Annotated in this window: 103 protein-coding genes and 4 tRNA genes (1 of these 107 running past the window's edge); 31 read left to right on the forward strand and 76 right to left on the reverse strand. The window is 50.6% G+C overall.

Annotated elements, in window-relative coordinates; all coding sequences use genetic code 11:
• Positions 1-991: 991 nt before the first annotated feature.
• From GOB58_RS02650 to spt, 3 genes are all read left to right on the forward strand, one after another.
• Positions 992-2,749: a fatty acyl-AMP ligase gene (locus GOB58_RS02650; protein ID WP_173559282.1), complete on the forward strand. Its 1,758-nt coding sequence runs from the start codon at positions 992-994 to the stop codon at positions 2,747-2,749.
• Positions 2,750-2,860: 111 nt separating this feature from the next.
• Positions 2,861-3,112: an acyl carrier protein gene (locus GOB58_RS02655; RefSeq protein ID WP_086555030.1), complete on the forward strand. Its 252-nt coding sequence runs from the start codon at positions 2,861-2,863 to the stop codon at positions 3,110-3,112.
• A 6-nt stretch (positions 3,113-3,118) separates the two neighbouring features.
• Positions 3,119-4,318, forward strand: a complete 1,200-nt coding sequence (gene spt / locus GOB58_RS02660; protein WP_086555029.1) for a serine palmitoyltransferase — start codon at positions 3,119-3,121, stop codon at positions 4,316-4,318.
• Positions 4,319-4,321: 3 nt separating this feature from the next.
• Here spt and GOB58_RS02665 read toward each other — a convergent pair whose 3' ends face one another.
• On the reverse strand, positions 4,322-5,278 hold the full coding sequence (locus GOB58_RS02665; protein WP_233133404.1) for a hypothetical protein: 957 nt from the start codon (positions 5,276-5,278) through the stop codon (positions 4,322-4,324).
• Between the two features lie 2 nt (positions 5,279-5,280).
• On the reverse strand, positions 5,281-6,276 hold the full coding sequence (locus GOB58_RS02670; protein ID WP_265792240.1) for a diacylglycerol/lipid kinase family protein: 996 nt from the start codon (positions 6,274-6,276) through the stop codon (positions 5,281-5,283).
• Positions 6,277-6,760: 484 nt separating this feature from the next.
• Here GOB58_RS02670 and GOB58_RS02675 point away from each other — a divergent pair, with 484 nt between their 5' ends.
• The 4 genes from GOB58_RS02675 to GOB58_RS02690 are packed head-to-tail and all read left to right on the forward strand — an operon-like array spanning position 6,761 to position 10,576.
• On the forward strand, positions 6,761-7,909 hold the full coding sequence (locus GOB58_RS02675) for an LptF/LptG family permease (protein WP_242005210.1): 1,149 nt from the start codon (positions 6,761-6,763) through the stop codon (positions 7,907-7,909).
• Between the two features lie 50 nt (positions 7,910-7,959).
• On the forward strand, positions 7,960-9,000 hold the full coding sequence (locus GOB58_RS02680; RefSeq protein ID WP_173559509.1) for an LptF/LptG family permease: 1,041 nt from the start codon (positions 7,960-7,962) through the stop codon (positions 8,998-9,000).
• Complete coding sequence (locus tag GOB58_RS02685) at positions 8,997-9,800, forward strand: sterol desaturase family protein (RefSeq protein ID WP_173559285.1); 804 nt, start codon at positions 8,997-8,999, stop codon at positions 9,798-9,800. The genes GOB58_RS02680 and GOB58_RS02685 overlap by 4 nt, the downstream gene beginning before the upstream one ends.
• Complete coding sequence (locus GOB58_RS02690; RefSeq protein WP_173559286.1) at positions 9,797-10,576, forward strand: nucleotidyltransferase family protein; 780 nt, start codon at positions 9,797-9,799, stop codon at positions 10,574-10,576. The genes GOB58_RS02685 and GOB58_RS02690 overlap by 4 nt, the downstream gene beginning before the upstream one ends.
• A 29-nt stretch (positions 10,577-10,605) precedes the next feature.
• Here the strand turns inward: GOB58_RS02690 and GOB58_RS02695 are convergent, their stop codons facing one another.
• Positions 10,606-11,289: an HAD hydrolase-like protein gene (locus GOB58_RS02695; protein WP_173559287.1), complete on the reverse strand. Its 684-nt coding sequence runs from the start codon at positions 11,287-11,289 to the stop codon at positions 10,606-10,608.
• Between the two features lie 112 nt (positions 11,290-11,401).
• Between GOB58_RS02695 and glmU the strand changes: the two genes are divergently transcribed.
• Positions 11,402-12,754: a bifunctional UDP-N-acetylglucosamine diphosphorylase/glucosamine-1-phosphate N-acetyltransferase GlmU gene (gene glmU / locus GOB58_RS02700; RefSeq protein ID WP_173559288.1), complete on the forward strand. Its 1,353-nt coding sequence runs from the start codon at positions 11,402-11,404 to the stop codon at positions 12,752-12,754.
• Positions 12,754-14,577: a glutamine--fructose-6-phosphate transaminase (isomerizing) gene (glmS, locus tag GOB58_RS02705; RefSeq protein WP_173559289.1), complete on the forward strand. Its 1,824-nt coding sequence runs from the start codon at positions 12,754-12,756 to the stop codon at positions 14,575-14,577. The genes glmU and glmS overlap by 1 nt, the downstream gene beginning before the upstream one ends.
• Positions 14,578-14,629: 52 nt before the next feature.
• On the opposite strand, the gene GOB58_RS02710 is transcribed toward glmS, so the two are convergent.
• Positions 14,630-15,454 carry a DUF3108 domain-containing protein gene (locus GOB58_RS02710; RefSeq protein WP_173559290.1) on the reverse strand — a complete coding sequence of 275 codons (825 nt, stop codon included), beginning with the start codon at positions 15,452-15,454 and terminating at the stop codon, positions 14,630-14,632.
• Between the two features lie 67 nt (positions 15,455-15,521).
• Complete coding sequence (locus tag GOB58_RS02715; RefSeq protein ID WP_194299611.1) at positions 15,522-16,319, reverse strand: IclR family transcriptional regulator; 798 nt, start codon at positions 16,317-16,319, stop codon at positions 15,522-15,524.
• Positions 16,320-16,559: 240 nt separating this feature from the next.
• Between GOB58_RS02715 and GOB58_RS02720 the strand changes: the two genes are divergently transcribed.
• Positions 16,560-17,045, forward strand: a complete 486-nt coding sequence (locus GOB58_RS02720; RefSeq protein ID WP_086555019.1) for a glutathione peroxidase — start codon at positions 16,560-16,562, stop codon at positions 17,043-17,045.
• 27 nt (positions 17,046-17,072) lie between these two features.
• Here the strand turns inward: GOB58_RS02720 and GOB58_RS02725 are convergent, their stop codons facing one another.
• From GOB58_RS02725 to GOB58_RS02860, 28 genes are all read right to left on the reverse strand, one after another.
• Complete coding sequence (locus GOB58_RS02725) at positions 17,073-17,756, reverse strand: ABC transporter ATP-binding protein (protein WP_173559291.1); 684 nt, start codon at positions 17,754-17,756, stop codon at positions 17,073-17,075.
• Positions 17,749-18,999: a lipoprotein-releasing ABC transporter permease subunit gene (locus tag GOB58_RS02730; protein WP_173559292.1), complete on the reverse strand. Its 1,251-nt coding sequence runs from the start codon at positions 18,997-18,999 to the stop codon at positions 17,749-17,751. The genes GOB58_RS02725 and GOB58_RS02730 overlap by 8 nt, the downstream gene beginning before the upstream one ends.
• The gene (gene proS / locus GOB58_RS02735; RefSeq protein WP_173559293.1) at positions 18,999-20,318 is read right to left on the reverse strand and encodes a proline--tRNA ligase; all 1,320 of its coding nucleotides are present in this window, start codon (positions 20,316-20,318) and stop codon (positions 18,999-19,001) included. The genes GOB58_RS02730 and proS overlap by 1 nt, the downstream gene beginning before the upstream one ends.
• 147 nt (positions 20,319-20,465) lie before the next feature.
• Complete coding sequence (locus GOB58_RS02740; protein ID WP_086635973.1) at positions 20,466-22,112, reverse strand: ribonuclease J; 1,647 nt, start codon at positions 22,110-22,112, stop codon at positions 20,466-20,468.
• A gap of 14 nt (positions 22,113-22,126) precedes the next feature.
• The gene (locus GOB58_RS02745) at positions 22,127-22,933 is read right to left on the reverse strand and encodes a type III pantothenate kinase (RefSeq protein ID WP_086555014.1); all 807 of its coding nucleotides are present in this window, start codon (positions 22,931-22,933) and stop codon (positions 22,127-22,129) included.
• Positions 22,917-23,681 (reverse strand): biotin--[acetyl-CoA-carboxylase] ligase, encoded by a 765-nt coding sequence (locus GOB58_RS02750; protein WP_173559294.1) that lies wholly within the window; start codon positions 23,679-23,681, stop codon positions 22,917-22,919. Before GOB58_RS02750 ends, GOB58_RS02745 begins: the two co-directional genes overlap by 17 nt.
• 12 nt (positions 23,682-23,693) lie before the next feature.
• The gene (gene nuoN / locus GOB58_RS02755; protein ID WP_086555056.1) at positions 23,694-25,136 is read right to left on the reverse strand and encodes an NADH-quinone oxidoreductase subunit NuoN; all 1,443 of its coding nucleotides are present in this window, start codon (positions 25,134-25,136) and stop codon (positions 23,694-23,696) included.
• Between the two features lie 78 nt (positions 25,137-25,214).
• Positions 25,215-27,155 carry an NADH-quinone oxidoreductase subunit L gene (gene nuoL, locus GOB58_RS02760; RefSeq protein WP_086555012.1) on the reverse strand — a complete coding sequence of 647 codons (1,941 nt, stop codon included), beginning with the start codon at positions 27,153-27,155 and terminating at the stop codon, positions 25,215-25,217.
• Positions 27,156-27,161: 6 nt separating this feature from the next.
• Positions 27,162-27,485: an NADH-quinone oxidoreductase subunit NuoK gene (nuoK, locus tag GOB58_RS02765; protein ID WP_173559295.1), complete on the reverse strand. Its 324-nt coding sequence runs from the start codon at positions 27,483-27,485 to the stop codon at positions 27,162-27,164.
• Complete coding sequence (locus GOB58_RS02770) at positions 27,482-28,192, reverse strand: NADH-quinone oxidoreductase subunit J (protein ID WP_086555011.1); 711 nt, start codon at positions 28,190-28,192, stop codon at positions 27,482-27,484. Before GOB58_RS02770 ends, nuoK begins: the two co-directional genes overlap by 4 nt.
• Before the next feature lie 36 nt (positions 28,193-28,228).
• Positions 28,229-28,717, reverse strand: coding sequence for an NADH-quinone oxidoreductase subunit NuoI (gene nuoI / locus GOB58_RS02775; protein ID WP_086555010.1), 489 nt, complete (start codon positions 28,715-28,717; stop codon positions 28,229-28,231).
• Positions 28,717-29,745, reverse strand: coding sequence for an NADH-quinone oxidoreductase subunit NuoH (gene nuoH, locus GOB58_RS02780; RefSeq protein ID WP_086555009.1), 1,029 nt, complete (start codon positions 29,743-29,745; stop codon positions 28,717-28,719). The genes nuoI and nuoH overlap by 1 nt, the downstream gene beginning before the upstream one ends.
• Positions 29,746-29,752: 7 nt before the next feature.
• Positions 29,753-31,828 (reverse strand): NADH-quinone oxidoreductase subunit NuoG, encoded by a 2,076-nt coding sequence (nuoG, locus tag GOB58_RS02785; protein ID WP_173559296.1) that lies wholly within the window; start codon positions 31,826-31,828, stop codon positions 29,753-29,755.
• Positions 31,829-31,833: 5 nt separating this feature from the next.
• Positions 31,834-33,165 (reverse strand): NADH-quinone oxidoreductase subunit NuoF, encoded by a 1,332-nt coding sequence (nuoF, locus tag GOB58_RS02790; protein WP_173559297.1) that lies wholly within the window; start codon positions 33,163-33,165, stop codon positions 31,834-31,836.
• Positions 33,166-33,178: 13 nt separating this feature from the next.
• Positions 33,179-33,814, reverse strand: a complete 636-nt coding sequence (locus tag GOB58_RS02795) for a complex I 24 kDa subunit family protein (protein ID WP_086555006.1) — start codon at positions 33,812-33,814, stop codon at positions 33,179-33,181.
• Between the two features lie 2 nt (positions 33,815-33,816).
• Positions 33,817-35,031, reverse strand: a complete 1,215-nt coding sequence (locus GOB58_RS02800) for an NADH-quinone oxidoreductase subunit D (protein ID WP_369822944.1) — start codon at positions 35,029-35,031, stop codon at positions 33,817-33,819.
• 65 nt (positions 35,032-35,096) lie between these two features.
• On the reverse strand, positions 35,097-35,759 hold the full coding sequence (locus GOB58_RS02805) for an NADH-quinone oxidoreductase subunit C (RefSeq protein WP_173559299.1): 663 nt from the start codon (positions 35,757-35,759) through the stop codon (positions 35,097-35,099).
• Positions 35,752-36,315, reverse strand: a complete 564-nt coding sequence (locus tag GOB58_RS02810; RefSeq protein WP_086555004.1) for a NuoB/complex I 20 kDa subunit family protein — start codon at positions 36,313-36,315, stop codon at positions 35,752-35,754. The genes GOB58_RS02805 and GOB58_RS02810 overlap by 8 nt, the downstream gene beginning before the upstream one ends.
• A gap of 11 nt (positions 36,316-36,326) precedes the next feature.
• The gene (locus tag GOB58_RS02815; protein WP_086555003.1) at positions 36,327-36,692 is read right to left on the reverse strand and encodes an NADH-quinone oxidoreductase subunit A; all 366 of its coding nucleotides are present in this window, start codon (positions 36,690-36,692) and stop codon (positions 36,327-36,329) included.
• A gap of 207 nt (positions 36,693-36,899) precedes the next feature.
• Positions 36,900-36,974 (reverse strand) — tRNA-Val (locus GOB58_RS02820).
• Between the two features lie 141 nt (positions 36,975-37,115).
• Positions 37,116-37,190: transfer RNA gene (locus tag GOB58_RS02825), tRNA-Val, on the reverse strand.
• Positions 37,191-37,273: 83 nt separating this feature from the next.
• The gene (locus GOB58_RS02830) at positions 37,274-37,558 is read right to left on the reverse strand and encodes an HU family DNA-binding protein (RefSeq protein ID WP_086555002.1); all 285 of its coding nucleotides are present in this window, start codon (positions 37,556-37,558) and stop codon (positions 37,274-37,276) included.
• A 144-nt stretch (positions 37,559-37,702) separates the two neighbouring features.
• A complete protein-coding gene (gene lon / locus GOB58_RS02835) occupies positions 37,703-40,195 on the reverse strand; it encodes an endopeptidase La (RefSeq protein WP_086555053.1) in 2,493 nt (830 codons plus the stop codon).
• 175 nt (positions 40,196-40,370) lie between these two features.
• Positions 40,371-41,636 (reverse strand): ATP-dependent Clp protease ATP-binding subunit ClpX, encoded by a 1,266-nt coding sequence (gene clpX / locus GOB58_RS02840; RefSeq protein ID WP_086555001.1) that lies wholly within the window; start codon positions 41,634-41,636, stop codon positions 40,371-40,373.
• Positions 41,637-41,756: 120 nt separating this feature from the next.
• Positions 41,757-42,422, reverse strand: coding sequence for an ATP-dependent Clp protease proteolytic subunit (locus GOB58_RS02845; RefSeq protein ID WP_173559301.1), 666 nt, complete (start codon positions 42,420-42,422; stop codon positions 41,757-41,759).
• Positions 42,423-42,590: 168 nt separating this feature from the next.
• The gene (gene tig, locus GOB58_RS02850) at positions 42,591-43,922 is read right to left on the reverse strand and encodes a trigger factor (RefSeq protein WP_086636410.1); all 1,332 of its coding nucleotides are present in this window, start codon (positions 43,920-43,922) and stop codon (positions 42,591-42,593) included.
• 89 nt (positions 43,923-44,011) lie between these two features.
• A tRNA-Leu gene (locus GOB58_RS02855) sits at positions 44,012-44,096 on the reverse strand.
• A gap of 77 nt (positions 44,097-44,173) precedes the next feature.
• A complete protein-coding gene (locus GOB58_RS02860) occupies positions 44,174-45,571 on the reverse strand; it encodes an NAD(P)H-hydrate dehydratase (RefSeq protein ID WP_242005223.1) in 1,398 nt (465 codons plus the stop codon).
• 222 nt (positions 45,572-45,793) lie between these two features.
• Here GOB58_RS02860 and GOB58_RS02865 point away from each other — a divergent pair, with 222 nt between their 5' ends.
• The 3 genes from GOB58_RS02865 to rlmD all read left to right on the forward strand — a co-directional run bounded on the left by GOB58_RS02865 (position 45,794) and on the right by rlmD (position 49,733).
• Positions 45,794-46,249 (forward strand): hypothetical protein, encoded by a 456-nt coding sequence (locus GOB58_RS02865; RefSeq protein WP_086555050.1) that lies wholly within the window; start codon positions 45,794-45,796, stop codon positions 46,247-46,249.
• A 518-nt stretch (positions 46,250-46,767) separates the two neighbouring features.
• A complete protein-coding gene (locus GOB58_RS02870) occupies positions 46,768-48,408 on the forward strand; it encodes a DEAD/DEAH box helicase (protein ID WP_407651722.1) in 1,641 nt (546 codons plus the stop codon).
• 2 nt (positions 48,409-48,410) lie between these two features.
• A complete protein-coding gene (gene rlmD, locus GOB58_RS02875; protein WP_322973207.1) occupies positions 48,411-49,733 on the forward strand; it encodes a 23S rRNA (uracil(1939)-C(5))-methyltransferase RlmD in 1,323 nt (440 codons plus the stop codon).
• Here the strand turns inward: rlmD and GOB58_RS02880 are convergent.
• The 9 genes from GOB58_RS02880 to GOB58_RS02920 form a co-directional block, all read right to left on the reverse strand.
• Positions 49,687-50,061 carry a HesB/IscA family protein gene (locus tag GOB58_RS02880; protein ID WP_086554998.1) on the reverse strand — a complete coding sequence of 125 codons (375 nt, stop codon included), beginning with the start codon at positions 50,059-50,061 and terminating at the stop codon, positions 49,687-49,689. The genes rlmD and GOB58_RS02880 overlap by 47 nt on opposite strands.
• Positions 50,062-50,075: 14 nt before the next feature.
• Positions 50,076-50,543, reverse strand: a complete 468-nt coding sequence (locus tag GOB58_RS02885) for an SUF system Fe-S cluster assembly protein (protein WP_086554997.1) — start codon at positions 50,541-50,543, stop codon at positions 50,076-50,078.
• Entirely contained in the window at positions 50,530-50,985 is a 456-nt protein-coding gene (sufU, locus tag GOB58_RS02890) for a Fe-S cluster assembly sulfur transfer protein SufU (protein WP_173559304.1), read from the reverse strand. Before sufU ends, GOB58_RS02885 begins: the two co-directional genes overlap by 14 nt.
• Complete coding sequence (locus tag GOB58_RS02895; RefSeq protein WP_086554995.1) at positions 50,982-52,232, reverse strand: aminotransferase class V-fold PLP-dependent enzyme; 1,251 nt, start codon at positions 52,230-52,232, stop codon at positions 50,982-50,984. Before GOB58_RS02895 ends, sufU begins: the two co-directional genes overlap by 4 nt.
• Positions 52,233-53,507, reverse strand: coding sequence for a Fe-S cluster assembly protein SufD (gene sufD / locus GOB58_RS02900; RefSeq protein ID WP_173559511.1), 1,275 nt, complete (start codon positions 53,505-53,507; stop codon positions 52,233-52,235). It lies immediately after the preceding gene.
• 5 nt (positions 53,508-53,512) lie between these two features.
• Entirely contained in the window at positions 53,513-54,283 is a 771-nt protein-coding gene (sufC, locus tag GOB58_RS02905) for a Fe-S cluster assembly ATPase SufC (protein ID WP_086554994.1), read from the reverse strand.
• Positions 54,284-54,295: 12 nt separating this feature from the next.
• A complete protein-coding gene (gene sufB / locus GOB58_RS02910) occupies positions 54,296-55,786 on the reverse strand; it encodes a Fe-S cluster assembly protein SufB (protein ID WP_086554993.1) in 1,491 nt (496 codons plus the stop codon).
• Positions 55,774-56,262, reverse strand: a complete 489-nt coding sequence (locus GOB58_RS02915) for an SUF system Fe-S cluster assembly regulator (RefSeq protein WP_086554992.1) — start codon at positions 56,260-56,262, stop codon at positions 55,774-55,776. The genes sufB and GOB58_RS02915 overlap by 13 nt, the downstream gene beginning before the upstream one ends.
• A 113-nt stretch (positions 56,263-56,375) precedes the next feature.
• Positions 56,376-57,674 (reverse strand): DUF445 domain-containing protein, encoded by a 1,299-nt coding sequence (locus GOB58_RS02920; protein WP_173559305.1) that lies wholly within the window; start codon positions 57,672-57,674, stop codon positions 56,376-56,378.
• Positions 57,675-58,094: 420 nt separating this feature from the next.
• On the opposite strand from GOB58_RS02920, the gene GOB58_RS02925 reads away from it, so the two are divergent.
• The 3 genes from GOB58_RS02925 to GOB58_RS02935 all read left to right on the forward strand — a co-directional run bounded on the left by GOB58_RS02925 (position 58,095) and on the right by GOB58_RS02935 (position 62,767).
• Positions 58,095-60,209, forward strand: coding sequence for an AsmA family protein (locus GOB58_RS02925; RefSeq protein ID WP_173559306.1), 2,115 nt, complete (start codon positions 58,095-58,097; stop codon positions 60,207-60,209).
• Positions 60,210-60,689: 480 nt separating this feature from the next.
• Positions 60,690-62,108 (forward strand): AsmA family protein, encoded by a 1,419-nt coding sequence (locus GOB58_RS13260; protein ID WP_173559307.1) that lies wholly within the window; start codon positions 60,690-60,692, stop codon positions 62,106-62,108.
• A gap of 311 nt (positions 62,109-62,419) precedes the next feature.
• Complete coding sequence (locus GOB58_RS02935; protein WP_173559308.1) at positions 62,420-62,767, forward strand: hypothetical protein; 348 nt, start codon at positions 62,420-62,422, stop codon at positions 62,765-62,767.
• A 160-nt stretch (positions 62,768-62,927) separates the two neighbouring features.
• On the opposite strand, the gene fusA is transcribed toward GOB58_RS02935, so the two are convergent.
• The 4 genes from fusA to GOB58_RS02955 all read right to left on the reverse strand — a co-directional run bounded on the left by fusA (position 62,928) and on the right by GOB58_RS02955 (position 67,964).
• Positions 62,928-65,015 carry an elongation factor G gene (fusA, locus tag GOB58_RS02940; RefSeq protein ID WP_086554989.1) on the reverse strand — a complete coding sequence of 696 codons (2,088 nt, stop codon included), beginning with the start codon at positions 65,013-65,015 and terminating at the stop codon, positions 62,928-62,930.
• A gap of 223 nt (positions 65,016-65,238) precedes the next feature.
• Complete coding sequence (gene rpmB, locus GOB58_RS02945) at positions 65,239-65,544, reverse strand: 50S ribosomal protein L28 (RefSeq protein ID WP_086554988.1); 306 nt, start codon at positions 65,542-65,544, stop codon at positions 65,239-65,241.
• Positions 65,545-65,656: 112 nt separating this feature from the next.
• Positions 65,657-65,941, reverse strand: coding sequence for a hypothetical protein (locus GOB58_RS02950; RefSeq protein ID WP_173559309.1), 285 nt, complete (start codon positions 65,939-65,941; stop codon positions 65,657-65,659).
• Positions 65,942-66,146: 205 nt separating this feature from the next.
• A complete protein-coding gene (locus GOB58_RS02955; RefSeq protein WP_173559310.1) occupies positions 66,147-67,964 on the reverse strand; it encodes an ABCB family ABC transporter ATP-binding protein/permease in 1,818 nt (605 codons plus the stop codon).
• 114 nt (positions 67,965-68,078) lie between these two features.
• On the opposite strand from GOB58_RS02955, the gene GOB58_RS02960 reads away from it, so the two are divergent.
• Entirely contained in the window at positions 68,079-68,936 is an 858-nt protein-coding gene (locus tag GOB58_RS02960; RefSeq protein WP_173559311.1) for an NUDIX hydrolase, read from the forward strand.
• Between the two features lie 64 nt (positions 68,937-69,000).
• On the opposite strand, the gene GOB58_RS02965 is transcribed toward GOB58_RS02960, so the two are convergent.
• The 3 genes from GOB58_RS02965 to GOB58_RS02975 are packed head-to-tail and all read right to left on the reverse strand — an operon-like array spanning position 69,001 to position 76,536.
• On the reverse strand, positions 69,001-71,907 hold the full coding sequence (locus GOB58_RS02965; protein WP_086554984.1) for a [protein-PII] uridylyltransferase: 2,907 nt from the start codon (positions 71,905-71,907) through the stop codon (positions 69,001-69,003).
• Positions 71,908-71,953: 46 nt separating this feature from the next.
• Positions 71,954-74,608: a DNA mismatch repair protein MutS gene (mutS, locus tag GOB58_RS02970; protein WP_173559312.1), complete on the reverse strand. Its 2,655-nt coding sequence runs from the start codon at positions 74,606-74,608 to the stop codon at positions 71,954-71,956.
• A 41-nt stretch (positions 74,609-74,649) separates the two neighbouring features.
• On the reverse strand, positions 74,650-76,536 hold the full coding sequence (locus tag GOB58_RS02975) for a tetratricopeptide repeat protein (protein ID WP_173559313.1): 1,887 nt from the start codon (positions 76,534-76,536) through the stop codon (positions 74,650-74,652).
• A gap of 93 nt (positions 76,537-76,629) precedes the next feature.
• Here GOB58_RS02975 and GOB58_RS02980 point away from each other — a divergent pair, with 93 nt between their 5' ends.
• The 6 genes from GOB58_RS02980 (at position 76,630) to GOB58_RS03005 (ending at position 84,472) form a co-directional block, all read left to right on the forward strand.
• Positions 76,630-78,144, forward strand: coding sequence for a carboxypeptidase M32 (locus tag GOB58_RS02980; RefSeq protein WP_173559314.1), 1,515 nt, complete (start codon positions 76,630-76,632; stop codon positions 78,142-78,144).
• Positions 78,145-78,210: 66 nt separating this feature from the next.
• The gene (locus GOB58_RS02985) at positions 78,211-79,362 is read left to right on the forward strand and encodes an L-dopachrome tautomerase-related protein (RefSeq protein ID WP_173559315.1); all 1,152 of its coding nucleotides are present in this window, start codon (positions 78,211-78,213) and stop codon (positions 79,360-79,362) included.
• Positions 79,363-79,457: 95 nt separating this feature from the next.
• Complete coding sequence (gene thrC, locus GOB58_RS02990) at positions 79,458-80,855, forward strand: threonine synthase (protein WP_173559316.1); 1,398 nt, start codon at positions 79,458-79,460, stop codon at positions 80,853-80,855.
• Between the two features lie 51 nt (positions 80,856-80,906).
• Positions 80,907-82,172 carry a M16 family metallopeptidase gene (locus GOB58_RS02995; protein ID WP_173559317.1) on the forward strand — a complete coding sequence of 422 codons (1,266 nt, stop codon included), beginning with the start codon at positions 80,907-80,909 and terminating at the stop codon, positions 82,170-82,172.
• A complete protein-coding gene (locus tag GOB58_RS03000) occupies positions 82,169-83,509 on the forward strand; it encodes a TldD/PmbA family protein (protein WP_173559318.1) in 1,341 nt (446 codons plus the stop codon). Before GOB58_RS02995 ends, GOB58_RS03000 begins: the two co-directional genes overlap by 4 nt.
• 21 nt (positions 83,510-83,530) lie before the next feature.
• Complete coding sequence (locus GOB58_RS03005) at positions 83,531-84,472, forward strand: Tim44 domain-containing protein (RefSeq protein WP_173559512.1); 942 nt, start codon at positions 83,531-83,533, stop codon at positions 84,470-84,472.
• Positions 84,473-84,561: 89 nt separating this feature from the next.
• Here GOB58_RS03005 and GOB58_RS03010 read toward each other — a convergent pair whose 3' ends face one another.
• The 7 genes from GOB58_RS03010 to GOB58_RS03040 form a co-directional block, all read right to left on the reverse strand.
• A complete protein-coding gene (locus GOB58_RS03010) occupies positions 84,562-84,702 on the reverse strand; it encodes a hypothetical protein (RefSeq protein WP_173559319.1) in 141 nt (46 codons plus the stop codon).
• A complete protein-coding gene (locus tag GOB58_RS03015) occupies positions 84,699-85,664 on the reverse strand; it encodes a heme o synthase (RefSeq protein ID WP_173559320.1) in 966 nt (321 codons plus the stop codon). The genes GOB58_RS03010 and GOB58_RS03015 overlap by 4 nt, the downstream gene beginning before the upstream one ends.
• Positions 85,657-86,907, reverse strand: a complete 1,251-nt coding sequence (locus GOB58_RS03020) for a cbb3-type cytochrome c oxidase subunit I (RefSeq protein ID WP_173559321.1) — start codon at positions 86,905-86,907, stop codon at positions 85,657-85,659. Before GOB58_RS03020 ends, GOB58_RS03015 begins: the two co-directional genes overlap by 8 nt.
• 148 nt (positions 86,908-87,055) lie before the next feature.
• The gene (locus GOB58_RS03025) at positions 87,056-87,718 is read right to left on the reverse strand and encodes a class I SAM-dependent methyltransferase (protein WP_086555043.1); all 663 of its coding nucleotides are present in this window, start codon (positions 87,716-87,718) and stop codon (positions 87,056-87,058) included.
• A 439-nt stretch (positions 87,719-88,157) separates the two neighbouring features.
• Positions 88,158-89,162 (reverse strand): glutathione synthase, encoded by a 1,005-nt coding sequence (gene gshB / locus GOB58_RS03030; protein ID WP_173559322.1) that lies wholly within the window; start codon positions 89,160-89,162, stop codon positions 88,158-88,160.
• Between the two features lie 65 nt (positions 89,163-89,227).
• Positions 89,228-90,694, reverse strand: a complete 1,467-nt coding sequence (locus GOB58_RS03035; RefSeq protein WP_265792269.1) for a glycosyltransferase family 39 protein — start codon at positions 90,692-90,694, stop codon at positions 89,228-89,230.
• Positions 90,695-90,737: 43 nt separating this feature from the next.
• Positions 90,738-91,217: an Lrp/AsnC family transcriptional regulator gene (locus GOB58_RS03040; protein WP_086554973.1), complete on the reverse strand. Its 480-nt coding sequence runs from the start codon at positions 91,215-91,217 to the stop codon at positions 90,738-90,740.
• Between the two features lie 201 nt (positions 91,218-91,418).
• Here GOB58_RS03040 and trxB point away from each other — a divergent pair, with 201 nt between their 5' ends.
• The 4 genes from trxB (at position 91,419) to GOB58_RS03060 (ending at position 94,963) form a co-directional block, all read left to right on the forward strand.
• Positions 91,419-92,372: a thioredoxin-disulfide reductase gene (gene trxB, locus GOB58_RS03045; RefSeq protein WP_173559323.1), complete on the forward strand. Its 954-nt coding sequence runs from the start codon at positions 91,419-91,421 to the stop codon at positions 92,370-92,372.
• Between the two features lie 100 nt (positions 92,373-92,472).
• The gene (locus GOB58_RS03050) at positions 92,473-93,354 is read left to right on the forward strand and encodes a LysR family transcriptional regulator (RefSeq protein WP_086554971.1); all 882 of its coding nucleotides are present in this window, start codon (positions 92,473-92,475) and stop codon (positions 93,352-93,354) included.
• 656 nt (positions 93,355-94,010) lie between these two features.
• Entirely contained in the window at positions 94,011-94,463 is a 453-nt protein-coding gene (locus GOB58_RS03055; protein ID WP_086554970.1) for a MucR family transcriptional regulator, read from the forward strand.
• A 212-nt stretch (positions 94,464-94,675) separates the two neighbouring features.
• Positions 94,676-94,963: an integration host factor subunit beta gene (locus tag GOB58_RS03060; protein ID WP_173559324.1), complete on the forward strand. Its 288-nt coding sequence runs from the start codon at positions 94,676-94,678 to the stop codon at positions 94,961-94,963.
• 98 nt (positions 94,964-95,061) lie between these two features.
• Here GOB58_RS03060 and murJ read toward each other — a convergent pair whose 3' ends face one another.
• Positions 95,062-96,609, reverse strand: coding sequence for a murein biosynthesis integral membrane protein MurJ (murJ, locus tag GOB58_RS03065; RefSeq protein WP_173559325.1), 1,548 nt, complete (start codon positions 96,607-96,609; stop codon positions 95,062-95,064).
• A gap of 146 nt (positions 96,610-96,755) precedes the next feature.
• Between murJ and GOB58_RS03070 the strand changes: the two genes are divergently transcribed.
• Positions 96,756-97,892, forward strand: coding sequence for an AI-2E family transporter (locus GOB58_RS03070; protein WP_173559326.1), 1,137 nt, complete (start codon positions 96,756-96,758; stop codon positions 97,890-97,892).
• 53 nt (positions 97,893-97,945) lie between these two features.
• Here the strand turns inward: GOB58_RS03070 and GOB58_RS03075 are convergent.
• From GOB58_RS03075 to GOB58_RS03105, 7 genes are all read right to left on the reverse strand, one after another.
• Positions 97,946-98,019: transfer RNA gene (locus GOB58_RS03075), tRNA-Pro, on the reverse strand.
• Between the two features lie 49 nt (positions 98,020-98,068).
• Entirely contained in the window at positions 98,069-98,848 is a 780-nt protein-coding gene (locus GOB58_RS03080) for a MerR family transcriptional regulator (RefSeq protein WP_173559327.1), read from the reverse strand.
• The gene (locus tag GOB58_RS03085) at positions 98,841-99,161 is read right to left on the reverse strand and encodes an integration host factor subunit alpha (protein WP_086554966.1); all 321 of its coding nucleotides are present in this window, start codon (positions 99,159-99,161) and stop codon (positions 98,841-98,843) included. The genes GOB58_RS03080 and GOB58_RS03085 overlap by 8 nt, the downstream gene beginning before the upstream one ends.
• A gap of 71 nt (positions 99,162-99,232) precedes the next feature.
• A complete protein-coding gene (locus GOB58_RS03090; RefSeq protein WP_086554965.1) occupies positions 99,233-100,198 on the reverse strand; it encodes a beta-ketoacyl-ACP synthase III in 966 nt (321 codons plus the stop codon).
• A 97-nt stretch (positions 100,199-100,295) separates the two neighbouring features.
• Entirely contained in the window at positions 100,296-101,378 is a 1,083-nt protein-coding gene (plsX, locus tag GOB58_RS03095) for a phosphate acyltransferase PlsX (protein ID WP_086554964.1), read from the reverse strand.
• Positions 101,379-101,474: 96 nt separating this feature from the next.
• On the reverse strand, positions 101,475-101,678 hold the full coding sequence (gene rpmF, locus GOB58_RS03100) for a 50S ribosomal protein L32 (protein ID WP_025825885.1): 204 nt from the start codon (positions 101,676-101,678) through the stop codon (positions 101,475-101,477).
• A gap of 148 nt (positions 101,679-101,826) precedes the next feature.
• Positions 101,827-102,369, reverse strand: coding sequence for a YceD family protein (locus GOB58_RS03105; RefSeq protein ID WP_086554963.1), 543 nt, complete (start codon positions 102,367-102,369; stop codon positions 101,827-101,829).
• A 323-nt stretch (positions 102,370-102,692) separates the two neighbouring features.
• Here GOB58_RS03105 and GOB58_RS03110 point away from each other — a divergent pair, with 323 nt between their 5' ends.
• Positions 102,693-103,229, forward strand: a complete 537-nt coding sequence (locus tag GOB58_RS03110; RefSeq protein WP_233127711.1) for an outer membrane protein assembly factor BamE — start codon at positions 102,693-102,695, stop codon at positions 103,227-103,229.
• Positions 103,230-103,252: 23 nt separating this feature from the next.
• Here GOB58_RS03110 and GOB58_RS03115 read toward each other — a convergent pair whose 3' ends face one another.
• From GOB58_RS03115 to def, 5 genes are all read right to left on the reverse strand, one after another.
• Positions 103,253-104,545 (reverse strand): ATP-binding protein, encoded by a 1,293-nt coding sequence (locus GOB58_RS03115; RefSeq protein ID WP_086554960.1) that lies wholly within the window; start codon positions 104,543-104,545, stop codon positions 103,253-103,255.
• Between the two features lie 93 nt (positions 104,546-104,638).
• On the reverse strand, positions 104,639-105,367 hold the full coding sequence (locus tag GOB58_RS03120) for a response regulator (protein ID WP_086554959.1): 729 nt from the start codon (positions 105,365-105,367) through the stop codon (positions 104,639-104,641).
• The gene (locus GOB58_RS03125) at positions 105,360-105,887 is read right to left on the reverse strand and encodes a MarR family winged helix-turn-helix transcriptional regulator (RefSeq protein ID WP_086635533.1); all 528 of its coding nucleotides are present in this window, start codon (positions 105,885-105,887) and stop codon (positions 105,360-105,362) included. The genes GOB58_RS03120 and GOB58_RS03125 overlap by 8 nt, the downstream gene beginning before the upstream one ends.
• Positions 105,884-106,597, reverse strand: a complete 714-nt coding sequence (locus GOB58_RS03130; protein ID WP_173559328.1) for a ubiquinone biosynthesis protein COQ9 — start codon at positions 106,595-106,597, stop codon at positions 105,884-105,886. The genes GOB58_RS03125 and GOB58_RS03130 overlap by 4 nt, the downstream gene beginning before the upstream one ends.
• On the reverse strand, positions 106,594-107,124 hold the full coding sequence (def, locus tag GOB58_RS03135) for a peptide deformylase (RefSeq protein ID WP_173559329.1): 531 nt from the start codon (positions 107,122-107,124) through the stop codon (positions 106,594-106,596). Before def ends, GOB58_RS03130 begins: the two co-directional genes overlap by 4 nt.
• A 200-nt stretch (positions 107,125-107,324) precedes the next feature.
• Between def and rpsU the strand changes: the two genes are divergently transcribed.
• On the forward strand, positions 107,325-107,528 hold the full coding sequence (gene rpsU / locus GOB58_RS03140) for a 30S ribosomal protein S21 (RefSeq protein ID WP_006557524.1): 204 nt from the start codon (positions 107,325-107,327) through the stop codon (positions 107,526-107,528).
• Positions 107,529-107,604: 76 nt separating this feature from the next.
• On the opposite strand, the gene GOB58_RS03145 is transcribed toward rpsU, so the two are convergent.
• On the reverse strand, positions 107,605-107,895 hold the full coding sequence (locus tag GOB58_RS03145) for an AzlD family protein (protein WP_086554955.1): 291 nt from the start codon (positions 107,893-107,895) through the stop codon (positions 107,605-107,607).
• Complete coding sequence (locus GOB58_RS03150; protein WP_198911772.1) at positions 107,892-108,599, reverse strand: AzlC family ABC transporter permease; 708 nt, start codon at positions 108,597-108,599, stop codon at positions 107,892-107,894. Before GOB58_RS03150 ends, GOB58_RS03145 begins: the two co-directional genes overlap by 4 nt.
• A 127-nt stretch (positions 108,600-108,726) precedes the next feature.
• On the opposite strand from GOB58_RS03150, the gene GOB58_RS03155 reads away from it, so the two are divergent.
• The gene (locus tag GOB58_RS03155) at positions 108,727-109,191 is read left to right on the forward strand and encodes an Lrp/AsnC family transcriptional regulator (protein WP_086635537.1); all 465 of its coding nucleotides are present in this window, start codon (positions 108,727-108,729) and stop codon (positions 109,189-109,191) included.
• Between the two features lie 51 nt (positions 109,192-109,242).
• On the opposite strand, the gene GOB58_RS03160 is transcribed toward GOB58_RS03155, so the two are convergent.
• The 5 genes from GOB58_RS03160 to rplS form a co-directional block, all read right to left on the reverse strand.
• Positions 109,243-111,366 (reverse strand): prolyl oligopeptidase family serine peptidase, encoded by a 2,124-nt coding sequence (locus GOB58_RS03160; RefSeq protein ID WP_173559330.1) that lies wholly within the window; start codon positions 111,364-111,366, stop codon positions 109,243-109,245.
• A gap of 206 nt (positions 111,367-111,572) precedes the next feature.
• Positions 111,573-112,688 (reverse strand): 3-isopropylmalate dehydrogenase, encoded by a 1,116-nt coding sequence (gene leuB / locus GOB58_RS03165; RefSeq protein WP_173559331.1) that lies wholly within the window; start codon positions 112,686-112,688, stop codon positions 111,573-111,575.
• 20 nt (positions 112,689-112,708) lie between these two features.
• Positions 112,709-113,332: a 3-isopropylmalate dehydratase small subunit gene (gene leuD, locus GOB58_RS03170; protein ID WP_086554950.1), complete on the reverse strand. Its 624-nt coding sequence runs from the start codon at positions 113,330-113,332 to the stop codon at positions 112,709-112,711.
• Positions 113,332-114,735, reverse strand: coding sequence for a 3-isopropylmalate dehydratase large subunit (gene leuC / locus GOB58_RS03175; protein ID WP_173559332.1), 1,404 nt, complete (start codon positions 114,733-114,735; stop codon positions 113,332-113,334). The genes leuD and leuC overlap by 1 nt, the downstream gene beginning before the upstream one ends.
• Positions 114,736-114,971: 236 nt before the next feature.
• A protein-coding gene (gene rplS / locus GOB58_RS03180) for a 50S ribosomal protein L19 (RefSeq protein ID WP_086554947.1) crosses the window boundary here: on the reverse strand, positions 114,972-115,343 show its 3' portion. The gene runs 15 nt beyond the window's last position; the window shows 372 of its 387 coding nt (coding positions 16-387); its start codon lies off the right edge, out of view; its stop codon occupies positions 114,972-114,974.

A 115,343-nucleotide genomic window follows, 5' to 3' on the forward strand; every position in this document is an offset into this window, starting at 1 on the left:
AAACCCCGGAAGCCTCAGCCTCCAGAGCCCCATCCGCTCTCGATGACCCCCTTCTACAGACACAAAACCGTAACGTCAATCATAAAAATTAAAAAAATCATGAAAATTTCAAATTCTTATTTTTTCTATATTTTTCAATGAGTTGCCTTCATTTCACCAGATGAGGTCGCCGCCTTAGTGTCTTTGGCCACATATTCGCCACGCTGATAAAGCAGGCCGCCCGTTCAAAGCGCATAATGAGTGATGCGAAGCTTCTCAAAGCACACCGGACAACCTCTCCTCTGGCTTTAAAGGGAGTGAACAGGCACCAAAGCGGGCTAAACTCAAAACTTCACGTTGTGTGCGGTGATCAGGAGCTGCGGAGAGCTTTTATCGGTTAAAGGATCAGATCAGTAACGTCAGAAGAGCGGATGTTCTGCAGGCAGCTCTTGCCGACAAGACAAAAGAGCTATCGGAGGCAGAGGCTATGACAGCAATAAAACTACATAACCTTTCGTAACCCAGACTATCACCACCTTCTGCGTCTCAAAAAGAGTCCTGAGCCAGGTTATTGCCCCTCCCCCGCCTCTTTAATGGGAAAGTGTTTTACGAAAAGCTAATTTTGAGTTGCATCGTAAGAAAGCAGATGTCAGGCTCCTCCCACATTAATATAAGGCATAAAAAAATACTTCTTTAATAATATGATGAGTGACCTCAAAATTCCGCACCAGAACTGATTATCTGACTTTCACAAGCGTGCGTATGTTTTTCTTAACCGATGAAAAATTCTTCAGATTTGAGAAGAAAATCCATATATTACAATGCATTAACTGATATTCTCCCTTATGAAGTTTCATAAAAAATTCTTATTGGGCCAGCATTTTACGAACATGATACTTTCGTAAAATCACAAAAAGACTATATAGGCCTCACGTTCGATCTTACAGGAAGCGGACTACGCCCCTTATGTCAGGGGTGATTTACCAGTTAATTTTCTTCGAATGGCCAACTGATGACCCTGATGAACTCTGCACCTTCACTCCACAATGATGAATCGTTGCAGCCGGTTCCTTCCAGTTCTGGCCAGCCACGTCGGTATGGAGATTTTCCTACCTTCCCAGCCGCACTTGACTATGCAGCTCAGGGGGACGCAGGCCTCAATATATACTCAGGCAAAGGCTTACTGCTGGAAGCCCTGCCCTATAAGAAATTGCGCAACCAGGCTGTTCAGACTGCTCAGCGCCTTTTAGGAACAGGCCTGAAACCTGGCGACAAAGTCGCTATTATCGCTGACAGCGATGGTGACTTTGCCCGTATTTTCTTTGGATGTCAGTATGCCGGGCTTGTTGCTGCCCCGCTTCCCCTGCCCGTTGCATTTGCAGGTAAAGAAGCATACCTGGCGACACTCCGCGGCATGATCAGCAGCGCTGAAGCCAAAGCTGTTATTATACCAGATGTCATTGCTGACTGGACCAGTGATATTATCGGCGGTCTCGATCTGGTTTTTGCCGGTTCACCGACTGAACTCTTCGACCGTCCGGCTTTTGACACAGCCTTACCTGAAATTGAAACCGAAGCTCTTTCTTATCTTCAGTTTTCCTCAGGCAGCACCCGTTTCCCTATGGGAGTTTGTGTCAGTCAGCGTTCTGGCATGGCAAATGCTATGTCTATCGCACGTGACGGCCTCCAGGTGCGCCAGACCGGTGATCGCTGTGTTTCATGGCTTCCGCTTTATCATGATATGGGCCTGGTAGGCTTCTTTCTCACGCCTATGACCTGTCAGCTTACTGTTGATCTGCTGCCAACCCGCGAGTTTGCACGCCGCCCTCATGTCTGGCTTGACCTGATCAGCCGTAACCACGGCACGTTGTCTTACAGTCCGTCATTCGGTTATGAGCTTTGCGCACGTCGTGCTCCCGCAGCCGGGCTTGACCTCTCAAGCTGGCGTGTTGCTGGAATTGGCGGCGATATGATTCGTCCGCACGTACTGGCTGAATTTGCTGAGTGCTTTGCCCCTGCCGGCTTTGACGCACACTCATTTGAAGCCAGCTACGGCATGGCAGAGACGACTCTGGCTATCAGTTTTGCTCCACTTGGCACTGGCATCGAAACTGATACCATTGACCTGGATATTCTTGAAAGCGAGGGTGTCGCCACTCCTCCGACACATACCAGCACCACAACACGAACCTTCGTGTTGTGTGGCAGAGTATTACCCGGACACGCAATGGAAGTACGCGACCAGAACGGAGAAGCTCTGCCAGACCGTAAAGTGGGCACCATCTTTGTTCACGGCCCTAGCCTGATGGATGGTTATTACCGCCACCCTGAAGAAACAAGAAACGTTCTTGATGAGCAGAAATGGCTTAATACCGGTGACCTTGGCTATATGCTTAACGGGCAGGTTGTTGTTACCGGGCGCGCCAAAGACCTGATTATCATTAACGCACGTAATATCTGGCCTCAGGATCTGGAGTGGTCGGCAGAAACTCATCTGCAGGCTCTGCGTAGCAATGATGTTGCTGTCTTCGCCGTTGAAAAAGATAATAAAGAGCACATTGTCGCCCTCATCCAGTGCCGCGCAACAGACCCGGAAAAACGTGCAGCTCTTCAGTCCGAAGCTGTCAGCCTTTTCCGCAGGCTCCACGGACTTGATGTTGCCGTCACCCTGGTGCCCCCACGGGCTCTGCCACAGACATCATCCGGCAAACTGACCCGTGCCAAAGCACGCACGATGTTTCTCAACGGAGAATTCACACCTCAGCAATAGCCTTTTACAAACGGTGCACAGCTGATATAACCCGCCTTGTTTCTCTGAATGTTACCGCGCGCAGACAAGCAGGTTGCGTCCGTTCTTTCGTTTTCTAAGGATAATTCGACTATGAGCGAAACAGTTGATAGCGTTTCAGCACTTATCATTCAGAAGCTGCTCGATAACCCTAAAGTGCCACGTGACATCAACGGCGATTGTAAGATCATGGAAGATCTCGCCTTTGATTCGCTTGCCGTTATGAATTTCGTCATGGAAATCGAAGATACGCTCGACGTCTCTGTTCCCCTGGATAAGCTGGCAGACGTAAGAACTGTCGATGACCTTGCTAAGTGCATCGTTGACCTGCAAAATAAAGGCTGAGCGTAAATGTCTTCTATTTTTGCCAAATTCAGCGGCACTGCCAGCGCCCTTGGCGGCCTGATAGAAAGCGGTGGCCGTAACCCGTTTGGCGTGGTCATCGAGAAAGTTGTATCTTCAACTGTTGGCGTGATCGAAAATCGTGAAACGTTACTGTTTGGCACGAATAACTATCTCGGTCTTAGTCAGTCACAAAACGCTGTTAAAGCTGCACAGGATGCTGCTGCGAAATATGGTGTTGGCACTACGGGTTCACGCATTGCCAACGGCACGCAGTCTCTTCATCGTCAGCTCGAGGTGCAGATAGCCTCCCATTTCAACCGCCGTGATGCCATGGTTTTTTCAACCGGATATCAGGCAAATCTGGGTATTATCTCGGCTCTGGCTGGCAAAGAAGACTACCTGCTGCTAGATGCCGACAGTCATGCCAGTATCTATGATGGCAGCCGTCTGAGCACTGCTCAGGTTATTCGCTTTCGTCATAACGACCCTGATGATCTTCATAAACGTCTCAAACGCCTCGAAGGAACACCAGGAGCAAAACTGGTTGTTGTAGAAGGCATCTATTCAATGACCGGCAACATTGCCCCGGTTGCTGAATTTGCTGCTGTTAAGCGTGAAACTGATTCTTACCTTCTGGTTGATGAAGCACACTCTTTTGGCGTTATCGGTGAAAACGGCCTTGGCGTCGCGGAAGCTGCCGGCGTTGAGAAAGATGTCGATTTTATTGCCGGAACATTCTCTAAAAGCCTTGGTACCGTTGGCGGCTACTGCGTATCAGACCACCCTGAGATGGATCTTATTCGCGTAAACTGCCGCCCTTACATGTTCACGGCCTCTCTGCCTCCTGAAGTCATTGCCGCAACCATGACGGCTCTTGATGAGATGAAGGCACATCCTGAATTGCGTACCCAGCTGATGGACAATGCAAAACGTCTGCATGGCGGCCTGCATCGTATCGGCCTGAATGCAAGTAAACAGGTTAGCCCTGTCGTAGCCGTAACCCTGGAAACACTGGGCCAGGCTATTACAATGTGGAACCGGCTGCTTGAGGAAGGCGTGTATGTAAACCTTTCTCTGCCACCTGCCACGCCTGACAACCGTCCATTACTGCGTTGCTCTGTTATGGCAACACATACTCCGGCTCAGATTGATAAAGCTCTTGAGGTTTTTGCATCTGTTGCCAGGGAATGTTCAGTGCTCTCCTGAGCACTACGAGCGGACATTCCTCTGAAATGCACCCTTCTGCCACAGGCGTATCAGCAACGGTACGCCACAAATCAGAGGGTGCTTTTCCATAAATGGTGTAAGCGGCACTTTTATACCGCTGTGGCGCTCAATTTTCCACGCAGCGTAACGTGCTCCGCCAGTAAATGTAAAAGCTGCCTTTATAAGCCTGGCGATATTAAGCGGTTTACCAAAAGCGGTTCTTAGCCGCCATTTTTGCTCAAGCTTATGCCGCTCCTGCGCTGAGAAACAGGGTGAAAGCCCCTCACCTGCCTGTGTAAACTTAACACCTGCAGCCTCCCAGCATGGCACGAGCAATTCGGCATAACGCCTGGGGTATGTCTCAACAATACCAGCACCACGGCTGGCTTTTTCAACACGTAATTCTGTCTGATACGTTTTCTGGTACAGAGCTTTCCAGAAACTCAGGGCATCCCCACCATGAACAGGCCCCATAAAAGCGGCCCAGCGCGACGCTGTGACAACAGCACGCGTTATACATGTACAAACAGCAGATTCAGCCTGTTTATCTCTTACCCACACCAGCCTGACAGGCTGCGAAAAACGTGCCCATACTGTTGTATCCAGCGTTGAAAAACCAGTTTGGTGCCGAAGCTGAGCCAGCGTAACAAAAGCAATTTTTGCCCTGAGCATACGGCCCGCTACAGGAATTTCATGATATTCAACATTAGGAGGCAGTATGGCATTACCAGACCTGGCCAGAAAAGATCGCGGCCAGTCTGCCTGACGATTGAGAACGATATAAAAATCAAGCAGCGTGTCGTCCTGGATCCCCCCTCTTAAACCTGATCCATAAAATATGACCGCGAGAGGGTTACCCTGCTTAACGAGGCTCTGAACAAACCTGCTCACTTCCTCCGGGACAGGTTCAGAAAGCTCCTGCTTGATATAATCAGGCAACCCTGAGACGTTCTGCCTCACTTTCAGTCGTCCTTTTTGCTGAACTGAAGAAAAGAAACTTCTGGTCCTGCCTCAATTTCAAAACCTCCCTCCGGAGAGGTTTGCAGAATTTCTCCGTCCAGAACCAGTAACGGCTCTCCTCTGAGTGAGATTTTATCAGCCAGACCACTGTTATATGACGGGCTCTGACGGATCCATGAAGGAATACGATTACGCAACAGGTTAAACACTGCTGTCGTCAGACGTTCAGGATGTGCTGCAACATCGAGATAAACTACCCCCTGCTCAGCCGAATCTGATCTTTGCCAGAATGGCCAGACACCATGAGGGAAGCGGCGAAGCGCCGTAAACAACATCAGAAAATGTCTTTTGCTTTCTGCTGGCACGCCATCAAGCGTGACATCAACAGCTGAACCATCGAGCCATTTTTTACGTGAATGAGGCGCCAGTAACTTTAATACTGTGAGTAAAAATGCGCAGATAACAGCCGCTTCATGGGAGAAGGTTTTAAGAAAACCAGGGCGATGAGCTATTTCGATACCGCGTGTAAAAGCACCCAGCCCTCCGAAAAAACCAAGGACGGAAACATGAGAGCCATCCGGCCACGAAACCACCAGAGGGCGCCTGCGCACAACTGAGCATTTATTCATCTGCCCCTGAGCGAGGAGTACAAGCTGCTTTAATGCTGCCTCACCTCTCAGGCCAAAACCCACATCCTCTGCGACCAGGTTTGTATTGCCTGATGGCAAAACAATAAGAACAGGCCATTCCTCTTTCGGCCAGCCTGATGCATGCATTACGCTCAGCACCTTACTGACCGTACCATCTCCGCCATCGACAATCAGATATTTGATTTTACGCGGAGCAATATCTGCCAGAGCTGCAACTAAAGCGGCTTCTGTCTCAGGGGCACAGAACAGCAGATCTGGTAAAGCACGCAGCACGTCAGAAGCACTCAGCCCTGTCTTTACGTTGCGTCTGCTCTGAGGATTGTGGATTAACGCGAAACTACAAGGCACATAAATTCTCATACATTCACAGAATGAACACCGATGCCTTATGCCTCGGCTGGAGACGGTGGTATAGTCTGAGTTGTCACTCTTGTCACATGCTGTTTACACAAATGCATTACGCATTACGCTGCTGCTCTCTGCACTTACGTCTTTCTGCGTCACGATTATGTCTCAATCCTGTGCATTAACGCAGGTGTATAACCTCCCTGCTTTGTCACCAGTACACAAAGCCGGAAAAAGACCAGAAGAGGTCATCTGTTTTGCTGCACCACTATAGCTTTCAGGCAGTATGTCGTATTATATAGCCTACTCCTCTAACGATCTCAGAGCCGGAGTTAAGAACGCAAGAGCCTGAGGGCCGCACCAAAGCGGCGCAACACTACAACTATTCGTTTCATGCCGTTCCTTTTTTTTCCTGATCGACGTAAGATCTCTCATGCTCTCATTGCCGTTCGTACATAAGATAAAAGCACATCTGCGGCCAACTACGATGGACCGCTATCTGATTACTCAGACACTGCCTCCTTTTTTTCTGGCTCTGTCGGTTGTTATGATCGCGCTGCTTCTTGAGCGTTTACTCGCTTTGTTCAACCTTCTTGCCGCAGGTAACAATCATCTTTTTACCTTTCTGGGACTGCTGACAACTCTCACCCCTCATTATCTGGGGCTGGCCATACCGGCTGCACTCTGCGTCAGTGTCTTCACCGTTGTACGACGCATGAGCCAGAATGAGGAGATTGATGCGATAAACAGCAGCGGCATGTCTTTGATTCGCCTGACACGCCCTCTTATGCAACTGGGCCTGCTCCTTGGGTGTATATCCTTCTTACTTTATGGCTTTATCCAGCCATATGCGCGCTACGATTTTCGTCAGTCGCTCTATATTGCCAGTCATACCGGGTGGGCACCCCGTCTTCAGTCTGGTGTTTTTGCCAGTCCCTCTCCCAATATTACCATTGTCGCAGACCATGTTGATCTTGCCGGGTCGCGACTAAAAAAAGTTTTCATCAGAGATATGTCAGGCCATAAAGAAAGAGATATTACTGCCAAAAATGGACAAATCCGCCTGACAACGAATGATGATTCTGTGGAAATTGACTTGCAGGATGGTGAAATCCTGACAATTCCGGAAACAGGAGCGCCAACCCTGACAACGTTCGATCATGCAACACGTCTGCTGGTTGAAGCGTCTCACATATCTCCGTTCCGCAAACGAGGCGACGATGAGCGGGAGCTGACATCACATGAACTTATTCGTCATATGGTCAGGCAGGATACGCAGATACCCTTCTCAAGTCTGCGCGCAGAACTTCATTTCAGGCTGGCACGCAGTATAACCATCCCCTTCATTCCGGCTCTTGCTGCTGCTCTGGCTATCGTACGCAAACGTCAGCGCAATACCAGTGGTCTGATTATTGCCTTCCTGATACTTGTGGGTTTTGACCATATTCTGCAATTTGGTCACAGTCTTGTAGACACAAAAAATGCTTCCCCTTACTTAATGACCTGGCTGCCCTCATTCCTGTTTATTATCGGCTGCTCAGCCCTTCTGGCTTCAAAGTCAGGCCTGCTGCTCACAGCAAAAGCACTCTGGTTTCGTAAACCTGTAGCTTCCGCACCACTGAAAGAACAGCCGTGAGCAAAATCGAACGTAATAATCGATTTGTGCTGCTGCGCTATCTTTCGGGAATGCTACTCTCCCGCGTTCTGATATGTGCTGCCGCACTGGTCGGCCTGCTTGAAATTCTGGCCCTGCTGGAACAGACCACCCCTATTCTGCAGAGACATCTTGGTATTTCAGGTATCCTTACCTACGCAGGTATGCGACTACCGTTTTTACTCTCCAGCACACTCCCTCTCAGCGTGCTCATCGGCAGTCTCCTGACACTGACGCAAATGACTCTCTCGAGCGAGATGGCTATTCTTCAGGCATCCGGCCTGTCGATGATTGGTCTGTATAAAAATCTTATACCCGCGGTTCTTATTATCGGCGTTCTTGGCATCGCGCTTGATGACCAGATAACACCCCGGTCGGAGCAGGCTCTTACCGCATGGTGGAATCGTACTAACCCGCACCCTGAGGACGGACATTTTTTCTGGTTTCGTGGAAAAGACACATTAACCCGCGTCTCTTATGTCGCTGATGGCGGTAATGCATTACAGGGAATCGATATCTACTCACGCACTCCGCAGGGTTTGTTACAATATGTGACACATGCAAAAAATGCTGATTATACCCACGTAACTGGCTGGACGCTGAGGCACATAACCCGCGTTGAAGTAAAAGCCACGACAGCTGTGACTTTACCCGAACAGCCTGAGCAAACATGGGATATCCCATTGCTGCCTAAAGATTTTATCAGACTCTCCGTTAGTAACCCACCTCTCTCATCAGGCACAATTCTTGGCATGTTACGCGGCCGTCTGCCGTCAGATGCCAGCCCCGGTTATTTGCAGGGCGGGTTGCTGGAGCGCTTTTTAAGACCGATGACTTTGCTCGTATTACTGTTAATTACGATGCCGGTTATCCATATTCCCCCACGGACGGGAATAAGAAGCTGGACACCGGTGTGGTGTCTTGCCTCCGGGTTACTGTTCGTAATTTTACAGGGCTTATTACGCGCCATGGGGAATGCTGGTCTTTTACCCCCTCCGGTCGCAACCATACCCGGACTGATTATTTTTACACTGGGAGCTATGACAGCTCTTCTGAGGAATGAAACAAAATGAGTGGAACGCTAAACAATGCGAGCCTGAGAACAGGTCGTAGCTTTGATCTGGGGAAAATGAACCTCAGGCAGCTCTGGATAGCTTATCTGACTTACCCTACCATTCTTCTGTATTTTGCACTGATCATCGCAAATGTCGCGATTTCAGCACATTTCTTTGCAGGCTGGTTACACACACTATGTGCCGTTGTTGCTGTCATGCTGGTTTACCCCGTGGTGTGGTATCTGCTTCATCGCTTTGTTCTGCACGGGCGGGTACTTTATAAAATTCGTGCAACATCAGCATTGTGGAAACGTATCCACTTTGATCACCATCAGGACCCTCATCTGCTCGATGTTTTGTTTGGCTCCCCTCTGACCACGCTGCCGACCATTGTTATCATTACCATTCCTATCGGATATATGATTGGTGGCTGGGGATGCTCAGCCGCTGCATTTGGTGCCGGCATTACCATAACCTGCATTTATGAGTTTTTTCACTGCATTCAGCATCTGAACTATAAACCCCGGGCCGCCTGGATTCAGCGTATGAAAGCCTATCATGTCCTGCATCATTTTCATGATGAAGATGGTAATTTCGGCATCACAAGCTACGTTGTCGACCGTGTTATGGGCAGCTTCTATCTTGATGCAAAAGCACGCCCACGCAGCCCGACTGTGTTTAATCTTGGCTATGACCTTCAGGAAGCGAAGAATTATCCCTGGGTGATGGACCTGACAGGCTCCCCTCCCCGTGACCGTCCCGATGGTGCCCGCCCCAAAACCGAAAAAAACGATAGTAACCGCCGGAATGCGGCATGAGTGCTGATACTGCTAAAATCTGCGCACTCATTCTGGCCGGCACACGGCCAGGGGTAGCTGACCCTATGGCACAGGCTGCCGGAGTATCGCACAAAGCGATACTGCCAGTTGATGGCATCCCCATGATTTCACGCGTTATCAGCACATTACGCAATACTCCCGAGGTGGGGCGCATTGTTGTCTGTATTGATAATGCTGATGTGCTGAAAGAGGTTGTGCTCCCGGATACGGATATTATCGCCGCCCGCCCTGAAGGACCAAGTGCCAGCGTAATGGCCGGCCTCAGAGAACTGGGGGCTCCTTTACTCGTGACCACAGCGGATAATGCGTTGCTGCGCCCTGAATGGATAACGGAATTTCTCAACAAAGCCAGTCCGGCAGCTGATCTTTCAGTCGCCGTTGCCGCGAAAGACAATGTCCTGCGGGATGTTCCGCTCACAAAGCGTACTTTTATTCACCTGTCAGACTTGTCTTTTTCAGGCTGCAATCTGTTTCTCTTACGCTCCGACCGCTCTGCGAATATCGTAAAACTGTGGCAACACATAGAGAAAAACCGCAAACATCCCCTCCGCATTGCCTGGCTTTTAGGTGTTTTCACTCTTATACGCGCGCTGTGCAAACAGCTTAGTCGGGCGGCTTTATATGCCCGTCTGAAAAAAATGACCGGTGCACAGGCTGAGCTTGTCTGCCTTAATGATGGCAGAGCTGCCGTCGACGTCGACAAACCAGCCGACCTGATACTGACAGAGCGGCTTCTGCGCGAGAGCAGACCCTGACTTTAGCAGGGCCTGCTGGCATCAGATTTTTAAACTGATCCGGCCAGCAGCTGCTCTGCCGCTTTTGGCACATCGTGCATATCAGCTACCTGCATGTCAGCCATTTCTGCAAGTTCCGGGCCGCCGTAACCCCATGCAGCAAATAAAGAGCGACAACCGGCACTACGGGCGGCAATCAGATCTGGTGACATATCGCCTATCATCACACTCTGCTCCGGCGTGCCATCAGCCTTTTTAATTGTACCGAGCAAATGGACCGGATCAGGCTTTCTGGCTGGAAAACTATCTCCCCCTCCGACACAACTAAACAGCTCGAACAAACCAAACCGTTCCAGAATAGCCAGAGCAGCGACCTCAGGTTTATTGGTGCACACAGCCAGACGCCAGCCCTGAGCACGCATAGTTTTCAGCGTTTCTTCAGTTCCGGGGAAAAGGCGGGAATACCGTGTTGCCCGTGGAGTATAAAACTCCATAAAACGCTCACAGGCCTCTGCAGGGCTGATCGAACCGACATCAGCTCCTTTGCTGAGTGCCGATGCAAGCAGACGCTCGACAAGAGCTGCTACGCCGTTACCAATCATTGCGCGCACCTCTGTGTCAGTGACCTCAGGAAAGCTGTAAGAAGAGAGGAGCTGACGAGCGCAGTCTGCCAGGTCAGGTAATGAATCGATCAGGGTGCCATCCATATCAAACACCGCAAGTTTTACAGACATGACTCCTCCAGTTCTTTTAAATACCCTATAAGGAGAATGTCATAACTATGACTTTGTCAAAACACGTTCTGAGTTTGACAGAACGCTGAGGTTAGCCTACCGGAATCCTGTCATGACATCATCTTCCTCCCCCCGTCCCGCTACCGCTGTTCTGCTCGCTGCAGGGCGTGGAAGCCGCATGCAGTCCTCCCGTCCGAAAGCCATGCAAAGGCTTGCCGGCCGCCCGATGCTGGCACACCTGATCGACAGTGCTGCCCGGGTTTTTGACAAACTTGTTGTCGTTGTCGGCCCTGACATGCCTGAGGTTGAACAGCTGGCGGCACCACATGCCGTTATTGTACAAAACGAACGGCTTGGCACCGCACACGCAGCACTGCAGGCAGAAGCCCTGTTTGGAGACGGTGATGTTGCCGTTCTTTATGCTGACAACCCCCTGATTTCCTCCGACACGCTTTCCCGTCTGTTAACGGAAAGCCGCAAAGATGATACAGGCCTTGCCCTGCTAGCTATGCGCCCTGCTCAACCCGGGCGTTATGGCCGCGTTATCACATCAGCTCAGTCTCACAATGTGCAGAAAATTGTCGAGTGGGCCGATGCAACACCAGAGGAACGTGCTGTTAACCTGTGCAACGCAGGTGTGCTCTGTGCAAAAGCGCAGAATTTTCGTCGCTGGCTGAAAGAGGTTAAAAATACAAATGCGAAACAGGAATATTACCTGACAGATGTTGTCGGGCTTGCCGTCAGGGAGGGTGTCTCTGTCAAAAGCGTCGAGGCAGCTGAAAGTGAGCTTCGTGGCATTAACTCCCGCGCTGAACTGGCTGAAGCTGAAGCCGCACTGCAGCAGCGTCTGAGACTGCATGCCATGGAGAAGGGTGTCACGCTTGTCGCACCTGAAACTGTTTTCCTCTGCACAGATACTGTTCTTGAAGCTGATGTGCTGATTGAACCCAATGTTGTGTTTGGCCCGGGTGTGACCGTGCGCAGCGGCGCCGAGATCCGCGCATTCAGCCATCTGGAGGGATGCGAAGTACAGTCCGCCGCTATTGTTGGTCCTTATGCCCGCCTGCGCCCCGGAGCACAGATTGGCGAAGAGGCACATATCGGCAACTTTGTCGAAATCAAAAATTCTGTGATTGGCAAAGGCAGCAAAGCAAACCACCTGACTTATCTTGGTGACACCTCTGTTGGCACGCGCACCAATATCGGAGCTGGTACCATTACCTGCAACTATGATGGTGCCTCCAAACATAAAACGACTATTGGTGATGATGTGTTTGTTGGCTCTAACGCCATACTGGTAGCCCCGCTTACTGTCGGGTCTGATTCTTTAATTGCTGCCGGCAGCACAATCACAAACGATATTCCACCCGACGCCCTGGCACTGGCACGTGCAAAACAGGTCAATAAACCCGGGCTTGGAAAAAAACTGAAAACCGCTTTAAAAAATAAAAAAGGAAATGGCTGATGTGCGGAATATGTGGTGTTACTGGTCTCCGACATGCCACCCCGATTGTTTTCGAAGGTCTGAGACGGCTTGAATATCGCGGATATGATTCTGCGGGTATCGCCACCCTGGTTGACGGAAAAATAAGTCGGCGGCGCGCAGCTGGTAAACTCGACAATCTGGGCCTTCTGCTTGAAGAAAAACCTCTTGCCGGCACTACAGGCATTGGCCACACCCGCTGGGCCACGCATGGTGCGCCGACAACATCAAACGCCCACCCCCATGGCACAGACCGGGTTGCCATCGTGCATAACGGAATCATCGAGAATTTCGAAACGCTGCGCCACGAGCTTGAAGCCGAAGGTGTTGTTTTTGAAACAGAAACTGACAGTGAAACAATAGCTCGGCTCATCGACTTATATTTATCACAGGGGCACACCCCGAAAGAGTCTGTGCTTAAAAGCCTGAAACGCCTTGAAGGGGCGTATGCCATTGCTGTCATTTTTGCAGAACATGACGGCCTGATGATTGGTGCCTGCCATAGCGCACCACTCGCAGTGGGCTATGGTGATGACGAGATGTTTCTGGGCTCTGACTCTCTTGCCCTGGCACCTCTGACCCGCCGTATCACTTACATGCAGGATGGGGATTGCGTTGTCATTACCCCCGCCGGCGCACAATTTATGACCTTTGACGGAGAGCCGGTCGAGCGTGAAGAAAAAATTGCGGCTCTGACCTCAGGCGCAATTGGCAAAGACGGTTATCAGCACTTCATGGAAAAAGAACTCCATGAACACCCGCTGGTTATTGGTCAGACCCTGCAGCGTATGATTGACCCGGCCACACGCCAGGTTGTTTTACCTGAGCTGCCCTGCAACCTGGCTGAAGTGCCCCGTGCGGTTATGACAGCATGTGGCTCTGCCTTCTATGCGGCTATGGTTGGCCGTTTCTGGCTTGAGAGCGTTGCCCGCCTGCCCGTTGACATCGATATTGCCAGCGAGCTGCGCTACCGCGACCCTCCCCTCACAAAAGGCTCTCTGGGATTACTGATTTCTCAGTCAGGTGAGACGGCAGATACCCTGGCCGCCCTGCGCACTCTGCGTCAGAACTCAGCGCATATCCTGTCAGTGCTTAATGTTGAGCACAGCACCATGGCCCGTGAGAGTGATGCTGTTCTTGGCACCGCAGCCGGCCCGGAGATTTCTGTCGCCTCAACAAAAGCGTTTACAGCTCAGCTCACCGTACTGGCCTGCCTGACTATTGCTGTAGCCCGCAGTCGTGGCATGCTGGATGCCGCCGGAGAAGAAGAGCTGGTAACAGCCCTGCTTGACCTGCCCAGCCGTGCAGCTGACGCCCTGGCTCAGGCTGATGCCATACGCTCAATGGCCAGAATTATCGCTGATGCCAGCAATGTTTTATATCTGGGCCGGGGCAGTATGTTCCCTGTTGCTATGGAGGGTGCCTTAAAACTTAAGGAGATCTCCTACATACACGCCGAAGCCTATGCCGCCGGTGAAATGAAACACGGTCCGATCTCACTGATTGACAACACCGTGCCGATTGTTGCCAGCGCACCTTTCACGCCATTATTTGATAAAACACTGTCAAACCTGCAGGAAGCAAAAGCCCGGGGCGGACGCCTGCTTGTGTTTACTGACACAAAAGGAGCTGAACGAGTCTCAGCAATTGCGGAACAAATGGTTGTTCTGCCGCATGTGCATGATTTTACAGCGCCTGTAGTGCAGACTATTCCTGTGCAGATGCTGGCTTATGAAGTTGCCGTGCTCAGAGGGACAGACGTCGATCAGCCTCGTAACCTGGCAAAGTCTGTTACTGTGGAATAATTACAAAAGGCAGAGAAAATTTTCTTTTCTCTGCCTTCCCTGTCAGCGGGAGTCAGGGCTGATATTTAGGTGTTTTATTCAGCAACATATTAATTTGCCCCATTGTTGCAGTCGTCAGCTCAAAACGAATGGCAACAAGCCCCATATTATCAATCTGTTCAAACCAGATACTGCCTGCCTGGGGCTTTTCAAGCTCTCCGGGGTTACCATCGTCTTTAAAGCTTTTAATAACCTGCCAGCTAAAATCACAGCGCAGCGCGGTCTTCCCCCAGCGAAATGGCCCGGCAGATGGAATTTTTTGTTCTCCTGCTGTACGCGCGGTAAATATGCTCAGATGACGGGTGCCATCAAAAATCCTGTTACTGCTATCGCAACGGTGCGTCGCCCTGACCTGATGAAGTAACTGTATAAGCATAGACATCGCGTCAAGCGCACCTTTACGCTGCTTCGCTGACGGAAGTTCTTTAGCCGGGTTCGGAGACTGCAACTCAGGTATTTTATTTTTATAAATAATGTTTTTCGTGTCAGCCTTGTCACTGGTTTCACGATGCATCTCAAAAGTTTCAGGCTCAGCAGCCATACCGGCAAAGCGTCCGCGTGCCTTCATCAGCATATCTGTTTTCATAAACCAGCTTAGAAAACCTGAAGTTTTCATATGCATATCAATACTGTACTGCTCGCTGCCCAGTGCATAAGACGTATTAACATTCAGTACATGCATACCATGAACAAACACATGGTAACTCAGTGTCATTTTTTCAGACTGCGACCATGCAGACTGCGGATCAGAAAAGCCGAGTGCTATGCTCAGACCGGCAACTGCCATCCATTTTTTATGGCTCCGACATCCGGTAAGCACACTCTTTTTAAAAATCATCAACACTCTCCAGGAGACGCATTAAAAAAGCGCGCCTGTGAACAGAGCGTCAGACCCGAACGCCCCTTCAGGCCGCAGAAACGGACCTGTATCCCAGACGCTTAGAAACCGCCTGTGCAAGAGCCATAGCGCGGTTACCCAGCGATGCTATGTCATAACGCCCTACTTCAGCCTGCAACAGGCTGATGCCAAGCCCCGCCACGACATGCCCCGAGTAATCCCTTACAACTGCTCCGGCACACCACAACCCTTCGTAAACATTTTCACTATCGACAGCATAGCCTCGCTCCCGAATTACGGCAATTTCACGGACAAGACCGGTCACAGAACATACACTTTTTGACGTCAGCGGCTCAGGCCAGGCAGAGGCCGGGTATAACGTCAGCCACTCCCTGAATGAAGTATCATCCATTTCGGCCAGGATCGCGCTCCCTGTGGCTGTAAAAATTGCCGGCAGGCGCATTCCGACCCGAAAAGACGCACTCAGCCCGGTCTGACTGCTGCGGCAGGCTACGTACACAACTTCCATCCCCTCCAGCAGTGTCAGGGTGATGGTAAATGAATCCAGCCCGGAAAACCCGTCAAGTGCATGATAAAACTCTGCGACAAGATCACGCTTTTCGGCAGCTCCGCCAACCCACTCAAGCAAACGTGTTCCGATACGATAACCGTGATTAACGGTCTTTTCCAGCAGTCCAAGCTCAACCATGACAGCCAGAAGCCCGTGGGTTGTACTCCTTGGCAAACCAAGCTGACGGGCCACATCTGCCGCTAAAGGCGGGTGTGATGCTCCCCTCACCATATCCAGAACGCGAACAGCCCTGCGTAGAGCCGGAACAGAATCAGCCTGTTTTGTCACAACCATTTTTATTTTCCTTATTGACAAAAAAGGCCGATGCCCTCATTGTTCCAAATACGGGATGAAGTTCAATATAATGAACAAAAATAATGAACGCAATCTTTTAGAAAACTACGTGCGGAAGTCAGAAGAAGAACCCGAAAAGGGCCTCTGATTTCCGCATAGTTTTCCCATCCTGTTTCTCCTGCGCATATGTTAGAGTCTCTCTCGTATATCCTGCCTAAGCTATTAATAGAGATTTTTCTAATGACAACAGTGTACGATTTTACTTTGCCTGCTTTAGACGGCGGCACTCTGGATCTGGCAGCTTATAAAGGGCGCCCTTTACTGATCACCAACACAGCATCACAATGCGGCTTTACACCACAATATGAAGGCTTACAGGCTATCTGGTCCCAGTTTAAAAAAACCGGCCTGGTGGTTATTGGCATCCCATGCAACGACTTTGGTCAGCAGGAACCAGGCACGTCTGCCGAGATCAGCACGTTTTGTCATAAAAACTACGGGGTCAGTTTTCCTATGGCGGCACGCAGCTCTGTAAAAGGAAATACTGCCATTCCTCTTTTTACATGGCTGACGAAAGAACTCGGTTTTTTTGCACAGCCAAGATGGAATTTTTATAAATATATCTTTGACAAACAAGGGCAGCCAGCAGCCTGGTTCAGCAGCATTACGCCACCCACAGCTAACCGCACCAGAAAAGCGATTGAAAAAGTCGTCTGCAGCTACTGATCAGATAAATGCGATGACCACATTGTGTCATCGCTCTGCAATAAGCCCGTCACGCAGTGTAATAACCTTGTCCATACGCGACAGAAGCTCTTCATTATGCGTAGCAATTAATGCTGCAAGCCCCTGCTCTCTGACAGCCTGTGTCAGTTCTTCAAAAACGCGATCGGCAGTGTTAACGTCAAGATTACCTGTTGGCTCATCAGCCAGCAATAAAGACGGTTTATTTGCCAGTGCACGGGCAATGGCCACACGCTGCTGCTCGCCACCGGATAACTTACCTGGCAGATGACTGACACGATGGGACAGCCCAAACAGATTAAGAAGTTCTTTTGCCTGAAAACGGGCCTCATTTTTATGCACACCAGCAATCATCTGCGGCAGCATCACATTCTCTAACGCTGTGAACTCACCCAGCAGATGATGAAACTGATAAACAAAGCCAATACGGTCACGGCGTAACGCTGTACGCTGGCGCTCAGTAATGCCGCTGGCTTTTTGTCCGCAAATTTCTATCTCACCCTTGTCCGGTGTATCAAGCAGACCAGCCAGGTGTAACAGCGTTGATTTACCCGTACCTGACGGTGCCACCAGAGCGACCAGCTGCCCTTTTTCAAGCATAAAATCAGCGCCCTGTAACACAGGGAGAGCATTTGCCTCCCCCCTGTTATAGACTTTCGTTATGCCCGACAGACGCAGAACAATATTATTCATGACGCAAAGCCTCTACCGGGTCGGTTCGTGCCGCACGCCAGGACGGATAAAGTGTAGCGAGAAGAGAGAGCACCAGAGCCATAATCATGACCTCAGCCACCTGCCCCCATATAAGCCGGGCTGGCAGGCGGGTCAGAAAATAAACTTCAGGATTAAACAGGTTCGTACCGCTCAGAGACTGTAAAAACTGACGGATACGCTCGATATTAAGCGAAAATACAACCCCGAGCACAGTACCCGCGAGTGTACCTGTAACCCCCACAGAGGCACCACACATCAGAAAAATACGCATAATTGCACCACGGCTGGCACCAATGGTGCGCAGCACGGCGATGTCTCGTGTTTTGTCTTTTACCATCATGATCAGTGACGAAATCACGTTAAATGCCGCAACCAGAATAATCAAAGTCAGAATAAGAAACATCACATTCTGCTCGACCTGTACCGCACCAAACAATGCATTGTTAGCATTTGTCCAGTCCAGCACACGCAGACCATTAGGGTCGCCCACAGCATTCACAATCTGATGCGTAACACTACGAATATTCTGTGCGTCTTTTACCATCACCTGAATCTGGGTGATCTGATCGGGCATTTTGAAGTAAACCTGCGCTGCATGCAGGGGCATAAACACATAACCTGAGTTATAATCGTTCACACCCGCATCAAAAATAGCAACAACATGGTAAGTTCTGATACGTGGCACGGTGCCAAAAGCCGTAGCCGCCCCTTCGGGGGAAATCAGCGTAACCGGCGAGCCAATATAAAGACCAGCTTTTGAGGCCAGTGACACACCAACGATAACAGCGTCAGGCCCCTCAAATTTATCGAGAGAACCTGCGATAAGAGAGGAACTGACATCTTTAAGGTCAGTCAGCCCCTGTTTTGTCATGCCATGCACAATGGCACCACTATTAAACTGCCCGGAACTAATCAGCACCTGCCCTTCGATCAGAGGGGTAGCGCTTGTGACATCGGGAACAGTTTTAACGCGTTTAACAACCTCTTCATACTGGCTGATTGTCCGGCCAGAGCCGTAAACTGTCAGGTCACCGTTCAGCCCGAGAATCCGATCCATCAGCTCAGACTGAAAGCCGTTCATAACGGCCATAACAATAATAAGAGTCGCCACCCCGAGCGCGATGCCAATCAGCGAAAAAATAGCGATAACAGAGACAAAGCGCTCTCCGCGCCTTGCACGCAGATAACGCCCTGCGACAGCGCGCTCAAAGGGGCCAAACATTATGCGCCTGCCAGAACCAGAGACAGAGCTTCATCAACCGTCAGGTCATGACGCTCGCCCGTCGCGCGACGTTTAAGCTCAACACGTCCTTCTTTCGCGCTGCGTGGCCCGACAATAATCTGCCACGGGTGCCCCATCAGGTCAGCATTAGCAAATTTGGTACCTGCACGGTCTGACGTGTCATCATACAGAAAATCTTCTGTATTTTTGTTATAGATGCCTTCACATACCGCGTCACAGGTTTCATCACCCGCTTTCAGGTTAATGATAACAGCTTTAAACGGTGCGACAGCGTCAGGCCAGATAATGCCGTTATCGTCGTGGCTGGCTTCAATAATCGCACCAACCAGACGTGACACACCAATACCATAAGAACCCATTTCAGGATAAAGACGTTCACCATCAGCACCCACCACGCTGACATCCATTGCTTTGGTATATTTATTACCAAAATGGAAAATATGACCGACTTCAACACCACGTCCTTCACGACGGCGTTCCTCAGGCACTGCCTCCCAGGCAGTCGTATCATGCATCTCGTCAGTTGCGGCATAAGGTGTTGTGACACGTTTATAAAATGTCTCAAGCGCTGCCGGATCAGTCACATCAACCGGGGTATCAAGCCAGTCCTGCCCCTCAAGGGCTGCATCATAGAAAACACCGCTCTCACCCGTTGGTGCCAGAATAAGGAATTCGTGGCTCAGTTCACCGCCGATCGGCCCGGTATCAGCGCGCATTGGCACGGCTCTTACACCAAGACGCTGAAAAGTACGCAGGTAAGCCAGCATCATACGCTGGTAGCTGGCAACGGCAGCCTCATAATTCAGATCAAAGCTGTAAGCATCTTTCATCAGAAATTCACGACCGCGCATAACGCCAAAACGTGGCCTGACCTCATCACGGAATTTCCACTGAATATGATACAGGGTCTGAGGCAGCTCTTTATATGAGTTAATGATCTGACCAAAAATATCAGTAATCATCTCTTCATTTGTCGGTCCGTAGAGAAGATCTCTCTTATGGCGGTCCTGAATGCGCAGCATTTCAGGGCCATAAGCATCATAACGCCCGGAGCGTTTCCACAGATCAGCGGACTGCAAGGTCGGCATCAGTACTTCCTGAGCACCAACGCTATCCTGCTCTTCACGTACGATCTGACTGATATTACGTAAAATTCTCAGACCAGCCGGAAGCCAGGCATAAATGCCTGAAGCTGTCTGACGAATAAGACCCGAACGGAGCATCAGACGATGCGAGACAATCTGTGCCTCTGCCGGATTTTCTTTAAATGTCGGGAGAAAACTGCGCGAAAGACGCATAATAAGACCCAGCCCTGTTGAACAAAGCAGCCCTTTCAGGCTGCTGAAAAAATTACAATGCTCTGTGCGCTACGGCGCGACACCTGTAAAGCGATGCTTTCGCCTCCAGGTGTTATTTTTTTGATGATGCGCGGGAGAAAACGCCTGTCACACCCGTAAAACATGTACATCAACAAGCGGACGCTTTTGCAGTTTACGCCCTAAAGCGCGACGCAAAGCCGTTTTTGCTGCATCACAAAATGCCTTATCATCATTACGCAGTTCATCAGGTATCATATCAATCGCGCTGGCAAACTCTTCGCACACGCGAACACTTTCCTGATCATCAGCATCGAGCAGACCCGGGGCGCTGACCTTGGGCTCACCAATAACAAACCCCTCGTCATCAATCGCCACACTGGCAATGATAATACCGTTAAACAGCATTTTACGACGGGCCGCGAGAACACCACCATCCATCGGCAGAAGACGGCCACCATCAAGAGCAAGACGACCACTGGGAGCCGTATCAACAACCTCGACTTTTTCTGGCGCAAGTCGCAGCACATCCCCGTCCTCGAGCAGCACAGGTGTAATATTCTTATCCTGAGCCAGAGCAGCATGCGCTGTCAGATGCCGCCACTCACCATGCACCGGCACAGCATAACGTGGCCGCACCAGGTCATACATCATGCTGACATCATCACCTGTTGCATGACCTGAAACATGCACAAAATGCTCTTTATCAGTAATAACCCGGACACCACGGCGTGACAGATTATCCTGCACGGCCATAATCGCGCGTTCATTACCCGGAATCATACGGCTTGAATAAATAACCGTATCTCCCTCACCCAGTGACACACTGGGGTGTACATCCATCGATATACGAGAAAGAGCTGAACGCGGCTCACCCTGACTGCCTGTGATAATCATAACGACCTGATCGTCAGGCAGGTCATTTACCTCCTGCTCTGTCAGGAAAGGCAGCACACCGGAAAGATAACCGCAGTCACGCGCAGCAACATCAAGGTTACGCAAAGAACGCCCGACCAGAACGACTGTGCGACCCGCTGCCTGCGCAGCCATGGCAATGCTTTCAACGCGTGCAACGTTTGACGCAAAGCAGGTGACCGCCACACGGCCTTTCAGACTGGCAATAAGAGACGTCATGCTGCGACGTACCTCAGCCTCTGACTGAGACGGACCTGAGCTCATCACGTTAGTGCTGTCACACACCAGAGCCAGGACACCCTCATCACCCACCTCTTTCAGGCGGGCGATATCGGTTGGCGGGCCAACCAGAGGTGTCGGGTCAAGCTTCCAGTCACCTGTGTGAACGATTACCCCTGAAGGTGTACGCAGCACAACAGCCTGAGCCTCAGGCACAGAATGCGTGACCGGTATAAATTCAAGATCGAAAGGCCCCACCTCAAAACGTCCCCCACAGGGAATGACGTGAATGGGTACATCCTGCAAAATACGCGCTTCACCCAGTTTGCGGCGCAAAACAGCACCTGCAAAAGGCGTCACATAAACCGGGCACTCAAGCAAAGGCCATAAATGGGCAACTGCACCAATATGATCTTCATGAGCGTGAGTAATAATCAGACCTGCAAGCTGGTCACGTCGTTCGGCAATAAACACCGGATCGGGAACCAGAATTTCTGCTTCAGGTGTATCATTACCACTAAAACCAATACCGCAATCTATCGCGAGCCAGGTTTCACCCTGACGATAAAGATTGAGGTTCATGCCAATCTCGCCTGTTCCGCCTAATGGCAGAAAGGCCAGATCGCCGTTCTGTTCTGTCATTCGTATAGTTATCCTTAAGCTAAACTGTCTTTTTCAGTGATAAAACGAGGCAGAGCATTACGCTCTGCCAATATTCGCAACCCATTCAGGGTCAGCATTGAATCAACATGGTCAAAGACCTTCGTTCCTTCTGAGAAGAGCGGAGCCAGACCACCGGTCGCGAGCACTTTCATTGGCTGCCCGACTTCCCGCCTGATCCTCTCAACGATCCCCTCAATTAATCCCAGATACCCCCAGAACACGCCTGACCTCATAGCCGAAACCGTATTCCGCCCTACAACCGTCTCTCCAACCGGCCTGCCGACCCCGATGCGGGGCAGACGGGCTGCTGCCTTATGCAATGCCTCAACTGACAAATTAATACCAGGAGCGATAACACCACCGCAATAATTACCTTCACCATCAACAACATCAAATGTTGTCGCAGTACCAAAATCAATCACAGTCAGGGGCCCGCCATAATAGTGATGTGCGGCCAGACTGTTGAGCAAACGGTCGACCCCGACCTCCTCGGGGGTATCCATCTTAACTTCTATACCCCAGTTGAGCTCTACAGATGCGAGAAGAGGCTCCACAGAAAACCACTGACGACACAACGCCCGCAGATGGTATAAAGCAGCAGGAACAACCGTACCGATAACTGCCCCGTTAATATCCTCTCTGGCAATGCCGCTCATGCTCAATAACGTCAAAAGCCAGACGGCATACTCGTCAGAAGTCCGCTGTGAACTTGTCGTAATGCGCCAGCTACCCCGCCATGCTGCGCCGTCATACACCGCAAACACAACATTGGTATTCCCTGCATCAATAACCAGTAACACGATCAGTCTCCTGTGATAGCAGAAGCACTTCGCCAGCGGCAATTTTTTTTATGCCCTGCCCGGTTTCAAGTAACAAACGCCCGTCGGGTTCAAGCCCTATAAACCGGCCCTGTTCATTCAATGATTCATTTCTGACAGTCAGCACAGTTCCTACCGGATGAGCTCTGCTTTGCCACTCGTGACATAAAACTGCAAAACCCTGCTGTGCCCAGACATCAAGCCAGCGATGGATTTGCTTTAACAAAGCCTCAGCCAGTGCTTCAGTACCGACCTCTGCATAACCGTCAAGTGAGGCAACCTGCCGGCCAATATCACGCTGAGACGGAGGAGCATGAAGATTGGCACCAAAACCTATGACCATCGCACTCCCCTCATATTCGAGCAGAATGCCACCAAGTTTTTTCCCTGCCAGCAAAATATCATTCGGCCATTTAATAAGAAGGTCAGCGCGCGCAGCCGGTGCAACATCAGCCAGTGCATCATAAAAAGCCAGAGAGGCCAGGAAAGGCCAGCACCCAAGCTGCAGATCAGATGTGACGGAGGCAGGATCAAGCAAAACCGAAAGAGCGAGACTACGCCCTGCATCCACCCACGAGCGGCCACGGCTGCCGCGGGCTTTTGTCTGATGATGGGCCAGCAGGGCCAGACCAGGAGCGGCCCCTGCCCGGGCGCGCTCCTTACATACATCAGAAGTTGAAGTCAGCTCATCATAACATTCCAGGCGCCATGGCGGACAAACCAGCTTCATTCCACTCTCTTTTTACCCTACCAGAGCCTGTGCGGCCTGCTGTGCGATTGACATAATCGGTGACAATACCAGCAGGAAGAACAATGTGGCCAGCCCCATACTGCCAGAAACAAGTGTCAGAGCCGGTGCGTAGCGGTCAAATTTCTCAGCCGGAGCTTCAAAATACATAACTCTGACGACATTGAGATAGTAATAAGCACCCACAATACTTGATACAACACCGATAGCAACCAGGGTATAAAGACCAACCTGCCAGGCTGCGGCAAACACCATAAACTTGCCAAAGAAGCCAGCCAGAGGTGGTACACCAACCATGCTGAACATGAAGATAGCCATCAGACCAGCCATCAGAGGGTTTCTCTTACCCAGCCCGGCGAGATCAGAAATTGAAGTCATCTCTGTTCCTCTGCGGCGCATAGTGGCGATGACACCGAATACACCGGCATTCATAACCAGATAGGCGGCAAGGTAAACCAGAGTAGCTCTTACACCCTCAGCAGAATCAGCGGCCAGGCCAATAAGCGCATAGCCCATGTGACCGATAGAAGAATATGCCATAAGACGTTTTATGTTCTGCTGCGGAATAGCAGCCAGTGAGCCATAAAGCATGGAACAGACAGCAACGACTTCTATCAGCAGTTGCCAGTGCTGAGCCACCAGACCAAAAGGTCCGGTCATAATACGAAGGAACAGAGCAAAAGCTGCAAATTTAGGAGCACCTGCCATATAGGCTGTCACTGGCGTTGGTGCACCCTGGTAAGCATCTGGTGTCCACATATGGAAAGGCACAACAGAGAGCTTAAAGCACAAACCGGCAATGATAAAAATGACACCAATGGTAAGACCGGTCGGAACAACCTCAACGGCATCAACAGTTTTCATCAGACCGGAATAGTTCATTGTGCCGGCATAACCATAAACCAGCGACATGCCGTAAAGCAGCAGACCAGAAGCCAGAGAGCCAAGTATGAAATATTTCATACCAGCTTCTGATGACAAAATATTCTCACGCTCAAGAGCGCAGAGGATATAAATAGACAGAGATGACAGCTCCAGCCCTACGAACAATGTCATCAGATTAGAGGAAGACGCCATCACCATGGCACCAAGCGTTGAGAATAAAATAAGAACCGGCGTCTCAAACGGTAAAGTCCGCTTTCTCTCCCCCGTCCGGCTCAGACCTCTGTAGCCAACAGCAACCAGAACTGAAAGAATAGCCGAAGCCAGAATGAGCAGCTTCATAGCTTTTGAGAAGCTGTCATTCACAAATGTACCAGAAAACGCCGAACCGTCAGGCGCATTGATAACCAGAAAAATGCACCCCAGAAAAGAAGCAAGAGTCAGCATCGAGCACGGGAAAAAAGCTGTCTCCTTCTTTTGCGAAACACCAGCGGCAAGAATGACAAGCCCCGAAAATGCAAGTGCTATTTCTGGTATAGACAGTGACCAGTTGATATCATTCAGGGGCATCACAGCGCACTCCGTTCAAAACAACCTGCAAGAGAAGATTATTAATCAGCATGCCTCTTCCCCTTATGCACACAGAGCGACGGTCAGCAGCACGACAAGCCCCGCCAGCATTGTAAAAGCGTAAATGGCCACCGAACCAGTCTGCATCCGTGCTGCCTGACCCGCTGTATCTGACGTTAGTTCTGCCAGGTCACGTGGCAGACCTTCAGCTGCCCCCAGCTCGACATCCTTCGACAGAATGCCTGCAATCGCTTTGTATGGACGCACAAAAATGAACCCATAAAGCTCATCAAAATACCATTTATTAAGCAGAAAACGATAAAGCGGCCCCATTGCCCGAGCCAGTGCTGCCGGAATAGCCGGAGAGTGCACATAAAACACATAAGCCAGAGCAATACCGCACAGCCCTGCAATAGAAGGAAGCAGGCTGATAAATGACGGGATATGCTCAAAAGCTTCCATGATATTATTAGAAGCGCCGTTCACAATCGCACCGTTCCAGAACTGCTCCTGATGAACACCAATATAGAACGGGGCGAGAAGCACACCGGCAACTGTTGCACCCGTAGCAAGCAGTACCAGGGGCAGAGCCATAGAGAACGGGCTTTCATGCGCTGCATCACGGGCGGCCTCATTTGCAGGCCGACCATGAAACACCAGGAACAAAAGCCTCCAGCTATAAAATGCAGTAAGAAATGCTGTTATGGTACCCAGCGCCCAGCCATAGTGGCCGACTGAGGTATTAGCGGCCCACAGCGATTCCAGAATAGCATCCTTTGACCAGTAGCCAGCGAAGGGAAAAACCCCGGCCAGCGCAAGGCTGCCTATCCACATAACCACATAGGTTAACGGCAGTTTTTTCCACAATCCGCCCATACGAAACATATTCTGCTCATCATGCATCGCATGAATAACCGAACCTGCACCAAGGAACAGAAGCGCTTTGAAGAAAGCATGAGTTGTCAGATGGAACACTGACATCTGATAAGCACCAACACCCGCAGCGGCAAACATATAACCCAGCTGAGAGCAGGTTGAATAAGCAATGGCACGCTTAATATCAGGCTGAACCATGCCAACCGTTGCGGCAAAGAAGCAGGTCGTTGCACCGATCACAACAATCAGTTTCTGAACAGAGGGCGCACAGTCAAACAGGGGTGACATACGGGCAATCAGAAAAATGCCTGCGGTCACCATGGTTGCAGCATGAATCAGTGCTGAAACAGGTGTCGGCCCTTCCATCGCATCTGGCAGCCATGTGTGCAGAAACAGCTGAGCCGATTTACCCATTGCACCAATAAAGAGCAGCAGGGCAATGATCTCTGTCGTGCTCCAGGAGTGACCAAGGAAATGATAATGCGAACCAGAAATCTCGGGTATGGCAGCAAAAATTGCTTCATACTGAACGGAGTGGAACACAACATAAATCAGGCCGATACCGACCAGAAAGAAAAGATCAGCAACGCGGTTTACTACAAAGGCTTTGATGGCAGCCGCTGTTGCTGAAGGCTTGTCGTACCAGTATCCGATCAGCAGATAACTGGCGAGGCCAACGCCCTCCCACCCGAAAAACAGCTGGATCAGATCGTTGGACGAAACCAGCATAAGCATGGCAAAGGTAAACAGAGACAAATATGAGAAAAACCGGTAAGTCGGCATACTCTCGTGGCTCATATACCCAAGGCTATAGCAATGCACGAGCAGAGAAACGGAAAGAACCATCGCCGTCATTGTGACAGACAGGGTGTCGGCTCTTAAAACCCACTCGGCATGAAAACCACCTGCATTGATCCACTCAAGAACCGGGAGCGCATGCAGCGGGAAGCCAGCACTCCAGTTAGCATAAAGTGTAACAATACCGCACAGAGCTGCAACAGACATACAGCTCAGAGTAATAATCTTAGCGAGCACATCACCGAAGAGACGGCCACCAAGCCCTGCAACAACAGAGCCGGCAAGCGGTAAAAAAATCGCTGCTGCAAACAGGTGAAGATCGGTCTGCATGTCCGCTCATCCCTTCATCATAGTGACATCCTCAACCTGGATAGAACCACGGTTGCGGAAATAAGTGGTCACAATTGCAAGCCCGATTGCAGCTTCAGCAGCAGCAATGGTAAGGACAAACAACACCATAATCTGACCTGATAAATCGTTATGAGCCGACGAAAACGCCACAAAATTTAAATTTGCGGAGAGAAGGATCAGCTCCATAGACATCAGGATAATGATTACATTTTTTCTGTTAAGAAAAATGCCAAACACTCCAAGCACCAGTAACGCGGCACTGACGACCAGGTAGGGTGTGAGTCCGACGGAGGCGATTGCCGGGGTCATACATCTTTCTCCTTCTTATCGGCCTCGATCTGCCCGCCAGATGCATAAGAGTCAGGGACAGATGTTTCATGATATGAGGTGTGCGGACGCAGAAAACCGCCCTGACTGATGACGCCCACGCCCAGCGGAGCATCAATCATCTCAAGTGTTTCTGAGGGCACACGCGCATGCTGTTTATCAATGATCTGACGACGACCTGAACCAACCGGACGGAGCGTCAGCACAATTGCGCCAATCATTGCCACCAGCAAAATCAGGCCACATCCCTGAAAAAGAAGGATGTAGTGCGTATAAATAAGGTCACCCAGTGCAGCGGTGTTCGTCTGACCGGGGGCTCCCGACAAACGGGTTACGCTCACTGATGACATATGCCAGTTGCCAACAGCGACAAGAAGCTCGGCAAAAAGAACCACGCCAAAGCATACGCCAATCGCAGCATGTTGCTGGAGACCTTCACGCAGTTTCGTGAAGTCAATATCAAGCATCATCACGACAAACAGGAAAAGAACAGCAACAGCACCGACGTAAACGATTACCAGCAGCATCGCGAGAAACTCAGCTCCGGCCACCAGAAACAATCCTGCAGCATTAAAAAATGCTACGATAAGGAACAGAACTGAGTGCACCGGGTTACGGGCACTAATCACCATCACGGCTGAAATCAGCAGAACTGTTGAAAATAAATAAAATACAAGCTGCGGTAACATCAGGCGTTCTCCTGCCGGATCATGACAAGCATCCCTTCAACGATACGGGGCATCGAGCTCAAGGCGGCGGGCCAGCAGGGCTTCCCACCGATCGCCATTCGAAAGCAACTTATCTTTGTCGTAGAATAATTCTTCACGGGTTTCGGTCGCAAACTCGTAGTTTGGCCCCTCAACAATCGCATCTACCGGGCAGGCTTCTTCACACAAGCCGCAATAAATGCACTTGGTCATATCAATGTCATACCGGGTGGTACGCCGTGACCCGTCATCACGCTCTTCAGCTTCGATGGTAATCGCCTCAGCCGGGCATGTCGCTTCACAAAGCTTGCAGGCAATGCAGCGCTCTTCTCCGTTAGCATAACGGCGCAGCGCATGCTCACCACGAAAGCGAACTGACAGTGGCCCCTTCTCGTAAGGGTAGTTAAGGGTCACCTTTGGCTGAAACATCATTTTAAATGTTGATGCCATACCAGCGACAATTTCAGTCAGCAGAAAGGAGCGGATATTTCGGCTTAATGTACTCATCAGTTCATACCTCCACCCTGAGGGAGAAGCCCTGTCACCATCAGAAAAGCTGCTGTTCCAATCATCCAGATCAGGCTGAATGGCAAAAACACTTTCCACCCGAGACGCATAAGCTGATCGTAACGAAAACGCGGGAACGTTGCGCGCACCCAGATGAAAACAAACAGACAGAAAAGAATTTTAGCAATCAGCCACAGCGGCCCTGGCACCAGCGTAAAAGGAAAGACGCCAATAGGTGGCAGCCACCCCCCGAGAAAAAGAATACTAACCAGAGCCGACATCAGAATCATGTTGGCGTATTCACCAAGGAAGAAGAGACCGAAAGCCAGAGAAGAATACTCAACGAAGAACCCGGCAACCAGTTCACTTTCACCTTCGGGCAGGTCAAATGGTGCACGCCCCGTTTCGGCCAGTGCTGAAATAAAGAAAATAATAAATACCGGGAACATCGGCAGACAGAACCAGATATGCCGCTGAGCCAGCACAATATCATTCAGGTTCAGGCTGCCAACGGCCAGCAGAACTGACACAATAATCAGCCCGATGGACACCTCGTAAGAAACCATCTGTGCCGCGGCTCGCATAGACCCCATAAAGGCGTATTTCGAGTTTGAAGCCCAGCCTGCGATAAGAATACCGTAAACACCCAGCGATGACACAGCCAGCAGGTAGAGAATTCCGACATTAATATTCGCAACGGCCAGACCATTACCTGTAGGGATAACAGCCCATGCCAGCATAGCCAGAGCAAACGCCAGAAATGGTGCAAACAGAAACAAAATACGGTTAGCACCTGCGGGAATGACCGTTTCTTTCACGATCATTTTAATCGCATCAGCAAACGCCTGCAGCAAACCGAACAAACCATTAACGTTTGGGCCGCGACGACGCTGCATCGCAGCCATTACCTTACGTTCCATAAGGGTAAGGTAAGCAACACCGATCAGCAAAGGGACGAGAACAGCAAGGGTCTCGAGCACCATAAGAATAATCTGACCGACAAGCGTTTGATAAAAGAAGTGCGCCATCAGTCTCTTACTCCGCTGCTACAGCGCGCATGGGACCATACACGCGAGAACATTCTGCCATTGTCAGGCTTGCCCGGCTGATAGAGTTTGTCTGGTAATAATCATCAATAACCGGACGGATACGAGCATTATTGAACTCTGCCGTACCTTTTGAAACACTGCTGTCTGTCACCGATTGCGGTGCGGGAGCAATTTCAGTACCGGCGTTCGAAAAGACCGGATTAACTTTGGCCATACGCGCCCTCAGAGCTTCAACAGAATCATAAGGCAAAGGATGCCCGGCAACTTCTGAGAAAGCTCTGATAATCTGCCAGTCTTCTCTGGCCTGACCTGGAGGGAATACAGCCCGCAGGGCACGCTGCACCTCGCCCGCCGTATTAACATAAGTCCCTGATTTTTCGGTATAAGCTGCACCAGGCAAAATAATGTCGGCCCTTGCCGCAGCAGCATCACCGTGATGCCCCTGATAAATCACAAACGTATCTTTGCTGATCTTATCAAGTGGGAAATCATCTGCCCCCAGGAGCCACAGAATTTCAACTCCGCCACGGAGCATATTTGTAACAGCAAAACCTCGGCTGCCAGGAACAAACCCGATATCAAGCGCACCCACACGAGACGCTGCTGTATGCAGAATATTCAGCCCGTTCCAGTCCTGAGTAATCACACCGGTCTGATATGCCAGTTGCAGGGTGGCTTCATAAACAGCCTGCGCATCCGGACGGGTTAGTGCACCATGCCCCAGAATAATCATAGGGCGCTTTGCTGTTTTCAAAACCTCGGCAAAAGCCTCTGAACCATCAAGCAGCCGGGTCAGGACTTCCGGCCCCTCTCCCAGTACATCGACATTATAGGTCAGGTCGACAGGCAATGCACCAATACTGGCAACAGGGAAACCACCACGTCCTTTATGCAAATACTGCTTGCGAATACGGGCATTAAGTACAGGAGCCTCGTGACGGGGTATGCTGCCAATCAGCAAAAGAGCATCTGCCTCATCAATACCGGTGATACCGCTGTTAAACAGATACCCGCTGCGGCTGCGCATATCATACCAGGCACCGTCCTGCCGGCAGTCTGTATGAGAGGAACCCAGAGCCGTCATCAGGTCTTTCAGAGCGCACAGGCTTTCAACATCACACAGATCACCTGCTATTGCACCGATACGATCACCGGAAATGCCTTCAAAACGACGCGCCATCGAAACCAGCGTATCCTGCCAGCTTGCCTTATGCAGCTTGCCGTGCACACGCACCCATGGGTGATCAAGGCGCCTTTTCTTCAGGCCATCAACTGAAAAACGCCCTTTATCTGAAAGCCATTCTTCATTCACCTCGTCATTAATACGAGGCACAATGCGCATAACTTCAGCGCCCCGGGCCTGGATCTGAATATTTGTACCCACAGCATCCATCACATCAATGCTATCGGTTTTTTTGTATTCCCATGAACGCGCACGAAACGCCGTTGGTTTTGCCGTTAGTGCACCGACCGGACATATATCAATCAGATTACCTGACAGCTCGGATGTCAGTGCCTTTTCGACATAAGTCGTAACTTCTGCATTTTCACCGCGCGAAACGATGCCAAGCTCAGGCGTGCCAGCCACTTCGGTTGAAAAGCGCACGCAGCGTGAGCACTGAATGCAGCGCGTCATTACCGTCTTAACCAGAGGCCCGAGTTCTTTATCTGTTACAGCGCGCTTGGCCTCCTGATACCGTGACACACCCGAGCCATAACCATAGGCCTGGTCCTGCAGGTCACACTCACCGCCCTGATCACAGATAGGGCAATCAAGAGGATGGTTAATCAGCAAGAATTCCATAACGGCGCGGCGCGCCCGTCTGACAACATCAGTGTCAGTAAGAATCTGCATCCCTTCAGCAACCGGGAAACCACATGAGGCAACCAGCTTAGGTGCACGGACAACCTGCACCAGACACATGCGACAGTTACCAGCTACCGACAGACGCTCATGATAGCAAAAACGGGGGATTTCTTTCCCCGCAGCTTCACAGGCCTGAAGGGCACTTGAACCCGCCGGCACATCGACCGGGGTGCCATCAACAAGGACTTTTACCATGCCCTTTACTCCGCTACTGCCGGCAGCACATCGGAGGCAGGAACCTGAACCAGACCTGAACCACCATGTGCAGCCTTATACTGCTGGATACGCGCTTCCATCTCCGGACGAAAATGCCGGATCAGCCCCTGAACAGGCCAGGCTGCGGCATCACCCAGAGCACAGATTGTATGCCCCTCGATCTGTCGTGTTACCTGCTCAAGAAGATCAATTTCTTCAATCTCGGCACGCCCCTGAACCATACGGTCCATCATACGCATCATCCAGCCGGTTCCTTCACGGCAGGGCGTACACTGACCGCAGCTTTCATGCTTAAAAAAGCGGGAAAAGCGTGCAATAGCTTCAATAATATCGGTAGAACGATCCATAACGATCATACACGCGGTGCCCAGTCCCGAACCCACAGCACGCAGACTATCGTAATCCATCAGCACTGTTTCACAGACAGACTTAGGCAACATTGGCACAGAGCAGCCGCCGGGTATAACCGCCAGCAGATTGTCCCAGCCGCCCCTGACGCCACCGCCATGTTTTTCTATAATCTCTTTAAGCGGTACACCCAGCTCTTCTTCGAAAACGCATGGTGTATTCACATGCCCCGAAATCGCCATAAGCTTGGTGCCTGCATTATTCGGCCTGCCAAGTGCTGAAAACCAGGATGCACCCCGTCGCAGAATGGTTGATGCGACAGCAATACTTTCAACATTATTCACTGTAGTCGGACAGCCATATAAGCCTGCGCCGGCAGGGAAAGGCGGCTTCATACGAGGCTGGCCTTTTTTACCCTCAAGGCTCTCAAGCAGAGCAGTCTCTTCGCCGCAGATATAAGCGCCTGCACCACGATGAATATAGAAGTCAAAATCCCAGCCGGTTCCGGCAGCATTTTTACCGAGCAGACCAGCTTCATAAGCTTCATCAACGGCCGCCTGCAGATGCTGCGCTTCCTGATAAAACTCACCACGAATATAAATATAAGCCGCATGTGCATTCAGGGCGAATGACGCTATCAGCGCACTTTCTATGAGTTTATGTGGCTCATGCCGCATAATCTCACGGTCTTTACAGGTCCCTGGTTCAGATTCATCGCCATTAATGACCAGATAGTGCGGACGACCATCAAAATTCTTTGGCATGAAAGACCATTTCATACCGGTCGAGAATCCTGCTCCGCCGCGACCACGAAGGCCCGAAGCCTTCATTTCAGCAATAATCGCCTCAGATCCCCGGGACAGGATAGAGGCCGTGTCATGCCAGTCACCCCTTACCCGCGCCCCGGCGAGTTTCCAGTCATTCTGCCCGTAAAGATTCGTAAAAATACGATTTTCGTCCTGCAACATACCGGCTCTCCTGCTACTCACCTGAAGATCTGGGTGACGTTTCTTCAAGCAAAGTTTTCCTGCCGCCTTCAGGCGCAGAACTTAATCTGCCCGTAGATGGGCCAGGGGCAGGATCTTCACCTGCACGCAATGCATCAATCACGGCTTCTGTCCTGGGACCATTCATATCTTCGTAATAATCGTCATTAACCTGAAGAATGGGGGCATTTGCACAGGCCCCAAGGCACTCAACATGCGATAATGTGAACAGCCCGTCTTCACTGGTTTCACCAAACTCTTTAACGCCGGCTGCTTTTTTACAGGCTGCCACAACATCATCTGATCCGCGCAGCCAGCACGATGTCGTGGTACAGATCTGCAGGTGATATTTACCTACAGGCTTAGTATTAAACATCGTATAAAAAGAAGCGACTTCGTACACTCTGACAGATGGTACCGCCAGCCGTGCCGCAATCAGATCCATCGCCACAAGCGGGATCCAGGCATGGCCTGTCTCACGCTTCAGCTGATCCTGCACAATGTAAAGGAGAGGAAGCGTACCGCTGGCTTTACGTTCTTCAGGGTATTTCGACAGTATTTTAGCAATTTCTTTTTCAGAAATATCGTCAAACTCAAAACTGTCAGGTTGTTCTGCCGGGGTCCAGGCCATCTTCAACGATCAACCTCTCCAAAAACAAGATCTAAAGAACCAAGAACCGCCACCATATCGGCCAGCATCGACCGCCTGGATAATTCATCCAGTGCCTGCAAATGCGCAAAACCTGTGGGGCGTATCTTGCAACGATAAGGACGGTTTGAACCGTCAGCGACCAGGTAAACACCAAACTCGCCCTTGGGGCTCTCTACCGCAGTATAAGTAGCGCCCGGAGGCACATGATAACCCTCACTATATAATTTAAAGTGATGAATCAGTGCTTCCATCGAGCGCTTCATTTCGGCGCGGGGTGGCGGTGCAAACTTGGGGTCCTGTATTTTCACAGGTCCGGCTTTCATCTGAGCAAGGCCCTGCTCGATAATTTTTACACTCTCACGCATTTCCTGAATGCGCACGAGGTAACGGTCATAGCAGTCACCCTGTCGTGTAACAGGAACCTTAAAAGATACTTTATGATAATTATCATAGGGCTGGCTGCGACGAAGGTCCCAGGGCACACCTGAAGCACGCAGACACGGACCACTAAAGCCCCATGCCAGAGCCTGCTCAGACGTAAAAATACCGATACCGACAGTACGCTGTTTCCAGATTCGGTTTTCGGTCAGCAAACCTTCCAGCTCATCAATCCATGCCGGGAATTCCTGAGTCCAGTTACCGATACGATCTTCAAGCTCCTGAGGAATATCGCGGGCCACACCACCGGGACGAAAATAGTTCGCATGGAAACGCGCACCTGAAGCTGCCTCATAAAATTCAAGCAGCTTCTCACGCTCTTCATAGCCCCACAGAGCAGGCGTTACCGCACCGCAGTCGAGACCCATAGCTGTAATATTAAGAATATGGTTCAGAACGCGCGTAATCTCGGCGAAAATAACCCGAAGCCATTTTGCACGATCGGGCGCTTCTATACCAAGAAGCTTCTCTGTAGCCAGTGCAAAAGCCTGCTCCTCACACATAGGCGAGGCGTAATCAAGGCGGTCAAAATAAGGCAGCGCTTTCTGATAGGTTTTATATTCGATCAGCTTTTCTGTGCCGCGATGCAGCAGACCGATATGCGGGTCAGCACGACGTACAAGCTCCCCGTCCATATCGAGAATAAGACGCAGCACACCATGCGCAGAAGGATGCTGAGGACCAAAATTCAGCTTGTGCGAGTCAAACTCTATTGTTCTCAGCTCTGCCGTTTTCGCTGCAGTATCAGAAATCAGCATTTCGGGGATGTCATTTTTAACCAGAACATCGCCCGGTGCCAGACCGTCTGTTTTATTGTGCTCTGTCATCCGCGAGCCCTCTTCATACCCTGCCTGACTTCATGAGCCTTTTCATCACCAGGCAGAGTCAGCATTCCCTCCCAGGGAGAAACGAAATCAAAGTCACGAAAATCCTGCGTCAGAGAGACAGGTTCCTTAACAACCTGTCGCGTTTCAATATCGTAACGCACCTCTTCATACCCCGTCAGCGGAAAGTCTTTACGCAAAGGGAAATGCTCGAAGCCATCATCAGTCAAAATACGGCGCATATCGGGCTGACCGGAAAACAGAACCCCGAACATGTCATAACACTCACGCTCCCACCACGTAGCAACTGGCCAGAGCTGATGCACTGAGGGAACGGGTGTCACTTCATCTGTCGTAATAATGACGCGAATACGACGATTGTAAGAAACAGACAGGAGGTTATAGACCACGTCAAAGCGTTCAGCGCGTGCGGGAAAGTCTACACCACATAAATCCATGAGCTGCTCAAAACGATAAGCAGAGTCGTCGCGCAGAAAGGTCATCAGCGGCAAAAAAGTTTCGCGATTCGTACGAACAACCAGCTCACCGTTTTCAACGGCAGCAGAATAGATACCAGGAACAGAGGTCGCCAGCGTAAAAGCCATGGCACCAATCTGCCCCTGGAGGGCCTCAGCCTCAGGATTTACAACAATATCACCCACGGAGAATCGTTCCTGTACGGCGAATTTTTTTCTGCAAAAGCATGATGCCGTAAACCAGCGCTTCTGCTGTCGGGGGGCAGCCAGGGACATAAACGTCAACTGGCACTATGCGATCACACCCACGCACGACTGAATAAGAATAGTGGTAATAACCGCCACCATTTGCACACGAACCCATGGAGATAACCCAGCGCGGTTCTGCCATCTGGTCATAAAGGCGACGCAAAACCGGTGCCATTTTATTGGTCAGCGTACCGGCAACGATCATCACATCAGACTGACGCGGAGAACCTCGGGGAATAACACCCATTCTGTCCAGGTCATACCTTGGCATATATGCGTGAATCATTTCAACCGCACAGCATGCCAGACCAAAAGACATAGGCCACAAACTGCCAGTACGCCCCCAGTTTACCAGTTTATCAAGGTTTGCAACGACAAACCCCTTTTCAGCAATAGCACCGGTAATACCACGCACAACGGCGTCCTGCTCTTTACCCGGAGGCAGAGCCTCACGATTCCAGAGAATTGTATCTTCCTGCGGATTGTCAGACATAGGCGCCCCCTTCAGTCCCAGTCCAGCGCGCCTTTGCGCCACTCATAAAGGAAACCAATACCAAGTACGCTGAGAAACCCCAGCATTGAAAAGAAACCAAAATAACCAATACGCGACAGACTCACTGCCCAGGGGAAGAGAAATGCCACTTCCAGGTCGAAAATTATGAAAAGAATGGCCACAAGATAAAAACGCACATCAAAGCGACGGCGCGCATCATCAAATGCCTCAAAGCCACATTCATAAGCTGTTGTTTTTTCAGGGTAAGGCTTTTGATGCCCACTAAACAGTGCCATACCAAGCATTGCAGCAGAAATAACAATAGCAAGCGCACCAAATATAAGAATTGGGGCATAACTACCCAGAACAGACTGCATTAGTCACTCCTGCTTCCTGATAAATCAATAAACAACGAACTGTTAAATGCAGACTACTCCCAACGCGCGCGAACGACCATGCCTCAATGCATGATTACAGGGAAATTTCTTGTGAAGAGAAAATGAATAAAAAAAAAAACATCTGATATTGTTACTTATTTTGAGCAACAATATCAGATGTTTTTAGTACTCACAGAAAACTGTGAATGGTGGGCGATGAGGGGATCGAACCCCCGGCCATCTCGGTGTAAACGAGACGCTCTACCGCTGAGCTAATCGCCCGCCGCTCATATCTCACAAACAAAAACGGGTGGCAACCCCTGCCCGTTAATAAATAACAAAAAAGCAAAAAAAAACGTCAGGGATCGTTATTCATAAAAAATAACAATGCCTGACGTTTTAATACTCACAGAGAACTGTGAATGGTGGGCGATGAGGGGATCGAACCCCCGGCCATCTCGGTGTAAACGAGACGCTCTACCGCTGAGCTAATCGCCCGCCGCTCATATCTCACAAACAAAAACGGGTGGCAACCCCTTTTTTAGGAATTACCACCCGTTAAAAGCTATTTTTTTAAAAAATTAGCTTACGGCGTCTTTAAGTGCTTTGCCCGGTTTGAAACGGACAGAAGTAGAAGCCGGAATGTCAATTTCCTCACCTGTGCGAGGATTACGCCCTTTAGCAGCTTTACGGTTTGCTGTTACAAACGTACCGAAGCCAACCAGACGCACTTCCTGTTTGCGAGAAAGAGCTTTCTCGATAGCACCGAACACGGCGTCAACCACTTCTCCAGCTTTAGCCTTTGGCAGAGCGACTTCGTCAGCTACTGCTGCAACGAGTTCTTGCTTATTGAGCGGCTTATCCATTTTACGCCTTTCTCCAAAAAATTAAGTTGCCGACGTGATACCTAATACCCGTTACCACGTCGTCTCCCGGTCGCACTATGCCGCTGTTTTTCTTTACGTCAACTCACCAAATAAAAACTTTTGGATTTATCTGGCATTTTCCTCTCAATGCGGCAAAGTAACCGCAGCCGCATTTTGTTTTGACTCCAGAACAGACTCTGCAACATCTTCCCATTCAATCGGCTTGAGCTTATGTGTCAATGCCAGAGCCAGAACTTCATCAACATGTGCGACAGGAACAATCTTCAGCGCATCCTTGATAGAAGATGGTATTTCCACGAGATCTTTTTCATTGTCTTTAGGAATAAAGACAAGTCTGATCCCGGATCTGACCGCGGCCAGAAGCTTCTCTTTAAGCCCGCCAATAGCAAGAACACGACCACGCAGAGTAATTTCGCCCGTCATAGCCACATCACGACGCACAGGAATGCCTGTCATGACACTAACAAAGGATGTCACCATCGCAATACCGGCAGATGGCCCATCTTTTGGTGTTGCGCCTTCAGGCACATGGACGTGGAAATTACGCTTTTCAAAGAGTGTTGGCAGAATACCATAGGCCGGAGCACGGCTTTTTACGAAAGAAAATGCCGCAGATACACTCTCCTTCATAACATCACCGAGTTTACCCGTTTCAACAACACCGCCCTTACCTGGGGTCATAACACTTTCAATAGTAAGTATCTCACCACCGACTTCAGTCCATGCCAGCCCGGTTACCATACCGACCATATCTTCGTCTTCGGTCTCGCCGTAGCGGAAGCGTTTAACACCTGCGAGTTTTTCCAGATTCTCTTCGGTGATGTCCATCTTCGTGACTTTACCAGTCACGATTTCCTTGACGACTTTACGCGCAAGATTCGCAATCTCACGCTCAAGATTTCTGACACCTGCCTCACGCGTATAATAACGAATCAGGTCACGCAAAGCCCCGTCGGTAACTGACCACTCTTCAGTTTTAAGATTATGAGCCTCAGCCTGCTTTGCCAGAAGATGACGGCGGCATATTTCAAGCTTTTCATCCTCAGTGTAACCTGACAGACGAATGATCTCCATACGGTCCAGCAACGGCTGCGGCATGTTAAGGCTGTTCGCTGTCGTCACAAACATTACGTCAGACAGGTCATACTCAACTTCAAGGTAATGATCGGCAAATGAGCTATTCTGTTCAGGATCAAGCACCTCAAGCAAAGCAGAGGCCGGGTCACCACGCCAGTCAGCGCCAAGCTTGTCAATTTCATCCAGCAGAAAGAGCGGATTAGAGACTTTAGCTTTCTTCATACCCTGGATAATTTTACCCGGCATTGAGCCTATATAGGTACGACGATGACCGCGTATCTCTGCTTCATCCCTCACCCCGCCAAGAGACATCCGGACGTACTGGCGGCCTGTGGCTTTCGCAATCGACCGGGCAAGAGTTGTTTTACCAACACCCGGGGGGCCAACAAGACAAAGAATCGGACCCTTTAATTTCTGAGAGCGACTCTGCACTGCCAGATACTCAAGAATACGCTCTTTCACTTTATCGAGGGCATAATGACCATCGCTAAGGACTTTTTCCGCTTCACCCAGGTCATGACGAATTTTACTACGTTTTTTCCAGGGGATACCTAAAAGCCAGTCAAGATAATTTCTGACAACAGTCGACTCTGCTGACATGGCACTCATGCCACGGAATTTTTTAAGCTCAGCAATAGCTTTATCACGAGCCTCTTTCGAAAGCCGGGTTTTTGCTATGCGTTCTTCAATCTCAGTCAGCTCGTCTTTGCCGTCCTCGCCTTCACCGAGCTCCTTCTGAATGGCTTTAAGCTGCTCATTCAGATAATACTCACGCTGTGTTTTCTCCATCTGGCGTTTAACACGGTTGCGAATTTTCTTCTCAACCTGGAGAACACCAATTTCAGCTTCAATATGAGCAAGTACTTTTTCCATCTGCTCAACAACAGACGGCGTCTCAAGAATTTCCTGCTTTTCAAAAATCTTGAGGTTAAGGTGGCTGGCAACTGTATCAACAAGACGAGATAAATCTGTAATCTGCCCCAGGGAAACCAGAACCTCAGAGGCAACTTTCTTGTTCAGTTTAATATATTCTTCAAACTGAGAAACAATTGTACGTCCCAGCGCCTCAGCTTCTGAACTCACATCCTGACTGCCGGCAACATCCTGAATATCTGCTTCAAAATGGCCTTCAACTTCATGCAGATGTTCTATTCTGGCACGGCGCACACCCTCTACCAGGACTTTAACTGTGCCGTCAGGCAGCTTGAGAAGCTGCAGAATAGTGGAAACTGTACCAAAGCGATAAATATCATCAGCGCCCGGGTCATCAAGTGCTGCATCCTTTTGTGCCACAAGAAGGATCTGACGATCTTCACGTGTAACAGACTCAAGCGCTTTAACCGATTTTTCCCGCCCTACAAATAAAGGCACTATCATATGAGGGAAAACGACAATGTCACGTAAAGGCAGAACAGCGATACGATTCGCACCCTGAGCTTCAGAAACAGAACCCACTTCAACAGCAACCGTTGTAAGTTCTTTATTTTCAGCCGGCGCTTTTTTCTTGCGTTTTACAGTCGTTTTTTTTTCTTCTGCCATAACCATGACCTCCTTCAAGGACGATCCAGACCTGGCACCCGCCTGGCGGCATACCCCTGTGGTCTGCGAGGGCCATAAAGCCCCCTTCTTGTGTTTGCTACATATTGTAGCAAACACCGCACTTAACAATGGATTTAAAGGTCAGACCGGGATTTTTTTTTCTAAAAATATCGCTTCAGGCTGACTGTTCTGCAGAAACGTCGTCTTTTTTACCATAAACATAAACCGGTGGTGTCTTCTCATCGGCAACATCATGGTTCACGACAACTTCCTGAATATCTGACATCCCAGGAAGATCAAACATCGTCGACATCAGAATGCTCTCCATAATAGAGCGCAGTCCTCTGGCGCCTGTCTGACGTTTAATGGCCCGGTCTGCAATGACTTTCAGAGCATCATCCGTGAAAACCAGATCAACATTTTCCATCTGGAACAGACGCTGATACTGCTTCACAAGCGCGTTTTTAGGCGCAGTCAGGATACTGATAAGAGCTGCCTCATCGAGATCACCAAGCGTTGCCAGCACAGGCAAACGACCAATAAATTCAGGAATAAGACCAAACTTCATCAGATCTTCAGGCTCTACATCCTGCAAAATCTCGCCGGTTTTACGCTCGTCAACAGAGGTAACATCTGCTCCGAAACCCATACCAACACCCTTACCTCGTGCTGAGATAATTTTATCCAGTCCGGCAAACGCACCGCCACAGATAAAGAGCATGTTGGTCGTATCAACCTGAAGGAATTCCTGCTGCGGATGCTTACGCCCACCCTGAGGGGGAACAGAAGCAACTGTGCCTTCCATCAGCTTCAGCAGAGCCTGCTGAACACCCTCACCACTCACATCGCGTGTGATAGACGGGTTATCTGATTTGCGGGAAATTTTATCAATTTCGTCAATATAGACGATACCGCGCTGAGCACGCTCAACATTATAATCGGCTGCCTGAAGAAGTTTGAGAATAATGTTCTCAACATCTTCACCAACATATCCGGCCTCGGTCAGAGTCGTCGCATCTGCCATTGTGAAGGGCACATCAAGAATGCGGGCAAGTGTCTGAGCAAGAAGCGTCTTACCTGAACCTGTCGGGCCGATCAGCAGAATGTTAGATTTTGCAATCTCAACTTCGCCGCTTTTAGCAACCTGGGTCAGACGTTTGTAATGATTATGTACAGCTACTGAGAGAACTTTTTTTGCCTGGAACTGACCAATGACATAATCGTCCAGAATTTTACAGATCTCTTTGGGGGTAGGAACACCCTCACGTGAGCTGACCTGAGATGTCTTATGCTCTTCACGGATAATATCCATGCAAAGCTCGACACATTCATCACAGATAAAAACGGTTGGACCTGCAATTAATTTTCTGACCTCATGCTGCGACTTGCCGCAGAATGAGCAGTACAATGTATTCTTGGAATCGCCTGTTTTCGCGTTCATGAGTGCACTCCCTCGATCATCCAGGACCCCAGAAAACCGCAGGTCGCCTTGTTCATCTTATCAGCACCGTACGAAGCAGAGACTGCCCCTGCAGTGCTGAAAATAACTTTATAAACCAGGTTAAGGATGATTTTTATCCTTCCCCGCTGTCTGTTCCGTTGCTTTATGATGGCTGATAACTTTATCAACTATACCAAAGCTACGCGCTTCCTCTGCAGACATATAGCTGTCACGCTCAAGTTTATTCTCAATATCCTCGAGAGACTGCCCGGTATGCTCGCGATAAATTTCGTTCAGACGCTGACGAATAATCAGAATTTCTTTTGCCTGAATTTCAATATCACTGGCCTGCCCCTGCGCACCACCTGATGGCTGGTGCACCATGACGCGTGCATTAGGCAGAATAAAGCGACGACCTTTCTCGCCACCAGCCAGGAGCAGAGACCCCATAGAGGCAGCCTGACCAATACACACTGTGCTGACAGGGCTGCGGATATATTGCATCGTGTCATAAATCGCAAGACCAGCCGACACAACGCCACCCGGACTGTTGATGTAAAAAGAAATCTCTTTTGTCGGGTTTACACTCTCAAGATAGAGAAGCTGAGCAGAAATAACAGACGCAACCTGATCGTAAACAGGGCCTGTCAGAAAAATAATCCGCTCCTGAAGCAGACGGGAATAAATATCGAAAGCCCGTTCACCCCGAGATGTCTGCTCAACCACCATGGGTACTAGAGCATTACTAAAAATCTCAACGGGATTAGTATCCCTCATATCAATCATTCCCGTAAAAAACCTGCTCAAGCCTTATCCCTCACACATAGTGCAGGAAGGAGCAGCTCAGGCACTCCAGACTAAAGATAGAGAAAATGTAGCAATATGCTACCCCGGAACGGAAAAAGAGGCACAAAAAAATGTCCCGTCAGAATTTTCTGACGGGACTGGAAGGCATTAAATGCTGGCTTCCGGGTTTTCCGCCAGCTCTTCTGGAGAGACTTCTTTGTCTTCCACCTTAGCCAGCTCCAGCAGATAATCGATAACTTTATTTTCGAAAATCGGCCCACGGATCGTTTCAATCGCCTGTGGATTACTCTGGAAGAACTGCAGAACCTGCTGTTCCTGACCGGGGTAGCGGGCCATTTCTGCCTGCAGCGCACGGTTCATTTCTTCCTGAGTGATGCTGATCGTGTTTCTGCGACCAATTTCAGCCAGCCACAGACCCAGCTTCACACGACGTTCTGCGATCTTACGGTAATCAGCACGCAGGGTGTCTTCGTCTTTTTCTTTGTCTTCGTCATCAAGCTGACCAGCTTTTTTGTCAGCTTCAACACGCTGCCAGATCTGCTCAAATTCTGCATCGATCATGCTTTCCGGCGCTGAGAAATCAGCTTTTTCGGCCAGAACATCAAGCAGATCACGTTTAATGCGCAGACGTGACACGCGGTCATATTCGCCTTCAAGCTGCTGACGCACCATGCTGCGCAGCTCTTCAAGGCTACCAAGGCCAACTTTCTTTGCCAGCTCATCGTCAAGAGCTGCAGCAACAGGTTTTTTCAGAGCTTTAGCTTTGATGTCGAACGTGACTTCTTTGCCAGCCAGCTCAGCTGCACCGTAATCAGCCGGGAAAGTAACCGTGATCACTTTCTCTTCACCAGCTTTTATACCGGCAATCTGCTCAGCAAAACCGGGGATAAAGCCCTGGCCACCAATTTCAACATTAACATCCTGAGCTGTACCACCTTCGAAAGGAACACCATTGTCCTTACCTTCGAAGTCAACAGTCACGACATCACCGGTTTCAGCCGGACGATCTTCTTCAATCACCTCGAAGCTGCGCTGATTTTTAGCAATATCATTCAGAACATCGTCAACAGCTTTATCGCTGACAGCTGCTTTGAGGCGGGTAAGCTCAACACCTGACAGGTCAGGATCTGCTATTTCCGGCAGAATTTCAGCTTCAACAGTGAATGATACGTCCTGCCCTGCTTCCTGGCCTGAAACCAGATCAACTTTAGGCTGACCGCTCGGGCGCAGACCACGCTCTTCAAAAACTGTTTTCAGCGTATCTGAAACAACCTGCTCCAGAACTTCGCTGCGAACAGCTTCGCCATAGCGCTGCTTTGCAAGAGTGAGAGGCACTTTCCCTGGACGGAAACCGGGAAGCTTCAGATTTCCTGCTACTTCTTTAAGGCGCGCATCCTGTTTTGCTGCGATATCTGCTGCAGGGATCGTAACGGTGAAACCACGTTTCAACCCTTCGGAAAGAGTCTCAGTAACCTGCATTGGCCAGGCCTTCCTTTCGGTACAAATAAAAAATCCCGCATCGTGCCGAAAGGCTGCTGCGGATCAGACGGAGCTACCAACAATAATGTTGGTACGGGCGGAGGGACTTGAACCCCCACGACTTGCGTCACCAGAACCTAAATCTGGCGTGTCTGCCAATTCCACCACGCCCGCACAGCTTTAAACTGCTCCGTCATAAGTTGCGTGGACTTAGCGCAGAGCGAAGCACTCTGCAAGAGCAGTGATTGCAATTAATCGAAAGAACTGAGCATCTGCAGCCGCGTTGCTTTTTCACGCGCACTCCCCAGAAAACGATCCAGATCCTCCGCAAGCGGCCATGATCCAGCCTCCAGGCCTGCCTCACCATGCAGCCAGACACCTGCACAGGCGGCCTCCCAGGCTGACATCCCCGCTGCCAGCAAAGCAGCAATAACCCCGGAAAGAGTATCCCCTGAGCCCGCAGTTGCCAGGGCAGGACTCGCGTGGTTATTAATCGCAAGACGCCCGTCAGGCGCAGCTATCAGCGTTGACGCGCCTTTAAGCACCACAACCGCGCATGTCAGACGTGCGGCCCGGCGTACCTGTCCTGGCAGATCCGCCTCCGGCGCTCCAAATAATCTGGTAAACTCTCCGCTATGTGGCGTCATAACAGCAACACCACGTAATTTTTCCGGATCACCGGCACAGGCTGACAGAAGCCCGGCATCAGCCAGTATGGTTTTCTTTGCGCGCAATAAAACTGGCAAAGCCTGCAAGGCCTCAGCCTCAGTCAGCCCAGGCCCGCACACCCACACCCTGCGTCGCGAATCAGCCATCAGGTCACCAAGCGGCTCTTCATCTACCACAAGCCCAGGCATCCCCATGCGATAAGCCGAAGCATCACTCCCTGCGGCCACCCGCACAAGCCCTGCCCCGACGGCTCTCGCACCACCGGCACACAGGCGCGCGGCCCCGGGCATGACATGCCCGGCACAGATACTGACAACACCCCGGCTGTATTTGTGATCCTCAGGGGACGGTAACGGCAACTGCCATAAGCCTGGCTCATTACACCAGGTACGTGGCGCCACCTGCTCAGGCACGACATCAGGCATTCCAATATCTGCCAGCACCAGTTCACCCATAAGGCTACGAGCCGGATAAAGCAGATGCCCCGGCTTAAAACGCACGAAAGTGACAGTCATTTCTGCGGGCGATACAACTCCACACAATGCACCGGTCGCACCATCAACCCCCGAAGGCACATCAATCGCAACAATGCGACGCGCTGCCTGTAAAAGGTCTGATACATCGTTCGCCAGATCACGCTTCAGACCTGCACCAAAAACTGCATCGATCACCAGATCGGCCCGCTCAGCTTCAGCCGGCGTAAATGGCACCCGGGGCCCTTTAAAAAGCCTGGCAGACTCCGATGCCTCGGCCCTGCCCCCGCCATCCGGGCAGGAGGCCACAGCAACAGGCCAGCCTGCATTGAAGAGATATCGTGCTGCAGCATAGCCATCAGCACCGTTATTGCCCGGCCCACACACAACCAGCACACGGCACGGCCTGAAATGCCGCCGCACTGCTCTGGCAACCGCACGCCCGGCGGCATCAATCAGGGCAGAAACCGGTTTCAGATCCTGGGCCAGGCGATCAGCCTGTGCCATTTCAGCCGGTGTAAAAAGAGCGAGAGCCGAACGTCGTGATATGGGCAACACTGCCTCCTCTATCCCGCCAGACAACAGAATACTCACTTGCACCTGAGCGCCTGGCTTGGCAATCAGTATCATAATTATAGGTCTGTACGGGCTGCTTGTCAGCTTAATGACGTGGCCTTACTGGTTAAAACGACGAAACCCTCAGCGGTTTCCTGCATCTGCGGAGTCTCTATGTCTTACCCTGTTTTGTGGAGCCTCATCCTCGCTCTGCACATTATCAGTATCTGCGTGTGGATCGGAGGAGGCTTTTATGCCGTAGTTGTTCTGCGCCCCAGCCTGAGCCTGCTCGACAACACACAACGCAGCTCTGTGCATCTTCAGACACTTCAGCGTTTCTTTAAAATGCTGAAACATATTGTGCCGACTGTGCTCATTACCGGCTGGCTCATGATTATTCACGAAGGAGGTTTTGCACACGCCCCCTGGACAACTAACGTCATGCAGGCAATCGGCCTGATCATGGCGATTCTTTTCATCAGAATACTCAGCGGCCCTTACCAGAAATTACGCCGCGCCATTCGCCCGCAACCAGCCACATTTGATGCTGTACGCAAGCAAATCATGCTCATTGTGGCACTCGGCCTGCTGACTGTTGTCGTGGCATCAATGGGACACCCTTTCCTTTAATCGAATCGTAACGCACAGGAAAACTTGATTCTCAGTGCAAATCGCTTTATCGGAACACCGTGCGACCGGCTTTAAACTCTTCACTCTTGCCCTGGTCTTAAATAGTGCAAACAGTAAAGTTTTGAGCCGGTTAGTGTGCGATTAATCACGACTGACTTAAACCCGAGAGCATATTGACAGCCCAAAAACCCGCCCGGACCCGCAAGACTGTAACCCGCACCCGCAAAAAAGCGGATACAGACGCCCCTGTGACTCTGGCTGAGACCGGAACAGAGACGCCTGAGGTTACTCCCACTGATGACAGCGCAGTCACCACCGAGCCGGCCAGCAAGCCTGCACGCAAGCGTCGTGTCACAAAGCCAAAAGCTGCGGCACCTGCGGCTGAAGCTGTTGTGGAATCTGCGGCGGAAGAAACGGCGGAAGAAAAAAAGCCAGCACGTAAAAAAGCACCTGCAAAACCACGCAAAACACCAGTTCGCAAGAAAACGGCTAAAGCTGAAAAAACTGAGCAGCCTGCTATTGAACAGTCTGCACCGGTCGTCATCGCAGAAGAGGTCGTTGCAGAAGAAACTGTGACTGAGCCCGCTCCTGCCCCTGAACTTCCTGCCGCCGTAGCTGAGACGGCTGTTCCTGAAGCTGAAGCTGCAACGGCACCGGAAGAAAAGAAAACTCTTTTCAGAGATCTGGGTCTGTCTGAGCCTATTTTAAAAGCCATTGCGGAGATGGGTTATACTCATCCAACTCAGATTCAGGAGCAGGCTATTCCTGCTGTACTGATGGCGAAGGATGTTCTTGGCGTAGCCCAGACGGGCACAGGCAAAACAGCCTCCTTCACTTTGCCTATGCTTGAAATCCTCTCTGATTCGCGTGCCCGTGCCCGCATGCCACGCTCACTCATTCTTGAGCCAACGCGTGAACTGGCACTGCAGGTCGCAGAAAATTTTGTAAATTACGGCAAGCACCTCAAACTGACACATGCACTCCTCATCGGCGGTGAGAGCATGGCTGACCAGAAAGAGGTCCTTAACCGCGGTGTTGACGTTCTGATCGCAACGCCTGGCCGTCTGCTCGACCTCTTCGACAGAGGCGGGCTGCTCATGAATCAGACACGCATTCTGGTGATTGATGAAGCCGACAGAATGCTCGATATGGGCTTTATTCCCGATATTGAGAAAATTGTCGCTCTGCTTCCCCCTAACAGACAGACTCTCTTCTTCTCTGCGACAATGGCTCCCGCCATTCGCAAGCTGGCTGATGCTTTCCTGCATTCACCCAAAGAGATTACTGTTGCCCGCCCTTCTTCCGTCGCTACGACGATCGAAACAGGCCTGGTAATTGTTGATGAGTTCAGCAAACGCGAAACGCTGCGCCAGATGCTCAGGGACCCTGAGCTGCAAAATGCGATTGTATTCTGCAATCGTAAGCGCGATGTTGATATTCTGATGCGCTCCCTCTCCAAGCATGGTTTTTCAGTCGGATGCCTGCATGGTGATATGCACCAGAGCGCCAGATTTACCACTCTTGAAAAATTCAAGAATAACGAGCTGAAAATTCTCGTCTGCTCTGATGTCGCTGCGCGTGGCATTGATATTGGCGGTTTATCGCACGTCTTTAACTTCGACCTTCCATTCCAGGCCGAAGATTATGTGCACCGAATCGGACGTACCGGCCGTGCCGGACGTACAGGTCATGCCTACAGCATAGCCTCGCCTTATGACAAAGCTCTGGTTGATGCGATTGAAAAGCTGACTGAAAAGCCCATTCCACTCCTGAAACCGGAGGGAATTGAGACGCTCGAATGGTCGGAAGAAAAACGTCCCCCTCGTGGGAACCGGCAGGATCAGTCACGCCGCAATTCTCAGGGCAATAAAGACCGGCAGAATAAAGAGGCAGCGCCCCGCAATGCCCCTGCACAGCCAGCTGAGCAGGACAACGCAGGCAGGAACGCAACGAAATACAACCCGAAAAAATCTTATCGGGAACGCGACCGCCAGCGCGAGGAGATTCAATCCTCCACACAGGGCAATGATGTCCCGGGCTTTGGTCAGAATGTGCCAGCCTTTATGATGCTGCCTCGTCGCACGACCATTCTCTCTGAGCTTGCGACAACCGCTGAACCGGGATTTTCTGAAGACAATACCGCGTCAGAGACACTCTGACTGTGACTTCAGAACATACGCCCTCACCCGGCGGCAAAAGCGTAGAGGTCATGATCCACTCCCTGGGAGCTCAGGGAGATGGGATTGCGGCCCTGCCTGATGGACAACCTCTTTACGTTACTGGCGCTCTGCCCGGCGAAAAAGTTGAAGCTCAGCCCGTATCGGGGCAGAAATACCAGCTTGTTTCTGTCATCACCCCTGCGTCAGACCGGGTTGAGCCATCCTGCCCTCTGTTTCAGTCCTGTGGTGGCTGCACCCTTCAGCATATGAGCCTGCCTGCCATTCTTGAATGGAAAACACAGCGCGTTGTTTATGCACTAAAAAAAGCAGGGTTTTCTGATACTCCTGTACCAGCACAGCGCCAGGTTCCGGCCCATTCACGGCGCCGGGCAGACCTGGCAATACGCCGCAATGGCAAAAATGTTCTCGTTGGCCTTCATGCGCGCAATAGCGATCAGGTTATTGACCTGACAAGCTGCACTATTATGCACCCGAACCTGATGGCTGCGCTGCCTTCTGTTCGTCAGACGCTGCAAAGCCTGGAAGGACTGCGCCAGGCTGGTGAAATACAGCTTAACCTGCTCGAATCCGGTCTTGATATTCTGCTGACAACGGATGGTCCACTCAGCAGTGGTGACAGGACACGCCTTGCCAGCCTCTCGGCCACTATTTCCGCTCCACGTATCAGCTGGTACCAGCGCGGCACAGAAGCCTATGAGACCGTTGCACAATCTGGTCCGGTATACCATACGATGGCCGGTGTGACGGTTGCTCTGCCCCCAGGAGCATTTTTACAGGCCACTGCCCCCAGTGAAACCTGGATTCAGGATGCTGTACTTAGTGCCCTGCCCAAAAAAATTGGCAAACGGGATAAAATTATCGAACTCTATGCCGGCTGCGGCACGCTAAGCCTGCCACTGGCAGCGCATCATCAGGTCTTTGCTTATGAAGGATATGCACCCGCGGCAGCCTGCCTGAAGGCTGTCGCTGGTGGCACACGGCTTAACGTTGAATGTCGTGACCTCAACCGGCAGCCTGTTATGGGCACTGTACTGAAAGCCGCTAATGTTGTTGTGCTTGACCCGCCACACAGCGGAGCAGGCCTGCAAATGCGGCAACTGACAACCGGCAAACCGCAACACATTATTTATGTCAGTTGCAACCCGGCTGCCCTGGCGAAAGACGCAAAAGCCCTGCATGATGCTGGCTATCGCCTGAACAGCCTTGAAGTTATTGACCAGTTTTTGTGGTCAGCTGAAACAGAGGTGGTTTGCAGCTTTACACATGGAAGCTCTCGCCGCAGCCGCAGCGGCCTTTCTCGTTAGGGTTGTTAAACACAAACCCCTCCTCCAGGTCTGACTGACGAAAGTCCATTTCTGTTCCGATCAGGAACAGAACGGCTTTCCGGTCAACCAGCAGAGTCAAACCTTTATCTTTAACAACTTCATCGCCTTCGGTCGGCCCCTCGACAAACTGCATGTCGTAAGCCTGCCCTGAGCAGCCACGTGTGGTAACTGAAATACGTAAAACCTGCCCGCTATGCGCTGTATTATACAAATGTTCCAGCTGACGGGCTGCGCTCTCGCTTAGTCGCATAAGAGGTGGCAATTCTCTTTTAGGTGATGAGCCAGCTGCCGATAGTGATGCAGACATTATCATCCTCTCTGTCAAAACATATTCAAAGCAAGGCGGGCTTCATCGCTCATACGCGACATATCCCAGGGTGGATCCCACACAATATCAACAGTTGCGGCACCGACACCCGGCACTTTTTCAACTGCTTCTTTGACCTGCAGCGGCAGTTCCTGCGCGCTGGGGCAGTTAGGTGCCGTCAGGGTCATTTCAATTTTCACCTTACCATCATCATAAAGATCAATGGCATAGATAAGACCCAGCTCATAAATATTAACCGGAATTTCCGGGTCATGAACCGTTGCGATCGCACTGATAACCGCATCTTCATCAACCTGTGCGGCAGAGGCAGATGCATGAGATGCCTCATCATCTCCTTCAGGAGACCAGCTCTCTACTTTCGCACGCTCTTCACTGTCAGGCGTATGCTGCACTGCCTGGCCAGTCACAGCCTCATCGGCAGCCTCAGGCACTGACTCCTGCACTTTTTCAGATATCGACATGAGAAAGCGCCTCCTTTAAAGCAACCCATGGTAACTCAGCACACCGGATACGCGCCCGATGTGACTGCAAAGGGGAAAAAATAGTTAAAATACCAAGTTCCGTTTCTTCCATACCAGATGAAGAGTGAGACTCGTCCCCAACCAGCATGGCAGAAAATTTTTGAGCAACAGTCAGCGCCTCGGCTTTTTTTAAACCTGTGACACGCTCGGCCATCAGATCAGCCGCAGCCAGACAAATTGCACATCCTCTGGTCACATGCCTTACAGCACTGATATGGTACTCTTCAATACCAATTTCCACCCGTGTTTTATCACCACAGAGAGGATTACGCCCTTCACCTGTAGCCTGCGGGTTTTCCAGGTGACCATTAAACTGTGGCTGGCGTGATCGCCCGACTATCAGCTCATCATAAAGGGCCGCGACATCTCCGGTGTGTGTCACACGAAGAAATCCCGTATTTTAATGAGAGTATCTGCCAGTGCATCTATGTCTTCTTCGGTGGTATAAACACCAAAGCTGGCACGTGCCGTAGCTGTAAGCCCCAGACGCCTGATCAGCGGTTCTGCACAATGATGCCCGGCCCTGATCGCGATACCGTTACGGTCAAGCAGGGTCGCCATATCATGAGGATGAACATCATCCATCACAAAAGAAATAACCCCGCCACGATCTTTGGGCTTCCCGATCACGCGCAGGCCTGGCACATCAGCAAGACGCTTCAGAGCATAGCCTGTCAGCTGTGCTTCATGGGCAGTAATTGCCTCCATACCGATAGCTTCAACCCACGAGATAGCGGCACCAAGCCCGACAATTTCAACAATAGCAGGTGTACCGGCTTCAAACTTATAAGGCAGAGCAGCCCACTCTGAACGTTCGAACGAAACGGTTGAAATCATATCGCCACCACCCATAAAAGGCGGCATAGCATTCAGCAGCTCTGAGCGTCCCCACAGCACACCAATACCGGTGGGGCCATAAAGTTTATGGCCGGTAAAGACATAAAAATCAGCCCCGATATCCTGCACATCTGTTTTGCGGTGCACCGCAAACTGACTGCCGTCAAACAGCACCTGTGCACCGGCAGCATGTGCAATATCTGCAATCTGCTTTGCAGGTGTCACAGTGCCCAGCACATTCGACATATGCGTTATGGCAACAAGAGCAACCTTTCCATCTGCCAGCAAAGCCTGCAGAGCAGTCAGATTAAGGTCTCCATCATCTGTAATCGGAGCAACCCGCAGCTCAATACCGGCTCTGTCACGTAACAGCTGCCAGGGCACCAGGTTTGCATGATGCTCCATTTCAGAGATCACAACAGCCTGACCCGGTTTAAGCAAAGCACCAAAGGAATATGCTACAAGGTTAATAGCTTCGGTGCTGTTCTTAGTAAAAATAATCTCATCACGTGATGGCGCATTAAGAAAAGCGGCCACCTGGTCTCTGACCGCTTCACAGGCTTCTGTTGCCCGCTCACTCATCCAGTGCAGACCACGGTGCACGTTAGCATATTGCGTACGCATGGTGTGCACCATGCTGTCAATCACACTGGCTGGCTTCTGCGCTGAGGCACCACTGTCAAGAAAGACCAGCGGGCGCCCGTGAACAGTCTCCTTCAGGATCGGAAACTGCTCGCGAATATGCTGACTATTGAACGCAGCGTGCGTTTTTATAACCTGATCAGCTGACATTTACGCCCCCTCTTCACTGACGGGAAAACGGCGCGCTATAACGGTTTTGCAAACCTCACGTGCTGTTTCATCCCCGATCAGTTCAAGAACCTCTTCAAGAAAAGCATCAATCAGAATCTGACGCGCCTCACCCTCAGGCACCCCACGACTGCGCATGTAAAACAGCTGGTCATCATCAAGCGCACCTACGGTCGCACCGTGGCTACATTTGACGTCATCAGCATAAATTTCGAGCTGTGGTTTAGCATCAATCTCTGCCTGCCCGGAAAGGAGCAGCGCCTGATTCATCTGATAACCATCTGTTTTCTGAGCAATCTGTTCAACCAGAACCTTACCCTGAAAAACACCACGTGCACGGTCATCAAGCACATTACGAACTGTCTGCCGCGAGATACAGTCAGGTGCAGCATGGGTAATAACACTCGTAATGTCGCCATGCTGTGTCTGAGCCAGTCTCTGCACGCCATTGATATGGACCTGGGCAAAAGATTCAGCGAGACACGCATGCACTTCATGACGGGACAGAGCCGCACCAATCCCTACGACAAAGCTGTCATAATTACCGCGCTCTTCAATCTGGGCATAAAGCGTTGATAAATTAGCCGCAGCATCGCTTTCAGCCTGAAGCGTGACGTGACGCAGCTCAGCCTCAGCGGCGACAAACACCTCTGTTACCGGGTTATGCAGATAATGCCCCTCACCCGCCTGCACTGACAGCAAAGATAATTTTCCGCCCTTTGCAACATGTACACTGTGACGAGGGTGATATGACACCGCATCAGAATCTGCCTGCCCCAGAGAAACCAGCAGAACCTGACCGGCATCAATGCCTTCGGGCACAGAAATCACAACACCGTTCTCAGCCAGAACTGTATTCAGAGCCGCCAGTGGCTCACGGTCAGAGCGAACAAGAGAACCGGGTTCAGCTTTATCTGCCGTGTAGAAGGAGCATGCAAAAAGCCCTTTAGTCACGGACAGATCAGCCACAAAATGACCATTGACAAAAACCAGGCGAGGCAGCTCAGCTACGGCGCCCTCTGCCAGCCCAAGAGCGGCAAGTGCTGCACGGGCCTTTGCACTGTCGTAATTTTTACCCGGCTTATGAAACACGGAGCCTGCAAGAAAACGCAGGCTTGTGTATTTCCAGTCTTCTACTCTGCGGTCAGGCAGACCCGTGTGGTGCAAAGCCTCAAGCGCGGTTTTCTGCGGTTGACCGGAAACACCCTCGAGCTGTTTGCGAAACGGCTCAAGCGTTACCGCTAATGGTGCAGACATATCACTCACGCTGCCTCCGCCAGAAATTTGGTATAACCTTCACGGTCAATCTGCTGTGCCAGCTCAGGACCACCGGAATGGATGATGCGCCCTTTTGCCATAACGTGAATACGATCAGGCACAATATATTCAAGCAGACGCTGATGATGGGTAATAACCAGTGCTGAGAACTGAGGAGAGCGCAAGCGCTTCACACCCTCAGCCACAATACGCAGTGCATCAACATCAAGACCACTGTCTGTCTCATCAAGAATAGCGAATGACGGCTGCAAAAGGGTCATTTGCAACACTTCATTACGTTTTTTCTCACCACCAGAGAAGCCAACATTGACATTACGCTTAAGCATATCCGGAGACATACCCAGCTCTTTAGCTGCGGCACGGACGGTTTTAAGAAAATTAACCGCATCAAGCTCTTCCTGCCCACGCGCACGGCGCACGGCATTTACTGCTGTACGCAGAAAGTTTGCATTATTCACCCCTGGCAACTCAACAGGAGACTGGAATGCCAGAAACAGTCCGGCAGCAGCGCGCTCTTCAGGCTCCATTTCAAGAAGATCTTTCCCCTGGAAACTGACACTCCCTGAGGTTACTTCATAATCTTCACGCCCGGCGAGCACATAGGACAGGGTTGATTTTCCGGAACCATTTGGCCCCATAATGGCATGAACTTCACCCGGGGGGATAACAAGGTCCACACCACGCAGAATTTCTTTTTCCTGACCGTCTGCATCAATCCGGGCATTCAGGCCGGAAATATCCAAAAACTGGCTCATATCGTGCCCCTCTTACCCTACGCTGCCTTCAAGGCTGATCTGTAATAATTTCTGTGCTTCAACTGCAAATTCCATAGGCAGCTCTTTCAGCACATCGCGACAAAACCCGTTAACGATGAGCCCGACAGAATCTTCTTCTGAAAGCCCGCGCTGACGGCAGTAAAACAGCTGATCCTCAGAAATTTTAGAGGTTGTTGCTTCATGCTCAATACGCGCCTGTGCATTGCGGCATTCAATATAAGGCACAGTATGTGCACCACACTGGTCACCGATAAGAAGGCTATCACACTGTGTAAAGTTGCGCGCGCCCGATGCTTTTGGCTGCACCCTGACAAGACCGCGATAGGTACTGTCTGAGTTACCTGCGCTGATAGTTTTCGCAATAATTGTCGAACGGGTATTCTTACCAATATGGATCATCTTCGTGCCGGTATCAGCCTGCTGATGATTATTGGTAACCGCGACTGAGTAGAACTCGCCGACAGAGCCTTCGCCCTGGAGAATACAGGAAGGATATTTCCAGGTAATTGCTGAGCCTGTTTCTACCTGCGTCCATGAAATTTTAGACCGTGCTCCGCGGCAGGCGCCACGCTTGGTCACAAAATTATAAATGCCGCCACGTCCGTTCTCATCACCCGGATACCAGTTCTGCACCGTTGAATATTTGATCGAGGCATCTTCCATCGCGACCAGTTCAACAACAGCGGCGTGAAGCTGGTTCTCATCACGCATCGGGGCAGTGCACCCTTCAAGATACGAAACGGAAGCTCTGTCTTCAACAATGATCAATGTGCGTTCAAACTGCCCGGTATTACGACTGTTAATACGGAAGTAGGTTGAAAGCTCCATCGGGCACCGCACCCCTTCGGGCACATACACGAAAGAACCATCTGTAAACACAGCAGAATTCAGCGCTGAAAAGAAATTATCACCAACCGGCACCACCGTACCAAGATATTTTTTAACCAGCTCTGGATGTTCTTTAATCGCTTCAGAAATAGGGCAGAAAATAACTCCTGCCTCCTCAAGCGTTTTACGAAACGTCGTCACAACCGAGACACTGTCAAACACGGCATCGACGGCAACCGGCATGCGGGCCTGTTCACCCTCAGGTACTTCAACGCCTGCCAGCATAGCCTGCTCATGCAGAGGGATACCCAGCTTCTCATATGTTCTGAGCAGCTCCGGATCGACCTCCTCAAGAGATTTCGGGCCTGGCTTCTTTTTTGGCGCAGCGTAGTAATGCGCATCCTGATAGTCAATCGGAGGATGTGAGACCTTAGCCCACTCAGGCTCTTTCATCTGTAACCATGAACGAAAAGCAGCCAGACGCCACTCAAGCATCCATTCCGGCTCTTCTTTTCGCGCTGAAATCAGGCGAACAATATCCTCGTTCAGACCTTTTGGCGCGACATCCATATCAATGTCGGTTTCGAAACCCCATTTGTAGGACGAAAGGCCAAGCTTTTCTACTGCCTCGCGAGTCTCTGTCACTGCCGGCATTGTTCAGATCCCCCACATTGCCTCATCGTTTTTGTCGGCATTTCATTGCCCGAAAATGCAGATATAACGAATTCTTTCGATCGACTGTTTTGCATCACATCCAGAGAAATCTTCTCCAGAGCGTCACGTATCGCACTGTTCATTGCATCCCAGCTTCCACACATCCGACAGGAGACCCCGGCATCACACTCTCCTCCATCGACACATGCTGTTAGCGCTATAGGTCCATCAACTGTCATAATAACGCTGGCTACCGAAATTTCAGACAATGGACGAGAGAGACGATACCCTCCTCTGGCCCCTCGCTGAGAAGTAACCAACCCGCCTGAAGCCAGCATTTTAAGCACCTTGGCCACTGTCGGCTCCGGAACACCGGTCTGTGTTGCAAGAAAAGGCGAAGTCACTACACCCTCCTGCCCCCCGAGAGTAACGAGGATCACAACAGCGTAGTCAGCCAGACGGGATATTTTTAGCATTATATTCTGCCACCTGATAAAAGACCTTTTGAGTCCTGTTTCAAACACATGACGTCAGACACCAGAAAGGTCAACCCAAAAGCACATTGTTTTTAACCTGAAAGACACACTTTTTACTGAGCATTCAGGCCAAACAATAATCTAAGAACAATAAAAAGAAGCGCACCCGCACCAAAACCGACGAGCGTGCCATTAAACCTGATAAACTGAAGGTCTTTACCGACACGCAGCTCAAGCTTTTCAGCGACCTGCACGCCATCCCAGCCGGTAACGACCTGAGCAATAAATTCTTCAATCTGCTCTCTGACAGACGGCAGCGCTCTGATCAGAACAGCATGCAGTTTATCAACAATTTCCTGCCGCAAGGCCTGATCATCTTTCAGCTGCCCGGCAAACCGCCCCAGCGCATCCTGCAACATTGACGCTATACGCCCATCGGGGTTTTCTGCGTCGGCTTCTGCCATACGACGAAACCGCCCCCAGATGTCTGACCACCAGACGACAACACTCTCATGCGACAAAATACCCGTGATCGCACGTGACATTTCCTGGCTTCTTTCAGGATCATGCTCAATCCGGTCAATCTGCGCACGAGCCCATGATGTAAATCCTTCTCGCAGGCCTGAATTCTGAGGGTCAACACGATCAAGCTCCTTACTGACCGCGAACAACACTTTGGTTGCTATAGAACCACCAATAGCCCAGCCCAGGAAGCGCCCGCCCTGCTCACGCACACGATCCTCAATCATTGTACGCAACGCGCTCTCACGCGCCTGCAACCCCTCTTTGACCTGCTCCAGCAAATATGAAAGCACTTCCTGATGGCGGTCATTATCAACCATCGACCTGAGCGCTCTGGCCACGACCGGCGTCAGATTACTGCTACCCACCAGACCTGGTAAAATACGGCTTATAGCCTCTGAAGCACGGCCATCTTCAAGGCGGTCAAATGTCTGACGCACAGATGAAGAAAAAATACGTACCGCCATTTTCCGGGTTGCCGGATCATCAAGCGTTCCTGAAAGGATTGAGGGAATATCCAGCCGGTCAAAAACCCGCTTAACCTCCTCTTCCGTCAAAACCTGACGAGAAACGAAACGCCCCAGAGCACGACCCAGACGCTCTTTTTGCGCAGGAATGATCGCCGTATGCGGTACAGGCACCCCCAGCGGATGACGAAACAACGCAACAACAGCAAACCAGTCTGCCAGCCCGCCGACAACACCAGCCCGCGCACCAGAGCGCAGAACCTCCAGCCAGAAGGCCTCCTTAACCCAGCCTGCGGCCGGTGCCGCATACCCTGCCACAGTTAAAAGCACCATAAAGACAAGCAGAGCTGTCGCCGTCCACTGGTAGCGCCTGAGCGTTCTGCGCGCTTCTAAATCTGCTTCAGTATCAGGATAAGACGTCATAATTTTACCGACAGCACCCTCAGACAAACCGCCCAGGAGTACAACACATGCCAGAGAGAGAGAACGCTACCAGGGCTCGTAGCATGCTCATGTATATCTCACAGCACCAGGGAGACAAACCAGCAGGAGCATAAATGCAGCCATCGCTGATATCACCTCGCAAAATATGCCTCAGCCAGTATAGCAAGCACAACGATATTCTCTGAAACCGCAGAATCAGCGAGGTAAAAGCATTTCCTTAACCCATCTATCAGAGATATTTTATATAGTTCATTAAAATTTTGACACTTTCTTCACTTAAAAACCATAAAAAATTATCTGGAAAGAAGGTGTTTATACCCTGTCATTCCTTGGTTTCTTATAATAACGCCTTGCAAATCCAGGCTTTTACCCTGTTACGAGAGCATGTTAAGAACTGTCATGACCACAAAAATATCTGCTTCTCATTTTTTAAAAAAACACCCGATTATATCAGCCTTCGGCGGTTTTTTTGTTTTGTTTTGTATACTTATTCTGTTCTGGTCGTGGGACTGGTTCATCCCCCTGATCAATACGCGCCTTACGGCGCTGCTGCACCGCAAAACAACAATTGAACACCTGCATATTTCCCCTGGGTTTGTAACAACCGTACGCGTTGAGGGTTTAAAAATCACACAGCCCGCGACTTTCAGTGGCGAAAAACGTCCCTTTGCGACTGCACAGGAGATCACGGTTTCATTCAGTGTCATCGATTTTATCAAAGACAGAAAAATTCATCTGCCAGCCGTTATGCTCAACGGTGCCGATGCCGATCTGATTGCTCTCAAAAATGATTTAAATAATTTTACATTCACTGAAGATGGAAAACCTGCTCAGCAAAAAAGCTCAGGCTCATTCACTCTTCCTCAGATCGACAAACTCTCAGTTACTGCAACACGCCTGCATGTCGTCTACGCCCCCCTTCAGGCTGATATCACAGCGACAATTCAGGCTGATCCGACCACTCAGAACAGCAGAGGTATTCTGCATATCAATGCCAGTGGCCGCTATGCGAAACAGCCTGTCACAGCAACTTTTACGGGCGGAGCGCTACTCTCTGTCATGAGTGAAAATAACCCGTATCCTGTCGATCTGAAAATACAGAACGGTGAAACAACAGCCTCTCTGGCCGGGCAGATTGACCAGCCCATGACTTTCTCCGGCGCGCAGCTTAAACTCCATTTTGCCGGGCCGGATATGGCCTTGCTTTACCCCCTTACCGGCGTGCCCATTCCACACACTCCGGCTTACGCCATCACTGGCAACCTTGATTATAACCGCGACAAAATTGTTTTCAAAAACTTCTCAGGGCAGCTTGGAACCAGTGATATCGGCGGCACAATTCAGCTCAACCCACATACAAAACCAGTATTTGTTGAGGCTGAACTTTTTTCAAAACAGGTCAACCTGAGTGACCTCGGAGGTTTTATCGGCGCCTCTCCCGACAAAACCGCCCAACAGAAAAAAAGCGACGCCAGAAGCGATGCTATTTTACCTGAAACACCTATCAATATTCCTAAGCTCAATGCTGTTAATGCACATCTGACGTATCACGGCACACATATTGAGAACAAAAACCTTCCGCTCGATAATATTGATGTCGATTTTTCTGTCACAAACGGAGCTATTACACTCAAAAAGCTAAATTTTGGTGTAGGAAGCGGCACCATAGCCAGCACAGCGAGCCTGAAACCCGCAGGAAAACTCTTTGACACGAGTGCCCGCGTTGATTTTTCACGCATTGACCTGGGTCATATTATGCAGGCCACTGTGAAGTCAAAAGCAAAAGGAATTATCGGTGGGCACATGACACTCACCGCAAGAGGGAACTCTGTTGCCAGCCTGATGGCCGCAGGTAATGGAGGATTGACACTCATTCTCGATCAGGGCGGCAATATCACCGCTTTTTTACCCAATCTGCTCGGCCTGCAGCTTGCCAACGCTGTCATGACAGCTATTGGCATCCCCTCGCATACTGAAATACACTGCTTCATAACGGATATGCCTCTTAAAAATGGCATCGCTTCAACAAAGGCTTTACTGCTTGAAACAGGTGAGGCCCGCACCACGGGCACAGGCACGATAGATTTTCGTAATAATACACTCAACTATTACCTGACGACACGCTCACGTGGCTTCACAATCGCCTCCCTCCCCGGAGCTTTTCATATTTATGGCCCGATAAAAGACCCCACCATTTTACCTGGTGCGGAAATTATTGGGCGTGCAGCCATCGCCGCCGGCCTGGGTGTCGTGTTCCCGCCTCTGGCACTTCTTCCGACAATCCAGCTCGGTGTCGGCAATAAATCCCTCTGCGCCACAGCGGTAAAGGAAGTCAACGCGGCACCAAGCTCTGGCATTACCACCGGAAATCTATCTCGTTCCACCAGCACTCCGAATAAAAATGGCATTACAAACCACCAGCCTGCCCGACGCAGACCACCAGCAAAGTCAAACACTATGACACCAGCAGAAGTACGGGCAGCATGGCGTATAAAACTTGACCAGAAAAAATAAGAAAAAAGAGTAACAGTGCCTGAGGTGTGGCCGTACAACCAATAAACGAGATAACAGCGGTCATACCTCAGGCAAAAATATTTTTTACTCCTTTACAATAATTTAATTTTTTAATAACTAAATTCTTTCATCAGGATAACCAGAAAACAAACAAAACAATCTGCCACTCTCAGATCAAAATAAAGCATACCACTTCATCTGGTTGATTTTTAAAAAATAATAGATTTATGAAAACTAATTTCCATGCTTCTTTTATCCAGATATATTCATTTAAATATAAAAAATATTTTCTTAAAAAAGCGCATTCTTGGCAGCCTTCTATGTTTTAGCGCAATTATTATTACTTATATTTTTTTCTGGTAGTGGGACTGGTTTATCCCTCAGCTCAACACTCGCCTGAGCGCTCTGCTATGCCGCAAAGTCAGTATTGAACATCTCTCTATCTCTCCTGGTCTTACGACAACCATCCGGATGAAAGGGGTGAAAATTGCACAACCCGATAATTTTTCAGATGCTGAAAATAATTTTGCAGAAGTAAAAGACGCCTCACTATCCTTTAATACGATAGACTATTTCATATTTAAAACTTTTAATTTTTCAAAAATTACACTCAACCATCCCGATATAGATCTCATTACACTAAAAAATAATATTAATAATTATACGTTCACCTCTCCTGGCAAAACCAGAAAAGAAGAATTATTTACACTCCTTCGTAATGGGCAGATTTATATCACTTCGGGCATTTTACATTTTACGCATGACCCTATGCAAACAGATGTTATTGCCAGGATAGAATCCACCCCTGGAGCAGCAGATGGACAAGGGTTTTTACGCATAAATGCCACAGGACGTTATGCTCAGCACCCTATAACTCTCTCATTTACCGGCGGAAACATTCTGACTGCTCTGGATGAACACACAGCTTATCCCATCCGTCTGACAGTTCAGAATGGCAGCACAGCTCTCTCAGTTACAGGGCAGATTGACCAGCCCCTTACTTTTATCGGAGCGCAGCTAAGATTCAAACTTACAGGGGCAGACATGTCCCGACTTGCTTCCATTACAGGCTGGCCAGCACCACAGACGCCCGGTTATGTTCTGACCGGTGCGCTAGATTACTCGCCTGAGAGAATTACTTTTAAAAACCTTTCTGGTAAAACCGGAGAGAGCGATATCAGCGGCACGGTACAGATTACCCCTCATACAAGCCCACTTTTTATCGATGCCAGTCTTTTTTCACGCAATATGAACTCAAATGACCTGACTGGCTTTTATGACAGCAATAATCAGAGCCTGCCTTTGCATGACAACACAAATAACCAGGTCCTGTCAGATACTCCGGTCAATATTCCTAAATTATATAACGTGAATGCCCACATTCTTTTTCAGGGCGTACATCTCCAGAATAACAGGCTACCGCTCGATAACATTGACACAGAACTTTCTGTTTCCAACGGCAACATTGCTGTCCGACACCTGAACTTTAAAATTGGAAATGGTACGATTGCCAGCTCAGCCAGCCTCCGCCCTCAGGGGGATGAATTTAAGGCTGCAGCCCGTATTGATTTTAACCAGCTGGATATAGCCCGCCTTACACGAACTAATATCGCATCACATGCACAGGGCATTATGGGAGGACACATCACCCTCACCTCAGAGGGGAACAGTATCGCAACTCTCATCGCTGGCGGAAGTGGCAACCTGACGCTTGTACTTGACCAGGGCGAAAATATAACTGCCTTTCTGCCCGATATTCTGGGAATGAGACTTACCAATGCTGTGCTCTCAGCCATAGGCAATCCATCCAATACTGAACTGCGTTGTCTGATTGCTGATATGCCTCTCAGAAACGGGATTTTCACAACAAAAGCTTTTTTCTTGCCACAAGTAAAATAAAAACTTTTGGTAATGGTATTATTGATTTTCGCAACAACACACTCGACTATTACCTGACCACTCATGCGCAGGATACAAAAGATAATCGTACAGCACAGTCTTTTCATATTACCGGCTCTATCAAAAACCCACAGATAACCGCTCATATAAATGGTGTCAGTCAGGCTGCAGCCACCTCTGCACTCAGAAACATTTTTCCGCTTATTCAGTTCAGACCAGCAGCCCGGCAACAAATATTCACACCAGGCCTGCACGAAGAAAATACGCTTCTCAAAACGGAAATTATTAACAACCTTGCCGCAGCAGTCGGTTTGAAATTTGCACTATCATCAGGTAACAGAGCTTTTCACCCTGAACTGAACAATAGTTCTCTGTGCAATGAGGCTATGGCGTATTCTTCATCCTTTTCACAGGCCAGCTCTTTTAATAGTGACACAGCAAAACAATCAGTAAATGCTTCTGAGAAGTCAGCACATCCTGATATCCCTCAGCAAACTCCGGCTTCCACAACAAATAATTACCCAAAATTATTGCCAGCTAAAGCAAAAAAATCAAACAAACACTCAGTGCTTTCTGATCGTGCAGCAGAAATCAGAGCTATATGGGCAGAAAAATTAAAGCAGCCGCAGGAAGAAGACGAAAATATAAAACTTCCCTGACAAGTATCATATTATGTGATCAGGGCGGTTTTACTTTCTGGCAATACCCGCAGGGCAGCAGCAAAATATCAGCTCCTGTATGTTTATTAATCCATCAGAACATGAAAAAAGCCGCCCCTTTTCAAGGGCGGCTCTTAACACAATAAGTTCTAATAAAAACTTATTTAGAAGCAGACATAATCTCTTCAGCCACGTTACGTGGAACCGGATCATAATGATGGAACTGCATGGTGAAGGATGCACGACCCTTCGTCATAGAACGCAGATGAGAAATGTAACCAAACATTTCTTTCAGCGGCACATGAGCGCGAACCATAACGGTTGAACCTGAAGTTTCCTGGCTCTGGATCATACCACGACGACGGTTAAGGTCACCCACCACGTCACCAACATGGTCGTTAGGTGTTGTCACCTCTACGTCCATAATTGGCTCCAGAATAACCGGGCTGGCTTTTTTCATACCTTCGCGGAAACATGCTTTCGCAGCGATTTCGAAGGCAAGAGCTGACGAGTCAACGTCATGGTATTTACCGTCGAGCAGCGTGAACTGGAAGTCAACGGTCGGGAAGCCTGCAAGCACACCAGTTGAAGACTGAACGCGGATACCTTTTTCAACTGCCGGGATATATTCTTTAGGAATAGAACCACCGACAACTTTGTTTTCGAACAGGATACCTGCGTTACGCTCAAGAGGAGCGAACTCAATTTTCACTTCAGCGAACTGACCTGAACCACCAGACTGTTTCTTGTGGGTATAGATCTCTGTGTGAGGCTGAGAAATCGTTTCACGATAAGCAACCTGAGGTGCACCAACGTTCGCATCAACGCCATATTCACGACGCAGACGGTCAATGATGATGTCCAGATGCAGCTCACCCATACCTGACAGAATGGTCTGACCTGTTTCCTGATCGGTTTTCAGCTGCAGAGAAGGATCTTCACCAGCCAGCTTCTGCAGGGCCAGTGTCATTTTCTCAACGGCGTCTTTTGTGCGTGGCTCAACAGAGATGTCGATAACCGGAATCGGGAAAGTCATACGTTCCAGAATGACCGGATCAGATCCGTCTGCCAGCGTGTCACCGGTCTGTGTGTCTTTCAGACCAACGAAAGCTGCGATATCACCAGCATGAACTTCGCTCAGCTCAACGCGCTTATCAGCATGCATCTGATAGATACGACCGATACGCTCTTTGTGGCCTTTGGTTGTGTTCATAATGGTGTCGCCTGTTTTCAGAACACCACGGTAAACACGAACGAAGGTCAGCGTGCCGTATTTGTCGTTAATAATTTTGAAGGCCAGACCAGCAAATTTACCATCGGGGTCAACCGGGATAACAGGCTGAGAGTTTTCGCTTTCTTCTTCACCTTCTGGTGGAGCAACGCGAATACCTTCAACATCGTCAGGAGCTGGCAGGTAATCAAGAATACCATCGAGCAGGGGCTGAACGCCTTTGTTCTTAAACGCAGTACCACACAGAACCGGACGGAACTCACCGGAGATGGTACCTTTTTTAATGCAGCGTTTCAGTGTTTCGACAGAGACTTCACCCTTTTCGAAATACTCTTCCATAGCAGCATTATCAACAGCCAGAGCTGTATCAAGCAGAGCCTGACGCGCTTCTTCAGCTTTCTCTTTCAGATCAGCCGGAATTTCTTCGTCATGGAACTTCGCACCCAGCTCACCGCCTTCCCAGACGATCGCTTTCATCTCGACCAGGTCGACAACACCAAGGAACTGGTCTTCTGCACCGATTGGCAGCTGCAGAGGAATAGCAACGATGTCGAGCTTTTCTTTCAGCGTGTCAAATGCACGGTAGAAGTCAGCACCGGTACGATCGAGCTTGTTGATGAAGATGATACGGGGAACGTTGTAACGATCAGCCAGACGCCAGTTCGTTTCTGACTGAGGCTGAACACCGGCAACACCCTCGATGATGAACACAGCACCGTCGAGAACACGCAAAGAACGGTTCACTTCGATGTTGAAGTCAATATGTCCGGGTGTGTCGATGATGTTGATGCGGTGATCGTTCCAGTCACAGGTCACAGCAGCAGAAGTAATCGTGATACCGCGTTCACGTTCCTGAGCCATATAGTCTGTGGTGGTATTACCTTCGTGCACTTCACCGATTTTGTGTGAAACGCCGGTGTAATACAGAATACGCTCTGTAGTGGTTGTCTTGCCCGCGTCAATATGCGCGGTGATCCCGATATTACGGATCTTTGAAAGTTCAGATTTGGCGGACACGAAAACCTCCGGAAAACAGATCAGGCGCGAAAGGAATCTCCCGCGCCTGTGGCCGCCGAACACCGTGCTGTCACCAGAAAAATCTTAGTACAACCCGGCTGCCGGAAACCGGCCAGTCACTTAATATAAAGGCATCTGGCACCTTGCCAGACACCTGAAATACAAACTTCACTCTGCGTTACAAAACAAAGCTGAAGCCATGAAAAAGGCAGATACCCCTGAATCAGGCGCCGGCAGCTGCCTGCTTTTTAGCCTGCGCGCGGAGAACACGACGCTTAACAACCAGAGCTTCCTGAGGAAGTTTACGGTCAGGTGTGCTGATCAGGAATGCATCGAGACCGCCATTGTGCTCGATGGTACGCAGACCACGTGTAGAAACACGCATGTGCACTGATGCATTCAGTGTTTCTGACATCAGAGCAGCTTCCTGCAGGTTAGGCAGAAAGCGACGACGTGATTTGTTGTTAGCGTGGCTGACGTTATTTCCGCTCAGCACGCCTTTGCCGGTAATCTGGCAGCGACGGGACATTGTCTCATCCTTGTCTAAAAAAGCAACGGAGCCGAGACATATGCCCGGCGACCACATTCAGGTATTTGGCGCGGCTTATCACCCACTCACGGCGCCACGTCAAGAGCCGAGGTCAGGCTTTCTCGTTTTTTGCGCTGTTTTCTGCTGATGCAGAGGCATGAACGTCCCCTGCCCGGACACTGCCGGCGGCTGATTCAAGAATTTTGAGAATAGTTTCTTTATCCATAGTCCGGGCCAGCAGACCCAGAGAGCCACCAAGAAGTGCTGAGGCAATAGCCAGCGGAGGATGATTTTCCTTAAGCAGGTGCTCTACCGCACTTTCAATAACCATTGCGCAGCGTGCCAGCTCGTCGGGCACCTCATGACCTGGTTCAGCACCTGAAGTATTTTGATCCATAAAAACTTTTAACCTCTCTCAACATCCCCGCGGCGGATGATTTACCCCCGGCGATTCGTCAACACGAGCTGCAACCCATACAGAGTTGTAAGATCTGTGGCTTGCACGATAGAGGCACATAGCAATAATGCACAAGCTCCTGGTGCGGCTCTATCACCACAATTTCATCAAAAACTGACAGGTATTGCAAATTATGCCACGACACTCAGTCCGCGGCGCTGTTCTCCGCTCCCTGAGCCGCCCACATTGAGGCATATCGGCCATCAGAGCCAAGCAGAACCTCATGTGTTCCACGCTCTATAATACGACCCTTTTCCATCACCAGTATTTCGTCTGCATCTATAATGGTTGAAAGCCTGTGAGCGATAACAAGAGTGGTACGCTGTGCCGAGACAACACGCAAAGCAGACTGAATTTCCTGCTCAGTGTGGGTATCAAGCGCGCTTGTTGCTTCATCCAGCACCAGCACCCGCGGGTCTTTGAGAATAGTTCGCGCAATCGCCACACGCTGCTTCTCGCCGCCTGAAAGTTTAAGCCCGCGCTCCCCTACCTGCGTTTCATAGCCAGCAGGCAAAGACATAATAAAATCATGAATCTGCGCCAGTCTTGCCGCCTGCTCTATATCCTCCTGAGCAGCTCCAAGCCGCCCATAGGCGATGTTGTAGCCAATTGTATCGTTAAACAGCACCGTATCCTGCGGCACGACACCAACAGCTGCACGCAGATCAGCCTGACGGCAGTCCCGCACATCATGGCCATCAACCAGCACAGCACCTGATGACACATCATAAAAACGAAATAGTAACCGGCTGATTGTAGACTTACCTGCACCGGTCGAACCCACAATCGCCAGCTTTTTGCCAGGAGCCGCAAAAAAGCTGACATCATGTAAAATCTGCCGCTCATCACTATAACCGAAACTCACATTGCGAAACTCAACAGAGGCCGCCTGGTGGCCCTGCAATGTCAGTGTCATTTCTGCCGGTTTCCCGGGGTCTTTAACTTCAGGTGTTTCATCGGTCAGACCAAGCATATGCTCAAGATCAACAAGAGCTGTGCGAATAGCCGAGTACATTGACCCCAGAAAATTGAGTGGCCCATAAAGCTGCAGCAGATACGTGTTGATCATTACAAACTGACCAACGGTTATGTGACCGGTTTCAACATCCCGGCCAGCCAGCAGCATAATAGCGGTCAAAGCCACGGCAATAATGGCAGCCTGCCCAAAATTCAGAGCGCCAAGAGAATATTGCGTTCTGAGAGCTGCCTTTTCATAACGCGCCTGAGCCGCATCATAACGTTTTGCTTCATGCTCTTCGTTACCGAAATACTTCACTGTCTCATAATTTAGCAGACTATCAAGAGCACGGCTGGTTGCCTCTGTATTGCTCTCGTTCATGCTGCGACGAATACTCAGCCGCCATGATGTAAACTTCATTGTAAAGAGAATATAGGCCGCGATCATCAGCGCGATCAGAACAACATATTTCCAGTCAAAAACACGCCATATAACCGCAGCAACAAGGAAGGCCTGCAAAATTGTAGGCGACAATGACATTCCCATCCGCAGCAAAGTCTCTACCGCTTCTGTGCCGCGCTCAATCGAACGTGTTACCCCCCCTGTTCTTCGGTCAAGGTGAAAACGCAGAGATAACTGGTGCATATGCTCAAAACTACGCAACGCAGCCTGGCGAGCCACCCTGAAGCGAACAGGAGAAAATAACGAATCACGCAAATTCGTCAGGGCTGCTGACACCAGCCTGACCAGCCCGTAACCCAGGATAATAGCGGCAGGCACGATAGCCATACTGACAGGGTGCGAAAGCCGGTCAACAACATGGCTATACACCAGCGGCACAGCCAGAGTTGCCAGTTCACCCCCCACCATTACGAGCAGAACAAGCAGGATCCGCCACTTCAGCCCCATATTTCCACGAGGCCAGAGATAGGGCAAAAGACGCGATATCGTCACAGAAGCCGGTTTTTGGGGTGCACCGGAAACACGCCTTTGACGAGGAGACATTCTTCTGATGTGCCACGCCTTTAACATTTTGCAAGCCTAATATGTTGCTTGCCACCCTCTGAGAGGTGCGGGATAACAGCCTTTCTCGCGGAGCCGAACACGACAGGATTAAATATGTCAGCTGACAATGCCCCCTTCCTTCGTCATCTCAGGCAGTGCAACACTGCTGTTGTGCCAGGAGAGCGCTCTCCTTTCACACTAGGTATGCACCATGCCGGCTGGATTGATCCCGTCATCGCCGGCAGGCTGGAGCAGGAAGGCCTTGGCTCACAAGACAGCGGCTTTACCCTTACTGACCCTGCGGCTCTCGAAGCACTGGGCGAAAAACTCGCCAAAGAAGGGTTTTATCGTTCACACCATGAACTGTTTGATGTGTTTACTGCACCAGGGCTTGCACCGGTAGCCCGGATAGACCGTGGTGCGCTGCCTTTATTTGGCCTGCTTGCATCTGGCGTGCATATGAATGGCCTGGTTAAAAAATCTGATGGTCTTTATCTGTGGACAGGCCGCAGAGCGAGCAATAAACGTCTCGACCCGGGCAAACTCGACCATCTTGTTGCCGGCGGTGTACCGGCAGGTCACGCCCCCTTTGCTGCCCTGATTAAAGAGGCGGCTGAAGAAGCTGATATTCAGGAACAGCTGGCCGTACAGGCAAAGGAAGTCAGCCGTATCGTCTATTCTCTCGACCGTCCCGAGGGCCTGCGCCGCGACATTCTTTATTGCTACGACCTTCTGCTACCTGAAAGTTTCGTTCCTGTCGCAGCAGATGGTGAAGTTGAATCATTTCACCTTTACCCGATAGAAGAGGTTTTTGCGCTGGTACGTGACACAGATGACTTTAAATTTAATGTAAACTTGGTGCTGATTGACCTGTTTTTACGCTACGGGCTTATCGACCCGGCCTCTGATACCGGTCGTATTTTACGCGATGGCCTGGCTGAAGGCCTGTCACCTGCCAGTCCCGGAAAATAACAAAATAAAAAAGGCGGCAGGAACAGACTTCCTGCCGCCTTTTCTTTATTTCTCAAAGAATTTCTCAGGCTGAGATTTTTGAATCCACTACAGCATGAGCTTCTTCTTCAGCTTCTTTCATGCACACCAGCAGCCGCTCACGAATTTCTGCCAGGCGGGTTTTATCGGTAATTTTCAGACCAAACAGATCCTTGACATAGAATACGTCAACTGCACGCACGCCATATGTCGTAATATGTGCCGATGCAATCTGAAGGCTTTCTTTGCTCATTGCCTCTGTGACATCGTGCAGAAGCCCCGGACGGTCACGGCCGTTAATTTCAATAACCGTATGTGTATTTGATGCACCATTATCAATCACGACACGCCGCGGCACATGAATGGCGCGCATACGCATAGGCATATGACCAAAACCAGCCTGCGCGATTTCGGCACCAACATCCATATGCCCGCTCAGAGCCTGCTCAATCAGACTGGCAAGCCGTGTCAGACGTGGAGTTTCCTCATAAACGCCGCCAACCATATCCTGAACCCAGAAGGTATCAAGCGCCATGCCATGTGTCATGGTGTGAATACGCGCATCAACGATAGATGCACCCGCCAGCGCTAAGGCTCCTGCAATTTTAGAGAAAAGGCCAGGCACATCGCGGCTGTAGACAATAATTTCTGTCACGCCACGGTCAGCCAGAGGTACGGTCTCTACGGTCAGAGGGGCATGGCGCGCATCAGCTTCACAAATCAGACGTGCATGGCGCTTATGCGTTTCGTGATCGAACGAAAGCCAGTATCCTGCATAGCCAAGACCGAGAAAATGATCGATGTCCTGCTGAGACATCTCATGCTCTGTCAGAGTTTCAGCAATCATATCTTTAGCATGGCGCACACGCACATCGCGCTCAGTGGTGGCAAGCCCACCTGCCAGAACCTCAGCCACACGCACATAAAGCTCACGCAGCAGGGTGGCTTTCCAGGCATTCCAGACACGCGGGCTGACCGCTCGTATATCGACAATAGTCAGCAAAAGGAGAAGACGCAGCCGCTCGGGAGACTGAACAACATCAGCGACATCAAGAATGGTCTTCGGATCATCAATATCGCGCTGAAACGCAGTATGGCTCAGTAACAGATGGTGCAGAACCAGCCATGACACTGTTTCCGTTTCTTCTGCAGAGAACCCAAGCCGCGGACAAAGCTCCAAAGCTATTTCAGCACCCAGCTCTGAGTGGTCCCCGCCCCGTCCTTTAGCGATGTCATGCAAAAGCACAGCCATATACAACGAACGCGGTGAGTGCAGGTCTTTTACCAGTTCGTATGCCACTGGTATTTCGTCAGCCATACGCCCTGCAACGACTTCATCGAGGATACGTACCGCCTCAATAGTATGCTCATCAACTGTAAAGACATGGTACGTGTCAAACTGCATCTGCCCGACAACACGGCTCCAGTCAGGTATAAGACGCCCGAAAATGCCGGTCTCGTTAAGAATATGCAGCCAGTGCGCATGCCCCGGCACCGCATCCCGCTCCTTCACACTATCGGGAACTGATACAGCGTCACGACGACGGCGTGGCGGCGGAGGCGCAACCTCACCACACAGAAGATCAAGGAAAATACGTGCTGCTTCAGGATTATCCCTGAGCGTTGTTGCCCTGCTCTCCCAGCGGATCAGCTCGTGTCGCGCCATAGGGTGTAACGGCTTGCGCCTTATACGCGCCCAGTCAAGCAGCCGTAACATTCTGATCGGCTCACGCTCAAACGAGGTGCCGCTCTCGGGCAAAATCTGCCCGTCAACCAGAGTAAAGCCGGCATCCCGCATTTCAGCATCTGGCTTGGGGGCGGTTGCAACTGCGCCCTGCGCCTGCCGTAAGACAGCAGGCTCGAGCACATGCGTCAGACGCATAACCTCACGGGCTGTCAGAAAATAATGCCGCATAAAGCGCTCAACACCATTCTGACGGCCATGACGTGTATAACCGATACGCGCACCAATAACCGGCTGCATATCAAATGTCAGGCGATCTTCAGCACGACCCGCGACATAATGAAGGTGCAGCCTGACCGTCCATAAAAAATCCCATGAACGGCGGGCACGGGCAACTTCCTGCTCAGTCAGCAGGCCCATCCATATAAAATCAGGAGCAAGCAGATCTGTCACATGACGGGTGCCAAATGTGTTGCGACACATCCAGTATAACGTCTGCAAATCACGCAGACCGCCGCGCCCTTCTTTTATATTTGGCTCAACCAGATAAGGGCTGTCACCAAAACGACGATGCCGCTCAAGGCGCTCGCGGCGTTTGTCAGTGATAAATCCGGCAGCGCCAGCCTCAACACAGGCCACAATATAGCGGGCCTCAAACATAGCAAACAGCGCTTTATTACCGGCCAGCAACCGCGCATCAAGCAGGGCGGTGCGCACGGTCGTATCTTTACGGGCCTCTTCTATACATTCCTCAATAGAGCGGGTGGCATGCCCGACCTTAACCCCAAGGTCCCACAGAAAGTATAAAACATACTCAACAAGGCGATGCGTGGCCGCAACGTCTTCCGCCTCGGTAAGAAAAAGCAGATCCACATCACTGAAAGGCGCGAGCAGGCCACGTCCGTACCCTCCGGTTGCTGCGACAGCAAACCTGCGGGTTTCTGTACCACCATTACCTTCAGCAGTGGCACGCAAAGCCAGATCGACAGTGCCCTGCACAATCACATCAGTAAAAGCTGATATCTCTTTTGCAGCCAGAGTGCCTTTCAGCTCATGCTGCTCAAAACGCCGGCGTACATCCGCCTGATAACGCCCAAGGTAACGCCTGAAAATGGCAACAGCCTGGTCTCTGTCAGGCACACTTACCCCTTCAGGAATGATGTCCTTCAGCTCTCGTGTCAGGCAGACAGCAAGATCCTGCGGTGTAATAGAAGTCTGTTTTACAGGCTCATACTGCACAGCGGCAGTGTTTACGGTGGCGTTAGACATATGCTCCTGCTTGCAATCCGTCGGCTTGGGGTTCTGCTTAATTAATTCATAACATCGATTCTGGCTCAGAGCTTTCTAACTCTTTACGCAGCTCATAAAGAATATCCAGGGCTGAGCGGGGCGTCAGAGTATCGAGGTCCAGCTCGAGCAAACGTGCTTTTAGCGCATTTTCATCCTGTTGCGGTAATATCTTCTGCGCTTCAAACAAAGGAAGGGGTTTTACTCCGACAGAGTGTTGCGCTTCAAGTTCGTTCAGAAGCCTGCGGGCTCTCTCAACAACCTGAGGTGGCACGCCAGCCAGCATCGCCACATGTACACCCCAGCTTTTTTTTGCTGATCCTGCAAGGACTTCATGTAAAAAAACAATACGCCCCTGCCACTCTCTCACTGCCATGGTATGCAGGGAGAGACGAGGCAAAACTTCTGCCAGACCTGATAATTCATGAAAGTGAGTTGCAAAAATAGCACGACAGCGTATCGTTGAATGCAGAGCTTCAAGCACTGCCCAGGCGATGGAAAGACCATCCAGGGTTGCTGTTCCTCTGCCAATTTCATCAACCACGACCAGAGAGTTCGGCCCGGCCTGATTAAGAATCGCAGCCGTTTCAGTCATTTCAACCATAAAGGTCGAACGACCACGCGCGAGATCATCTGAGGCACCAACACGCGAGAAAAGCTGATCAACAATGCCGATATGCGCTTTTTCAGCAGCAACGGGGAAGCCCCCCTGAGCAAGAATAACCGCGAAAGCTGTCTGCCGGAGGAAGGTTGATTTACCAGCCATATTCGGACCGGTAAGCAGCATAACACTGCGCCCGGGAGAAAGATCACAGTCATTCGGTGTGAAACGCCCGTCTGATGGCAATGCGGCCTCTACCACAGGATGACGACACCCCCGCACATCGAAGGCCTGATCCTGCGTGACCTCGGGGCGACACCAGCTTCCACCCGCGGCAAGGCCTGCGCACGACTGAAACACGTCAAGCACAGCAAGAGCCTGAGCCAGAGGTGGCAGATCACTCTCTGCCAACGCAGCCTCTGCCAACTGACGAAATAAAACCCGCTCACGCGCGGCAGCATGATCTGCTGCCTCAGAAATTTTCGTATCAAGCTCAGAGAGTTCTTCTGTGCAAAAGCGCGAACTGGTGGCCGTGCCCTGCCTGAACAGGAGATCTTCACGATCTTTCAAACGCTTACCAGCCGCCGCAGGCACCTCAATGACGTAACCAAGCTGCGCATGATGTTTAATTTTAAGCGTTGTAACACCAAAGCGATCGGCATAGGCATTCTGCAGGCTGGCAATAACCCGGCGTGAGTTATCACGCAGCGCACGGGAGTCATCGAGCTGCGCATCATAACCCGGTGCAATCACCCCGCCATCCTCAAGACGGGCTGGCAGCTCTTCAGCCAGCGCACGAACAAGCTCCTGTTCAAGTGCCGCAGCTTTACCAAGCTGACCGACAGCCCTGATCAGAGCTGATGGCAAATCATTTTTATTATCAAAGGCAGAAGCAGCAACCCGTGCGGCAGCCAGACCATCTCTGACCGCAGACAGATCACGTGGCTGGCCACGCCCCAGAGAGAGACGCCCCAGAGCACGGGCAATGTCAGGCGCTCTTTTTAAAGCTTCACGCAGTACATTACGGGCAGCCGGGGCCTCTTTCAGCCAGCACCAGCCATCCTGACGATCCGTGATGCGGGCAACATCTGTCAGCGGAGAAGCCAGCCATTCGGCTAAAAGGCGGGCTCCCGCAGCTGTCACAGTTCTGTTCACAGCCGAGAACAGCGTATGCTCCACACCGCCATCACGGGCACGCAAAATATCGAGACTTGAACGTGTTGCCGGGTCAATCCCCATGGTGCTGCCGTCCGCCTGTGGCATGGGACGGGCGAGTCGCGGGAGCTGTCCTGCCTGACTGCGCCTGACAAACTCAACAGCAAGAGCGGCCGCGACCGCTTCTTCATCCGCAAAGGTACCAAAAGCATCAAGGCTTGCTACCCCAAAGTCTGCCGCAAGGCGTTTTCGCGATGACTCTGCTGGTGAGGAAGGCATTTCAGGTGCACGGCGGCTATCAAAATCACCCAGCTCAAGCTGTGCCGGTGCCAGAATTTCAGCCGGATCAAGGCGGGCGAGTAACCCGGGCAAAGCGGCTGCATTGATGCTGGCTGTTTCGAAAATACCAGTTGAAACGTCAATCCAGGCAGCCCCCAGAGGAGCCTGAGACTGTGCTGCGACCTCAGCATTTTTATCAGCTCTTCCGCGCCGGGGAGCTACACCCTCTGCCAGGGCCAGCAGCAGGTTAGAGCGACCGGGCTCAAGCAGCTCATCTTCCGTCAGGGTACCAGGTGTAACCACGCGCACCACAGCACGGGCCAGCGGACCTTTACCTGCGCCCTTGCCTTTACGCGGCGCTTCTGTCTGCTCAGCTACTGCGACACGAAAGCCACGACGGATAAGACGCGCAAGGTAAGCCGATGCCGCAGCAACCGGAACACCACACATCGGTATCGGCTCACCCGCGTGCGAGCCACGCGCTGTCAGCGCAATATCAAGTGCCGCTGCCGCTCCTTTGGCATCATCAAAAAAGAGCTCATAAAAATCACCCATACGAAAAAACAGCAGTGCCTCAGGGTTTTCAGCCTTTAGCGTGAACCACTGGAGCATGGCGGGCGTTGCACCCTCAGAAGAATAACGTGTCATGCCCGGCATCATAAGAAAGTCGCAAAAGAGAGCAACACTCTTTAAGCCCGTTTTTCTACAAACTGCGACAGAGCCCTTACCACCTGTGCAACAGGCTCTGCCCATGGCTGCATCCCCTCACCCGGTGCAGGCTGTGTCATAACCCTCACGGAGGGATACCACCGGCTTACAACCTCACCAGATGAACTGCGCATGCATGAGCCCTCCGCCCATCGCCAGTCCCCTCCGAAACGATTTAAAAGCCAGGTCGGTTTGCCCATCAGGCCGGCCAGATGTGCAATAGCCGTATCCGCTGTCACAACCCCCTCAAGCGTAGCAATCAGAGCAGCTGTCTGCAGCATATCTCCTCCCGGCAACGGCCTCAGTGGGAATGTCGGAGAGCTTATACTGTCACCCTGCAAAGACTGGTAACAAACCCCTGCGACCTCTCCGAATGGTGCAAGACATACCGGGTTGAGAGAGCGACGTCTGTCAAACCGATAGGCAGGGTTACCTGCCCAGCACAGCCCGATAGTCACATTTGCCGGATCGGTTTGTACGCCCCCCTCCCTAACGGAAGGGACAGAAAATGAAAGCTGGCAGGACACAGGTTCATCCTGCCCCAGTACATAAGGCAGACTTAACAGCGAACAGGCTGCAACGGCACCACACTTTGCACCACAACTCTCAGCGTTAAGAAACGTCATACGCTGCCGTTGCGTAAAACAGGCTGCGTTAAAAAAACTATACAGGCTTTGTGGCACGCTTAGTATAACTGGCGCGCGCTCAGCTGCTGCATCAATATAGCGCATAAACTGAAGCGTATCTCCAAGCCCCTGCTCGGCATAAAGCAGAACGGGCTGAGCCTGTTGCTGCCCATGCCACTCCGGCAGCCCCTGATGCCCTCCGGACGGCGCAATCAGTTTACGATTTTCGAAAAGTGCCCATCCTTCATGAAAGCGGCCATCAGCCAGCAACAGGGTGCTCAGGTTAAACCGCGCTCTGACGCGATCAGCATCAGGAGCTGCCTGATTACCTGCTACGGCACGAAACAAACTTTCTGCTTTATCTGCCTCACCACTATCTGCCAGGGCTGTGCCCAGATTAACGACAAGCCGTGCGTCATCAGGCTCCAGAGCAAGCGCGTAATGAAGCTCAGACACGGCCTGAGGCAAGTCACCCAGTGCCATATGCACCAGCCCCAGATTACTCCGTGTTCTCGATGCATCAGGTTTCAGCCTGGCAGAATCGGATAACAGCTGACGCGCCTCGTCAAACCTGCTGGTTTCAAACAGCGCCACACCATAATTTGACAAAGCTGCTGCATTATCAGGCAGAGCTTTTGCAACCGCTGAAAAATAGGGGCGCGCCTCATCTATCCGCCCGGCTTTCTCAAGCAAAAGGGCATGCTGATTTTGTGAAAAAATATCATCAGGTGTCAGCAAAACTGCTTTTTCTGAAACCGCAACAGCCTCAACGACCTTACCCTGCCGGGCAAGAAAGGCAGCAAGGCCTGAGTGATACTCAGCCTCAAGCGGGCGCAAGCGCAGAGCATTGCGCAAAGCCTGCTCAGCATGATCTGTACGATTCTGCGCTTCCAGCACCTCAGCCATCGCCAGGTGCGCCCTGGGGTCGCGGGGGCACTCCGCTACCGCCACATTAACCGCAGCCCGTGCCTCCTCATAATGACCGAGAGCCAGCAAGGCCAGCCCCAGAGTTATATGAAAATGCGCTTCAGGCCTGAGCTGTATGGCCTGCCCCGCAAGCCCCGCAGCTGCCTTAGCATCACCACCGGCACGGACAACACAGGCCATAGCGTGCCAGGCATCAGCATCAGCAGGGTTTGTATCCAGCACGTTACGGAGCATATCCGCGGCACGCTCTGCATCTCCCTGAGCAAGCCAGCTCAGTGCCATCCCGACCGGACCGGCCTCAGAAGAGTGTGACATAGTGCGTATTCTCCCTCTGCCACGCTCTGGCAGCTATGAGATATGTGACAACAAAACTTTTCGATTACCCCGTTCGTGCGGTATGCTGCCCGTATGACCACGACCTATCAAGCTCTTGAGCGCCACTTTGCCCGTCTTTCCTCTCTCAGAGATGCTTCAGGCATTCTGTCATGGGATAAAGAAGTCATCATGCCACATGGTGCTGCCGAACGACGCGGCGATGTGCTGGCCACCCTGGCCGGCCTTGAGCATGAGATGACTGTATCAGCGAAAACGGCTGATCTGCTTGATGCCGCAGAGGCGCTGCCTGCTGAACGCCTGACACCCTGGCAACGCACAAACCTGGCTCTGATGCGTCGCAGTTATCAGCAGGCCACTGCTCTGCCCGGTGATCTGGTTGAAGCTCTGACGCAGGCAACAACCCGTAGTGAAATGGCCTGGCGCGAAGCAAGAGAAAACAGCGATTATGCAGGCTACCTGCCTCATTTGCAGGAGGTTCTTACCCTCACGCAGCAGACCGCCCGCGCCAGAGCGGATGCTCTGGGCCTCTCCCCCTATGATGCGCTGCTTGATACTTTCGACCCCGGCACCCGTCAGAGCGATATTGACCCGATTTTTACGCAGCTTCAGGCGCAGTTACCTGAACTGATTGGTTCCGTGCTTGATCGTCAGGCAGCGCTGCCACCTGCCCTCCCTCTGCAGGGCCCGTTCCCCACCAGCAGGCAGGAGGCTCTGGGCCGCAGCCTGATGCAGCAGCTTGGCTTTAATGCCGCACGCGGCCGCCTTGATGTCAGTCTTCATCCCTTCTGTGGTGGTGCGACATATGATGTCAGAATAACCACGCGCTACGACGAGTCTGACTTTATTCCCGCCATGATGGGTATTATCCATGAAACCGGGCACGCGCTCTACGATCAGGGGCTGCCTGCTGAGTGGATCTCTCAGCCGGTTGGTCAGGCTGGCGGCATGACACTACATGAGAGCCAGTCTCTGATAATGGAAATGCAGATCTGCCGTTCACGGCCTTTTGCCGACTGGCTGGCACCTGTTGTACAAAAAGGCATGAACGCGCCGGACACTAAAGCCTGGCAGGCCGACAACCTGCACCGCCACCTGACACAGGTGAGCCCGGGCTTTATTCGTGTGGATGCTGATGAGGTGACCTACCCCGCACATATTCTACTGCGCTATAAACTTGAAAAAGCGCTGATCTCAGGTGACCTCGCGCTCAAAGATCTGCCGGCTGCATTTAATGACGGCATCCATTCTCTGCTGGGACTGAAGGTGCCCGATGACCGCCGGGGATGCCTGCAGGATATTCACTGGCCAGAGGGGCTGTTTGGTTACTTCCCCTGCTATGCCCTGGGAGCTATGGCCGCAGCGCAGCTGCGTGCTGCTGCCTGCACACAAAACCCTGATATTTTACCCTCTGTTGCACGTGGTGACTTTACACCACTGCTGACATGGCTGCGTACAAACGTGCATAGTAAAGCATCGAGTGCTCCCCTTCAGGATATTCTGAAAAATGCCACCGGCGCTCCATTGCAGGCTGACGCATTTCTGACTCATATCCGCCGACGCTACCTTGATCAGGCAGCTGATGCCTGACATCAGATAGAAATAATTGCTGCACCCACTTCATTCCTGCCCTGTCACCTCACGAGCCGTGTCCTCATGTCTGTAGATTTTTCACGTCGCCTTTTCACTCTCCTTTGTGGCACATGCCTTACACTGGCTGTTTTTACCCCCCAGGCTCAGGCTGCCCACATGCCAAAGGAGCCTGAGCTCCAGGCTTCAGCCCTGACCCCGGCTCTGCAGTCAGACAAACAGGTATGGGATGCTGTCGTTGTACTGCCTGATGAAAGACTGGTGCTTGAAGCTCCTGTATGGGTTGGCAACACAGCCCCTCAGCTTTCTGTGACTGCGCCTGACGGCTCACTCTCGCCTTACCCGTCCGCAAGCTGGAATACGGCAGAAGGCGATGCTGAGAGCAGAATTATCTCAGCCGCTGGCATGACCCTTCTGGCAGACGGCACATTATGGGTGCTCGACAGCGGTGTGCCTGACCACAAAGCCCCCGCAGTTGCGGCACCGAAACTGCTGCAGATTGATACAAAAACAAACACGGTTGTACGCACCATAACAGTAGAAAGCTCTGCCCTGCGCAAAGAGAGCATTCTTTCAGGCATCGCTGTTCATGGTATGATGGCCTATGTCCCGGACTCAGGCAGCGCGGCCCTTATTGTCGTTGATCTGAAAACCGGGCACTCCCGCCGTTTTCTTGACCAGCATCCTGCCCTGGCTGCGCACCGCCCTATACTGACGCCCAAAGGGTCAGTACGGGCTGCAAATGGCCATCTGCTTGCCATTGATGCCAGTATGATTGCTGTCAGCCCTGACGGACAATGGATCTATGTGCAACCTCCCTGTGGTTATCTCTCACGTATTGGCACAAGTATTTTCACAGATCCTTCTGTCACTCCCGCAGCTATGGAGGAAAGTGTCTCTCAGTGGTTTAAAACCCCGACACTTGGCGGCATGACCATAGCACCCGACGGCACCATGTACTGGTCTGACGTAACGACAGGCAGTATTCTGAGCTATAGTGGCGGCGTCATTCCTGTTCCCCACCGTCTCATCACAGACCCGAGACTGCAATGGCCAGCCACACCGGGGCTTGATAAAACGGGCCATCTTTACGTGCCGGCAGCGCAGCTCAACCGCACAGCGGCCTTCACGAATGGCAAGCCAACAATTAAATGGCCGGTCACGGTTTATAAACTGACACTGCCCACCTCAGCCCCACCTGCTGCCAGCGGAAACTAAACGACCCCCTCATCTGTTTTTTTGCCTCTGTGCTGTGATAACAGATCAGCATAAGAGCTCTTCGCGCCACCTCTTAATCAGAGTATCATCCTGCCATGCGCTATATTTCGACCCGGGGCGAAGCACCCGTTCTCTCCTTCTCTGACGTTCTGCTGACCGGCCTTGCTGAAGATGGCGGACTGTATCTGCCTCAGACCTGGCCGTCTCTTTCACCGGAGGAGTGGCACGCTCTGCGCGGGCTGCCTTACCCTGAACTGGCAGCGCGCATTCTCTCTCTGTTCACCGGGGATGATATTGACGAAGCGACGCTGCGGCAGCTGTGTGCAAAAGCGTATGCAGGTTTTGACCACCCGGCTGTTGTGCCGGTTGTACAGCTTGAAAACGGCCTGTTTGTACAGGAGCTGTTTCATGGTCCAACCCTGGCCTTTAAAGATATGGCCATGCAAATTCTGGGACATTTGTTTGAGCATGTCCTCAGCGAGCGTGACAGTCATGTGACCATTGTTGGCGCAACATCAGGCGACACAGGTTCGGCCGCTATTGAGGCCTGCCGTGGCCGCAAAAGACTGTCGGTCATCATTCTGCACCCCAAAGGCCGTACGTCAGAAGTACAGCGCCGGCAGATGACCACAGTGCATGAAGCCAATGTGACCAACCTGGCTGTTGAAGGCACTTTCGATGACTGTCAGGACCTGGTGAAAGCCTGCTTTGCGGACTTAACCTTCCGCAAAGACATGCACCTCTCAGCTGTTAACTCTATCAACTGGGCCCGTATTGCAGCGCAAATTCCTTATTATGTTTATGCTGCCCTGAATTTTGGAGCACCAGGCCAGGATGTTTCCTTCGCCGTGCCAACAGGTAACTTTGGCAATATTCTTGCTGCGTGGGCTGCTCGCAAAATGGGTCTGCCGGTTAGCAGGCTCTGCGTGGGGTCAAACCGCAATGACATTCTGACCCGCTTCCTGAATAAAAATGACATGACAATGAAGGACGTTGTTCCCAGCCTGTCACCGTCAATGGATATTCAGGTCTCATCAAACTTTGAACGGCTTCTGTTTGAGCTGCTGGACCGCGATGCCGCCGCCTGCGCACGCATCATGACGTCTTTCCGCAGTTCAGGACACATGGATGTACCAGAGCAGACATGGGAAAAAGCCAGAACACTCTTCTCCGGCCTTGCACTTGATGATGCTCAGACCGAAGCTGAGATCAGACATCTGCACCAGAATTCTCACTACATGGCTGATCCGCATAGTGCGATCGGCATTGCCGCCGGCCGCAAATTTCGGGATAAAAACAGCCCGATGATTGCCGTTGCAACAGCACATCCGGCGAAATTCCCCGATGCTATGGTAGCTGCCACGGGTATACACCCGGCTCTGCCTGAACATCTGGCAGACCTGTTCTCCCGTAAAGAATATTATGAAACCATTCCTGCTACAGCTGATGCCGTGAAAAATGCTGTGCGTACCGCTGTTGCTAACACACACTAATTTCTTTTTTTTCAGGCCGGTTCTGCCGGCCATTGTGTTTTCAGGACAAGAATGACCGACCCTATCAATATTACTCGTCTCCCCTCAGGTCTGACTATCGTAACAGAGCGAATGGAACGTGTAGAAACCATCTCTTTTGGTGCTTATGTCTCAACTGGCACACGTGATGAAACCGCTGAAGAAAACGGTGTTTCGCACTTTCTTGAACATATGGCCTTTAAAGGCACAACCCGTCGCTCTGCCCTGCAGATTGCCGAAGAAATTGAAAATGTCGGCGGTCACATAAACGCCTATACTGCGCGTGAACAGACTGCTTTTTATGTCAAACTTCTCAAAGATAATCTCGACCTCGGCGTTGATATTATCGGCGATATTCTGACCCACTCGACCTTTGACCCCACTGAGATCGAACGCGAACGCGGCGTAATTTTGCAGGAGATTGGTCAGGCTAACGATACCCCCGATGATATCGTATTTGACCATTTTCAGTCCAGTGCGTTTCCCGATCAGCCTATGGGGCGCCCGACACTGGGCACAGAACAACTCATTCAGAATATGAGTCGTGAAACGCTCATGCGCTATATGAGCACTCATTATACCAGCCAGAATATGGTGGTTGCAGCAGCAGGCAACCTCCATCATGACGATGTTGTTGAGCGCGTAACGCATTATTTTGCTGACCTGCCCTCAACACCACCGGCCTCACCGGTTCCGGCTCTCTATCGCGGCACAGAATTTCGCCTCGAAAAACAGCTCGACCAGGCACATGTTGTTCTGGGCTTTCCATCCGTCAGTTTTAATGATCCTGACTATTACGCTATTCTGCTGCTTTCTATGCTGCTGGGCGGTGGTATGTCTTCACGCCTTTTTCAGGAAATTCGTGAAAAACGCGGGCTGGTTTACTCTGTTTACTCCTTCAATGCGCCATTTGCTGACAGTGGTCTGTTTGGCATTTATGCCGGCACAGGAGAGAGCCAGTGCGCAGAGCTGGTGCCCGTAATGATTGAAGAACTGCATAAAGTACAAAAACTGGTCAGCGCGGAAGAACTCTCACGCGCCAAAGCCCAGCTTAAAGCCTCGTTACTGATGTCGCTTGAAAGCACCGGCAGCCGCTGTGAACAGATTGCCCGCCAGCTTCAGCTCTTTAACCGCATTGTACCGGTTGCTGAAACCACGGCCCGGGTTGAAGCTGTGACTGAAGCAGATATCTGCCGTGTTGCCACGCGTCTCTTTACACAGGCACCAACACTGGCAACTCTGGGGCCTATCTCGCACGTTCCCTCATTGCACAGCATTACGGAGGCCCTGGCCACATGAGTGCAAATACGCTTGATACCCTCTCCGACCTGGTCCGCCGGGCTATAGCAAAAGGAGCAGACGCTGCTGATGCTGTGTTTGCCTCAGGCACAGCCGTTGCGACAGGTGTACGTAACGGCGTAACAGAAGAGCTCGAACGCTCAGAAACAACTGACCTTGGGCTGCGGGTTTTTGTTGGTAATAAAGCCGCTATTGTCTCAGCCACCACTCTTGAACCTGCGCGCTTTGACAGCCTGGCAGAACAGGCACTGGCCATGGCGCGGGTTCTGCCAGAGGATCACTTTGCGGGGCTGGCTGAAAACAGCCTCAGGGGTGTTTATAACACCAATACTCTTGACCTCGCTGACACAGCAGAGCCTGACACAAAAACCCTGCTTGAACGTGCGAGAGAAGGTGAAGAGGCTGCTCTGGCAATTAAGGGTGTAACAAACAGTGCCGGCAGCCAGGCGTCCTGGGGGCGCTCGCAAATTGCACTTGTTACCTCACGCGACTTTGCCGGCACTTATACCCGCACGAGCCACGGCACTTCTGTTTGCGTGCTGGCTGGTCAGGGCGAGGATATGCAGCGCGACTATGACTATCACGGCACCGCACATCTGACTGATCTTGAGAGCGCCGCTGCACTGGGCAAAAAAGCCGGAGAAAATGCCGTAGCAAGGCTGAACCCTGTGCGCCCGCGCACCGGGCATTATCCGGTTGTTTTTCACCCGCGGGTTGCCAGCAGCTTTCTGGGACATTTTATCGGAGCCGTGAATGGCTCCTCCATTGCACGCGGCACCTCTTTCCTGAAAGAAAAAATGGGCCAGCAAATCTTTGCTGATAATGTGACCATCACTGACGACCCCACCCGCCCGCGCGGGCTGCGCTCACGCCCCTTTGACGGCGAAGGGCTGAATACCGGGCTGCTGACACTGATCGAAAATGGTGTTCTGAAAAGCTGGGTGCTTGATTCACGCAGTGCCCGCCAGCTTGGCCTGAGCAGCAACGGGCGCGCGGCACGCGGCACATCAGGACCACCCTCACCCTCTGCGACGAACCTGGCTTTTGGCCCGGGGGAGGTCTCCCCTGCTGCACTGATTGCTGATATTAAAGAAGGTCTCTACATCACTGAAATGATGGGCTCTTCTGTTAATGCACTGACAGGGGACTACAGTCGCGGAGCGTCAGGCTTTATGATCCGTGACGGGCAGATTGCCGAAGCCGCTGCAGGCTTCACTCTGGCAGGTAATCTGACGGATATTTTCGCCTCTCTTGTTCTTGCGGACGATCTGGTATTCCGTTTTGGTACCAACGCCCCCACATTAAGAACCGATGCTCTGAATATCGCAGGAGCCTGATTTGTGGAGACACGTGATACCGTGAAAAAGCGTTACCTTACTTCTGTTCTCACTGCCATTCTGACCGTGGGCCTGCTGGGAGGGCCGCTCGCATATCATGCTGATGCCCGCCCGGGTCAGGGCAGCTCGATGGGAAGCCGTGGGAGCCGCACCTGGAGCGCCCCGCCTTCAACCCGCACATCCCCTTACACCACGTCACCCATGGAGCGTTCGGTTACACCCCGCACCCCTGGCTATAACACACAGGCACCTTTTGGTGGCAGCACTCCTTATCAGAGTATGCGCCCGCGCCACCCCTTTATGACAGGACTGTTTGGCGGCTTTCTGGGTGCAGGACTGTTTGGCCTGCTAAGCGGCCATGGTTTCTTTGGTGGTATTCACAGCATATTCAGCATGTTTGGTCTGATTATTCAGATCATGATTGGTGTCTGGATTGTGCGCTGGCTATGGCGCAAATTCGCTGGCAACTCAAACAACAGACCTGTCAGCGGGTTTACACCTCCGTCATCAGGTGGTTTTCCCCCTGCCTCCGCAGCACCGCAATCAGCACCGCTCGACATTGCTGGCAGTGATTATGAGGCCTTTCAGCATATTCTGCTCGATATCCAGCAGGCTTGGAACCAGCAGAACATTATTGCCATGCAGCAGATGGCAACGCCTGAAATGGTATCTTATTTTAATCAGCAGCTTTCTGCCCTGGCCTCTCAGGGGGCACGTAACGTTGTCTCTGACGTACGCTTTATCCAGGGTGACCTGTCAGAAGCGTGGCGTGAGAACGGCATGGACTATGCCACCGTTGCAATGCGCTATAGTCTGATTGATCTGACCACAAATGCTATGGGCCAGGTTATTGAGGGCAGCTCAACTGAGCCTGTCACTGTCACTGAAGTATGGACTTTCACACGTCCGTCTCGTGGTGGCAGCTGGCTGGTCTCTGCCATTCAGCAAACCGGGCAGCGCTGAGATAGCCAGACAGCTAATACGTAAAGAAAAAGGCGCCTCCGGTTTTTACCAGAGGCGCCTTTTTTAATGCACTGTATCTGAACAATATCTCAGAGATGAATAAGCGTCAGCCCATACATAATGCCTGTAATAACAGCCATAAAAATGAACATGCCTTTAAGGCGGCCTTTCTGACGACGGTTTTTCTCAGCCTGTTCCTGCTGGTTCAGCGCAGCTATATCATTATTCATAAGCCAGTCCATCCCGTTACAAAGTGATCAGCCAGCAGCCCACAGAACAGCAGAAATAAGTAGAGCAATGAAAAACGAAAAGAGATCCGTGCTGCTTTATCGCCTTTGAGGCTAACACCCTGCTCATCCTGAGGTTCGAGCAATACTCTGACAGCACAGGCAACAAACCCCAGCCCCAGAACCACTGCTGTCACGGTATAAACCACACCACACAAATGCATAAACGATGGGATAAGTGAGATACTCAGCAACACCAGAGTATAAATAAATATCTGCCAGCGTGTATGGCGTGCGCCCTTAACCACCGGCAGCATTGGAATACCAGCCCGCCCGTAATCTTTGCAGGCATAGAGCGAGAGCGACCAGAAGTGAGGTGGTGTCCAGAAGAAAACAATAGCAAACAGCACAACAGGCAGAACCGTTAGGTCCCCTGTTACCGCAGCCCAGCCGATCATGGGAGGGAATGCGCCTGCAGCACCACCGATAACGATATTCTGAGGTGTCGAGCGTTTCAGCCACATCGTGTAAATGACGGCGTAAAAGAAAATAGAGAATGCAAGAATACCAGCAGCAAGGGCGTTCGTTGCTATCCACATCAGGCAGACCGAAAAGCAGGAAAGGCCGATACCGTAACTCAGCACCTCCTGCTCAGGAATACGCCCGCCAGGAATGGGACGGGTAATTGTACGCTGCATAATCGCGTCAATGTCGCGGTCATACCACATATTAATTGCACCGGCAGCGCCAGCAGCAAGACAGATGCACAGGATGGCAACAGCAGCTTCAAAAAACGAAATTTTACCAGGTGCCACAATAATGCCCGTTGCACCGGTAAACACTACCAGAGAAATAACACGCGGTTTAAGCAGTTGTACCCAGTCTCTTGCCGTTGTCCCCACACGGTCAGCACGAAACCTTATACGCTCTAGTTTTGTCGCAGCCTGTACGATTGTCTCACTCATGAATAACAGCCTCCGCTTTTTTGCTGAACACTGATGTCAGAAAAAAACTGCTCTCATCAGCCGGCCTATTACGAACAAAGCTCAAGCCCATACAGGCAAGAAAACACAAAGCAGAAAGTGTGAAGAAGACACCGCTCCAGAGCTGACTGGCTGCGAAAAAAGCCGGCACAGCCAGAGCCATCGCGACAGACATTGTCACAAAATGCATGACAGCCAGAGAACGCGGATACCACCGCTGACACCCTTCACCCCGCCAGAGATAAATGCCACAAAACACAGCATATAATGCGCCAGCCTGAAGAGCGGGGTGGAGACCCTCTCCCTGCATAAACTGACTGACCCAGCCGGCACCAACCAGGAGCAGAAAGCCTAGTCCCCATAAAACAGGCACTTTCAGCTCAAGCCTTACACGCCATGCTGCAACTATCCATAACCCTGCGAGCAGGATCGAGCCCAGCGTTGCGATATTAAGAACCATATCTGAAAAAGGCAGCAGATGTGTCAGAGCAGAAACATAAGCCTGCCCGGGAAAAAGAACTGACCTTACCCACAAAACAGTACTGAACATGGCGGTACCAGCCATAACAATCACAACAGAACGCAATGGAAGGCTGACAGTGCGGGCCACGGCTTCAAACACGATACCAAAACCGGAAAGAAGAATAACGACACTTAATGGCGCGGCAAAACCTGCCAGAGCTGAAAGAGAGACATTCTGCCCTTCAGGCACATAATGGCTCAGCGTGGCGGCCAGCACAGGCACTGTAAAGAGTAAAACGACCGAGGCCAGCATCTGCCCCCAGACAAAGGGAGTAAACCGCCGGCTGCCTGAAGCATCGGCACAGCTGTCAAAAATAGTTGCAAGGAGCACCATGGCACTCAGCAATGCACCGGCACACCAGGTCATCATGGCCGCTACAGTCCACGATGTGCCCACCAGCATAAGACCGGCTGCCACCATACAAAGACAGGCCACGCCGTTTAAGCGCGGAGTAACAACCTGTTTCTGCTCCAGCGCGGCGGGGAGCCAGGCCGTACCAAAACCACCCACAAGGGCAGGCACCACGACAAAGAACAACATGAGCACAGCATGATAATGCTCAAGAACATTAAGGAAGCCTGACACGGGCAGCATACCAGCCAGCTGTAGTGACGACACCCCTCCGCCTGCCAGAGCGGCGCACGCGGCCAGGAAAAAATAAAAAACTGCAACTTTATCTACAGATGCCGTACGCTGCACCATGCTTCTGCGCCCTTTAAAACTCTGAAGTTCTGCCTCTCCTTTAATCACGTTCGCCGGTCTGCTGCAAAGCAACTCCGATATGCAAAATATCCGGGGAAAGAAATTTCACAGCCGAACGTGAAGAGATACAGAAGCTTCAGTCTTCAACTCAGATATTATCCAGTGACACAAGCGTAAACAAACCAGCGGGAGGAACAGGCTGTATGTGAGCGCGGACAAGGTCTTCTGCCGGGAGAAGAGATTCCATAGCAAAATCAGGATGCCAGCCCAGAGAACGGGCAGCACGGGCCATGCCCCGCTCAACAGCACCACGCAGACCAGCTGGGGCAAGAAAGTGGTTTACGAACAAAATATAACCGCCCGGTTTAACAACCCGTTTCAGCTCACGCAGTAATTTACGCGGATGGGGCACGACGGAAGCAACAAACATAGCCACAGCAATATCAAACGAATCATCTTCAAAAGATGTTTCTTCTGCGTCCATTTCAAGCAATGCATTCACATTTGCCAGCTTATCGCGCTTTGTACGCTCGCGCGCTCTCTCCAGCATATCACTTGAGAGATCGATACCCGTGATCAGCTTCTCTTTATTGTAGTGAGGCAATGCGAGCCCGGTACCAACACCCACCTCAAGCACTCTGGTGCCGGGCAGACGATTAACAGCCTCAACGGCGCGGCGACGGCCAAAACCCGATACGCCCCCGAACACTGTGTCATAAACACCGGCCCAGCGCCGGTAAGCAAGCCTGACTGCATCAGCATCAAGCGAAGAACGAGATGGTGGCGGATCATCATTATGATGCTCTGTCACATACTGAGGCGTAACCTCTCTTACGCTGGCTTCACGCCCGCCGACGCCACTTTCTTCAAAAGACACTAGTCTGCTTCCTCTTTATGATTAAACATAAGACACTTTCATTGTGTCCTGAGCGTTAAATTTATATATCTTGTCCACGTCCAGTTTAGCTGGCGCTATTACCACAAGTCGAGAAACATGATAAAATTCATTCTAATTCTGGTCGCTGTTAGCAGCTGGTCATCTATTTTCATATACTTCTGGCGCGCGCAAATTTTCGCATGGCTCGATAACCGTTTTGGGAAAACCGTAACCCCGAACCATCATATTGAAGAAACAGACGAACCAGTCGACTATGATGCCCCCCTTTTTCCGACACAGAAAAAGCCTCAGCCAGAAACGGAAAATGAGAATGACAACTCTGCCCCACCTCCGTCCCTGCATTCGTGATCTGTTAACGCTCCCCTGATTCTGCCTCCAGCTTTGCCTCAATGCAGTCCCATATCAGCGCGGCTGCATTCACACCGTCAAAACGTGCAAGTTCCTGCAGTCCTGTAGGGGATGTAACATTAATTTCGGTAAGATAGTTACCAATAACGTCAATACCCACAAACAACAGGCCGTGCTCTTTTAAAAAAGGACCGATGGTGGAGCATATCTCACGGTCTCTTTCTGTCAGACCAATTTTATGCGCCACACCACCAACATGCATATTGGAGCGATGATCCTCTGCTGATGGCACCCGGTTGATCGCACCCACCGGCTCACCATTAACGAGAATAATACGCTTATCACCCTCTTTAACAGCGGATTCATAACGCTGAATCATCAGAGGCTCACGCGAGCGCACGAAATGCATCTCCAGCAATGCATTGAGATTCTGATCGTCTTCGCGAATACGGAAAATACCACTTCCGCCGTTACCAAACAGCGGCTTAACAATGATATCGCGCCACTTTGCCCTAAAGGCACGAATTTGCCCGATATCCCAGGTGACCAGAGTCGGAGGCATCAGCTGCGGAAAATGTGTCACAAGCAGTTTTTCGGGAGAGTCTCTGACCCAGCGCGGATCATTAACGACCAGTGCCCTGCCCGGACCGGTACCGTGAACATGATCGAGTAAATGAGTGGCCGTAATATAGGCCATATCAAAGGGAGGGTCCTGACGCATCAGGATCACATCCATGCCTCCGAGATTTCGGCGAATCGCCTCACCAAAGCTGGCGTGATTACCTTTTTCGCGTCTGAGTGTAACAAGCCGGACGGAAGCACTGACCTGCATGGCTGCTGCCCCCCGGTCTGCAGCACCCTCCTCAAGAGCGAGGGTGGGCACCTCATAGACAAACAGCCGGTGCCCGCGCGCCTGGGCCTCAAGCATCAGTGCAAATGTTGAATCCCCGTTGATATCAACATGCTCCAGAGGATCCATCTGGACTGCAACATCTAATGATAAAGCCATAATACGCTATATTCCCCGTTCGTAACAAAAGAACACTCTCAAGACTAACACCTTCTGACAACCTGTCACTCAGAGACAGGCAAAACAAAACTATCGCGGGCCAGAGCGCCCCCTTCACAGTTCAGCTTCACCTTATAGACAGAATACGTATCAGCAATAACACCCCGACGCGAACGGATGATGTCTGGCAGAGATGACAGGACTGAAAAATAAGCAGGATCGGGCTGATCATGGCGCCTGTGACTGCGTACAAGATACCCTTCCCCGCACTGTGCCTGAGGCAAACCAAAAACTGACCAGCGCGGATCAACACCGATCACCACCCTGCTGCGCGGCAGATAAAAAGCCAGTTCGGCCGCGACACTATAGTCATCAGCGATGAGAGGAGCATCTGCCGGCACGTTTTTTGCAACATGCTGCCCCCACTCACGCCACCCGCCCATTTGCCTCAAGGTCACATCCGCGTGTGGTGACAGTCTGAAAGGCGAAAAAAAGGCCTGAAGCAGAATACAAAGCGTCAGCGCTCCACCTGTTGCTGCCGCTGCTTTCCACCAGCGCCATACTGGCAACGTGCTGGCAAGACAGAAAAGAGGATAAAGCACGACGGGCCAGTTAGCCTGTACCCGTGCACCAAGCGCGTGCTGCACAAACACGCATAATGGCACCGCAAGCATAAAAACCCACAAACGCGACAGAGCATCTTTCTGCCTGATAAGCAGCCAAGCGCCATAAGCAAAAAAAAGAAAAATAAGAGGAGAAGCCAGCCCGACCTGCCCGCCAGCTAACTCACCTGAATAAGTCAGCATTTTTGCAGGCTGCCAGTCCCCGGTGCGCCCGCCCTGTCTTATGAAGCTTACCCAGTGATGGGTCATGTTCCACCACACAACAGGGCTGATTAATACAGCAGCAAACAGGCCACCAGCCCAGGGCCATACAGACCTGAGCCACTGACGCCCGGATTGTGTAACAAACAGCCAGATTACAAGCCCTGCAACAGGCAGTACCGCTGTGTATTTACTGTCAAAGCTTAACCCTGCACTAAGACCCGCAACGAGCCACCATCTCCCCTGCCCTGTGGCAAACAAGCGTGTTACAGACCAGATCAGCACCGTAATAAAAAATAAAAGCGGCGTGTCGGGGGTCATCAGAATAGTGCCCACACCCAGAGCAACCGTCCCGTTTAGCAAACACGCAGCACACAAAGCTGCCCTGCAGGCCTGCTGCGGTGAACCACCCCGAAAATAAACCCATCCCTCAGCAGACCTGGCGAGCAGCACCGTACCAGCAGCGGCAGACACAGGCCCCATAAAACGCACACCGCAGGCGTTATCGCCCAGAAGCATCATACCCGCACGAATGAACAGGGCGACCATGGGCGGATGGTCAAAATACCCTGCGGCAGGAAGGAGAGCCCATAGCCTGTAATAGGATTCATCAGGTGTAAGCGGCAAAAAAGCTGCAATAACCAGACGAAACAACGTCAGGCATATGAGTGCCACAGCCCATTTATGCCTCCAGATTCTGCTACGCACAGACCTTATGCTCCTTAGCAAAAATATTTATGAGGCATAGCCGCTACGCTTTTCCCGGGGCTGAGGCAAAAGGCACGCCGCATCTGTCAAGGCTCGTACGAATCGTTTGCAGAGTTTGCACACGAATAACATGCGGGGCTTCGGTCAGCCTGCCGGTCAGAACATTTTCATGAGCGGCATCACGAGCAATCAGACGCACCATAAAATCGCCACCGCCTCGTATCATGTGACACTCACGGACCTCTGGCCAGCTGGCCATTTCCTGCTCAAAAGCAGATAAAACCACTTCTTTCTGACTATCCAGACCTATCAGGGCAAAAAAAGTAATCGGCCAGCCCAGCATCACCAGGTCTGTCTGTGCGTGATAGCCACTGATAACACCCAGCTCCTCCAGACGTCTGACACGACGCAGACACGGGGGCGCTGAAATACCCACACGGCGGGCCAGATCAATATTTGTTATACGTCCATCCTGCTGCAATGCGGCAACGATGAGCAGATCAACCGGATCGAGTTCGACCACCTGGCCCCTTCCATTCTGTAACTGTTGTTTTTACAAACATCATCCAACCAAGACTATATCTCATGCGCTAAAACGATACCTGAACACAAGCGGCCTGTTTTACGACAAACTTTCACACACCATATTGTCTGAATGTTCTTTCTTCTTCAGAACCGTATCCACTCTGATTTTTTACCTGCTCACTGAAAGGTCTGCTTCCTTATGTCTGAAACAATAACCACTGATCTACTGGTAATTGGTGCTGGCCCTGCCGGTTATACCGCAGCCATTTATGCCGCACGCGCCAGCCTGAATCCTGTTCTGGTTGCTGGCCTTCAGCCAGGAGGTCAGCTCATGATTACAACTGATGTTGAAAACTACCCTGGCTTTGCTGAAGCTGTTCAGGGTCCATGGCTGATGCAGCAGATGGAAGCTCAGGCTGCCAATGTTGGCGTAAAGATTGAGCATGATCTGATTACATCTGTTGATTTTAAATCCGGCTCGCCTTTTCACATGGTCGGAGATTCAGGCACCCGTTACATTGCCCGCTCCGTTATCATTGCTACAGGCGCTCAGGCAAAATGGCTTGGTCTGCCCAGCGAGAAAAAATTACAGGGAGCCGGCGTTTCAGCCTGCGCAACCTGTGATGGCTTTTTCTATCGTGGCAAAAAAGTTGCTGTCGTAGGTGGTGGTAATACTGCCGTTGAAGAAGCACTCTATCTCACGCACCACGCTGCGCATGTCACTCTTATCCATCGTCGTGACACCCTGCGCGCCGAAAAAATTCTTCAGGATCGCCTGTTTAAGCACCCTAAAGTTTCCGTTCTGTGGAACTCTGAGGTTGAAGAAATTGAAGCCAGCGGCACACCTGCCGTCGTTTCAGCCGTCAAACTGCGTAATACACAGACAAATGCAACAGAAACACTTGCTGTAGACGGTGTATTTATTGCTATTGGTCATGCCCCGACGACGTCTGTATTTAAAGACCAGCTTAAACTGGATGCTGAAGGCTATATTGAAACGACTCCTGGCACGACCCACACCTCGGTCCCCGGTGTTTTTGCCGCAGGCGATGTTCAGGATAAAGTGTACCGCCAGGCGGTTACTGCTGCGGGAACAGGCTGCATGGCCGCTCTGGATGCGGAACGTTATCTTGCAGAAATATCTGTTTTATAATTCAAACCTCTCTTGACCCGAAAGAGCAATTACTGCACCTAGAGACCCACGAGGTATGTATTTACCTCGTGTGTTTTTAATATCATTGCAGGAGGCATGCGTGGACTGGGATAAGCTCAGAATTTTCCATGCGGTAGCCGAAGCCGGTTCTTTCACCCATGCGGGTGATGTTCTGAACCTTAGTCAGTCAGCGGTTTCGCGCCAGATTTCAGCACTTGAAGACGTCCTGCAGGTTCCTCTTTTTCATCGCCATGCACGCGGCCTCATCCTGACAGAACAGGGTGAAACACTGCACAAAACAGTGCGAGATGTCTTTTCAAAACTTGAAATGACACAGGCTTTGCTAACAGAAAGCAAAGAAAAAGCCGCCGGACGCCTCCGAATTACGACGACAACAGGTTTTGGCACCTGCTGGCTTATGCCCAGACTGCAAAAATTTATGTCGGCAAACCCCGAGATAGATATCTGCCTGATACTGGAAGATAACGACCTCGACCTGGGCATGCGGGAAGCTGATGTGGCCGTGCGTATGCACGCTCCGCGACAGCCTGACCTGATACAGCGCCATCTTGCTGATTTTCATCTGCCTGTTTTTGCCGCTCCGGAATATATTGAAAAATACGGAGAGCCAAAAACGCTTGATGAGCTTGTTGATCATCAGATTGTTGCTTTTGGTGAGCACCATCCACCGGTTGCTGATATTAACTGGCTCACCACATATCTAGAAACAAAAGGGCTTAAAAAGTCAGCTCGCCTGGAAGTGAACAGCATGGCCACAATGGCCTCAGCCATTGCTTCTGGCCTGGGTATTGGATCTATTCCAACCTATGCTGCAAAAGAATTTCCAAATCTGGTACAAATTCTTAAAGACATTCCATCTCCGACGGCCAACGCTTATTTTGTCTATCCTGAAGAACTGAGAAGTTCCAAACGCGTTGCTGTATTTCGTGACTTTCTTATGAGTGAACTTGGCATTCGCTGAACTGAAAATAGTATTCCGCATCAGCTTTGCTTACAGCAACCGTGCGGAATACATCACATTTAAAAAATCCTGTTTTTTCTGAAGAAGAAAATTTTTCAGAAAAACTGCGCAATCGTGACGACAGGTTACGTTAAATACGTCCCTCTTTAAAATGTGTACCTGCGAAAACAGGCTACAAACTTATCATTAAGACGATGATACCATTATGGCAGCCAAATGCTCATGACGATCTGGCATGGCTACCCGATAAAAGGCACCCATAAGTTCCGAATTTTCACGACATGGAAGATTAAATTCCCACAATAATAAAATTTTATTAATAAATACCTTTAAAAGGCATTTTTTATATAGTCTGTCACAAAGGAACGTAAAAAATTCTTTGTCAAACCATATGTATAATATAAAACAGATACAAATAAAAAAATAAAAATAAATTAAGTTTGCGGCTGCTTATACTTAAAATATACACAAAAGAAATATTAATATTTTTTTATTAAATTTTATTTATTCAAATAAAATATTCAAGAAAACTCGCCGGTTTTTGCTAAAAAAAATGTATTCGCTGCTTCATCTTCTGATTTTTTCTATTCACAAGAAAAAATAGATTCGATATACACTCGTTTCTATATTCACCTCATACAGTATACGGATTGACCATGTCAGAAACTCAAACTTACCCGGTTATTCTTGACCTTGTTGCAGAGATTGTTTCTGCACAGCTTTCAAATAATCAGACAGATCCTGCGACCATCCCTGCTTTAATTAAAGATGTGTATCAGGCTCTGAAAACAGCTGACCAGCAGCAGCCTGAGCCAGAAAAGCTGCAGCCTGCAGTTCCTATCAAACGCTCTGTTTTCCCTGACTACATTGTTTGCCTGGAAGACGGTAAAAAACTGAAAATGCTCAAGCGCCACCTGCAGAGCGCCTACAACATGACACCAGAGCAGTACAGAGAGCGCTGGAACCTGCCAACAGACTACCCTATGGTTGCTCCTAATTACGCAGAGCGTCGTTCAACACTGGCTCGTGAAATTGGCCTTGGCCGTAAAATCCACGCGACGACAGAAGGCGAAGACAGCGCGGCACGTGCACGTCGCGCTAAAAAATAAAATCTTAAATCTGCCCGAAATATATCTTATTTTTTTATATATTTTGGGCAGACGTTTATTGTTCTTTTGATTTTATACAAAGAATACTGTAACAAAGCGCTGTAATGTGCAGCGCGAACACTAAGTAATGTTAAGTTTTTCTTTCATTTCTTTAGAATTTCCTGCTCATACGGCGCTTTTGCATAGGATTAAGTGAACTCCGAAGGTTAAATATGACAAGATCTGAACTAATTAACGCTCTGATGAGAAAAAATCCGCATCTGCCGGTCAAAAGTATTACTCTGATTGTTAATGCGGTCTTCGGGTCTATAGCGAAAAGCCTGTCTGAAGGTAATCGCGTTGAACTGCGCGGGTTCGGAACATTTTCCTTTAAAACACGCGCACCGAGAGTCGGAAGAAACCCAAAAACCGGCGCACAGGTGCATGTCGCTGAAAAATCCATTCCCTTTTTCAAAACCGGGAAGGAACTTCATATCAGAATTAATAAGGATCGTTCCTGATACCCCTATCATCCGGCAGAGTAATTATCCTTTAATAAAGTAAAAATACTCTGCAAGGTTCTCAAATAAAAGCCGGACTCTTACTATTCCCGACTTAATTACCTCTTCATACTGACTCTCCGACGTACGGATGTTAAAATACTGGCAAAATCAGCCAGTTTGAAGAAATGCAGAAATATCGCGTAAATAACAGACCCAAGGCTGACCATGCCACATAGCCAGATTACCCTGGTCAGAAACATCGATGGAAAATGCAACAAAGAAGACACGCACACTAGCCCGGCAGCCATACCCGCAGCTGAAACACAGGCAAGAAGCGACGTTCTCTTTGTCTGAAAATCCAGAGTCAGCGCACCACGTTTTTTAAGAAAAAAAGCCAGAAGAGATACATTGAGAAAAGCTGCAAGACTACTGGCGAGTGGCGGCCCCATATAAACAAGAGGTTTCATTAATAGCAGATTAAAAATTAAATTAATAACCAGGACCAGAACACCAATATACACAGGCGTTTTTGTATCGCCTCTCGCAAAAAATGCCGGAGACAATACCTTGACCATTACGAACGCAGGCAACCCGATAGCATAGGCACATAAGGCCCGTGCTGAGTGCAGGGCATCCTGATCGGTAAAAGCACCATGACTAAACAAAACGATCATAATAGGCCCTGACAACACCAGAAGCCCCGCCACGGAAGGTAATGTCAGCAACAAAACATAACTCAGCGAACGGTTTTGTGCATGATGCGCTTTAGCATGCTCTCCGGCAGCAAGATGTCGCGTCAGAACAGGCAGAAGCGTCGTACCCGCTGCCGCACCTAAAACACCAAGCGGCAGCTGATTGATACGATCTGCAAAATACATAAGCGAGACACTACCGGAAGGCAGAAGCGTCGCAATAATCGTATCAATTGTAAGATTAATCTGCCCGACACCACTTCCGACCAGGCCAGGCACCATACGCCTGATAAGCAGTCGCATACGCGCCGTCATACGGGGCATAAGTGGCCACAACCCGCACCCAGCCTTATGACAGGCCCACAACAGCAAACCAAGCTGCACGACACCAGAAGCTGTAACGCCCCAGGCCGCAGCATATGCAACATTTGGCATAAACGGCGATACAAAAATTATCGCGACAATACCTACGAGGTTGAATGTAACATAGGCTGCTGCGGCAACGCTAAATTTATGTAAACTATTGAGAACACCGGCAACCAGAGCGGCAGCACAAATAAGAACAAGATAAGGAAAAGTAATACGGCTCAGTGCAATACCAAGGTCGTAACGGTAGCCATCCGTCACAAAGCCGGGTGCTATAATACGCACCACTTCAGGCATAAAAATTTCGCCAAGAATACATAAAAAACATAACCAGACGAGCATACCCCCAAGTGCACGACGCGCGAATTCACGTGCCTCCACAGGGCCTTCTCGGGTCAGAACTGATGAGAAAAGTGGAACAAAGGCAGCATTAAAAGCCCCTTCACCAAAAAGTCGCCTGAACATATTCGGTAAGCGAAAAGCCACCTGATATGCATCCTGCAATGGACCCACACCCATAAATGCAGCAAGCAGCTGATCCCGAACCAGACCAAGAATGCGACTTAGCATTGTCCAGCCACCAACAGTCAAAAGATTTTTCAGCATAAACCCTGTTTCTCAGACATCTTAAGGAGAGGCGATTAATTAATTTATTCTCTGTGAATAACGCCTGAGTGACATTATACACTCATTCTGGCACCGTGAAGGCCAGACAGAGGTCTATCGAAGCAAGACAGGGAGTTTCTTAGGTAATGTCCGACAACAAGCCCGGTGGTGCTCCGACAACAAGACTTCAAAGCTGTACTTTTAATAAACAAAGCCACCGGTCAAAAAGAGGGCAGGAAATTGCACGTGCCTGCCTGACATTGTTTATTATTGTTGCTGCGTTGTGTACAATTCAAAGTTTTCTGCCCTCACTGATATGGGGGAGCGTCTTTGCAATAGCAACGTGGCCTCTTTATACACGCGTCAGATCTTTATGTCCTCAAAGCCTTAGATCTGTCATTCTTCCCTTAGTCTTTACTATAGTTATTGCGCTTATTTTTATTATTCCTTTCCTGCTTATTACACTAAAAGCTGTCAAAGAAGCTCAAAGTGCTCTGGCATGGTTTGAAGCGGCAAGAAACTCGGGAATACCATTTCCTCAGGCACTGTCACATTTGCCCTATGGTGAGAAATACCTGGCACCATGGTGGCATAACCATCTGAGTGATCCGCAAAACGTTGCAGACTTTGCTTACTCTCTTAACAGTAAAGGAATGGCAGTAACCAAAGCGCTTGGTGCACAGGTAGCGCATCGTGGAACATTATTCTGCTTTTCTATTTTAACGCTGTTTTTTTTATATAAGGACGGCAATGCCGTCATTCATCAGTGCCGCATTGCTTCACGTCGTGCTTTTGGCCGACGTGGTGAAATTATTGCCCGGCAGATTGTCGCTTCAGTTCATGGCACTGTTCAGGGGCTGGTGCTGGTTGGCATGGCTGAAGGTGCATTCATGGGCGTTATATATTATTTATGCGGCGCTCCGCACTCTGCCCTCTTTGGTGTCATTACAGCCGTTGCTGCAATGCTACCCTTCTGCGCCGCTGTTGCAATCGGCTTAGTCTCTCTTATTCTGCTTAGCAAAGGGGCTGCACTGGCTGGTGTTGTCACCTTTTGTATGGGCTTACTGGTGATTTTTGTAGCGGACCACTTTGTCAGACCCTTCCTTATTGGAGGAACCACAAAACTACATTTCCTGTGGGTTCTTCTGGGAATCCTGGGAGGTGCCGAAACATGGGGGCTGCTTGGTCTGTTTGCCGGTCCGGCAGTAATGGCAGCACTCGACCTGGTATGGAGGCGCTGGTCTATGAGCAGCTCTCGCTCAAAGAGACATAATCATTTTTAATAAGGAGAATTTAAGGTGCTTTCTACGCACCTTATAAACCGGGAAAACGGATATCGGGCAGGCGGGATTCGAACCCACGACCCCCAGTCCCCCAGACTGATGCGCTACCAGACTGCGCTACTGCCCGTTTCCCGGTGAAAGAGTGTTTAGCAGTCTCTGCACAGAGACACAAGCAACTACAGATACTTTTCCTGCAAAAAAATATCTCTCATCGCCTCAAGCTCGAAAAGCAAACTAGTCAGCTCATGTTTAACGCGCTCATTCACCCGACGTAGCTCTCTGTTTATGTCCTCAGAATGATCAGAAACACTCGTATTATCTACATGTGAGAACGATTCATCTTCTGAAAACTGAGAGGCTCCAGCTTCATCAGACATATGATCTTCAGCAGCAAGCCCCTTATGCCAGACTGACACACCGCCAGAGAGTGATGAATGTGCTGTGTGCTCTGCATCTGTCATGACAGGAGCTGTTCTGGCAACCTCAGAAACTTCTCTGGATACAGCAGCGCCTGGCTCTTTATCTGTTTTTTCTGTCGTTTCAGAAGAAACAATTTTTTCCTGCATTGCAGCATCAGAAGACGTAACAGGATCATTCTCTGCTGACTGAGAAATATTGCTGCCTGCAGCTTCAGGCTGGCTCTGAGCAGAGACCTTAGCCTCTTCCTCTGCCAGGATGCGCTGGACTGCTTTGACAGTATGGCCATCCCGATAAAGCAGCTGTGAAATATAACGCAGGAGTTCAAGATCCTGCTTACTGTAATAACGACGGCCTCCAAGCCGTTTTAACGGCCTGACCTGCTCAAAACGAGTTTCCCAGAAACGAAGAACGTGCTGAGGCACATGAATTTCGTCAGCTACTTCACTGATAGTCGAAAACTCACCGCCTGCTTCAAATTCACTCTCTAAAAAATTTTCAGAATCCGACACAGAAGGCAGCTGGTTTTCGTCAGTCATGAGCATCTTCCGCAAAGTTCACCTCTGCCTCATGATTAACCTGAGCACGAAGAAGCTGACTGGACCGGAAAACAAGAACAGAGCGAGGAAGAATAGGCACCTCCTCCCCTGTCTTAGGATTACGTCCGCTTCTCTGGCCTTTTTGTCGCACAGAGAATGTACCGAATCCGCTAATTTTAACACTTTCGCCCTGCTCAAGCGCAGAGGCTACTGTTTCGAGAACATCTTCAAGCACGGCAGCTGAGTCTCTGCGAGACAAACCGGCTTCCTGACAAATGTTTTCAACAAGAGAGGCGCGTGTGATTGTTTCCATAAGTATAGATTAACATATTACCAGGAAACGTCAATTACTCTGTGGTATCTGCTTCTCTTTTTATCTGAAAATTACATACGCGCCAAAGCAGAGCCCCACGTTAAACCACCACCAAGGGCTTCCATCAGAACAAGTTCACCCTTTTTAATACGTCCGTCACGTACAGCCTCATTTAACGCAAGAGGAATCGACGCAGCAGAAGTATTAGCGTGCCGGTCAACTGTCACGACAACCTGTTCAGGATTTAGTCCTAATTTTTTACCAACACCCTCGATAATGCGGATATTCGCCTGATGCGGAACTAACCATGCAACATCGCTGTAAGAAAGACCTTCGCTCTCAAGCGCTTCATCAACAGAAGAGGAGAGCTTAGCAACAGCATGCCTGAAAACATCCCGTCCGCTCATCTTCAGGTGCCCACTCATATGCGGCCGCCCTACAGCACCATCGACATAAAGAAGGTCACCCTCTGCACCATCTGAGTGAAGATGCGTCGACAGAATACCTGACTCGCCAGGCGCGTCAGTGCCGGAGACAAGCACCGCACCGGCACCATCACCAAACAGCACACAGGTTGTCCGGTCGGACCAGTCAACAATACGGGAATACACTTCGCTGCCAATAACGAGCACATTACGTGCCTGACCTGAGCGGATAAAAGAGTTTGCCATAGCAAGAGCGTAGACAAAGCCTGAACATGCTGCCGCTATATCAAAGGCGAAGCCCTGCTTCATGCCCAATGCAGCCTGAACCCTGACCGCAGTAGCAGGAAAAGCCTGATCTGGCGTTGACGTTGCCACAATTACAGCGTCAACCTCTGAAGCTGACATACCGGCATAGGCCAGTGCAGCCTCAGCAGCGCTGGTTGCCATGCTGGCCGCTGTATCATCAGGCCCGGCTATGTGACGGCGTTTAATACCAGTGCGTGTGGTAATCCACTCATCTGAAGTATTTAATTTTACAGCCAGTTCATCGTTAGTGAGGACACGTTCTGGAAGAAAGCCCCCAAAACCAACCAGGAGCGCGCGTTTTGCCATTTCTGCCTTCTACTCACCGGCACTGTTTTATTGTCTGCAACGACCGGGCTATATTCATTATCATTCAGGTGTCATTAAAATTAAAATAAACAGCCTTCTAAGACTCATGAGACTGTCGTTGTGCCATAAGAGCCGTCATATGCTCCAGGCGTTCACGAATACTTGCATTAAAATTATGCGTAACCATGTCCATCGCGACATCAACCGCACAGGCGAATCCTTCAGCATCTGTGCCGCCATGAGATTTAACGACAACGCCGTTAAGACCCACAAAAACTGCGCCGTTATAACGACGCGGATCGAGCCATTCTTTCATACGCTCAAGACCGGGCCTTACCAGAAGATACCCAAGCCTGGAAATAAGATTGCGGTTAAACACCTGGCGCAACAAAGCCGTTGCCATTTTCATGACACCTTCGCCGGCTTTCAGGGCAACATTACCGCTGAAGCCGTCGGTCACAACGACGTCAACTTTACCAGATGTAAAATCATACCCCTCAACAAAACCAGCGAACTGATCAGCAAGAGGGCTTTCACGCAGCACCTCAGAGGCAATACGAAGCTTTTCATCGCCCTTCTGATCTTCTGACCCTACGTTCAGAAGGCCTATACGCGGCGCGGGAAGACCGAGAACTGTTTTAGCAAAAATATCGCCCATTACGGCAAATTCGACCAGGTTACGCCAGTCACAGCTAACGTTGGCACCCAAATCAAGCGCGACAAGGTCACCCTTAACCGTCGGGCTCACAGCCGCCATTGCCGGACGGGAAACACCAGGCATCGTTTTTACAACAATTTTTGCCAGTGCAAGCATCGCACCACTGTTACCAGCGGAGACCACCCCTTTAGCCTGACCATTTGCGACCACATCCATCCCCAGACGGAGAGAAGATTGCCGCAGACGCAAAGCCGCAGTCGGCTTCATATCCATGGGCACAGACTGCTCTGTATGCAAAATCGTACAGATTGCCGCAGCCTTAGGGTTAGCAGCCAGTAAAGGAAGCAGCTTAGATTCGTCACCAATCAGCAATATCCGCATATTACGGTGACGATCGGCAGCGATATTGAGACCAGCAACCACGACTTCAGGACCTTTATCTCCCCCCATCCCGTCAATAGCCAGACTGTACACCTGACTGTCTTCGGGGGAATCAATCCCTGAATTTTCCTGTCCGCTCATACCGGTCCCTTTATCATAGTCGAGAAATCTACCCCCGCCATGTTTTGCTGCATCTCTTCGCACCAGAACAGGAAGGGGAAAAACACCTGACTAAAATCAGGCACGCACAGCAACTTTAAGTGCTTTTCCTGCTGCAATAACTTCACGACCATCGTAATGGCCACAATGACTGCAGATATTATGAGGGCGTTTCAGTTCGCCACAGTTTGAGCATTCTGCATGAGCTTCAACACGCAGTGCCTGATGACTACGACGCATACCACGACGTGATGGCGAGGTTTTTCTTTTAGGTACAGCCATTTCCCGGCTCTCTCCAGATATTTCTTTTTAAACACCTGCAACGGGGTTAACCGTGCAGCACACAAAGCAGGCCATTAGCCAGACCGATGGGGCGCTGTAGCAGACAGCTTGTCATTTCGCAAGCTTCAGCTGGCTTTCGCCTGTATATTCACTTCTTTTTCTGTCGCAATTCCTGTAACGCTGCGAACGGATTAATACGCTTCTCTGATACGGGTGCTGCCTGCACTTCCTCCTCCGGTATAATTTCTTCCGGAAGAACACTATCCGGCTTATGCGGATAAGCAGGAAGTTCAAGTGCAAACTGCTCTATAGTAGCCTCACCGAGGTCAATATTATTTCCTGTATAGGGAATTTCGTCTTCAACATCCAGTTCCAGCGCCGAACTTTCAGTAAAAAATTCTTCCGGAACAAATTTTATATTAAATGATGCTGTCAGTACATCTTCAAACGGTTCAAGTGTAACAACGCAGACATGCTGAAATTTAGCTGCCAGAGCACCCTGGGCCACAACATTGTTCTGGTCAGACGACACCAGGTTATACCTGCAGCGCAACATCGTTACATCAGGCAGGTTCAGACGTCTGGCTATAAGCCTGCATTCATCCGCCGTTGCTTCAACTGTAATTTTCAGCCCGTTACTACCGATTCGATTAACAGCGATATGCCGTGAAAATTCAGATTTTGGAGTCACAAAATAATCTCCTGCTTCCTTACCTGATCAGCCCCCTGCTGTTACAGCAACAGGCAGCACAACCAGAAATAGATCCCGATTATTTTATATTACTGCATTCCATCCGGCATATCAGCCTGACATCAGAATATTTTTTACACGGCTCTCTGACAAAGCTGCCTCACAGCGCATCGCTGGTCAGACTGCGTGATCCGGTCAGTTCAGGGAGACAGGTGCTTTTTTTCATGGTAGTAAATTCAGCACGATATATTTATATCATTACCATTGTAACAACGCACAGGATATCAGACTGAACCATGTTGCCGCAGCGCCCCTTCATCACGATGCGTCTTCGTAAGGCTGTCAGCCTTATCGCAGTTCTGTCTCTTGTATCCGGCTGCTCTATTTTCAGCCCCACACCTGTGCCTCGTGGTTCACTCGTTGAAGCTGATGATTATGACCAGCTTATACCAGGCAGCAGCACCCGTGCTGACGCTATCGACCTTATGGGGTCACCTACAACCCGGGGTGCCTTCGACGATAACACCTGGATTTATATCTCTATGACAACCTATCTGCGTCCGGCAAATTTTCCCGGAATTGATAAACAGCAGGTTGTTGTTCTGAACTTTGACAACGATGGTAAACTAAAAACTTTGCGTACTCTTAACCGCAAAGATGCCCGTCCTGTGTCTATGATCAGTCAGGTCACCCCCACTCCCGGCACAAGCATTAATATCCTGCAGCAAATTCTGGGGAATGTCGGACGATACAACCCCATGCAAAACCTTATGGGCACAGGCAGCGCCACAGGTCAGAGTCAGGGTCTGGGCAACAGCAACTCCGGCCCGGGACACTTCGGCTCAGGCAACACGCTCTGACATCATAGTCTTTTTCGTTTTCTTTACCAGGGCAGGAGAATACTTACTCTCAGCCCTCCGCCCGGGGCGGTATCGAGCTCCATATCGCCGCCATGTGCACGTATTATGTCGCGCGATATCGTCAGCCCCAGGCCTGTACCGCCACCTTTTCCACTTTCAAATGCACGAAAAACGGTGTCACGAAGCTCCGGGTTAATGCCTTCTCCATCATCATCAGTCACAATGCAGGCGCCAGCGGGCGTTGCATAAGCTGTCAGAGTCACTGCCCCCCCATGCCGACGTGCATTATCGAGCAAATTCATCAAAGCCCGACGTATAGAATCAGGGCGTATGACTAAAAAGACCCCCTCCTCCACCTCCAGCCCCTGAAAATGCGTACCAGCCCGACGTGCTGCAGCGACAACATCTTCAAGATAGGGCCGTAACTCTGTACGCTGAGGTGTTTCAGCCCCCTCTCCCCGGGCAAAAGAGAGGTAGCTGTCAATCATATGCTCCATCTCATCAACATCACCGATCATATCATCAATATCCGGAGCGACCTGGGCAGCATCTACCTGACCGGAACGGGGCAGCATTGCGAGAGACAGGCGAATACGTGTAAGTGGCGTGCGCAAATCATGCGATACTCCGGCCAGAACACCGGTTCTTTGTGAAATGAAACGATAAATCCGGTCCTGCATCCGGTTAAACGCAACAGCGGCTTTTCGTACCTCCTGGGCGCCGTATGGCCTGATTGGCCCGACATCACGCCCGAGGCCAAACTGTTCAGCTGCATAAGCGAGACGACGAATAGCCCTGACCTGATTACGCAAAAACAGGCTGGCCAGCAAAAACAACAAAAACGAGCTACCTGCTGTCCATGACACAAACAGCCATAACTGCCCCATATCAAGACGCTTACGCGGAACCTGGACTTCTAAAATACCATCACTGAGCTGAATAAAAACAAATACTGTGTGCCGGTCCGTATGCCAGTCAATAAAAAGCGGATGGTCAACGCTGCTCTCAAGAGCATGGGCAAGATTTTCATCCATCGGGCCCATAATATGATTAGTACCAACGCGTGTCAGCTGAAATCCTGGCTTCCATATCTCTATCAGATGCAGCTGATCCTGTGCCTGATTAACAAACCACTGCTTGTCACTTTGAGAATGCAGCCTTTCCAGAGTTTTAAGAGAGAGAACGATTTCAGAGGCAACAGAATCTGACAAACGGCGTGAGGCAACGCCAAGAAAGTTACCATAAAACAGACCCTGCGATATCACCTGCGTCACCAGAAGGGGTATCAGCACAATAAGCAAAGAGCGCCCCAGCATCGAGCGAGGCAAAATACGCCTGATGCTTTTTTCAACCCGGGGAGATCTGAGCCATTGCTTATATGTCACGCAACCTCTCTGAAAGATGCTACTCTATGAAAGACCAGGTTTAAGAACATACCCCCGCCCACGAATAGTGTGGAGAAAGCGTGGCTCACGCGGGTCTTTTTCTATACGACGCCGCAAACGTGTAATCTGCACATCAACAGCACGCTCACCTATATCTGGCATTTCAAGCGCCTGAGCAATTTCCTCACGGGAAAACACTCTGTTTGGCTGTCTGGCCAGAACAGCCAGGAGAGCGCCCTCCCCGCCTGTCAGATGAATATTACCCTCAGGACCACACAACAAAGCACGCACAGGGTCAAAATCCTTATCCCCCAGACGTACAATCCGCAACTCATCAGAAGCACTCTGCGGGAGATGACGGCGCAGATGTGCCCTGATACGCAGCAGCAGCTCCCTGGGCTCAAAAGGTTTGCCCATATAGTCATCTGCTCCGGCTTCAAGGCCGGTAATACGATCGGCGGGCTCACCCCGTGCTGTCAGCAAAATAATCGGAAAGGACAAACCCTGCTGACGAAGAGAGCGCGTCAGCTCAAGCCCGCTCTCACCAGGCATTGTGACGTCGAGCACCATAGCGTCAGGCTGAATACTCTCAAGGGCCTGGCGCGTTTCTGCCGCATTTGACGCAACGCTGACACGCAGCCCATGCTCAGACAGATAACGCTGCAAAAGCCGCCTGAGGCGTGCATCATCATCAACCACGATAATGTGAGAGGCTTCCTCTCTCCCGGTCGAAAGATCAGAGAGGCTATCCACTCACCGCACCCTTTTTACGTGTGATCTCATCATCTGACATTAAACTACGGCTACTTTCTGAAAGCATACCCCACATAACTCGCCGAAACCCTTCAACCGCGGCTCCGCCCGCATCACGATAAGCCGCGACAAGCCGGCCTCTGGCAACTGAAAAAAGTTCCGCTTCCACCCTCTGCCCCTTTTTGCTCAGCGTTAACAGCTTTTGCCGTCTGTCACGCCGGGAGGCTGTCGTATCAACATAGTCCCGCTCATGCAGCTCAGTCAGCGTACGGGCAAGACTTTGTTTGGTGACACCAAGAATATCACGCAGCCGGCTGACAGGCACACCCGGACTAAAAGCAAGCACCTGCAGCACACGATAATGCGCACGCCCCAGGTCATATTCTTCAAGAAGAGGAGCAATCGCTTCAGCAGCATCACGGTTTGCCAGGAACATGATCGTCTGAGCATGTCTGATCTGCTCCTCCCTGAGAAACAGAAGACCCGAGCCTGCTTCATCAACCGGGCGATAACCATTCATACAGAGGCTGTCTCCCCATTTTCTGCCGGGGAGGCACTGCGAGCCGTTTTACCGCCTTTTTTCATAAAAAACTCACTCAGACGCGCCTTTATCTGCCCTGTTTTCAGAACTGCTGCCAGACGACGGTCAATAAATGCCGCCATATCTGCGTCACTTCCGCCACGCGAGAGCCAGTATAATAAAGATACGGCATAAACATGGCTTAACGTCAGGCGTTTGGTGACAAATGTCAGGCCTGATGACATATCATCAGCCCCCTGCCAGATTGCATTCACTGTACGCATGAGAGAACGTCGCAAAACCTGAATCCCCCCCGGCGTAACCAGTAAAGATCGTAATGCGGCACGGGCTGCATTTCTGCGGCTCTCATCGCCCGGCAAACGACATAAAAGTAACTGCCTGACCCGACGACTCAGACGCTCTTCCCGGATATCAAAGGCAGCATCAAGCATTTCCCGGTCACATAAATCAGACCAGGCTTCGATCATCTCAGTTACCCCACCGGGAAAAAGAAGATCGGCGTCATCTCCGGCCACGTCAGATAAAACAGACAGGCTCCACCCGCGCGTTCCGGCCTGCCGTGCAAGTTTACGCAATGCCTCATCCCGCAGGGGATCATGCTCAGGCAAAGAAGGGGTACTGGCTGACGCTATACCGGCAACAGCGAGTAAAACAGCCTGCCTGATCTGCGCAGAGGAAACAAAATTCATGTCCGCACTCCATATTTTACCATCTCGGCCTCATAACCAAACCGGCCCATATCCGTCATCCGCATTGGATACAGGATACCATCAAGATGATCCATTTCATGCTGCATGACATGGGCACGAAAACCTGATGCCACGCCTGCAACAGGCTGACCGTTGCGATCGTAGCCTGTATAGCGCACCCGTTTATAACGCGGCACCTCACCGCGCATACCGGGGATAGATAAACACCCTTCAAAACGCGGTATCATCTCATCATCAACAGGCTCAAGAGCCGGGTTAATAATTACCTGCACGGCCAGTGGCGGGTCTTCCTCCCCCTCGCTGCGTACTTCAGGCACCGAATAAAGAAACAACCTCTGCGAAACATGCACCTGGGGCGCCGCCAGGCCAACACCACCGGCATCAGCCAGAGTTTCTGTCATATCATCTATCAGTTTCTGTAACTCAGAGGCACCAGGATGAGCGACCTCATCAGCACGCCTGAGAAGTACCGGGTGGCCCATGCGGGCTATTTTGAGAATGGTCACGCTGTTCTGATCTCCCACCGGAAAATATTTTTTAAATGAATATGATTAAGAAGAAAGAACGATTTGTATTTTTACACAAGCCCATGCTATACGGTCTGCCAGTATCAGGAATCGGCGTGACGCCCTGCGTCTGCCTTCTTTTATTTATACACACTAAAGCCGGAAAAACCGGGTTTTTTGAAACAGGGGTTAGTCACCAAGTGCACGTTCTCGTCCGCGATAATAATGTCGACCAGGCTCTTAAAGCCCTCAAGAAGAAAATGCAGCGCGAAGGCATTTTCCGCGAAATGAAACTTCGTCGTCACTTCGAAAAGCCATCAGAGCGCAAAGCTCGTGAGTCTGCCGAAGCTGTACGTCGTGCACGCAAGATGGAGCGTAAGCGTCTGGAGCGTGAAGGCTTCTAAGCCTCCGCACAGATTACAGCGCAAAGCCGGGCCTTCCCTCAGGAAGCCCGGTTTTTTTTGTGCCTGCCCCCCCTGACTAAACAGGAACCCAGGCCCTGAGAAGCCAGGCTGACCCTATACCGATCAGCACCGTATAAAACAGGGAGAACCTTAAGGCTGCCAGCATGGTGACGCCAAGAGCCAGCAGATCAGCCACTCGCCCTGATGCAAAATCAGGCGCCAGCACCGAAATAAGAATACACCCCGGAGCAACCTCCATCATACGCGCCACACGTCGTGAAACAGGGTAACGGCTCAGAATAAGATACCCTCCGATACGCGTGCTGTATGTTGCCAGTGCCATGAATATTATTGTCAGAATAATCATGCCCGTGCCTGCCACCATGCCAGAGTTAAACCAGCAAGTGCACCACATGGTACATACCAGCCTTTTGGAAGATACAAATAAGCTGTTATCGCCACAGCAAGGCTAACGACCCAGGGCAGACCTGAAAACAGCAGGCCTTTCCACATACCCTTCAGCAATACAAAAAATACAGCCGGAAACGCCATATCAAACCCGTAGCGTGTAACATCACCCAAAACCGGCCCAAGGAGAGCCCCCGCAAAGGTTGATAACACCCAGTTAAAATAAAGCATGCCAGCCACACCAGTATAATATGGCAGACTAAAACCTCTTTTTTTACAGTCTGACAGACTCAGTGCCCAGGCTTCATCACACATAAAAAATAGACAAACCAGGGCCTTAAACCGTGATAATTTGTTCAGATAAGGCGCAAAAACAGCCCCCATAAGCAAATGCCGGCTGTTAATCAGAAATGTTACACTCACAATAAGCAGTATATGCGGTGGGGATGTCCATAACCCGATCGCTGCAAACTCTGAACCACCACCAAAATTAAGACCCGTCATCACCGGCACCTGCCAGGATGACAGATGTTGCATACGAGCCTGCGCGCCAAGCACCAGCCCAAAGGGAATAAAACTCATTGCAACCGGGAACGAAGTACGCACAGCCCGCCAGAACTCAGATGCGGCTCCCGGGGGGGCATCATCAGCACATGTATTCACACTCATCACCATAAAATAAAAGCAGCCGAATGTAGCGATAAAGACGTAAAATGTGCTTTCAAAAAATACTTATAAATCTTCTTAAATTAGAATATTAAACTCTTAATTCTTTTATAAAGAGCATAATATGCCATACTCTCCCGATGAGATAGACAGACGAATTTTAGTCGCCCTGCAACGTAACGGACGTATCAGCAATATCGAGCTGGCCCGGGAAATTGGTTTAACCCCAACCCCCTGCCTGCGCCGTGTGCGCCAGCTTGAAGAAGCCGGTATAATTGATGAGTATGTTGCTCTGCTAAACCCCGTAAAAATGGGATTTACGACCACGGTGTTTGTCCGCGTCTGGCTTGATGCGCAGGATGAAGATACTGTCAGCCACTTTGTAAAAGTCATTCAGGCCTCACCTGAGGTCGTTGAATGTCACTTAATGGCGGGAGACTGTGATTTTCTGCTGCGTGTTCTTGTTAAAAGTCTTGAGGCTTACAGGCATTTTCAGTCAGAATATCTGGCTCGCATTAAAGGCGTACGCAGTCTTAAAACAGATATTCCCATGCAAAAGGTCAAGCTTTCATGGAAACTGCCTTTATAAGCGGTAAAACCCCTCTCCCTCCGAAACGGAGGAAAGAGGGGGAAATAAAATTTACGGCTGATCCATCAGAAACTGAGACAGATAAACAAATTCAAGCGCACGCTCCTGCGCAACTTCAGGCGCATTTACTGTACCCGAGTGCCCGCCCTGAATATCTTCATAATAATAAAACTTTTTACCCATACTCTGTAGCTTCTCAGCGAAACGACGAGCATGTACCGGGCCAACACGATCATCACTGGTCGAGGTAAAAATAAAGGGAACCGGATAGGTCACATCAGCTTTCAGTGACTGCAACGGAGAAATTTTACGCAAAAATTCTGCTTCCGATGGCACTGACATAGAACCATATTCCCCAACCCATGAAGCACCGGCTGACATGGTTTCAAAATGCTCCATATCGAGCAGCGGCACACCAATGATCACAGCTTTCCATAAATCAGGATGCTGCACCATTTCAGCTCCGGCCAGCAGGCCGCCATTAGAGCGGCCACGAATACCAAGATGTTCTGTTGATGTAATGCCCCGGTGGATGAGGTCTTTACCAACGGCCGCAAAATCATCATAGGCTTTCATCCGCCCTGATTTACGTGCCACCTCGTGCCACTTTGGCCCGAACTCACCACCGCCACGAATATTGGCAACGACATAAACACCACCACGTTCAAGCCATAGCAGGCCCGTTTCGGGTGCATAAACAGGTGTGTAAGAAACCTGGAAACCACCATAAGCCGTCATTAATGTCGGGTTTTGGCCATTCATTGGCATGTTACGACGATGAACAATGAAATAAGGCACTTTCACACCATCTGTCGATGTTGCCCACAACTGCTCTGTTTCAAGGTCACTCGCATTAAACCGGGCGGGCGCTGCTTTCACCTGGCGTGTCTTTTCTTCTCCCTGCACAAGCCAGAGTTCGCGTGGCTTAATATAGCTTTCCACACTCACAAAGGCTTCATCTGACTGCGTGCTGGTCGCAGCAACATGCACCGAAGCCATATCTGGCAGGTTAAGCTGTTCACTCTGCCATGGTTTACCGGCGCCGGCAGTTTTGAATCGGGCAGCGCGACCGCGCACATTATCAAGGAAGCTGATCAGAACAGCACTTTTAGTAACACCGATATCCTCAACAGCCTGAGTGGCTGATGGGGTAAAAACAATTTCGGCGCTCTGAACGGTATTCTCCGGGTCAACAGAGACCACACTGCCGGCAGGTATAGTTGGAAGACCTTCGCGCTTCCAGTCTTCATTCACAGAGAAGATCAGACGACCATTCAGCAGCCCCTGTACGTCAGCCTTTTCTGGTATGCTCAGCCAGTGCAGCGTATTACCGTCAAGCACAGCAAAACGCACTTCAAAGAAAGTCACCCGACGAGAAACAAGCACCAGGCGATGCCCCTGGCCATCTGTCAGGGCAAGCGTTTCAACGCTGATATCAGAAGGCTGGCCACGATAAACCTCCTGCGCCTGTGCCGGAGACTGCCCCCGCTCAACCTTTTTAACCACAAATGGATAGCCTGACGCTGTCAGGTCTGTTCCTTTTCCGTCCCAGTCACGTGCAAGCAGAATAGTATTGTCATCAAGCCAGGTTGCATTCTGTTTTGAACGGGAAAATTCAAAACCATTCTCTTTAACAAACTGACCTGTCTTTGTATTAAACTCGCGCAGCGTTACGGCATCTTCACCACCATCTGACAGCGCAATCAGACATTTCTCATCTGCCGGGTTAAGACAGCTGGTTCCCTGAAAAACCCAGTTTTTATGGTCCTGCTTTGAGAGCGCATCAAAATCAATTTTTGTCTGCCATGACGGGTCAGAAGACAAATAAGACTCAAGTGTAGCCGCCCGCCATATACCGTGAGGGTGCTGCGCATCCTGCCAGAAATTCCAGATACCACCAGCAAAAAAATCAGGAGAAGGCAATCTGTCTGGTGCCTGTAAAACACTCAGTGTTTTATCGTAAAACTCCTGATAGCGTTTATCTTTTTCAAGCTCACTGGTCGTTTTGTTATTCTGTGCCCTGACCCACTCAAGAGCTTTAGCACCGTGAATATCACTCAGAAAAGCTGTGTTATTTTGCTTATTTACAGCCTGTGTCGCAGCGCTGCATGGCACAGTAGCGGCAACCGCCAGAACAGACACGGCAGATGCCAGCAACCAACCTCTTAAATTCATAGAACACCCTTTTCTCTACACCGGTAATAAAGCCCTTATATGCAAAGGAAGAATGTAACAGCAGCAGAATGATTGCAATAACTATGTCTGCTCTGCGTTTAACGTCACAAGGACGGAAATTTCAAAATTCATTTTAAATAAAAAAGCTGACTTCTGAAATAATGAATATTTTCAAAAGCCAGCTTTATCAAACACGTTAGATTTTATCAGGCCGCAGCATTAAGGACTTCAATAATAGCTTTACCCATTTCTGATGTACTCACAGCTTTCTGCCCGGCACCAGCGATATCAGCCGTACGCAGGCCACTGGCCAGAACAGCGGAGACTGCGTTTTCGATCTCCTGCGCAGCATCCTGAAGGTTAAGTGAATAACGCAGCAGCATGGCAAAAGACAAAATTTGTGCAAGCGGGTTGGCAATACCTTTGCCTGCAATATCTGGCGCACTGCCATGAATAGGCTCATAAAGCGCCGGGAACTTCCCGCTTTCATCAGCAACACCCAGTGTCGCTGATGGCAACATCCCCAGGCTGCCTGTCAGCATAGAAGCAAGGTCTGACAACAAATCACCAAACAGATTACCCGTGACAATCACATCAAACTGGCGCGGATTTCTGACCAGCTGCATAGCACAGTTATCAGCCAGCATATGAGACAGCTCAACGTCCTGATATTCGCGGGCATGCAATTCGGTTACGACCTCTTTCCACAAAAGACCGCTTTCCATCACGTTGCATTTCTCAACTGAGCAGACACGACCCTGACGCTTCCGTGCCAGATCAAAAGCAACACGGGCAACACGCTCAATTTCAGATGTTGTATAAACTTCTGTATTGATGCCTTTTTTACTGCCATCAGACAAAGTCTCGATACCGCGCGGGCTGCCAAAATAAATACCGCCGACACTTTCACGTACAATCATGATGTCGAGGCCCTGCACAACTTCAGGGCGGAGCGTGCTGGCATCAACCAGCGCGTCAAACACCTGAGCCGGACGCAGGTTAGCAAATAAAGCCAGCTCCTGACGCAGTTTAAGAATAGCCAGTTCAGGCCGCTTTTCAAACCCGACATGAGCCCAGCGCGGGTCACCAACTGAGCCGAACAGAACTGCATCAGCGGCCCATGCTTTCTCAATCACCTCATCACGGATCGGCACACCATATTTCTCAAGTGATGCCCCCCCAACCAGGTCTTCTGACACCTCGAAAGAAAGACCGCGCTTCTGTTCAAGCCACGTCATGATGTGACGCACTTCCTGCATCACTTCGGGGCCAATTCCGTCACCAGGCAGCACAAGAAGCTTTTTAGGTGATTGAGCAGTCATGAACTTCTCCAGTCAGTAAGTCAGTCTATAGAAATTGTGGGAACCCAGGGGCGGTCGTGAGCAACCTGCTCTTCATAGGTGTCGATACGCTTTTCATGCAAAAGAGTCTGGCCAATATCATCAAGGCCCTCAATCAGCATGTGTTTACGGAACGGGTCGATCTCAAACGGAATTTCTTTACCATCCGGGCGAATAACAACCTGACGTGGCAAATCAACAGTCAGACGGGCGTTGCTGCCCATACGGGCATCTTCCATCAGAGCGTCGCACAGCTCACGCGGCAGGCATATCGGCAAGATGCCATTTTTAAAGCAGTTATTGAAAAAGATATCCGCAAAAGATGGCGCAATAACACAGCGAATACCGAAATCAAGCAGGGCCCAGGGCGCATGTTCACGTGAAGAGCCGCAGCCAAGGTTATCATGCGTTATCAGAATTTCTGCATGACGCCATGGCAGCTGATTGAGAACAAAGTCAGGGTTTTCTGTACCATCAGGATGATAGCGCATGCTGTCAAAGGCATGCTTACCAAGCCCGGTACGCTTTGTTGTTTTAAGAAAGCGGGCAGGAATAATTTTATCGGTGTCGATATTAGCTTCAGGCAGTGCTGCTGCTACTGCGGATAAGGATGTAAATTTTTCCATCAGATCAGCTCCCTCACATCAGTCAGGCATCCGGTCACAGCTGCTGCTGCTGCCATAGCCGGCGAGAGCAGATGTGTACGACCAGCCGGCCCCTGACGTCCTTCAAAATTACGGTTCGAGGTTGAAGCACAACGCTGCTGCGGTGTCAGGCGGTCAGGGTTCATGCCCAGGCACATTGAGCAGCCAGCCTCACGCCATTCAAACCCTGCATCAAGGAAAATTTTATCCAGCCCTTCCTGCTCAGCCTGCTGTTTCACCAGACCTGACCCGGGCACAATCATGGCACGAACACCCTCTGCCACCTTACGGCCGGCAGCGACATGAGCAACGGCACGCAAATCTTCAATACGGCTGTTAGTACATGAACCAATAAAGACAACATCGACAGGCACACCAGCTATAGTCTGCCCGGCTTCGAGCCCCATATACTCAAGCATACGACGACGCTGCACTTTCACAGCCTCATCTGTTTCCTGCTCGGGGTCCGGCACTGTGCCGGTAATAGAAACAACCGTTTCAGGGCTGGTACCCCATGTCAGGGACGGTGCGATATCCTCAGCGCGCAGCGTTATTTCTTTGTCAAAATGCGCACCTTCGTCAGAGGCAAGCGTGCGCCAGTATGCAACAGCCTTGTCGAAATCATCACCTTTAGGAGCAAACGGACGGTTTCTGACATACTCAAATGTCACATCGTCAGGAGCAACCATGCCTGCACGTGCGCCGGCCTCAATCGACATATTACAGATCGTCATACGACCAGCCATATCAAGACCACGGATGGCTGAACCGGCAAATTCAATAACGTGACCCGTGCCACCTGCTGTGCCGATATGCCCGATAATCGCAAGCATAATATCTTTAGCCGAAACGCCGTTGCCTGGTGTGCCTTCAACCGTCACACGCATATTTCTGGCCGGACGCTGCAAAATAGTCTGCGTTGCCATTACATGCTCAACTTCTGACGTACCAATACCAAAAGCAAGCGAACCCATAGCACCATGGGTGGAGGTGTGAGAATCACCACAGACAATAGTCATACCAGGCAGAGAAATGCCCTGCTCGGGGCCAACAACATGCACAATGCCCTGACTGGAAGAAAGCAGCGGAAAATAAGGAACACCGAACTCTTTAACATTACGTTCAAGCGTTTCGATCTGATTACGGCTGTCTTCTTCTTCAATCGGCTGGCTACGGTCAGAAGTAGGCACGTTATGGTCAACCACAGCGACCGTTTTTTCAGGGTGACGCAAACGGCGCCCGGCAAGACGCAAGCCCTCAAATGCCTGAGGGCTGGTCACTTCATGCACAAGGTGGCGGTCGATATAAAGAATAGAAGTACCATCGGGCAATGTCTCGACAACATGATGATCCCAGATTTTGTCGAACAGCGTACGCGGCGCCATGGTCCTTCCCCTTTTCGTATACCGGCCTGATTATTTCCGCAGCACCCGAGCTGCCCTGACCGGCCTTATCGTTCGTTTCTTATATGTGCCTTTTTATGTCCCGGCTACAGACAGAGCAGAGATAAAAAAGCGAATGTGAGCTGTCTGTCAGTTTTTTAATATGACCATAAAAAAACCCGGCTGCAAAACGCGGCCGGGCTTTCTCATGCAACGAAACTGACTGGTTACAGTCTGTTTCAGCTGGCAGCAGCAGGTGCCACCACGTCACGGGGACGTTCTGCAATACGAGCAGACTTACCGCTACGGCCACGCAGATAGTACAGTTTTGCACGACGCACTTTACCACGACGTACAACTTTAATTTCTGCAATGATGGGTCCATAAAGCGGGAAAATACGCTCTACACCTTCACCGTTAGAAATTTTACGCACTGTGAAGTTGCTGTTCAGCCCGCGGTTAGAGCGTGCAATCACAACACCTTCGAATGCCTGAACGCGCTTACGCTCGCCTTCGACAACATGCACAGAAACGCGAACCGTGTCACCGGCTGCAAATTCTGGCACAGGGCGTGCTGCTGTAAGACGTGCAATCTCGGCAGCTTCATACTG

The organism is Acetobacter thailandicus (assembly GCF_011516655.1).
In the GTDB taxonomy this organism is placed as follows: Bacteria; Pseudomonadota; Alphaproteobacteria; order Acetobacterales; family Acetobacteraceae; genus Acetobacter; species Acetobacter thailandicus.

Excerpts from the sequence above, each read along its gene's own strand:
- sufC (WP_086554994.1), bottom strand. The coding sequence starts at position 54,283 with ATGAGCCAGTTTTTGGATATTTCCGGCCTGAATGCCCGGATTGATGCA.
- GOB58_RS02710 (WP_173559290.1), bottom strand. The coding sequence starts at position 15,454 with ATGATTTTTAAAAAGAGTGTGCTTACCGGATGTCGGAGCCATAAAAAA.
- GOB58_RS02770 (WP_086555011.1), bottom strand. The coding sequence starts at position 28,192 with ATGTTACCGCAGCTTGTATTTTATTTATTTTCAACAGTTCTGCTGATT.
- GOB58_RS02995 (WP_173559317.1), top strand. The coding sequence starts at position 80,907 with ATGACCGACCCTATCAATATTACTCGTCTCCCCTCAGGTCTGACTATC.
- GOB58_RS02740 (WP_086635973.1), bottom strand. The coding sequence starts at position 22,112 with ATGACAGAACAGAACGGCGATCTGGCCTTTCTGCCATTAGGCGGAACA.
- GOB58_RS03125 (WP_086635533.1), bottom strand. The coding sequence starts at position 105,887 with ATGAATGGTTATCGCCCGGTTGATGAAGCAGGCTCGGGTCTTCTGTTT.
- nuoF (WP_173559297.1), bottom strand. The coding sequence starts at position 33,165 with ATGTTGCAGGACGAAAATCGTATTTTTACGAATCTTTACGGGCAGAAT.
- glmS (WP_173559289.1), top strand. The coding sequence starts at position 12,754 with ATGTGCGGAATATGTGGTGTTACTGGTCTCCGACATGCCACCCCGATT.
- GOB58_RS02655 (WP_086555030.1), top strand. The coding sequence starts at position 2,861 with ATGAGCGAAACAGTTGATAGCGTTTCAGCACTTATCATTCAGAAGCTG.
- GOB58_RS03015 (WP_173559320.1), bottom strand. The coding sequence starts at position 85,664 with ATGAGTGAGACAATCGTACAGGCTGCGACAAAACTAGAGCGTATAAGG.
- proS (WP_173559293.1), bottom strand. The coding sequence starts at position 20,318 with ATGCGTCTTTCGCGCAGTTTTCTCCCGACATTTAAAGAAAATCCGGCA.
- trxB (WP_173559323.1), top strand. The coding sequence starts at position 91,419 with ATGTCTGAAACAATAACCACTGATCTACTGGTAATTGGTGCTGGCCCT.
- murJ (WP_173559325.1), bottom strand. The coding sequence starts at position 96,609 with ATGCTGAAAAATCTTTTGACTGTTGGTGGCTGGACAATGCTAAGTCGC.
- GOB58_RS02690 (WP_173559286.1), top strand. The coding sequence starts at position 9,797 with ATGAGTGCTGATACTGCTAAAATCTGCGCACTCATTCTGGCCGGCACA.
- tig (WP_086636410.1), bottom strand. The coding sequence starts at position 43,922 with ATGCAGGTTACTGAGACTCTTTCCGAAGGGTTGAAACGTGGTTTCACC.
- GOB58_RS03070 (WP_173559326.1), top strand. The coding sequence starts at position 96,756 with ATGTCCGACAACAAGCCCGGTGGTGCTCCGACAACAAGACTTCAAAGC.
- GOB58_RS02695 (WP_173559287.1), bottom strand. The coding sequence starts at position 11,289 with ATGTCTGTAAAACTTGCGGTGTTTGATATGGATGGCACCCTGATCGAT.
- GOB58_RS03020 (WP_173559321.1), bottom strand. The coding sequence starts at position 86,907 with ATGGTGCAGCGTACGGCATCTGTAGATAAAGTTGCAGTTTTTTATTTT.
- leuD (WP_086554950.1), bottom strand. The coding sequence starts at position 113,332 with ATGGAAAAATTTACATCCTTATCCGCAGTAGCAGCAGCACTGCCTGAA.
- GOB58_RS02725 (WP_173559291.1), bottom strand. The coding sequence starts at position 17,756 with ATGAATAATATTGTTCTGCGTCTGTCGGGCATAACGAAAGTCTATAAC.
- GOB58_RS02750 (WP_173559294.1), bottom strand. The coding sequence starts at position 23,681 with ATGAAGCTGGTTTGTCCGCCATGGCGCCTGGAATGTTATGATGAGCTG.
- GOB58_RS02865 (WP_086555050.1), top strand. The coding sequence starts at position 45,794 with ATGTCTTACCCTGTTTTGTGGAGCCTCATCCTCGCTCTGCACATTATC.
- GOB58_RS02815 (WP_086555003.1), bottom strand. The coding sequence starts at position 36,692 with ATGCAGTCTGTTCTGGGTAGTTATGCCCCAATTCTTATATTTGGTGCG.
- spt (WP_086555029.1), top strand. The coding sequence starts at position 3,119 with ATGTCTTCTATTTTTGCCAAATTCAGCGGCACTGCCAGCGCCCTTGGC.
- GOB58_RS02915 (WP_086554992.1), bottom strand. The coding sequence starts at position 56,262 with ATGCTAAAAATATCCCGTCTGGCTGACTACGCTGTTGTGATCCTCGTT.
- GOB58_RS02960 (WP_173559311.1), top strand. The coding sequence starts at position 68,079 with ATGTCAGCTGACAATGCCCCCTTCCTTCGTCATCTCAGGCAGTGCAAC.
- GOB58_RS02845 (WP_173559301.1), bottom strand. The coding sequence starts at position 42,422 with ATGATTGATATGAGGGATACTAATCCCGTTGAGATTTTTAGTAATGCT.
- GOB58_RS02715 (WP_194299611.1), bottom strand. The coding sequence starts at position 16,319 with ATGGTTGTGACAAAACAGGCTGATTCTGTTCCGGCTCTACGCAGGGCT.
- GOB58_RS02895 (WP_086554995.1), bottom strand. The coding sequence starts at position 52,232 with ATGTCAGCTGATCAGGTTATAAAAACGCACGCTGCGTTCAATAGTCAG.
- GOB58_RS03060 (WP_173559324.1), top strand. The coding sequence starts at position 94,676 with ATGACAAGATCTGAACTAATTAACGCTCTGATGAGAAAAAATCCGCAT.
- mutS (WP_173559312.1), bottom strand. The coding sequence starts at position 74,608 with ATGACACGTTATTCTTCTGAGGGTGCAACGCCCGCCATGCTCCAGTGG.
- GOB58_RS02675 (WP_242005210.1), top strand. The coding sequence starts at position 6,761 with ATGGACCGCTATCTGATTACTCAGACACTGCCTCCTTTTTTTCTGGCT.
- leuB (WP_173559331.1), bottom strand. The coding sequence starts at position 112,688 with ATGACTGCTCAATCACCTAAAAAGCTTCTTGTGCTGCCTGGTGACGGA.
- GOB58_RS02680 (WP_173559509.1), top strand. The coding sequence starts at position 7,960 with ATGCTACTCTCCCGCGTTCTGATATGTGCTGCCGCACTGGTCGGCCTG.
- clpX (WP_086555001.1), bottom strand. The coding sequence starts at position 41,636 with ATGAACGCGAAAACAGGCGATTCCAAGAATACATTGTACTGCTCATTC.
- GOB58_RS02720 (WP_086555019.1), top strand. The coding sequence starts at position 16,560 with ATGACAACAGTGTACGATTTTACTTTGCCTGCTTTAGACGGCGGCACT.
- thrC (WP_173559316.1), top strand. The coding sequence starts at position 79,458 with ATGCGCTATATTTCGACCCGGGGCGAAGCACCCGTTCTCTCCTTCTCT.
- GOB58_RS02860 (WP_242005223.1), bottom strand. The coding sequence starts at position 45,571 with ATGGCACAGGCTGATCGCCTGGCCCAGGATCTGAAACCGGTTTCTGCC.
- nuoL (WP_086555012.1), bottom strand. The coding sequence starts at position 27,155 with ATGCAGACCGATCTTCACCTGTTTGCAGCAGCGATTTTTTTACCGCTT.
- GOB58_RS02925 (WP_173559306.1), top strand. The coding sequence starts at position 58,095 with ATGACCACAAAAATATCTGCTTCTCATTTTTTAAAAAAACACCCGATT.
- GOB58_RS02965 (WP_086554984.1), bottom strand. The coding sequence starts at position 71,907 with ATGTCTAACGCCACCGTAAACACTGCCGCTGTGCAGTATGAGCCTGTA.
- lon (WP_086555053.1), bottom strand. The coding sequence starts at position 40,195 with ATGGCAGAAGAAAAAAAAACGACTGTAAAACGCAAGAAAAAAGCGCCG.
- nuoH (WP_086555009.1), bottom strand. The coding sequence starts at position 29,745 with ATGGCGCACTTCTTTTATCAAACGCTTGTCGGTCAGATTATTCTTATG.
- sufD (WP_173559511.1), bottom strand. The coding sequence starts at position 53,507 with ATGTCTGCACCATTAGCGGTAACGCTTGAGCCGTTTCGCAAACAGCTC.
- GOB58_RS02810 (WP_086555004.1), bottom strand. The coding sequence starts at position 36,315 with ATGTCTGACAATCCGCAGGAAGATACAATTCTCTGGAATCGTGAGGCT.
- GOB58_RS02955 (WP_173559310.1), bottom strand. The coding sequence starts at position 67,964 with ATGTCTCCTCGTCAAAGGCGTGTTTCCGGTGCACCCCAAAAACCGGCT.
- GOB58_RS03055 (WP_086554970.1), top strand. The coding sequence starts at position 94,011 with ATGTCAGAAACTCAAACTTACCCGGTTATTCTTGACCTTGTTGCAGAG.
- leuC (WP_173559332.1), bottom strand. The coding sequence starts at position 114,735 with ATGGCGCCGCGTACGCTGTTCGACAAAATCTGGGATCATCATGTTGTC.
- GOB58_RS03080 (WP_173559327.1), bottom strand. The coding sequence starts at position 98,848 with ATGACTGACGAAAACCAGCTGCCTTCTGTGTCGGATTCTGAAAATTTT.
- GOB58_RS02685 (WP_173559285.1), top strand. The coding sequence starts at position 8,997 with ATGAGTGGAACGCTAAACAATGCGAGCCTGAGAACAGGTCGTAGCTTT.
- GOB58_RS02885 (WP_086554997.1), bottom strand. The coding sequence starts at position 50,543 with ATGTCGATATCTGAAAAAGTGCAGGAGTCAGTGCCTGAGGCTGCCGAT.
- GOB58_RS02795 (WP_086555006.1), bottom strand. The coding sequence starts at position 33,814 with ATGGCCTGGACCCCGGCAGAACAACCTGACAGTTTTGAGTTTGACGAT.
- GOB58_RS03130 (WP_173559328.1), bottom strand. The coding sequence starts at position 106,597 with ATGAATTTTGTTTCCTCTGCGCAGATCAGGCAGGCTGTTTTACTCGCT.
- GOB58_RS02950 (WP_173559309.1), bottom strand. The coding sequence starts at position 65,941 with ATGGATCAAAATACTTCAGGTGCTGAACCAGGTCATGAGGTGCCCGAC.
- GOB58_RS02985 (WP_173559315.1), top strand. The coding sequence starts at position 78,211 with ATGTCTGTAGATTTTTCACGTCGCCTTTTCACTCTCCTTTGTGGCACA.
- GOB58_RS03145 (WP_086554955.1), bottom strand. The coding sequence starts at position 107,895 with ATGATTATTCTGACAATAATATTCATGGCACTGGCAACATACAGCACG.
- rpmB (WP_086554988.1), bottom strand. The coding sequence starts at position 65,544 with ATGTCCCGTCGCTGCCAGATTACCGGCAAAGGCGTGCTGAGCGGAAAT.
- GOB58_RS03155 (WP_086635537.1), top strand. The coding sequence starts at position 108,727 with ATGCCATACTCTCCCGATGAGATAGACAGACGAATTTTAGTCGCCCTG.
- GOB58_RS03160 (WP_173559330.1), bottom strand. The coding sequence starts at position 111,366 with ATGAATTTAAGAGGTTGGTTGCTGGCATCTGCCGTGTCTGTTCTGGCG.
- GOB58_RS03115 (WP_086554960.1), bottom strand. The coding sequence starts at position 104,545 with ATGCTGGGGCGCTCTTTGCTTATTGTGCTGATACCCCTTCTGGTGACG.
- nuoK (WP_173559295.1), bottom strand. The coding sequence starts at position 27,485 with ATGACCCCGGCAATCGCCTCCGTCGGACTCACACCCTACCTGGTCGTC.
- rpmF (WP_025825885.1), bottom strand. The coding sequence starts at position 101,678 with ATGGCTGTACCTAAAAGAAAAACCTCGCCATCACGTCGTGGTATGCGT.
- GOB58_RS02880 (WP_086554998.1), bottom strand. The coding sequence starts at position 50,061 with ATGTCTGCATCACTATCGGCAGCTGGCTCATCACCTAAAAGAGAATTG.
- GOB58_RS02975 (WP_173559313.1), bottom strand. The coding sequence starts at position 76,536 with ATGTCACACTCTTCTGAGGCCGGTCCGGTCGGGATGGCACTGAGCTGG.
- GOB58_RS03110 (WP_233127711.1), top strand. The coding sequence starts at position 102,693 with ATGCGTCTTCGTAAGGCTGTCAGCCTTATCGCAGTTCTGTCTCTTGTA.
- GOB58_RS03085 (WP_086554966.1), bottom strand. The coding sequence starts at position 99,161 with ATGGAAACAATCACACGCGCCTCTCTTGTTGAAAACATTTGTCAGGAA.
- nuoG (WP_173559296.1), bottom strand. The coding sequence starts at position 31,828 with ATGGTAAAAGTCCTTGTTGATGGCACCCCGGTCGATGTGCCGGCGGGT.
- GOB58_RS02730 (WP_173559292.1), bottom strand. The coding sequence starts at position 18,999 with ATGTTTGGCCCCTTTGAGCGCGCTGTCGCAGGGCGTTATCTGCGTGCA.
- GOB58_RS02920 (WP_173559305.1), bottom strand. The coding sequence starts at position 57,674 with ATGACGTCTTATCCTGATACTGAAGCAGATTTAGAAGCGCGCAGAACG.
- GOB58_RS03000 (WP_173559318.1), top strand. The coding sequence starts at position 82,169 with ATGAGTGCAAATACGCTTGATACCCTCTCCGACCTGGTCCGCCGGGCT.
- GOB58_RS03010 (WP_173559319.1), bottom strand. The coding sequence starts at position 84,702 with ATGAATAATGATATAGCTGCGCTGAACCAGCAGGAACAGGCTGAGAAA.
- GOB58_RS02650 (WP_173559282.1), top strand. The coding sequence starts at position 992 with ATGACCCTGATGAACTCTGCACCTTCACTCCACAATGATGAATCGTTG.
- plsX (WP_086554964.1), bottom strand. The coding sequence starts at position 101,378 with ATGAGCGGACAGGAAAATTCAGGGATTGATTCCCCCGAAGACAGTCAG.
- gshB (WP_173559322.1), bottom strand. The coding sequence starts at position 89,162 with ATGGCTTTATCATTAGATGTTGCAGTCCAGATGGATCCTCTGGAGCAT.
- glmU (WP_173559288.1), top strand. The coding sequence starts at position 11,402 with ATGACATCATCTTCCTCCCCCCGTCCCGCTACCGCTGTTCTGCTCGCT.
- GOB58_RS02980 (WP_173559314.1), top strand. The coding sequence starts at position 76,630 with ATGACCACGACCTATCAAGCTCTTGAGCGCCACTTTGCCCGTCTTTCC.
- GOB58_RS02830 (WP_086555002.1), bottom strand. The coding sequence starts at position 37,558 with ATGGATAAGCCGCTCAATAAGCAAGAACTCGTTGCAGCAGTAGCTGAC.
- GOB58_RS03090 (WP_086554965.1), bottom strand. The coding sequence starts at position 100,198 with ATGGCAAAACGCGCGCTCCTGGTTGGTTTTGGGGGCTTTCTTCCAGAA.
- nuoI (WP_086555010.1), bottom strand. The coding sequence starts at position 28,717 with ATGAGTACATTAAGCCGAAATATCCGCTCCTTTCTGCTGACTGAAATT.
- sufB (WP_086554993.1), bottom strand. The coding sequence starts at position 55,786 with ATGCCGGCAGTGACAGAGACTCGCGAGGCAGTAGAAAAGCTTGGCCTT.
- GOB58_RS02800 (WP_369822944.1), bottom strand. The coding sequence starts at position 35,031 with ATGCTGATTTCTGATACTGCAGCGAAAACGGCAGAGCTGAGAACAATA.